Here is a 113,259-nt window from a genome sequence, read left to right as displayed (position 1 = left end):
ATTCTTATACTGACATGACTCCTGATGAATGGGCGATTTACTGTTCATCTTCTCCGCTGAAGGTTAACTTACTGGATGCCTCACTGGCTGCGTTGTGTCTTAATGGTCAAGCAAGTGGTTGGCTGAAAAATACCATTGTGCAGTACGATGATACGGCTACTTATCCTGTGATTATGTCGGGGGATTGGGGAATGAATTTACGCTGGAGCCCATCATTGGCGAAGCATATATCGTCGTCGACTGAAATTGACAATATCAATCAAGTAGCCAATGTTTTAACTCCTATTCTTGAACGTTCACAAGTACAGCATGTTTTTGATTTACAACTTGGCGATATATTACTGGTGAATAACCACACCGTACTTCGTTATGGCGTGTTATCCGAAACAGAATTAGCGGTGCGTCAGCCTTATTCGGTAAATTCCCCTTGGCAGCCTCATAACAAACAACCAAGTAGTGAGCATTTACAAGAAAGCCCTGCTTAAATAAACGACATTTTTAGGAAATAAGCATGAAGAGCCAAGTAAGCGGATTACTTGGCTTTATTTTTATGGATCATTAACTATGGGATAGATTTATTTTATCGTTGTTTCCATTCTCTTATTCGACCATACGATGAGAAGTGTTACTTTCAAATGAGAGCAAGTAAAATAATGATCACAACCGAACTGGTTACATAATGAACGAATGTGCAAATAGTGTATTTAGTACAGAATCGATAACTTCTTGCCTTTCCAAACCAGTATTGCACAATAGCGCCTCTCGCTGACTTTTACCCAGAGCGTTTTAATTCACATGCTACTTATCATCGATAACTACGATTCCTTTACCTACAACTTGTACCAATACTTCTGTGAGCTGGGAGTTCAAGTGACGGTGGTGCGTAATGATGAAATCGATATCGCTGGCATTGAAGCGCTCAGCCCAACGCATCTGGTTATTTCCCCTGGGCCTTGCACGCCGAATGAGGCGGGAATTTCACTGGCCGCGATTGAACATTTTGCGGGTAAACTACCTATCTTAGGAGTCTGCCTTGGGCATCAAGCCATTGCGCAAGTGTTTGGCGGGCAAGTGGTGCGAGCCAAAAAGGTGATGCATGGTAAAACCTCACCGATCCAACACACCAACCGTGGCCTCTTTCTAGGGCTCAATAACCCGTTAACCGTTACTCGCTACCATTCGTTGGTGGTCAAAGCCGATTCTCTTGCGGACTGTTTTGAGCTCACCGCTTGGACTCAACAGGCTGATGGTTCGATGGACGAAATCATGGGTTACCAACATAAAACACTGCCAATTGATGCCGTGCAGTTTCATCCTGAATCAATTAAAACAGAACAGGGCCATCAACTGCTCGCAAATTTTTTGCGCCGTTGAGCTATTCTCAACCGGACTGCGATCACCTTTCTTAACATTTTCTTCATCATTTCTGCTGTTTTTTATCTTTGCAATATTATGCACCATACATCCTGTTGGAATGAGGGATGGCTTGTCGCCTCAAGGTCTTGTTGTGCTTATTCATATTATTTATAAAAAAGTGCTTCATAAAAGAGGTGACTTAATGCATAAATAATCATAAGTAGTGACGATTGTCGGTGGTTCTGCCGATCTAAAAGAATAAATCACTATTGAAATGGTTAATAATTTGTAAATACAATGCTGCATTAGCTAAAAAGCAAAACAATATCTTCCACTCAAGCGTTTAATAGGAAGATCGCAATCTGCTTGGCATGCGGTATCAAGAGGGAATGTGTAATGACAGTGGAAAATAGTGTAGATCGCAGTCTGTTTGATGAGGTGATGGTCCCTTGTTATAACCCGATGGAAATGATTCCAGTTAAAGGGCAGGGCTCTCGAGTGTGGGATCAACAAGGTCATGAATACATCGACTTTGCTGGCGGTATTGCAGTGAGTTGTTTGGGTCATTGCCATCCGGCGATGGTTGATGCGATCACCAAGCAAGCCAATAAGTTGTGGCATCTCAGTAACGTGATGACTAATGAGCCTGCTTTGCGCTTGGCGAAAAAATTAACGCAAGTCAGTTTTGCTGAAAAGGTGTTTTTTGCTAACTCCGGCGCGGAAGCTAATGAAGCGGCGCTCAAACTGGCGCGTCGCTGGGCCGCTGATGTCCATGGTGAACAAAAATCAGAAATCATCGCCTTTAACCAAGGCTTCCACGGCCGCACTTTCTTTACAGTGACGGTCGGGGGGCAAGCGACTTATTCCGATGGATTTGGTCCTAAACCTGCGGATGTTACCCACCTACCGTATAACGATATTGAAGCGTTGCAAGCACACATCTCTGATCGCACTTGTGCGGTAATGATGGAACCCTTGCAAGGCGAGGGTGGCATTGTGTCGCCTTCGGCTGAGTTTGTCCAAGCCGTGCGTGAATTGTGCAATAAGCACAACGCCCTGTTGATCTTTGATGAAGTGCAAACCGGTAATGGCCGCACTGGTGAGTTCTATGCTTATCAAGGATTGGGCGTCACGCCGGATATTTTAAGTACCGCGAAATCACTCGGTGGCGGCTTCCCTATTGGAGCTATGCTCACCACAAACGAATTAGCCGCGCATTTTAAAGTGGGCACTCACGGTTCGACTTATGGTGGCAACCCACTGGCTTGCGCGGTAGCAGAAGCGGTAGTTAATGTGGTTAGCCAGCCAGAAACCTTGGCTGGCGTGAAAGAGCGTGAAGCGCTCTTTCGTGAAGGATTGGCTAACATTAATGAGAAGTACCACATTTTTAGTGAAATCCGTGGTAAAGGTCTACTGCTTGGCGCGGCATTAAATGAGCAGTGGCAAGGTCGCGCTCGCGATATCCTACAAGCCGCGGGCAAGCAAGGTTTACTGGTGTTGGTTGCGGGTATGAACGTGGTTCGTATGACGCCTTCATTAGTGATCACCAAACAAGAAATAGAAGAAGGCTTAGCAAGATTAGATAAAGCTATTGCATCACTCATGTAGTGAAAAAGCCTAGCAGCCCAAGGTAGGATGCCTTGGGCCACTTCAAGCATCTGGAGGGAAGTATTGATGCTAGTTGTTCGCCCTATCGCAATGTCGGACTACGATGCGCTACACACATGCGCTATTGAATCCGGTCACGGGTTTACATCACTACCCGTGAATGAAAAGCTCTTAACCAACCGTATTACTCATTCTGAATACAGCTTCGCTAAACCCGACGTCTCAGAGCCAGGAGATGAAGGTTACCTGATGGTCGGTTTTGATTCTGAAACCGGTGAGGTAGCAGGGACGACTGGCGTTGAGGCATCGATTGGCCATGACGTACCATTTTATTCTTATCACATCAGCACGATAGTGCATTCGTCGCCTAAGCTGAAGGTCAACAATACCGTCAAGTTGCTTACTTTTGGCAATAACTACACTGGATGCAGTGAAATTTGTACGCTTTTTTTACGTCCAGATTTTCGTCAAGGGTTGAATGGGCGTTTGATGTCGAAATGCCGTTTTCTGATGATGGCGGAACACCCACATCGTTTTTCTAAAACCATCTTTGCTGAAATGCGTGGTGTGTCTGATGCCGAAGGCAACTCGCCCTTTTGGCAATGGCTGCAAGAGCATTTTTTCTCGATTGATTTCACTATGGCTGATTATTTAACCGGCATTGGTAAAAAAGGGTTTATTGCTGATCTGATGCCCAAACTGCCGATTTACGTCAACTTATTGAGTAAAGAGGCACAGGCGGTGATTGGTCAAGTGCATGACAATACCCGTCCAGCGTTAACGCTACTCGAGCGCGAAGGATTCACCTGCCGTAACTATGTAGACATTTTTGATGCAGGTCCAACGGTTGAGTGCGATTTGCGCAATATCGAATCCGTACGTCACTCGGTGCGAGCTAAAGTGGAAGTGGCCGAGCATTCAAGCTCGCAAGATTATCTTATCTGCAATAGCTCGTTTGAAAACTTTCGTGCTACTGCTGCAAAAGGTGCTTATAACCGCGAAACGGAAACGGTGATCATCTCACCTAAAGTGGCGCAAGCTCTATTGGTTGATAGTGGTGATTTTGTTCGAATTTTGGCGCAGTAAAATAGGTACATTGAAAGGTAAGGATTAACAGATGACTCAGTGGATTGCAGGTGAATGGTTAGCTGGACAAGGCGAGGCAATGCTTTCGCTTAGTCCCTATAACAATGAGACGATTTGGCAGGGCGATAGCGCCACACCCGCGCAAGTAGAAGCTGCGGTAACGGCGGCAAGAGTCGCATTTATAGAGTGGAAAAAACGTCCTTTTGTTGAGCGTGAGCAATATGTCTTAGCCTTCGCTGAAAAAGTGAAACAGCGCAGTGAAGAGCTTGCACAGATCATCGCCAAAGAGACAGGAAAGCCACTTTGGGAAACGCGTACTGAAGCGGCAGCGGTGGCGGGTAAAATCGCTATATCCATTCGAGCTTATCATGATCGCACTGGTGAAAACACACGCGAAGCAGCGGGTAATCAACTGGTATTGCGTCATCGTCCATTGGGCGTTCTTGCGGTTTTTGGTCCGTATAATTTCCCTGCCCACCTGCCGAATGGTCATATTGTGCCTGCACTTTTAGCGGGTAATACGGTTGTGTTTAAACCTTCAGAGCAGACTCCGTGGACTGGTGAGTTTGTGATGAAATTGTGGCAAGAAGCAGGCCTACCTGCGGGTGTACTTAACCTAGTGCAGGGCGCGAAGGAAACGGGTATTGCGCTTGCTCAGGCCAAAGGCATAGATGGCCTTCTTTTTACTGGCAGCGCCAATACAGGTCATTTACTCCATCGCCAGTTTGCTGGGCAGCCGGGGAAAATGCTGGCTTTAGAAATGGGCGGCAACAACCCAATGGTTATCTCTAAGCAGTATGGCGAGCTTGATGCGGCAGTGTATACCATTATTCAATCCGCATTTTTAAGTGCAGGCCAGCGGTGTACCTGTGCGCGGCGTCTTTATGTTCCAGAGGGAAATGAAGGCGATCGATTGCTTGAAAAGCTGGTCAGTGCCACTCAAAAATTGCGTATTGATCACCCCTTTGCTGAGCCAGCACCTTTTATGGGGCCACAAATATCACAAGCGGCGGCGCAGTTCATTCTTGCTGCTCAGGACAATTTACGCGCCTTGGGTGGCGTCAGCTTGCTGGCCGCGACACCTTTGCAGGCGGCGTTTGTCACTCCGGGCATTATTGATGTCACCGCAGTTAGCCAATTGCCTGATGAAGAGTATTTCGGACCATTGTTACAAGTCGTGCGTTACCAAAGCTTAGAGCAAGCGGTACAACTGGCCAATGAAACTCGCTTTGGTTTATCGGCAGGCTTAGTGTCGACCAATGATGCCGAATGGGACTACTTTGTCGATCATATCCGAGCTGGCATTGTAAATCGTAATCGACAATTAACCGGAGCCAGTGGTGATGCACCGTTTGGTGGGCCGGGAGCGTCGGGAAATTTAAGACCAAGCGCCTATTACGCGGCCGATTACTGCGCATACCCAATGGCATCAATGGAAGGCCGTTCGACTGAACTGCCTGCCACGCTCAGCCCTGGGGTTGAGCTATAGCAGTAAACTTTATCTAAAACCCCATGCCTACTAGCATGGTTTAAACCGAGCACAGACAAGGAGGCGTTATGACGCCAACCGTTTTATTTCAATCATTATGGAATGACTACATTCAGCGCCTTTGCCCTTCTGCCGACAAAGTCCATCACTTGCTTCAAGAAGACGAAGCGTTGATTAATGACCATATTGCGTTGCGAACCTTCAATGTTGCGCCATTAGGTATTGAAACGCTGGCTAAGCCTTTTCTTGCCTTAGGCTACGTTGCCTGTGGTGATTATGTGTTTGAAAGTAAGAAGCTGGTAGCGAAGCACTATGAACACCCTGATCCGACCCAGCCTAAAGTATTCATAAGCGAGCTGAAAGTGGAAGAGTGCTCACCTGTGCTCCAAGCCATTGTGGAGAAGCTGGTACATCAAGTCGATAGCAATAAATTAAACAGCAGTGACTTTTTATATGGCGGTCGCCTGTGGCAACTAAGCTACAGCGATTATTTGCAGCTTGCCAATGAGAGTGAATATGCCGCTTGGTTAGCGGCGCATGGCTATGGCGCAAACCATTTCACTGTTAGTGTTAATCAACTGCAGGCGTTTAATGAAGTGAAAGCGGTTAATGATCACTTACGCCAAGCGGGTTTTACCATCAATGAAAATGGTGGAGAAGTGAAAGGTACACCTGATGTGCTGCTTGAGCAGTCGTCGACCATGGCCGATAAAGTACCGGTGCAATTTACGGAAGGGGTGGAGGTGATTCCCGGTGGATTCTATGAATTTGCCAAACGCTATCCAATGGCCAACGGTGAACTCTATAGCGGTTTTGTGGCGGCCTCTGCAGATAAGATATTTGAAAGCACTGACATGCAATAGCCTCCCATCTTTTTACTTTCGTATCGAAATATCACCAAAGAAAAAGCCACCTGAGTTCCCCAAGGTGGCTTTATGCATTTAATCTCAATCATTTTGATTGAGATTAACGAGTTCCGTACACCACGATAGTTTTACCGTGGGCAGAAATTAAATTCTGCTCTTCGAGCATCTTCAAAATACGTCCCACAGTTTCACGAGAACAGCCTACAATTTGGCCGATCTCTTGACGGGTGATTTTGATTTGCATGCCATCTGGGTGCGTCATTGCATCAGGTTGTTTCGCTAGGTTGAGTAGCGTTTGTGCAATACGACCCGTCACGTCTAGGAAGGCTAAATCACCCACTTTTTGACTGGTGACTTGTAGACGTCGAGAAATTTGTGCAGACAGACGCATTAAGATGTCTGGGTTCACTTGGATAAGCTGACGGAATTTCTTAAATGAAATTTCCGCAACTTCACAAGGAGATTTTGCACGAACCCAAGCAGTACGCTCTTGGTCTTCTTCGAATAGACCAAGTTCACCGATAAAGTCACCTTGGTTTAGGTAAGAGAGGATCATCTCTTTACCTTCTTCGTCTTTAATCAATACCGCTACCGAGCCTTTGACGATGTAGTACAGCGTCTCTGCTTTTTCGCCCGCATGAATCAACGTGCTTTTCGATGGGTATTTATGAATATGACAGTGTGAAAGAAACCACTCTAGTGTTGGATCGGTTTGAGGTTTACCTAGAACCATAATATCTCACTTCCTCTGCAGGGTACGCTTGCCGCTTTCCATATTGTAGCTAAGCCTAAAATAAGCTTACTAGGATAAGAGCACTTTCCAAATGCTGCAAGCTAACTTGTGTTTCGGTTAAGGATAGTATCCTTTTTCAGAAACGATTTCTTGATTTTAATCGTGTCAGTGGCATGATTTTTTACGCAAAACTGTGCACATGATCACGGTATGAAAAGTAACCGTCAACTTGTCCGATCACTTAGCCAATTTTACCTGTTTCAATCAATTGCTGCAGGATCGGTCTGACGATCAATTCCATCGCAAAACTCATCTTGCCACCCGGTACCACAATGGTGTTGTGGCGCGACATAAAAGAGCCATCAATCATGGCGAGCAGATAGGGGAAATCAACATTCTTTATGCCGCGCAGGCGTATCACGACGAAGCTTTCATCCAAACTAGGGATGCCCTTGGCGTTAAGTGGGTTTGAAGTATCAACCGTCGGTACCCGTTGGAAGTTGATGTGAGTTCGTGAGAATTGGGGGGTGATGTAATTGAGGTAATCATCCATCGAACGGACGATGGAATCCATCACCGCTTCACGTGAATGGCCTCGATCACGAGTATCACGCACGTACTTTTGTATCCACTCAAGGTTAACGATTGGCACCATGCCTATCAAAAAATCGACATGCTGCGCGACGTTTACATCGCCATCGACTACACCGCCATGCAGACCTTCGTAAAACATCACATCCGAGTTGTCTGGTAAATCTTGCCAAGGTGTAAAGGTGCCGGGCATTTGATTGTAGGGCACAGCTTCGTCAAAAGAGTGTAGATAGCGGCGAACTTGGCCTGTGCCTAATTTCCCATATTGGCGGAAAAATTCTTCCAATGCAGGAAAATCATTGGCTTGTGGACCAAAGTAACTGATGTGCTTCCCTTGTTCGCGCGCTTTACGAATTTCCACATCCATTTCTGGCCGTGTAAAGCGATGGAAGCTATCCCCTTCAACCCATGCTGGTTTAATGTTCATCATATTGAACATTTTGCGAAAGGCTTCTGAGGTCGTAGTTGTACCGGCACCGGACGAGCCGGTGACAGCGATAATTGGATGTTTTGCTGACATGACAAACCCTGTCTGTATGTAACGTACTTGTTATCGATGGCTGCAATATAGCACGAAAAGAGTAGATTGTTTTGAGCTGAAATTATTTACGCAATTGAATATCCACACTTTCATGCAACTCAGAATAGACGATGATCGCCTCCCCTGTTGCGAGCTGTTTCTTTATTTGCTCGATTTTTTGCTGCAATGGTACTTCCTGCTCTCCGTAATCAGTACCTTCGCGTAATACAAACGTTTCAATCAAATTATCCAGTGTTTCAGGCGCAATGTGCTGCCAAGGAATAAGCATGACGACCTCTTAAACTGTCATGGAGAAAAGGGTATCGATTTAAAGCGATATGTGATTAATCATGCGTTGCATTGATGGTCAATAGGGTTGCCGTGACGCAGGTTTTCGTAATAGGTTGGAAGTGCTTCTTCGAGCCAAAATTTAGGCTTAAGCGCGCTACCGCTGAGAAAACCGACATGGCCACCTTGGGTAAATAAGCGGTAATGGATGTTCTCTGGTAAGGAAAATTTGGGGATCACGGCATCCGTCATAAAGGGATCATCTTGCGCTTGAATGATTTGTAGCGGCACGCGAATTTGTGTCAGCTTTGAAAGGCCTGAGCACTGCTGGTAGTAATCCTGCGCATCTTGAAAACCATGCAAAGGCGCGGTGATGAGATCGTCAAATTCGTAAAGTTTTTTGATGTGTTTAATTTGATGGTTAGAAATACCTAACTCATTATGTAAAAGATGCTGTTTCTTTAGTGCATTTTTTTTCAATGATGTCAGTAAGTAAGCGCGATAAACCTTTGAAAATCCCTGTTCAATGCGTGTGGAACACGCTGACAGATCGAGCGGAGCGGAGACAACGGTTGCCGCGCTAACGATCGGGTCGTGATTATATTGCGCTAAGTAATTAACCAACATATTGCCGCCAAGAGAAATACCCACCGCCACGATAGGTCTATTCGGGCATTGCTTGCGTATGTATTCGAGCACAAAGCGTGCATCTTCAACTTCACCAGAATGGTAAGCACGTGCCAGATGGTTCGGTTTGCCGCTACAGCCGCGAAAATGCATCATGACTGATAACCACCCCTGCTGTGCGAAGGCGTACATTAAGCCATTGGCATACGGGCTATGAAAACTGCCTTCTAAGCCATGAAACAAGATAAATAGGGGTTTATTTTGTACTCGCTCTGAGCGCCAATCATCACTCCAAGCAAGGTCTAAAAAATCACCATCAGGTGTAAACAGCGTTTGCCACAGCGGCTCAAAACGTGCGCGTTTGCGCAACAAACGAGGAAGCAGAGTCTGAAGGTGTGGATTTGTTAGTCCAGTAGCAGCGATAAATGAAGTCATAACCATAGCGTATTATTTTTATGAATTGCGACCAGTATACACCGAGCGAGCAATTGATGTAGTTACGGTTTTTGAGAATGAGGCGCCGGGGTTTTAAAAGCGAGATGCAAATGCTCACAGCCAAGCTGGCGACAGTAACGCAGCGTTAATTGTTCACCATGGTTATTCAGCAATGCCAATGCGTTGATACATTCCACGAGGTCAGCTTGCTGCTGCTTTTCAAGCTGCAGCTCAAATTGCAGCGCCTCGCGGTACAGCGTATCTGGCACCATGCTTTTCAAACGTCGTCTTAACTCTCGGTAACTGTGCAGCAGCGCTTCTGAACGGCCGATACATTGAGTGACATTTTGCCAGTCAGCATCGGCAACCGTCACTTGTTGCTCATCAAGCCATTTGAGTAGCAGCAATAAGTTGACGTTGCCGTGGAAGTTATTTTGTAAACTTAAGCACGCCTCTTTCACTTCTCGCACGCTGTAGTATTGCAAACTGAATTGCCATAAGCGTTCTAAGGTCAGTGATAATCGTACGTGCTCTTGGCTCATCTTAGCGACTGAATTCCTGCTCTAGTTGTTCGAGTGTCTCTTGTTCCGACATCCATTCCATTTCGATCGCTTCAAGTGCCGATTTACTGCGAGCTTGAAGCGCAATCACTTCGGTAAGTTTAGCTTTGTTTTCGGCTTCATACAGCGAAGTATCAGACAATTGCTCTTCAGTTTGCGCCAGTGCCGCGTTCAATGTGTCCATTTTCGCTTCGAGTTGTGTCAGTTTTTTGCGAATTGGTGCGGTTTGGATGCGAAATTCCGCTTCTCGGCGCTTTTGATCTTTTTTGGCTGCGGCACTGTTGCTGCTGTCTTTGGCAGGTTGCTGAGATTGAACTTCTCTACGTTCCGCTTTCTGTTGTTCTGTCAGCCACTTGTAGTAGTCGGTCAAATCCCCATCGAAAGGCGCGACTTGACGATCGTGCACCAAGTACAAGTCATCGGTGGTTGCGCGCAGTAGATAGCGATCATGGCTGACGATGACCATCGCACCTTCAAAGGTTTGCAGGGCAAACGTTAGGGCTTGACGCATATCCAAGTCTAAGTGGTTGGTGGGTTCATCAAGCAGCAGCAAGTTCGGTTTTTGCCACACAATTAGCGCAAGCACTAAGCGAGCCTTTTCACCCCCGGAAAACGGAGCGATTTTCTCTAGCGCTTTGTCGCCTTGGAAACCAAAACTACCCAGATAATTACGCAGCTCAAGTTCGTTTTTATCTGGGGCGATTTGCATCATGTGCTGCAGAGGGGTCTCTTCTGGATGCAGTGTTTCTAACTGATGCTGGGCAAAGTAACCAATTTTTACACCTTGCGAATAAGTGAGATCGCCGCCTTGTGGTTTTAACTCACCGGAGAGCAATTTAATTAATGTTGATTTACCCGCACCGTTACGCCCGAGTAATCCAATACGGCTTCCCGGTACAAGGTTGAGGCGAATTTTTTCTAAAATTAAACGTTCACCATACCCGGCGTAGACTTCGTCCATCATCATGATTGGGTTAGGCAGTGCTGAAGGCTCTCGAAATTCGAAATTAAATGGGTTATCAAATTGAGCTGGCAGCACTTTTTCCATTCGTTCCAACGCTTTGATACGACTTTGTGCTTGGCGAGCTTTGGAGGCCTTGTAGCGGAAACGGTCGATGTAGCTTTGCATGTGCACCATCTGCTTTTGCTGCTTCTGGTACATGGCTTGCTGCAAGATCAGTTTTTGCGCTCGTTGATTTTCAAACGATGAGTAGTTTCCGGTGTATTCATTCATGGTTTGATTTTCGATATGGATGATGCGTCCGACGATCGGATCAAGAAAATCGCGGTCATGGGAAATCAAGATCAAGGTGCCGGGATAGTTTTGTAACCAACGTTCAAGCCACATGACGGCGTCCAAATCCAAGTGGTTGGTTGGTTCATCAAGCAGCAGTAAATCCGAGCGGCACAACAGCGCTTGCGCTAAGTTTAAGCGCATCCGCCAACCACCCGAAAATTGCGTTAAACTCCATCCCATCTGCTCTTGGCTAAACCCCAAACCATCAAGCAGTTCAGAAGCGCGGGCGCGAATACTGTATCCGCCGATGGTTTCAATTTTTCCATGCAGCTCTGCAACCAAGGTTCCTTGGTCTGCCTCTTCAGCAACGCTGAGGCGTCGTTCTAATTCACGATATTCACGATCGCCATCGATGACATATTCAATCGCATTGCGATCAAGAGCCGGAGTTTCTTGGGCAACCCAAGCCAGTTCCCAGTGAGCTGGTTTACTGAAGGAGCCAGCGTCAATAGACAGCTCATCTTTGAGTAGGGCAAAGAGCGTTGATTTGCCACAGCCATTTTTGCCTACTAGGCCAACTTTATCGCCCGGCTGGATAGTTGCAGAGGCCTTTTCAAGGAGCGGTTTACCGCCGCGCAGTAATTGAATATCAGAGAAGGTAATCATAAAAATCTATTTTTCATATCGAGACGTTATCGCGTGGAATAGTAGGGGCAATAAGGATAAATGTCGATCATTATGCAAATTGCGTTATTATGCTTAATAACATATTGATAACTATTGGGAGCGCAGACAAAAATGTCCACCACCGTCATGCCTGACCAAACTACACCTAAAATATTGGTGATTTATGCGCATCCTGAGCCATTAAACTCCATCGCCAATCAAACCATGCTGCTCAATATTGCGTCACTTCCCCACGTCACAGTGCATGACTTGTATGCAACCTATCCCGATTTTTTTATCGATGTGCACGCAGAGCAGCAAAAACTACTTGAGCATGATGTGATTGTGTTTCAACACCCTCTTTATATGTATTCCTGCCCAGCGCTACTCAAAGAGTGGTTTGATCGCGTGCTTGCCAAAGGGTTTGCCTTCGGCGGACAGACGGCGTTGCATGGTAAATACTGGCGTAGCGTCATCACCACGGGCGGAAAAAAAGAAGCGTTTGATGAGCGGGGCTACAACAAATACCCACTGGATCAAATTCTCCAACCATTTGAATTAACCGCGGCTCTGTGTTGTATGAACTGGATGGAACCGTTAGTTCTCTACTGGTCACGTAATGTGAGTGATATGGAGCGCTATCAACACGCTGAGCATTATCGGCACTGGTTGCAACACCCACTGGCCACACAAGGAGAGCTTGATGGCGTTAAGCGGTGATTTTTTACAAAGCAGCGTGGTGTTTTTAACCGCGGCTGTGGTGGCCGTACCGATTGCTCAGCGTGCAGGGCTGGGTTCGGTGCTCGGCTATTTGTTAGCTGGTGTAGCCATAGGCCCTTGGGGGCTGGGTTTAATCAGTGATGTGCAAGCCATATTACACTTTGCTGAATTTGGCGTAGTGCTGCTGTTGTTTCTGATTGGGCTGGAATTAAACCCAAAAAAATTGTGGCAGATGCGCGGGCCGATCCTTGGTTTGGGTGGCGCGCAGGTGGTGGTCAGTACCTTAGTCATCGCCAGTATTGCTTATCTATTAGGCGTTAACTGGCAGAGTAGTTTAGTGATTGGTATGGGCCTTGCGCTCTCTTCGACAGCAATCGCACTACGCGTAATTGAGGAACAAGGCCTCACGCGCAGTGAAGCTGGCCAGTCTGGTTTTGCGGTACTGCTTTTTCAAGATATAGCCGTGATTCCGATGTTGGCCTTTTTGCCTTTGCTGGCAGGCAACGCGGGCGGAAGCTGGTTAGATGTGATTTGGATGTTAGGTGGCATTGCCGCTTTACTGGTGGGTGGCCATTTCCTCTTGAGCCCGCTGTTTCGTTATATTGTGACCAGTGGTGTGCGTGAACTTTTTACCGTTGCTGCCTTGCTGTTGGTGATTGGGATTGCACTGTTAATGCAGCAGCTTGGCTTGTCAATGGCACTCGGTACTTTCCTTGCTGGCGTGTTGCTGGCAGAAAGTGAATTTCGCCATGAACTTGAGATCGCGATTGAACCGTTTAAAGGGTTATTGCTCGGGCTATTTTTTATTGCCGTTGGAATGGCGGTTAATTTGGGCTTATTGGCGCAAGCGCCGCTGCAAGTGTTGGCGGCTGTATTCGGTCTAGTGGTGCTGAAAGGAGGAATCCTTTATCTCCTCGCACGTTTATCGGGTACGCGTTCTAAAGCACGCAGCAAAATGGCGGCGATCCTCAGCCAAGGCGGCGAGTTCGCGTTCGTGATTTTCACTGCGGCAAGCGCACAGGGCGTGCTATCACAGGATCAAGTGGCCTTTTTGCTCGTTGTGGTCAGTCTGTCGATGGTCACCACACCTTTATTACTGACGATTCAGGACAAATGGTTTGCGCGAAAATTGAACCTCAGCAGTGACGATGAGATGCATTCCGATGTCGTCAATAAACAGCCGCAAATCATCATTGCGGGTTTTGGCCGTTTTGGGCAAATTGTAGGGCGTTTGATGTACGCCAATAAGATTAAAATTACCGTATTAGAAAGCGATGCCAGTCAAATTAAATTATTGAGAGAGTACGGTTATAACGTTTTTTATGGTGATGCGACTCAACTTGAACTGTTGCGCGCCGCGGGTGCAGAAGAAGCTGAGGCGATTGTCATCTGTACTGATGCGCCCGATGAAGTGATGAAAATTGTCGAGCTTTGTCAGCACCATTTCCCGCAGTTAAAGATCTTAGCTCGCGCTCGTAGCCGGGTAGAGGCGTATCAGTTACTCAGCCATGGGGTCGATAAATACTCGCGGGAAACTTTCTTAGGCGCTTTGGACCTCGGCCGACAAGTACTGGTCGAATTGGGCATGCACCCTTACCAAGCCAAGCGCGCCGAAGCACATTTTAGAAAACTCGATAATGCGATGCTCAAAGAGCTGCTACCGCAACATAACCAAGACAAACAACTCGCACTGCGCGCCAAAGAGGCACGTAAAGAGCTGGAAGAAATATTTGGGCGTGAAATGGATAATGATCGCCAATCTCGTCATTATTGGGAAAAATAACGCCAATCAATATTCAGTTGTAGGATGTAACGTGAAACAGAAAAAACGCTTTATTGCCGGTGCAAAGTGCCCAAGTTGTCAGTCACAAGATACTCTGCGCTGGTGGGTTGAAAACAACATAGAGCTCGTTGAGTGTGTCGAGTGCGACTACCATGAACAGCGAAAGCCCAAATCTGTAGAAAAAAGTGAACATGCTCGGCAAGAGATGATCGGGATTTTTAAACCAGAATAATTGAGTTTCTGGAATAGATCTTCATAATACGCCTCATACCGATCGATTTCTTAGGTTTGAAGATGACAACCTAGGAACAAACCTCCTTGGAGTTGTTATGAAAATTGAAAAGAACGTGGTTGTAAGCCTAGCCTACCAATTAGTATTGGAAGATGGTGCAGTCGTAGACCAATCAACAGTTGATGCACCACTAGATTACCTTCACGGTCACAACAATCTAATCACTGGCCTTGAAAATGAGTTAGAAGGAAAAGTTGTGGGCGATAAGTTCACAGCAACTATCGCTCCTGAAGAAGCGTACGGTGAATACAACGATGAGCTTGTACAACGTGTACCTGCTGAAGTTTTCCAAGGCGTTGATGAAATTGAAGTGGGTATGCGTTTTCTAGCGGATACTGACCAAGGCCAAATTCCAGTTGAAATCACAGAAGTGGATGGTGACGAAGTAGTAGTTGATGGTAATCACATGTTGGCTGGCCAAACATTAACGTTTGATGTCGAAGTCGTTGCGATTCGCGCTGCAACTGAAGAAGAGATCCAACATGGTCACATTCACCAAGCTGGTGGCTGTGGACATGGCCACGACCATGACCACGATCATGATCATGAAGGTGGTTGCTGTGGTGGTGAAGGCCATGACCATGGTGAGAAAAAAGAAGGTTGTTGCGGTGGCGGCAGTTGCGGTTCACATTAATCATTTTTTGGTTGGTAGTGCCAAAGTAGGCAGTAATAACCGACTGATACAATGAAATGGAAAGCGTTAATCGTCATGCGATTAGCGCTTTTTTGTTGCTTGTTAATTATTACAGTACTCACTTGCCGCCTACCTGCAACTTCAAGTTATTTGGGTATAGTTAATGTGTAGAACAGAAGTGTATTGCCTCTCAATTTATTAAGTTAAGGAATTCTCATGTCACAACCTTTTGCTATAGCAATTCATGGCGGCGCTGGAACCATCATTCGTCAACAAATGAGCGAATCATTAAAGCGCGATATTTTGAACACGCTAGAAAGTGCTGTCCGAGCGGGGCATCAAGTACTGGCACAAGGTGGTGATGCACTGGATGCGGTGGTTGAGGCTGTGAAAATACTTGAGGACTCTCCGTTGTTTAACGCAGGAAAAGGTTCGGTGTTAACGCATCAAGAGATGGTGGAGATGGACGCCTCTGTCATGCATGGCAAAATGATGGACGCAGGCGCGGTTGCTGGGGTTCGGCACATTAAAAATCCGGTGCAGCTCGCGCGTGATGTAATGAAGCACAGTGATCATGTGTTGTTGATTGGTGAGGGCGCAGAAGCGTTTGCTTTTACTCAAGGGCATCAATATACAGAACAAGATTACTTTTTTACTGAGCGTCGTTATGAACAGTTGCTAGCGATGAAAAGCAACAATCAATTTGCTTTGTCGGAATCAAAATTCCCAGATGACAAGAAATTTGGCACTGTTGGCGCAGTTGCATTGGATAAACAAGGCAACCTTGCGTCTGCTACTAGTACCGGTGGCATCACAAATAAAAAATTTGGTCGCGTCGGCGATTCTCCCATCATAGGGGCAGGTACGGTGGCTGAAAATGGTAATGTAGCGGTATCGACAACGGGGATGGGGGAATATTTCATTCGTAAAATGGTTGCCAGTGACGTTGCCGCTCGCATGCGTTATTTAAAAGAAGATGTTCATACCGCATGTGAAACCATTATTCAGGGTGAACTTAAAACGCTCGGTGGTGAGGGTGGATTGATCGCCATTGATGCGCAAGGCGACATTCATTTTGCAATGAACAGTTCCGGTATGTACCGTGCATGTGTTGATCGTCAAGGAGAGCTGATCGTAAAAATATATTCGGATGAGTAACTTACGTGCCTAATAACTGAATCATTTATTAAGTTATATTTTTATGACATTTTCGTGTTTAAAAAAGGACTGCAAGGAAAAGGATTCGGTGCTAGAATCCTTTTTTAACTAGCAATCAGACTTGGAAAGATGGGAAATAACGTAGTCGTTCTAGGCACCCAATGGGGTGACGAAGGCAAAGGTAAAATCGTAGACCTTTTAACTGAAGATGCAAAATACGTGGTTCGCTACCAAGGCGGCCATAATGCAGGCCACACTTTGGTCATTGACGGTGAAAAAACCGTTCTTCATTTAATTCCATCCGGCATTCTTCGCAATAAAGTGAAATGCATCATCGGTAACGGTGTTGTGCTTTCACCTGACGCACTAATCAATGAAATGAAGCCTCTAGAAGAGCGTGGTATTCCAGTCCGCGAACGTCTTTTCATTTCTGAAGCTTGCCCACTTATTCTTCCTTACCACATTGCGCTTGACCAAGCTCGTGAAACGGCTCGTGGTAAAAAAGCAATTGGTACGACAGGTCGTGGTATCGGTCCTGCTTATGAAGACAAAGTGGCTCGTCGTGGTTTACGCGTTGGTGACTTGTTCGATATGGCTTCATTTGCAGAAAAGCTAAAAGAAGTGATGGAGTTCCATAACTTCCAACTTGAGCATTTCTACAAAGCTGAACCAGTAAGCTACGAATCCGTACTTGAGCAAGCACAAGGCTATGCTGATTTGCTGACTTCGATGGTGATCGACGTGACCGATGAACTTGATGCAGCGCGTAAGCGTGGCGACAAAATCATGTTCGAAGGTGCGCAAGGTACTATGCTTGATATCGACCACGGTACTTACCCATACGTAACGTCTTCTAACACGACTGCTGGTGGTGTTGCTGCAGGTTCTGGTTTCGGCCCTCGTCATCTAGGTTATATTCTAGGTATCGCGAAAGCTTACTGTACTCGCGTTGGTGCAGGTCCATTCCCAACCGAATTGGATGATGAAATCGGTAATCACCTAGGCACGAAAGGCCATGAGTTTGGTGCAACAACAGGCCGTAAGCGCCGTTGTGGTTGGTTTGATGCGGTAGCGATGCGTCGCGCCATTCAAATTAACTCAGTCACAGGCTTCTGCTTGACTAAACTTGACGTACTTGATGGTCTAGAAGAGCTAAAAATCTGTACGGGTTACCAAATGCCAGATGGCTCAGTTGCTCAAGTATCACCAATGGCAGCTGACGCTTTTGAAGCGGTAACACCTATTTACGAAACTATGCCTGGTTGGTCTGAAAATACCTTCGGTGCTAAATCAATTGATGCCCTGCCACAAGCGGCGCTTGATTACATCAAACGTATTGAAGAGTTGACTGGTGTACCTGTTGACATCGTTTCTACAGGTCCAGATCGTAACGAAACCATTATTAAGGTTCACCCATTTTCAGTTTAATGGTTGATTGATAAACGTTTTTAAAACCGGCTTTCAGAGCCGGTTTTTTTATACCTGTATTGATGATATTTTGTCCTTGGTGTGGCAATAAATGGCCGAATAACGGCAAATTTTGTCTAAAGAGTTTGCCGCACTGGTCGATAAAGTTATCAAGCCCAGCCCTAGATGAAACTGAGGCTATAATTTTAAGGCTATCGATAGACATAAAGAGTGCAGGTATGAAGCTACGAACGGTAGCAGCTTCATTGTTTTTAGCGCTGACCTCATCCTTGAGTCATGCCAACGTGGCGGAAGTGGGTGAGCCAGTCCCTATTTACACCGAAGCTGAACTAATCAAGTTAATTGAGCAAAATAAACATTTAGAGCAAGTCAAGGCCGACAACTGCCAATTGGTAGAAGATATTGTTGCGCGTGCTACTCGCATCAGCCTGCCTTCCTACGAGTTTTTGTATGGAGATATGCTAGCGTGGGGGGTCTGTGTAGATCAAGATGTCGAACTTGGCTTGTACTATATGGAGAATGCAGCTCATCAAGGTTTACCCGCTGCGTTAGAGCAGCTTGGGCGTTATTATTCGCGTGGTACTTTAGTACAGCAGGATAAAGAGCGAGCCATTCCCTATCTGCGTGAAGCCGCTGCGATGGGCAATATTAATGCTCGTATCCATCTAGCTGAGCTTCTGCTGCGTGATTATGGTAGCCCGCTTGATTATGAAGATGCTTATCGCTGGCTCTATAATTCGGTGACTATCGATCAAAGAATACATTCTCGGATCTCTATGCTCCGGCAGGGGTTAGAGCAGCGAATGCCACAAAATGTGGTTGCGCGAGCTAAGCGCAGAGATACGTTTTGGTAGCCTTCATTATTGCTTTTTTTATTTCGCCCACACGGTTGGGCGAAGTCATTTCTACGCTTTTCCTCTAACGTATTAGCCTATAATAATCAATACGCTGCTGTAGCTTCTGCCGTGAGTCAGTTATACTCTGGCTATCTCTCCTTGCTTTAGCAGGTCTGCCTATGTCTGAAATTATCAATAACGATCCTTTTGCGGATCGAGAATCTAGCAATTACGAAAATCCAATTCCAAGCCGAGAATTCATCCTCGAATTTCTAACCGAAGCCAATGTACCGATGAATCGTAATGATCTTTTTGAGGCATTGGGTTTGTCTGGTGAAGAGCAATACGAAGGGCTACGCCGTCGTTTGCGTGCGATGGAGCGAGATGGCCAATTGGTATTTACTCGTCGCCAATGCTATGCATTGCCAGAAAAATTGGAAATGATCAAAGGTCACGTAATCGGACATAAAGATGGTCATGGGTGGGTTCGTCCTGATGGCAGCGTTGGCAAAGATAACGATGTTTTGCTACCTCATCACCAAATGCGTACCATTATTCATGGCGACTACGTGCTGGTACAACCGACAGGCACGGATAAAAGAGGCCGTAAAGAAGGGCGTTTGGTCCGAGTTTTGGAAGAACGTAAAACCCAACTTGTTGGGCGTTTCTTCCTCGAAAATGGCTACTCTTATGTCGTGCCCGATGATTCACGCATCACTCAAGACATCTTGATCCCTAATGAGCACAAAGGCGGAGCTCGCATGGGGAACGTGGTGGTGATTGAAATTACCGATCGTGGTGCCAGAGCAAGAGGAATGACAGGCAGGGTTGTTGAAGTACTTGGGGAAAATATGGCTCCCGGTATGGAGACACAAATAGCGATTCGCACTCACCAGATCCCTCATGAGTGGCCGCAAGAAGTATTAAAGCAAGTCGAAAACCTGAGAGAAGAAGTTCCAGAAGAGGCGAAGCAAGGGCGCGTGGATTTGCGTCAATTACCTTTAGTGACTATTGATGGTGAAGACGCACGTGACTTTGATGATGCGGTGTATTGCGAAGCCAAAAAAGGTGGTGGCTGGCGTCTCTGGGTTGCGATTGCTGACGTAAGTTATTATGTGCGCCCCGATACGGCTCTTGATAAAGAAGCGATCAACCGTGGTAACTCAGTTTACTTCCCATCGCAAGTCGTCCCTATGCTACCGGAAGTACTGTCGAACGGTCTTTGTTCACTTAATCCACAAGTCGACCGTCTATGCATGGTGTGCGAGATGACAGTCTCTGCAACGGGCAAAATTTCGGGTTACAAACATTACGAAGCCGTGATGAACTCTCATGCCCGTTTAACTTACAACAAAGTACACGCCATTCTTGAAGGGGATGAAGAGCTACGCGAACGTTATCAAGCCGTGGTTCCTCATCTTGAAGAACTCTATTCGATGTATAAGGTGCTAAAAGCAGCGCGTGATGAGCGTGGCGGTATCGAATTTGAAACGATTGAAACTAAGTTTATCTTTAATGCTGAGCGTAAAATCGACAGCATTGAACCTGTTGTCCGTAATGATGCGCACAAAATAATCGAAGAGTGCATGATCCTCGCTAATATTGCTTCAGCATCGCTGGTGGAAAAAGCGAAAGAGCCCGCTCTGTACCGTATCCATGAATCACCGGGAGAAGAGCGTTTGACCGGCTTTAGGGATTTCTTAGGCGAGCTTGGCTTGAACTTAGCGGGTGGGCTAGAGCCTTCGCCAACCGATTACGCTAACTTAATGAAACAGATTGGTGAGCGCCAAGACAAAGAGTTGATCCAAACCATGTTACTGCGTTCCATGAAGCAGGCTGTGTATAACGCGGATAACTGTGGTCACTTTGGTTTAGCGCTCAAACGCTATGCGCACTTTACTTCACCTATTCGTCGCTACCCTGATCTCCTATTGCACCGCGCAATTAAATATTTGATTGCCAAAGAATCGGGCAATCACACCGACCGTTGGACAACCACAGGTGGTTATCACTACTCTTTTGATGACATGGACTTCTATGGTCAGCAATGTTCAATGACAGAACGCCGTGCTGATGATGCGACGCGCGAAGTATCTGATTGGCTCAAGTGTGAATACATGCAAGATCATGTAGGCGAAGAGCTTGATGGAGTCATAGCCAACGTGACAGGTTTCGGTTTCTTCGTTCGGTTAACTGAGTTGCACATTGATGGATTGGTCCATATTTCAACGCTAGCGAATGACTACTATCAATTTGATCCAGTGGGACAACGATTGATCGGCGAAAGTTTTGGCAACATCTATCGCTTAGGTGACGCCGTTAAAGTCAAAGTGTTATCCGTCAACTTGGATGATCGTCAAATTGACTTTGAAATCGTGGGCACTAGCCGTAAGCTGCGCGGAGAAGGCAAGACAGCGAAGAAACGTGCAACGGATGCACGAGAGAAAGCACGTGGCAAGAAGGTGACGTCAAGTAAAGGAAAGGCTACTCCTTTAGTTGAAGCGACTAAACGCCCAGATGAAAAAAGCAGTGAAGGCTCAAAACCTGAACGGAAAAAAAGCAAAACAACAAAAGCACGCAAAAAGAAACCCGCGGCCAAAGCAAATAAAGCGCGTGCTAGTAAATAACGATCAATGGGTAAATCATGAGTAACGAATGTATTTATGGTATTCACGCGGTCAGCGCTGTACTTGAAAAAGATCCAGCGCGATTGATAGAAGCGTTTGTACTGAAAGGGCGACAAGATGATCGCCTGCTTCCACTGTTAAATGAACTGCAACATTGCGGTGTCTCTATTCAACAGATGGGACGTAAAACATTGGATGACAAGGCTCAAGGGGCGAATCATCAGGGCATCATTGCTCGTGTAAAACCAGCAAAACAGCTTAATGAGCATGATTTAGAAGCAATCATCGCACAGCATGAGCAACCGCTATTACTTGTGTTGGATGGTGTTACCGATCCGCATAATCTCGGCGCATGCTTACGTAACGCCGATGCTGCCGGGGTCGCTGCAGTGATCGTACCGAAAGATAAGTCAGCACCAATGACGGCAACGGTCAGCAAAGTCGCTTGTGGCGCTGCTGAAACTGTGCCTTTAGTACGAGTGACGAATCTTGCACGTACCATGCGCGCCCTTCAAGAACAAGGCGTATGGTTTGTTGGCACTGCCGGTGAGGCGACGCATGACATTTACCAAGCCAAACTGACAGGGCCCCTTGCGATTGTTATGGGCGCTGAAGGGGATGGTATGCGCCGCTTAACGCGCGAAACCTGCGATGATCTGATTAAAATACCGATGGCGGGCACCGTTTCTAGCCTGAACGTATCAGTAGCGGCTGGGATATGTCTGTTTGAAGCAGTGAGACAGCGCCAAGCTGTATAATTGTGCATCAGGGATAAAAGGATAGGGTAGTGAGTGCTCACCTCATCCTTCTATCCCTTCTATTACTTCCTCAGTGAAAGAAGAAATAGATAGTTTATAAGTTTAATTTCTACACAGCGCTTGCATGTGCAATGGTGATCTGTATAATGCACCGCACTGGTTAAATCCAGTTGTGAACCAATGAGCAGTGAGGAGTAAACTGACCTAGCTGTTAGTTTAGTAACGTATACTCAGCTTATGTTCGCAGTTAATACAATTAGCTCTGTTGCGTTTAGTAATAGATTAAAGTTAATCGAAAATTAACTGACAATGTGCCTAATTTTGGCACTACGGTTTCACATAAATCAATCGGCATTCTCTCGTTTTAACGAGTTTGAGTGGCGATATTGTTTGTGTAATTTTTAATTATTGGAGCTCTGTCTCATGCAGAACCAACGTATCCGTATCCGCCTAAAAGCGTTCGATTACAAACTAATCGATGCTTCTACAGCGGAAATCGTTGAAACAGCTAAGCGTACCGGCGCACAGGTTCGTGGTCCTATTCCACTTCCTACTCGTAAAGAGCGTTTCACTGTTCTTATCTCTCCACACGTCAACAAAGATGCTCGTGATCAGTACGAAATTCGTACTCACAAACGTCTAATCGACATCGTTGAGCCAACAGATAAAACTGTTGATGCACTGATGCGCCTAGATCTAGCTGCTGGCGTTGACGTACAAATCAGCCTAGGTTAAGGGAGATTAGAAGAATGATTGGTCTAGTCGGACGTAAAGTGGGTATGACCCGCGTATTTACTGAAGAAGGCGTTTCTATCCCAGTAACTGTTGTTGAGGTTGAAGCAAACCGTATTTCTCAAGTGAAAACTCTTGAGACTGACGGCTATGCAGCAATCCAGGTAACTACTGGTACTAAGAAAGCCAACCGTGTAACTAAACCAGAAGCTGGTCACTTTGCGAAAGCAGGTGTAGAAGCTGGTCGCGGTCTTTGGGAATTCCGTTTAGAAAACGGCGAAGAGTTTGAAGTTGGCACTGAGCTAAATGTAGAACTTTTCAACGAAGTTAAAAAAGTAGACGTTACTGGTACATCTAAAGGTAAAGGTTTCCAAGGTGCTGTTAAGCGCTGGAATTTCCGTACCCAAGATATGACTCACGGTAACTCTTTGTCTCACCGTGCACCGGGTTCAATTGGCCAATGTCAAACTCCAGGTCGCGTGTTCAAAGGCAAAAAAATGGCAGGTCACATGGGTGCTGAGCGTGTAACGACTCAAAACCTAGAGATCGTACGTGTTGACGCTGAGCGCAATCTGCTTCTTATTAAAGGTGCAGTACCAGGTGCAACTGGCGCTAACGTGATCGTCAAACCAGCTATTAAAGCATAACGTCTAGGAGTAAGTAATGGAATTGATGGTTAAAGGTGCTAACGCACTAACTGTTTCCGAAACTACTTTCGGACGTGAGTTCAACGAAGCCCTTGTACACCAAGTAGTTGTTGCGTATGCAGCAGGTGCTCGTCAAGGTACTCGTGCTCAAAAGACACGTTCAGAAGTTTCTGGCGGTGGCGCTAAGCCATGGCGTCAAAAAGGTACTGGCCGTGCACGTGCTGGTACAATTCGTAGCCCAATCTGGCGTACAGGTGGTGTTACTTTTGCTGCGAAACCACAAGATCACAGCCAAAAAGTAAACAAAAAAATGTACCGCGGTGCTATGAAGAGCATTCTTTCTGAACTAGTTCGTCAAGAGCGTTTAATCGTTGTTGATAACTTCTCAGTAGAAGCACCAAAAACTAAAGAGCTATTAGCTAAGCTTAAAGAACTTGAGCTTAACGATGTACTCATCGTTACTGGCGAAGTAGACGAGAATCTATTCTTAGCTGCTCGCAACCTATATAAAGTTGACGCACGTGACGTAGCGGGTCTTGACCCAGTTAGCCTAATTGCGTTTGACAAGGTTCTAATGACTGCAGAAGCAGTTAAGCAAGTTGAGGAGATGCTGGCATGATCAGTGAAGAGCGTCTACTAAAAGTTCTACGTGCACCGCACATCTCTGAAAAAGCAACTATGACTGCTGAGAAAGCGAACACTATCGTTTTCAAAGTAGCAAAAGATGCAACTAAGAAAGAGATCAAAGCAGCTGTAGAAAAGCTATTTGAAGTTGAAGTTAAGTCTGTAAATACTCTTATCACTAAGGGTAAGACCAAACGTCAAGGTCTACGCCAAGGTCGCCGCAGCGACGTTAAAAAAGCGTATGTGACTTTGAAAGAAGGTCAAGATCTTGACTTTGTTGGCGGCGCGGAATAACAGGAGTAGTTGAATAATGGCTATTGTTAAATGTAAGCCGACTTCCCCTGGTCGTCGTCACGTCGTTAAAGTTGTTAACGCTGACCTACACAAGGGTAAGCCATACGCACCTCTTCTAGAGAAAAACTCTAAGAATGGTGGTCGTAACAACAACGGTCGTATCACAGTACGTCATATCGGTGGTGGTCATAAGCAACACTATCGTTTGGTTGACTTCAAACGTACTAAAGATGGCATCCCAGCGAAAGTTGAGCGTCTAGAATACGATCCAAACCGTAGCGCAAATATCGCTCTAGTTCTGTACGCAGACGGCGAGCGTCGTTACATTATCGCACCTAAAGGTGTTCAAGCTGGTGATACAATCCAGTCTGGTGTTGATGCGCCAATTAAAGCAGGTAACACTCTGCCAATGCGCAACATCCCAGTGGGTTCTACTATTCACTGTGTTGAACTTAAGCCTGGTAAAGGTGCACAGCTAGCTCGTTCGGCTGGTGCATATGCTCAACTTGTCGCTCGCGACGGTACTTATGCAACTATCCGCCTACGTTCTGGTGAAATGCGCAAAGTACTTTCTGAAGGCCGTGCAACAATCGGTGAAGTTGGTAACTCTGAGCACATGCTACGTGAACTAGGTAAAGCTGGTGCTTCACGCTGGCGCGGCGTACGTCCAACTGTACGTGGTGTAGTAATGAACCCGGTTGACCACCCACACGGTGGTGGTGAAGGCCGCACTTCTGGTGGTCGTCACCCAGTATCTCCTTGGGGTATGCCTACTAAGGGCTTCAAGACTCGTAGCAACAAACGCACCGACAAGTACATCGTACGTCGTCGTAATAAGTAATCTATATAAGAGGATAAGCCATGCCACGTTCTCTCAAGAAAGGTCCATTTATTGACCTACACTTGCTGAAGAAGGTAGAGAAAGCGGTGGAAAGCGGAGACAAAAAGCCTATTAAGACTTGGTCCCGTCGTTCAATGATCATTCCATCAATGATTGGTTTGACCATCGCTGTCCATAATGGTCGTCAGCACGTTCCAGTATTTGTCACTGATGAAATGATCGGTCACAAACTGGGCGAATTCGCACCAACTCGTACTTACCGTGGTCACGCTGCGGATAAGAAAGCTAAGAAGCGCTAAGGAGTAAATGATGGAAGCTATTGCTAAACATAACTTTGCTCGCATTTCTCCTCAGAAAGCTCGCTTAGTTGCAGATCTAATCCGTGGTAAATCTGTGGATCAGGCTCTTGAAATCCTAACTTTCAGCAACAAAAAAGCGGCTGTATTAGTTAAGAAAGTTCTAGAGTCAGCTATCGCTAACGCAGAACACAACGAAGGTGCAGATATCGACGATCTTAATGTCGCTAAAATCTTCGTAGATGAGGGCCCGGTCATGAAGCGTATTATGCCTCGTGCAAAAGGCCGTGCGGATCGTATCTTGAAGCGTTCAAGCCACATCACTGTTGTTGTAGCAGACCGCTAAGAGACTAGGAGAGTAAGCAATGGGTCAGAAAGTACATCCTAATGGTATTCGTCTTGGCATCGTTAAGCCTTGGAATGCTACATGGTTTGCTAACACCAAAGATTTCGCTGACAACCTAGACGGCGACTTCAAGGTACGTCAGTTCCTTACTAAGGAACTTTCAAAAGCGTCTCTATCACGCATCGTTATCGAGCGTCCTGCTAAGAGCATTCGTGTGACTATCCACACTGCTCGCCCAGGCGTTGTTATCGGTAAGAAAGGTGAAGACGTTGAGAAGCTACGCGCAGCTGTAGCTAAAATTGCAGGTGTACCAGCGCAAATTAACATCGCTGAAGTACGTAAGCCTGAGCTAGACGGCCAATTAGTGGCTGATAGCATCGCGTCTCAACTAGAGCGTCGCGTTATGTTCCGTCGTGCTATGAAGCGTGCGGTACAAAATGCTATGCGTCTAGGCGCTAAAGGTATCAAAGTGGAAGTAAGCGGTCGTCTTGGCGGCGCTGAAATTGCACGTTCTGAGTGGTACCGTGAAGGCCGTGTGCCTCTACACACTCTACGTGCTGACATTGATTACGCAACTTCTTCGGCTCACACTCAATACGGTGTGATCGGCGTTAAAGTTTGGATCTTCAAGGGTGAAATCCTTGGTGGTATGCCAGCTGCAAACGCTGTTGAGCCAAAGGCTGACAAGCCTAAGAAGCAGCGTAAAGGCCGTAAGTAAGGAGTCGACTGATGCTACAACCTAAACGCACTAAGTTCCGTAAGGTTCATACTGGTCGCAACCGCGGTCTAGCTAAAGGTACTGACGTAAGCTTCGGTACATTTGGTCTTAAAGCCGTTGGACGTGGTCGTCTAACTGCTCGTCAGATCGAAGCGGCACGTCGTGCAATGACACGTCACGTTAAGCGTCAAGGTAAAATCTGGATCCGTGTGTTCCCAGATAAGCCAATCACTGAAAAACCACTAGAAGTTCGTCAAGGTAAGGGTAAAGGTAACGTTGAGTACTGGGTAGCCCAAATCCAACCTGGTAAGGTTATGTACGAAATGGACGGTGTACCTGAAGAATTGGCACGTGAAGCGTTCCGCCTAGCGGCTCGTAAACTGCCATTCAAAACTACATTCGTAATTAAACAGGTGATGTGATGAAAGCACTAGATCTACGCGCAAAAAGCGCTGAAGAGCTTAACGCTGAGCTACTGAATTTGCTACGTGAACAGTTCAACTTGCGCATGCAAGCTGCAACTGGTCAACTACAGCAAACTCATACTTTGAAAGCTGTACGCCGTGATATCGCACGCGTTAAAACTGTTTTGACTGAGAAGGCAGGCGAATAATGAGCGACAAAATTCGTACTCAACTAGGTCGTGTTGTTAGTGACAAGATGGATAAATCTATCACTGTTGCTATCGAGCGCATGGTGAAACACCCAATTTACGGTAAATTCGTAAAGCGTACGACTAAAGTACACGCACATGACGAAAACAACGAGTGTGGCCTAGGCGATACCGTTGAGATTCGTGAGTGTCGTCCTCTGTCTAAGACTAAGTCTTGGACATTGGTTAAAGTTATAGAAAAAGCGAAGATGTAATCATCGTTATTCTATGATTTTAAACGGCTCCAAAGTTTTTTTGGAGCCGTTTATTTTTTGTCTACCCAATCCTAGGAAAGGGTGGTACAATTCGCGTCCCTTTTAAAGAGGCAGCCCGACCCGAGAGGGTCTAGTTTTAATATTTAGCGGAGCACTAACAATGATCCAAATGCAAAGTACACTTGATGCAGCTGATAACTCAGGCGCGCGCAAGGTAATGTGTATTAAGGTTCTGGGTGGCTCTCACCGCCGTTATGCACATATCGGTGACATCATCAAAGTTACAGTGAAGGAAGCAATTCCTCGCGGTAAAGTTAAAAAAGGTGATGTACTGAAGGCGGTGGTAGTTCGCACCCGTAAAGGCGTACGTCGTCCAGACGGTTCTGTCATTCGCTTCGACCGTAATGCTTGCGTATTGTTGAACAATAATACAGAGCAACCTATCGGTACACGTATCTTTGGTCCAGTGACTCGTGAACTTCGCAATGCGAAATTTATGAAAATCGTGTCACTAGCACCTGAAGTTCTGTAAGGAGCGGCACACATGGCAGCTAAAATCCGTCGTAATGACGAAGTAATCGTTCTTGCTGGTAAAGATAAAGGCAAGAAAGGTAAAGTAACTAAGGTTCTCGTAACTGGTAAAGTTATCGTTGAAGGTATCAACCTTGTTAAGAAACACCAAAAGCCGGTTCCGGCTCTAGGTCAACAAGGTGGCATCGTTGAACAAGAAGCAGCTATTGATGCTTCTAACGTTGCAATCTTTAACGCAGCAACTGGTAAAGCGGACCGTATCGGTTTCCGTTTTGAAGACGGCAAAAAAGTTCGTTTCTTCAAATCTAACGGTGAAATCGTTTCTAACTAATTAGAAGTAATTTGGAGTTCTACTATGGCGAAACTGCATGATTACTACAAGTCGTCTGTAGTGACTGAACTGACCAAACAGTTCGGTTACACAAGCGTCATGCAAGTCCCTAGGATTGATAAAATCACCCTAAACATGGGCGTTGGTGAAGCTATCAACGATAAGAAACTATTAGAAAATGCAGCAGCTGATATGGCTACGATCTCTGGTCAAAAACCACTGATCACTAAAGCTCGTAAATCTGTTGCAGGTTTCAAAATTCGTGAAGGCTACCCAATTGGTTGTAAAGTAACCTTGCGTGGCGAACGTATGTGGGATTTTTTAGAGCGTTTAATCTCTATTGCACTTCCACGTGTACGTGACTTCCGTGGTGTTAGCGCTAAGTCTTTTGACGGACGCGGTAACTACAGCATGGGCGTTCGCGAGCAAATCATCTTCCCAGAAATCGACTACGATAAAGTCGATCGTGTACGCGGTCTTGATATCACTATCACGACTTCTGCTGGTACCGATGAGGAAGGCCGTGCTCTGCTGGCTGCCTTTAACTTCCCATTCCGTAAGTAAGGTGAAGGGTTACTGTTATGGCTAAACAATCAATGAAAGCACGTGAAGTAAAACGTGCAAAGCTAGTAGCTAAGTTCGCAGAAAAGCGTGCAATGCTAAAAGCTACCATCAGCGATGTAAACGCATCTGAAGAAGATCGTTGGAACGCAGTTCTTAAACTGCAAGCTCTTCCACGTGATTCAAGTGCTTCACGTCAGCGCAACCGTTGCAACCAAACTGGTCGTCCACACGGTTTCCTACGTAAGTTCGGTCTAAGCCGCATCAAAGTTCGCGAAGCTTGCATGAAAGGCGAGATTCCTGGACTTCGTAAGGCTAGCTGGTAATTGCCACTTAATCATTTGGAGTAAATCTTATGAGCATGCAAGATCCGATTTCGGATATGCTGACCCGCATTCGTAACGGTCAGGCAGCAAATAAAGTTGCTGTAAAAATGCCTTCTTCAAAGCTTAAAGTTGCAATTGCTGCACTGCTAAAAGCTGAAGGTTATATCGCAGATTTCGCTGTTGAAGGCGAAGTAAAACCTGAGCTAGAAGTTACTCTTAAGTACTTCCAAGCTAAACCAGTAATCGAGCAAATCCAACGTGTTTCACGTCCTGGTCTACGCGTTTATAAGAAAAAAGACGCGTTACCAACAGTGATGGGCGGTATGGGTGTTGCTGTGGTGTCCACTTCCAAGGGTCTGATGTCTGACCGTGCTGCTCGCAAAGCAGGTCTTGGCGGTGAAATCATTTGCTACGTAGCGTAAGGAGTAGGATATGTCTCGTGTTGCTAAAGCACCTGTCGCTATTCCAGCTGGCGTAGAGGTGAAACTAAACGGCCAAGAAATCACTGTAAAAGGTGGTAAAGGTGAGCTGACTCGCGTCCTGAATAAAGGCGTAGTTATTGCACAGGAAGAAAACAACCTTACTTTCGGTCCTCGTGAAGGTGTTGCTAACGCTTGGGCACAAGCAGGTACTGCTCGTGCACTAGTAAACAACATGGTTGTTGGTGTTACTGCAGGCTTTACTAAGAAGCTTGTTCTTAAAGGTGTTGGTTACCGTGCTGCTATTAAAGGCAACTCAGTAAGTCTTACTTTAGGCTTCTCACACCCTGTAGAGCATGAACTACCAGCGGGTATCAATGCTGAATGTCCTAGCCAAACTGAAATTGTCCTAACTGGTTGCGATAAGCAAGTAGTGGGTCAAGTTGCGGCTGACATCCGTTCTTACCGTGAGCCAGAACCTTATAAAGGTAAAGGCGTCCGTTACGCAGATGAAAATGTGCGTAGTAAAGAAGCTAAGAAGAAGTAAGGTAACACTATGGATAAGAAAGCATCTCGCATCCGTCGTGCTACACGCGCACGTCGTAAGATTGCTGAACTGGGTGCAACTCGCCTAGTAGTACACCGTACTCCTCGTCACGTGTACGCTCAGGTTATCGCATCAAACGGCTCTGAGGTTATCGCAGCAGCTTCTACTGTAGAAAAAGCGATCCGTGAGCTAGTTAAGAACACCGGTAACGTAGACGCAGCTAAAGCGGTAGGTAAAGCTATTGCAGAACGCGCTCTTGAAAAAGGCGTATCAGCTGTTGCGTTTGATCGTTCTGGTTTCCAATACCACGGTCGAGTAGCGGCGCTAGCAGAATCTGCTCGCGAAGCTGGTCTGAAATTCTAAGGTAGGGTTGGAAGATGGCTAAAGAACAACAACAAGCTAGTGATTTGCAAGAAAAATTAATCGCAGTTAACCGTGTTTCTAAAACGGTTAAAGGTGGTCGAATCATGAGCTTTACTGCACTAACTGTAGTTGGTGACGGTAATGGTCGCGTAGGTTTCGGATACGGCAAAGCTCGTGAAGTACCTGCAGCGATTCAAAAAGCAATGGAAAAAGCGCGTCGTAACATGGTTACTATCGCTCTTAACGAAGGCACTCTTCACCACGCGGTGAAAGGTCGTCACTCGGGCTCTAAAGTTTACATGCAGCCAGCTGCAGAAGGTACAGGTGTTATCGCCGGTGGTGCGATGCGTGCTGTACTAGAAGTTGCCGGTGTACATAACGTACTTGCGAAAGCGTACGGTTCTACTAACCCAATCAACGTTGTTCGTGCAACAGTTGCTGGTCTAGTAGATGTGAAGTCACCAGAAATGGTTGCAGCTAAACGTGGTCTCACTGTTGAAGCGATTTCGGAGTAAGCACCATGGCAACTATTAAAGTAACTCAAACTAAAAGCTCAATTGGTCGTCTACCAAAGCACAAAGCTACTTTGCGTGGTCTAGGCCTTCGTCGTATCAACCATACAGTAGAACTTGAAGATACACCGTGTGTACGCGGTATGATCAACAAGGTTTACTACATGGTTAAAGTTGAGGAGTAATCAGAATGCGTTTGAATACTCTATCACCGGCTGCTGGTTCTAAGCACGCTCCTAAGCGTCTAGGCCGTGGTATCGGTTCTGGCCTTGGTAAAACAGGTGGCCGCGGTCACAAAGGTCAAAAGTCACGTTCTGGCGGTACAGTTCGTCCAGGTTTTGAAGGCGGTCAAATGCCTCTAAAACAACGTCTACCTAAATTCGGTTTCACTTCTCGTAAGAGCCTAGTGTCTGCTGAAATTCGTCTAGCTGAGCTAGCGAAAGTTACGGGTGACGTGGTCGATCTAAACAGCTTGAAAGCAGCTAACCTAATCACTAAGAACATCGAAAATGTTAAAGTTGTTCTTTCTGGTGAGATTAGCAAAGCAGTGACTGTGAAAGGTCTTCGCGTGACTAAAGGCGCTAAAGCTGCAATCGAAGCTGCAGGTGGTAAAATCGAGGAATAATCTCGAGGAACGAGGTACAGATGGCTAAGAAACCAGGACAAGATTTTCGTAGTGCTCAGAGCGGCTTAAGTGAGCTAAAGTCGCGCTTATTATTCGTAATTGGTGCACTTTTAGTATTCCGAGCCGGTTCTTTTGTGCCGATTCCTGGTATTGACGCAGCTGTACTTGCCGATTTGTTCGAACAGCAAAAAGGTACCATCGTTGAAATGTTTAACATGTTCTCCGGTGGTGCTCTTTCGCGTGCATCTATCTTAGCATTGGGCATCATGCCGTATATTTCGGCGTCAATTGTTGTCCAATTGCTAACTGTAGTTCATCCAGCGTTAGCCGAACTCAAGAAAGAGGGTGAGGCAGGGCGTCGTAAGATTAGCCAATATACGCGTTATGGCACGCTTGTACTTGCAATATTCCAAGCTATTGGTATCGCAACAGGCTTACCAAACATGGTCAACAATCTGGTTGTTATCGACCAAACCATGTTTACCCTGATTGCTACCGTGAGTTTAGTAACTGGCACCATGTTCTTAATGTGGTTAGGTGAACAAATTACTGAGCGTGGAATAGGAAATGGTATTTCCATTTTGATTTTTGCAGGTATTGTTGCTGGATTGCCTTCGGCAATCGGACAAACGATTGAGCAAGCGCGTCAAGGTGAATTGCATGTGCTTCTTCTGTTGTTAATTGCGGTACTTTCTTTTGCTGTGATTTATTTCGTTGTTTTCATGGAACGTGGTCAGCGTCGTATTGTCGTTAACTATGCAAAGCGTCAACAAGGTCGTAAAGTGTTTGCAGCGCAAAGTACTCACTTGCCATTGAAAATTAATATGGCGGGTGTAATACCTGCAATTTTTGCATCGAGTATTATTTTGTTCCCAGGAACATTAGCTCAGTGGTTTGGTCAAAATGGTGAGAGCAGCACATTCGGTTGGTTAACTGATGTGTCTTTGGCTCTTAGCCCGGGTCAACCTCTGTACGTTATGCTTTATGCAGCAGCGATTATTTTCTTCTGTTTCTTTTACACAGCGTTGGTGTTTAACCCTCGTGAAACAGCGGATAACTTGAAGAAGTCCGGTGCGTTCGTACCCGGCATCCGCCCAGGTGAGCAGACAGCGAGATACATTGATAAAGTAATGACCAGACTAACCTTAGCGGGTGCTCTCTATATTACCTTTATCTGTCTGATTCCCGAGTTCATGATGGTCGCGTGGAACGTACGTTTCTACTTCGGCGGCACATCACTACTTATCGTAGTGGTTGTGATTATGGACTTTATGGCACAGGTACAGACTCATATGATGTCCCAACAGTATGATTCTGTGTTGAAAAAAGCAAATCTGAAGGGCTACGGCCGTTAATTCAGATTTCACTTACGGAGTTTAGCAATGAAAGTTCGTGCTTCCGTTAAAAAAATCTGTCGTAACTGTAAAGTAATCAAGCGTAACGGCGTCGTTCGCGTGATTTGCAGTGAGCCAAAGCACAAGCAGCGCCAAGGCTAATTAGCAGAAATTTTTACTTGAAATATAAAGGTCGGTCGAGTATATTCCTCGGCCTACCTTTTGTGTGCAAAAGAAGTAGTATGCCGCAGCGTATCCTCGACGGGCTTTGCTGCGGATAATTTCTTATATAAGTACTAGGAGTGAATAGTGGCCCGTATAGCAGGCATTAACATTCCTGATCAGAAGCATGCTGTAATTGCATTAACTGCAATCTACGGCATCGGCAAGACCCGTTCGAAAGCTATCTTAGCTGATTTGGGTATTGCTGAAAGTGTTAAGATCAGTGAACTAACTGAAGAGCAGATCGATCTACTGCGTGATGGTGTAGCTAAATACACTGTAGAGGGTGATCTTCGTCGTGAAGTTTCCATGAACATCAAGCGTCTTATGGACCTTGGCTGTTACCGTGGTCTTCGTCATCGTCGCAGTCTACCACTACGTGGACAGCGTACTAAAACCAACGCTCGTACCCGTAAGGGTCCGCGTAAACCGATCAAGAAATAGTCGGAAGGGTATAGAGTACAATGGCAAAACAACCAACTCGCGCACGTAAGCGTGTACGCAAGCAAGTTGCTGATGGCGTAGCGCACATCCATGCATCTTTCAATAACACAATCGTAACTATCACAGACCGTCAAGGTAATGCTCTAGCTTGGGCAACTGCTGGTGGTTCTGGTTTCCGCGGTTCTCGTAAGTCTACTCCGTTCGCTGCACAGGTTGCTGCTGAGCGTTGTGCTGAAATGGCTAAAGAATACGGCCTTAAGAACCTAGAGGTTATGGTTAAGGGTCCAGGTCCAGGTCGTGAATCAACTGTTCGCGCACTGAACGCTGCTGGTTTCCGTATCACTAACATTGTTGATGCGACACCAATCCCTCATAACGGTTGTCGTCCACCTAAGAAACGCCGCGTATAACGTTTCTAGGAAGATTGGAGAAAGATCATGGCAAGATATTTGGGTCCTAAGCTGAAGCTTAGCCGCCGCGAAGGTACTGACTTGTTCCTTAAGTCAGGCATTCGTGCGATTGATACCAAGTGTAAAATTGACAACGCACCAGGTGTACACGGCGCTCGTCGCGGTCGTCTATCTGAGTACGGTGTTCAGCTTCGTGAGAAGCAAAAAGTTCGTCGTATTTATGGCGTTCTAGAAAAACAATTCCGTAACTACTACAAAGAAGCTGCACGTCTTAAAGGCAATACTGGTGAAAACCTACTTCAGCTTCTTGAAGGTCGTCTTGATAACGTAGTTTACCGCATGGGCTTTGGCGCTACTCGCGCAGAAGCACGTCAGCTAGTAAGCCACAAAGCTATCCTAGTTAACGGTAAAGTTGTAAACGTTCCTTCTTTCAATGTTGCGGTTAACGACGTTGTTGCAATCCGTGAGAAAGCTAAAAAGCAATCTCGCATTAAAGCAGCTCTAGAAGTTGCTGAACAACGCGAAAAACCAACTTGGATTGAAGTAGATGGCGGCCAAATGGAAGGTACATTCAAGCGTATGCCTGAGCGTTCTGACCTGTCAGCTGACATCAACGAACAATTGATCGTCGAGCTTTACTCTAAGTAAGGTTAAACTAAAGAGAGGACACAATGCAGGGTTCTGTAACAGAATTTCTTAAGCCACGTCTTGTTGATATCGAACAGATTAGCACGACACACGCAAAAGTAACTCTTGAGCCGTTAGAGCGTGGTTTCGGCCATACTCTGGGTAATGCACTTCGCCGTATTCTTCTATCTTCAATGCCAGGTTGTGCTGTAACTGAAGTGGAGATTGAAGGCGTACTACACGAGTACAGCACCAAAGAAGGCATTCAAGAAGATATCCTTGAGATCCTTCTGAACCTAAAAGGTTTGGCTGTTCGCGTTGCCGAAGGCAAAGATGAAGTGTTCATTACGCTGAACAAATCAGGCTCGGGCCCTGTTGTTGCAGGTGACATCACCCATGATGGTGATGTAGAGATCACTAACCCTGAGCACGTGATTTGTCATCTAACGGATGACAACGCTGAGATCGCTATGCGTATCAAAGTAGAACGTGGTCGTGGTTATGTTCCAGCTTCAGCTCGTATCCATACTGAAGAAGATGAGCGTCCAATCGGTCGTCTACTTGTAGATGCTACTTACAGCCCAGTAGACAAAATTGCCTACTCTGTGGAAGCCGCTCGCGTAGAACAACGTACTGATTTAGATAAGCTCGTTATCGATATGGAAACGAACGGTACTCTAGAACCTGAGGAAGCAATCCGTCGTGCAGCAACTATTCTTGCTGAACAATTGGATGCGTTCGTAGATCTTCGTGATGTACGTGTACCTGAGGAGAAGGAAGAGAAGCCAGAATTCGATCCAATCCTACTGCGTCCTGTAGACGATCTTGAACTAACAGTTCGCTCTGCTAACTGTTTGAAAGCAGAAGCGATTCACTACATCGGTGATCTAGTACAGCGCACTGAGGTTGAGCTACTTAAAACGCCAAACCTTGGTAAGAAGTCTCTTACAGAGATTAAAGACGTGCTTGCATCACGTGGTCTATCTTTGGGCATGCGCCTAGAGAACTGGCCGCCAGCGTCTATCGCTGAAGATTAATCGATACTAGTTAGAAGGATTAGGTCATGCGCCATCGTAAGAGTGGTCGTCAACTCAACCGCAACAGCAGTCATCGCAAAGCGATGTTCAGCAACATGGCTAGCTCTCTAGTACGTCATGAAGTTATCAAGACTACTTTGCCAAAAGCAAAAGAGCTACGTCGCGTCGTTGAGCCTTTGATTACACTAGCTAAGACTGACAGTGTTGCAAACCGTCGTCTAGCATTTGCTCGCACTCGTGATAACGAAGTTGTGGCAAAACTATTTAACGAACTAGGTCCACGTTTTGCAGCTCGCCAAGGCGGCTACACACGTATCCTAAAGTGCGGTTTCCGTACTGGTGATAAAGCTCCAATGGCATACATTGAGCTTGTCGATCGCCCAGAAGTAGCTGTAGAAGCTGCTGCTGAGTAATCAGTTCGTATAATTAAAAAAGCCGAGTAGTTAATACTCGGCTTTTTTGTATGCGTAGATTTTATCTTTGAACACGGGCTAACCAGATAAGTATGCGTAGTGTCGTTTTTGATAGATGCTAAGTAAGCAATACTAATAAAAAAAGGTCAGCGAATGCCAACCTTCTCATTATCAATTCTATTTATAGAATGTCGAGTAGCTCTACTTCAAATACTAGAGCTGCAAAAGGAGGAATTGCAGCGCCAGCGCCACGCTCACCGTAGGCAAGATCTTGTGGAATATAGAGTTTCCATTTTGAACCCACAGGCATCAGTTGTAGTGCTTCTACCCAACCTTTGATTACACCTGTTACTGGGAATTCAGCTGGTTGACCGCGAGATACAGAGCTATCAAATACTGTACCGTCAGTCAATTCACCGTGGTAATGAACACGTACTTGCTTGTCAGATGTCGGGATATCCCCCGTACCTTCTGTAAGAATTTCGTACTGTAGACCAGATTCAAGAACGGTCACTTCAGGGCGTAGTGCGTTATCTGTTAAGAATACTTCACCGTCGGCTGCGGCTGCTTTGGCAGCTTCTTGGCGTAGAGATTCTGCACGCATGTGCAACTCTTGCAGTGCATTATTGATTTCATCAATTTCAATTGATGGCATGTCGCCTACTAATGCGGTTGCGATACCTGCGGCGATGGCGTCAACGTTAAGTCCTTCTAGACCACTACCCGCAAGTTGTTGGCCCATTTGTAGACCGATACCGTAGCTTGCTTTTTGCTCTACAGTGTCAAATTTTACTTCAGACATAAACAGTCACTCTTTTTATGTAAATAAACAAGTGCCAAAGGATATCAGTTTCAAGCATGGGATGAAATGCTAATGGGAAATATCCAATATTGAACCTTCAGGTTGTGACAAATCGCAGATCCCAAAGAAAAATGTTCAAGATTGTGTCAACGTTTACGTTATCGCCACCTTGGCTCTATACTGATCCCTCTTGAGTTTTTATACTGTAGCTCGACAGAAAAGGAGACGGGTTAAGATGAATCGTCGTCACAAGAAGAAACCGCAAACTGATTATTTAGCGTTTATCCAACAGAAGTGGCATGCATTCGATTGGCGTGGCCTTATTTTACGTGTTCGCACAGTTTGGCTGGCGCTGCCTAAGCTTCACCAGCGCGCTTTATTAGCGATCGTTCCAGTAGTGTGTTTGCTCATTATTATTCCTTTTCCTGAGCGAACAGAGCAGGCCGCTCTACCGAAAAGTAGTGAGCGTGTGGAAATCAGCATTAATACGGTTGGGTTGAGTGAACAAAAAACGCCTCAACAAACCGACCGTAAATCTGAGTTCTGGCGAGAGTACACGGTTAAAAACGGGGACACTTTGTCGCAGGTTTTTCGGGCAAATGATTTACCGATGTCTGATCTTAATGCCTTAGTCAAAATTGAAGGCAGTGACAAACCGCTCAGCCAAATTACCCAAGGCCAATTAGTTCGCTTCAAACTCGCGGCTGATGGGCAGCTCGATATCCTGCAACTTGAGAAAAACGATCAATCAGTGATGTTTTTCAGGCGCTCAGATGGCGGATTTGGCCGTAGTAAATAACACGCTTTGATCAAGGGGGTTACTTACTTGCTGAGCTGCATGTCGATATGCGGGATATCATCTTCTAGATACATCGCCGACGTTTGTTGAAAACCATAACTTTGATAGAAGCTAGCAAGATAGTGCTGTGCACCAATTTCAATATCTTGATTGGGCCACAGCTTCTGGCATTCGGCTAATGCTTGCTGCATTAATTGGTGTCCAAGGCCATTTCCTCTCGCTTCTTTTTGGGTTGCAATGCGACCAATACTGACACTTGGGTAGCTAATCCCCGCAGGGAGTAAGCGCGCGCAGGCAACAATCTGCTGATCCTGTTCACCAATTAAATGAAAAACACCCGGCTGAATATCCTTATTATCCAATTCAGGGTAAGGACAGGTTTGTTCGACCACAAAGACATCGACGCGCAGTTTAAGTAGCGCATAAAGTTGATGAGTGGTTAATTGTGAGAATGAAAGACAGTGCCAAGTAATCATCGTAGTGCCCCTTTAAAAATGGATGTCGTTACTCTATCAAGCTTAAGTGCATGATTCATTAACAAAGGTTAAGAGTGAGCTACAAACTTGATGAATGATAAATAAAGATTCACTAGCCACACGAGGTTAAATAACGATAATAGGCGTTTAATTTTCGTCTAACGAAAGGACGGTCTCTTGAGTAATCTCTCTTTTTCAACGGTAAATCTACAACCAGAACTTCTTTCTAACCTCGATACTTTGGGATACACCAAGATGACGCCGATTCAGGCGTTAAGCTTGCCAACCATTTTGGCGGGTAAGGATGTGATTGGCCAAGGAAAAACAGGCTCAGGAAAAACAGCAGCGTTTGGTTTAGGCGTATTATCTAACCTCAACGTTAAGCGTTTTCGCGTTCAAGCTTTGGTGCTATGCCCAACGCGGGAGTTAGCCGATCAAGTCGCAACGGATATTCGCACACTCGGCCGCGCCATTCATAATATTAAAGTGCTCACCTTGTGTGGCGGCATGCCAATGGGGCCACAAATTGGTTCGTTAGAGCACGGTGCACATATTTTGGTTGGTACTCCGGGGCGTATTCTTGACCATTTAGACAAAGGTCGTATCGATCTCTCTGAACTCAATACGTTAGTGCTTGATGAAGCGGACCGAATGCTCGAAATGGGTTTCCAAGAAGCGCTGGATGCGATCATCAATGAAACGCCAACCAGCCGTCAAACATTGCTGTTTAGTGCGACGTTCCCCAATCAAATCAAAGAAATTGCGCAGCGGATTATGCGTGAGCCTGAAATGGTCAAAGTTGAATCCACCCATGATACGTCGAGCATTCAGCAATATTTTTATAAAGTAGAGGGTACAGAGGCGCGTGATCGCGCGTTAGAACTACTGCTTTTACACCATCAGCCTGAATCTGCCGTGGTGTTCTGTAATACAAAGAAAGAAGTACAAAGTGTTGCTGAAGATCTACATCACAAGGGCTTTAGTGTGGTGGAACTGCATGGTGATTTAGAGCAGCGTGACCGTGACCAAGCTTTGGTGCAGTTTGCTAATAAAAGTATCTCCATTTTAGTTGCAACCGATGTGGCGGCACGTGGCCTTGATGTCGATAACTTAGATGCAGTATTTAACTTTGAGTTATCACGTGATCCTGAAGTGCACGTGCACCGCATTGGGCGTACTGGCCGAGCGGGCAGTAAAGGTTTAGCTTTTAGCTTCTTCAGTGACAGTGAAATGCACCGAGTGGCGATGATTGATGAATATATGGATATGCCCATCGAACCTGCTAAATTGCCTGATGCCAGTGCGCTAAACAACGCGCCTTATCAAGCCAATATGGTCACTATCCAGATTGATGGCGGTAAAAAGCAGAAAGTGCGCCCGGGAGATATTCTAGGGGCGTTGACCAGTAACGACGGTATTGACGGTCAATATGTCGGTAAAATTAACATGTTACCGATGCGCAGCTACGTTGCAGTCCATAAATCGGTGGCGAAAAAAGCACTGAAGAAAATGGAAAGCGGTAAGATGAAAGGACGCCAATTTAGAGCACGCCTTCTAAAATAAGCCCCTCCTTCATTTAGAATTAAAGCCAGCGAACAACTCGCTGGCTTTTGCATTTATGAGGGCTTTGAACTGAAAGGTGTCGAATCCAAATAAGCGCTGGCCTGCTCCTTACCCATGTATTTTGCCAGTGTATGCAGTGGAACTTGTTTCAAGTTCACCACAATTAAGCCATCTAACGCATTGTTAAACGCGGGGTCGACATTAAAACAGACGAGTTTGCCATTCATCCCTAAATATTGGCGCAGCAATACAGGAAGGCCCTTGCCATTTTCCATTTTTGCTAACACTTTCGACAGCAGAGAAATGCTTGCCAAAGAGGAGAGCAAGTTGGTTTGCCAAAATGTGTTCCCATTGCTCCGTAGTGGAGTGGAAGGTGAAACCAAGGTTGCCTTTTCATGATCATAATGATGAATAGAGAGTGTGGCGGCCATTAATTGTCGCGCGGAGTGGCTGTAATCGTTGCTAATGCTTACTGGGCCAAACAAGTGCGTGTATTGTGGATGACGCGCGACAAACGCAGCAATACCTTTCCACAGCATTAACAGTGAGTTGAGGTTGCGCTGGTATTTCGAGGAAACCACCGAGCGGCCTAGCTCAATACTGGTATCTAGTGTGTTGATGAAGGCTTCATCATACTGAAATAAGCTACGGGAATAGAGCCCTGCTAATCCTTGCTTCGCTATCAGTTCATCCACTAACCCCAACCGATAAGCTCCAACAATTTGACGGTCTTTCTTGTGCCAAACAAAGAGCTGGTAGTAATGGAGATCATACTCATCAAGATCACAAGCTAAGCCGCTTCCTTCACCTACGGCGCGAAAACTCTCTTCACGAATTCGACCAATCTCTTGCAGTATGTGGGGTAACTGCTCGCTTGCGGCGCAATAGACAATCCAATCACCTTGCTCTAAGAGCTTGCTTTCGCTTGGCAGCGCGGCGAGATCTTGCTCAAGCTTCTCTACAATAAGCGCATCAATAATAGGAAGGGGCGATGTTACTAACTCTGGTGAGGATGGCGTTGCAGTGGATGCTGCACTCATTAAATAGGTATTGAGACGCAGATAATGAACAATGTCTCGTTCCTGTTCAAATGCTTTCACTTCAGAATAGGGGATGGGATTGCCGATGGAAATCTCAATGTTGTGCGCCTGCTTATTCAGTAGCTCGCGGCCGAGCAATGCCGTTCGCAGTAATGGATGAATTCGCCCCGCTTGATAAAACAGAGTGCTATTTTTACCATTAATAAAGATCGGGACGGTGGTGGCTTGGGCGCGTTTAACAAATTTGGCGACGGATTGACTCCATTCGATATCCGACAGTGTTTGCGATCCTTTAGGGTAAGTAGATACCTCACCAGCGGGGAAGATAATCAATAAGCCACCTTGAGCCAAATGAAGGTTCGCATCTCGAATGGCTTGCGCATTGGTGCTGCGAGCACTTTTGCTATTGAACACATCGACACCGATAAAGAGTTCACTAATTTCAGGCAGGCGCTTTAGCAACTGATTCGCCAGCACTTTAATATCGGTGCGTACTGAACCAATTAAATCGGCTAATATCACCCCTTCAATTGCGCCCAGCGGGTGGTTAGCGACGATCACCACTGGGCCTGTTTGTGGAATGTTATCGGTGCTGCCCAAAGCAAGGCGATATTCGATATTGAGTGCCGCTAGCGTGTAGCGCATAAACTCAAAGCAAGAGGGTTTGGCAGGACGCTGCTGATACAGTTTATCCAGTGTTGCAAGCCCAGAGGCCCATTCAACAATTGATTCTGCGACGCCAAATGGAGTGTGTCGTGGTAAACGAAAAGGACTGGCTAGCATAATCACACTCCTTTATTCAGCCACTGGTGCAATAAACCATCACCGTTTTTGAGATCACGTCGCACCAAAAAAGCCGCACACAACCAAACAAGACAAGCCATCGCAAATAGCAGGCCGCTATCATTGCCGACCACTTCTCCTACTTGGTTAAACTCTGGCATCACAATGCCAAGAGGCGTAAATAAATGAAAGAAAATCGCACCACTCATAATGCCGACGCTCATCAGTGCACCAAGGCCATGCCAGCGGCTAAACAGCAAAATAGAGGCTATCAGTTCAGCCGTTCCGATTAAATACCCGCCATATACAGCAAACCAACCGAGGCCAGACCACGCACCTAAGGTGCCAAAAATATAGTTGGTTTCGTAAGAGCCGGAAAACTTAAAGACAAGCGATTGAATAAAAACAAACGCAATCAAGATTGAGGGGAGATGCTGGCTAGCTTTAAACGTCATGGTGTAGCTCCTACTTAATTAAATTGGGCCAATTTTTATCGGCTTGTTGGATGTGCACCGCTTGGTTGGCATCCCATAATGTTTTGATCTTTTTGTCGTAATTGAGATAGAGCTTGCCGTCGACAATCGCCCATTGATTGGGATCTCCCGGAGCAAAATCATTCTTTTCAGAGACGGCCCAAGCGCAGTAGCCGCCATATTGCGGCGCATATTGGTTAGGGTTATTCAGAAACAGTTCAAGGTTCTCTTTTGAAGAAAAATACCACTGCGCATTTTTATAAAGGGTCGAAAAATCGGAGGAGCCTTTTATCGGCTCTCCTCTGGTGAAGTAGGCGACGGTGTCATAGCCACTCAGCGCTTTATTGCTCAGAAAGCTGGTGTAAATTTCATCCTCAGCGAGGCTCACGTTGCTGACAAGTAGTAGTAATAGTCCTAGTAAACGTTTCATTGTTGATTCCTCATAAATTGGCGACCCAAGGCGTGGTTTTGTCGATCTCATCACGCTGCTGGTGGAGTGATGTCTCACTGAGCTGTAAGCAAGGTGAACCTGAGATATAGGTCATATACTGCTGCTGTTGTGTGACGCGTAAATAGGTAAAGCTAACGGTGTGCGCATCTTGACGATGCATACAGGGTGCCCAATGTGGATGGGCCTCATGGTGGTGGGCGTGAAATTTTAGTCGCTGTTGCACGCTATCTTCCTCGGCGATTAAAGCTTGATAGAGTTGCGAGCGGTAGTGCTGCACCTGTTCTAAATCGACACTGGATGAAAATAGAGACGATTGCGTCACCGCGATTTGGCTCTGTTCACCATCCCACGCCAGGGCCATCACATTGCCTTGTGCATCGGTTAAATTAGGGTCAAAAGCGAGCAAAGTGAATGGCGCAAATTGCTGAAGATTAAGCTGTGTAAACGCTTGGATAACCTTCTCGACACTGACTTGACTGGATAAATGCTTCAGCAATTGACCGCGGCTCACTAAGCGTTCGGCATCGGCTCCTTGGGGGATTTTACCTTGGTAATTATTGAGCAAGCACAAAGCCAAACCGCATTCATTAAGGCTGATCCAACTGCCTCCACCGGCAGGATCAATCGGCATCAACACTTCAACACCAGCTTGCGTGTATTGTTTAGGTGGCAACGCTAATGGGCGGTTTTTTTGTTCATCACGGTTAAAAAACAGATGATAGCCGTGTTTGTCGAGTAACCAAGAAACTGAGCACATGTTATTACCCCCGAATGAAGGAGGCCGTGGCTGGCGCTAAGCCGAAAGCGGCATCGGTTTCTACATGCAGCAAATGAGCGACCACTTTAGCCATCGCAAAATGGTGCTGTGCATGCAAAGTGGCGAAGCTTAGCTCTCGCTCCCATGTTGATGATAAAGAGCACACTTGCGTTTCCTGCAATGAGGTTTCAACAAGTACCGTAACGGATTTTTGGAGTGAGGCCGAGCACTGCGTTAACCATTGAATTAAATACTCAATTTCGGCCAAGGCCGCAGCACGGGACGTCTCAACGAGGTGGCCCCGGCGGCGTTGGTTGTAATCAATAGTGCTAGTTGAGTTAGCCAGCGCATGAAACAGATCTAACCAATGACGAAAATGTTGCCCCACTGAACTGGCGACAATTGGTGTGGCTAAGTGGGTGTAGTGCCTATCTTCTAACTGTTCGAGAAACTGGTGCGCTTGTTCCAGTGTTTTAATGCCGCCTTGGATCACGGGGGCATGATTAGGCTGCGATGCGCTTTGTTGTGAACTTGTGGTGATTGCAAACATATTTCTATCCCTATGATTGTTCTTATGGATAAGGTTAATCCGTGCTTGGGTAGTGTTCGGTTAAGGCCTTTTCTTTGCGCCAAGCGTTCAGCAGTTCAGCCATTTTGGGTGTTTGATGGCCTAACTTTCGCTGTTGCGCGCCAATGTCGAATAAGATTCGGTACTGTCTGAGTAAGGTCGAGAAGATCTCTCGCAGCGGTGTTTCTCTATCCCAAATATGAGCGGCTTCACTGCTTGCGCCATTGATTTCCAAAATCGTGAACTGTTCTCCAGCCATCAATTGGTGAATATTGGCAAACTTGATATCGAGCCGCCCATAGTGAAACCCGTCAACATTGTTAAAAATCTCATCTAACTTGTTGGTGAGAGCGCGAGTAATGTAACGGTTACCATTGCGGAAAATCGATCCGCGACTATGGCTGCCCGCAAAGGCGAGTTGAAACTCCTGCCCTGCTTCAAGAACCCAATCGAGCTTCTCAAGGTGGCGAGGAAAATAGAGATGAGGGAGTAGCCCTGCGCGTGGGCAGCGTTCAATTAACTGCTTTAAAGTGTGAATGCCATCCCCAGTGACAAACGGGGCATACTTAAGTGTGATGGAAATAATGTTGCCTTGAGCCTCACCGGGATAGCGCACATAAAACACGCCAGCTTCAGCTTGATACGGCGCTTTTTGTTGCAGTAAAAAACGGGCGTTAATCGGGAATGATTGGATGTAGTCACTCAGTTGTTGTTCATTTTGCAGCAGTTTGACGCCAACGCCGCGGCAGCCTAAATCTGGTTTAGCGACAAGAGGGAAATCCAACGATGCTTGTTGCATTGCAGACAGAGCCTGTGCCGTTTGCTGCTGAGCGGTTTGATGGCTTTTCGTTCGGGTGATAAAGGGCGATATCCACTGCTGAGCGTATTCACCGGCTAGATTAAGAATGTCGTGTTTGGACTCTCCAACCATGCCGCTGAGCTTGATGCCGGGGTTTGCAATTAAGGGTAAGCCCCAGTTGCCATAACGCAGCCCTTGCAGCAGGCTTTGAATCACCACCGGAGTGTAGAAAAACCAACTGGGCAGAAATTCATAAGGAGAAATGCTGCGTTTGGTGTCTTGCTCTAAAAGCGGCATACCCGCGTTGATTTTGCCATGTGCAATGCAAGGCATTTCTAATTTGGCGTTCATGACAATCCTTTAGAAAATGATTTGTTGAGAAGACGATTAGTGAGCATTAATAGCCCAACCGCGATAGGAATAATGATCCATTGATAAGGAGAGGACTGTTGCCAAACCTGACTCCCTAGGTAATAAAGCGTTGAAAAAACGATCAGTGTCCACAGTGCAGTGGCCGTCAGTACGGAGCACAGAAATAGCGCCAACGGAATAGAAAAAAAACCGCTCAAAGTAAAGCCCACCGTTCTTAGGCCGGGGACAAAGCGAATAATAAACAGATTTAAAAAAGTATGATGGTGCAGCTTGCGACGGACGGTTCGAAAATGTTTATTGGTCAGCGCTTGATAACGAAGCGGACGAACGCGTTGTGCCACTTGGCCTAAGTAATACAAACCGAGATCGCCACTAACAATGCCGACAAAAATAGCCAACAACGCCAAGCCGGGGGGAATGAGATTTTGCAAAGCCAGTGTGGCGGCGGTGACAATAGCGACATCCTCTAACAAATAGGAAAGCAAAATTACGCCGATGAATAGTAAAGTCAGTGAATGACTTTCGGCTGTTAGAAAGGTTTGAATGTCGATAGCAAGCCCCACATTTCCTCCTTAGCAAATTATGATCAAGTATAGAATAAGGCGCTGATTGCGCTTTTATTCTCATTACGAGGACAAAGACCTGCCAAAGAATAGAAAAATTGCATATTTGATGATTTTTTATAATTAAATTTAATCAAACTAATGTTTGAAAATTAAACAGAGGTTGTAACGAGCCTTAAATGAAGTGTGGATAGTCAAGAACCATCAAGATCAGAGTTAGGGTTGTCGAGCGGGAAATAAAAAACGCAGCGAAAGGCTGCGTTTGTGAGGTGAAAGCGCCTTAATTCATTGGCCTCTTTCAATCGATTTGAGTGGGGGTTTATTGGGTAAGGTCAATCTTGTAAACCGCAAAACCAACTTCATCGTTTTCCACCAAAGTCATTGGGTATTGGCCTTTCTCTTTGATGAACTGTGCTGCTTTCTCGCTTGGAGAGGTTTCAAAACGAATATCTAATGCAGTATTGGTTTTAATCGGGGCAAACGACCAGTTGTTATCAGCACTTGGCGTAACTTGACCTTTTTCTTTACTCACACGAGAGATGTAGTTGGCGACGGCCGTGCGGTTTTCGTCGGGTGAGTCAAAGGCAACAAATTGTGCGCCTGTGCCTGCAAATTTATTGCTATAAGCGCGGTAGTTATTGGTGGCGACAATAAAGGTCTGTTTTACATCGATAGGTTTACCTTGATAAGTTAAGCCTACAATGCGCTCAGCATCTTTATTCGCCACTTTACAATCACCATCGTATTTGGCGGGTTGAGTCACATCGATTTGGTAATTCACCCCATCCATCACATCAAAGTTATACGTGCGGAAATCAGCCCAATTGATCAAGGATTGTGGTTGAGTGCTGTGCGGATCAATCTGATTAAACTGCCCCGCGCTGCATTCCAACCATTCCTTCACTTCTTTACCCGTCATTTTCAGCGCGACTAATGTATTAGGGTAAAGATAGAGATCCGCTGCGTTACGAAATGTCAGTTGGCCAGCTTCGACTTCAGTGAAACCGGCAGGATCATCTTTACGGCCACCAACTTTGAAAGGGGCTGCGGCCGATAACACCGGCAAACCATCAAGATCAGGGTCGCCTTGAATAAAGCGTTCCACATAATCTTTTTGTGCAAGGTTAACGATTTGCACGGTTGGGTCATCTTGTACCAAGGCTAAAAAGCTGTACATCACATCATTTGCTTGGCCAATCGGTTGATTCACGAAATCTCGCGTGCCTTTGTGGTCTGACTCTAAGGCTTTCACTATGCCTGTATCGGCTGCTGCCAATGATTTCTTATTGGCTTTATCGAAGATTGGGCGAGCTTGGGATTGACCATTCACGACTGACCATTGGCTATCTTTGCTTTGCAAAGTCAGATCCATCACACCGACATGGCTACCCCAGCGCCCCGGCATGACAGCGGTTACGCCATTAATGGTGCCTTTAGTTACATCTGCTCCTGGCAGTTTGGCAAAATCTTGGCTAGGGAATACCGCGTGAGAGTGACCAAAAGCAATCGCGTCAATGCCTTCTACTTGGGTGAGGTAGTAAACCGAGTTTTCTGCACCAACGGAATATGGGTTAGCTGAGACACCAGAGTGCGGGATCGCCACGATCACATCGGCACCCTCTTTTTTCATCTGCGGGATCAGCTCCTCGGCTGTTTGCTTGATGTCTTTGGCAAACACTTTGCCATCAAGATTTTTCTTATCCCACACCATGATTTGTGGTGGGACAAAACCAATGTAACCCACTTTAATTTGGTGCTCTTTGCCATCGGTATCTTTGAACGTGTGCGTTTTAATGAGATAGGGATTGAAGAGGTGTTTGCCCGTTTGTTGGTCATAGACGTTGGCATTGACATACGGGAATGCGGCGTCGTTAATACTCTCCTTTAAAAAGGACAAACCGTAGTTAAATTCATGGTTACCAATGTTACCCACATCGTAGCCGAGCTGATTCATCGCTTTGTAAACTGGGTGAACCTCACCAACCTTGATGCCTTTGGCGGCCATATAGTCGCCCATTGGGCTACCTTGGAGTAAATCACCGTTATCGACCAAAATGCTGTTTTCGACTTCGCTGCGCGCTTGCTTCACTAACGTCGCCGCACGGGATAAACCAATCTGGTTCGATGGCTTGTCTTTGTAGTAATCGTAATCCATCACATTGGTGTGAATATCGGTCGTTTCGACGATACGCAGTTTAATGGTGTCCGCCATTGCTGGGCCAGCCATTGCTAACATACCGCTCAAAATCGCGATGGAGAGAGGTTTCACTGCCACTTTCATTGTGTACTCCAGTTCGGGGTAGGGAACAAATAACTCGTCTAATGTAACAAAATCTTATGAAACGATGATTTCAATGAATATCAATTTGTGATGTTACGCGTTAACTCAACGGCATTCTGTCGACAAGATCTCATCATTGATTGGCTTTTAATCAGAGAGATAGTCACTTCTTATTCGGAATTATCCATTCCCTTATCAGCTTTTGATATAAAAAATGAAATTTTAGAATTTCAGGTAATATGAAGAGCCCGCCATAATGCATCCATGAATTAAGTTATGGATAACAACAATGAGTACGACGGGAACCATTTCTCAGTTGCCAATCAAAGGGCCGCGCTTAGTTGCGGTCAACAATGATGCTTTGGCAAGTAGCGCTCCATCGTACGTCAAAAGCCAATTGACCTGCGGTGAAGTGGCTTTGATTGGTGCAGGGCCGGGCGACCCAGAACTGCTGACGCTCAAAGCGTTGAGCTTTCTACAACAAGCTGACGTGGTGTTGTACGACTACCTAGTGTCTGATGAAATTATGGCGCTGGTGCCGAGCGATACCATCTTAGTCTGCGTGGGTAAGCGCGCTGGACATCATAGTGTTCCTCAAGAAAAAACCAATCAATTGCTGATCGATTTTGCGCAGCAAGGTTACAAAGTCGTGCGCATTAAAGGCGGCGATCCGTTTATGTTTGGCCGCGGTGGTGAAGAGTTGGAAGTGCTGTTTGATGCGGGGGTGAAATTTCAGGTGATCCCCGGTATTACAGCGGCGGCAGGCGCAACGGCCTATGCGGGCATTCCACTGACTCATCGCGATTATGCGCAATCCGCTCTGTTTGTCACCGGTCACCTTAAAGCGGAAAACGATGACATGGATTGGTCAACACTGGCACGTGGTAATCAAACCTTAGTCATTTACATGGGCTTGATGAAGTCGAGTTATATCCAGCAGCAGTTGATTGAACATGGACGCCAAGCCAACACACCAATCGCGATTATTGAACGCGGTACTCAGCGTTCGCAAAAAGTCTTCAAAGGGCAGCTCAGTGACTTATCACAACTGGCGGCGCAGGCACAGGCTCCGGCCTTGATTGTGGTGGGCGAAGTGGTGGCGCTGTCGGAAAAACTGCATTGGTTTGGTGAACAACCCGCGCAGCAAAACCAAGTGAATTACGCCTGATTGCAAGGCAAGTCAGTTAGTTCCAACTCAATACTCAAACCAATTTCTCATTGCACAAGGCTCGCAATGCGAGCGAAAAGGAAGCATGCAGATGGATCAACAACGCTTAACCCATTTACAACAGCTCGAAGCCGAAAGTATTCATATTTTACGTGAAGTGGCCGCTGAATTTGATAACCCAGTAATGATGTATTCGATTGGTAAAGACTCTTCGGTGATGCTGCATTTAGCGCGCAAGGCTTTTTATCCGGGGAAAATTCCGTTTCCTTTGCTGCATGTCGATACTGACTGGAAGTTTCGCGAGATGATTGAATTTCGTGATCGCGCAGCACAAAAGTATGGCTTTGAACTGCTGGTGCACAAAAACCCAGAAGGTTTGGCAATGGGTTGTAGTCCATTTGTTCATGGATCTTCAAAACATACTGACATCATGAAAACCCAAGGTTTAAAACAAGCGTTGAACCAATATGGTTTTGATGCTGCTTTTGGTGGTGCGCGTCGTGATGAAGAGAAATCACGCGCGAAAGAGCGTGTTTATTCTTTTCGTGACAAGAACCACACGTGGGATCCGAAGAACCAGCGTCCGGAGCTATGGAAAACCTACAACGGCCAAATCAATAAAGGTGAGAGCATTCGTGTTTTCCCGTTGTCGAACTGGACTGAATTGGATATTTGGCAATACATCTATTTGGAAAACATCGAGATCGTACCGCTGTATTTATCGGACATTCGCCCAGTTGTCGAACGCGATGGGATGCTGATCATGGTCGATGACGAGCGGATGAAGCTGCAACCTGGAGAAGAAGTTCAGCACAAGAGTGTGCGTTTTCGCACGTTAGGTTGTTATCCACTTACTGGCGCAATTGAATCAGAGGCCAGTACGCTAACGGGCATCATTGAAGAGATGCTGGTGGCCACTTCCAGTGAACGACAAGGCCGCGCGATCGACCACGATCAATCAGGATCGATGGAATTGAAAAAACGCCAAGGTTATTTCTAAGCCTCTAAGGAAAGATTATGAATAGTGCAGTTCAGGCTCAGCTTTCTGAGATCGGTATTGAAGCTTATCTCACGCAACACCAGCACAAATCGTTACTGAGATTTCTGACTTGTGGCTCAGTTGATGATGGAAAAAGTACCTTGATTGGTCGTTTGCTTCATGACACAAAACAGATTTATGAAGATCAACTGGCCGCCGTCCATTCCGATAGCCAGCGTGTTGGCACGACGGGCGAGCGCCCCGATTTAGCTCTGTTAGTTGATGGCCTGCAAGCGGAACGTGAGCAAGGGATCACCATTGACGTGGCGTATCGCTATTTCTCTACTCAAAAGCGCAAATTCATCATTGCCGATACTCCGGGGCATGAGCAGTACACGCGCAATATGGCGACGGGCGCATCCACTTGCGATCTCGCGGTGATTTTGATCGATGCCCGTAAAGGCATTTTGGATCAAACGCGTCGCCACTCATTCATTGCCAATCTGTTAGGTTTGAAGCATTTTGTGGTGGCGGTGAATAAGATGGATCTGGTCGATTACTCACAAGATCGTTTTGAGCAGATCCGTCAAGACTATGTGGAATTTTCAAAGCATCTGCAAGGTGATACTGATATTCAGATCATCCCGCTTTCTGCTCTGGAAGGGGACAACGTGGTTGAAGCAAGCCAGCACATGCCTTGGTATCAAGGCCCATCACTGCTAGAGCTGCTTGAAACGGTGGACGTTGATCAGCAAAAAGGAGCCGGTGAGTTTCGTTTTCCAGTGCAGTATGTGAACCGACCGAATCTCGATTTTCGCGGTTTTGCTGGCACGATTGCAGCGGGCAGCATCAGTGTCGGAGATGCAATCACTGCACTTCCGTCCGGAAAAACATCCACCGTGGCACGTATTGTTACTTTCGATGGAGATTTGCCGCAAGCGCAAGCAGGCCAAGCGGTGACGTTAACGCTTAGCGATGAAATTGATATCAGCCGTGGTGATCTTATTGTGCTGCAAGGAGCGCAGGTTGAATCAACTAACCATCTATTAGCCGATGTAGTCTGGATGACAGAACAACCACTCAAAGCCGGGCGTGAATACAACATCAAAATTGCGGGTAAGAAAACCGTCGGTCAGTTGCAAGCGGTGCGTCACCAGTACGATATTAATAATTTATCGACTTATCACAGTGAAGAGTTGCCGCTCAATGGCATTGGCTTGTGTGAATGGTCGCTAACAGAGTCGATCGCGCTGGATAAATACTTAGACAGTGCCAATACTGGTGGTTTTATCATCATCGATCGCCTGACGAATGTGACGGTGGGGGCGGGCTTGGTTCGAGATAGTTTGCAAAACATCGCTCATGCTCAAAGTGCCCATTCTGCGTTTGAAGTTGAATTGAATGCCTTGATCCGCAAGCACTTTCCACACTGGGAAGCCAAAGATCTTCGTCAGTTACTCAAGGCTTAACTGTGGTGATTCGGTGGGAGGGATTGCCGCTTACAGCGTCCCTCTATTGGCTAGTTTGAGACAACAAAGGATTGAGTAATGAGTACGAATTTGGCCAATAAAGATGAAAATGTTGTCTGGCATCAGCATACGGTGAATAAGTCGTTCCGCGCCAACTTAAAACAACAACAGCCAGCAGTATTGTGGTTTACGGGGCTGTCAGGGGCGGGAAAATCAACCATTGCTGGTGCGTTGGAACAGCGTTTAGCTCAACTCGGGTATCACACCTATTTGCTCGATGGGGATAATGTACGCCACGGCTTGTGCAGCGACCTTGGGTTCTCAGAGCAAGATCGGCGAGAAAATATTCGCCGTATTGGTGAACTCGCGAAGCTGATGGCCGATGCTGGGTTAATCGTGTTATCAGCATTCATTTCACCGCATCGCGCTGAGCGTCAATTAGTGCGCGATATGCTGCCACAAGGTGAATTCATCGAAGTGTTTGTCAATACCAAGTTGGACGTGTGCGAGCAGCGCGACCCGAAGGGGCTGTATAAAAAAGCGCGCGCTGGTGAAATCAGTAATTTTACGGGCATTGACTCTGAGTATGAGTCGCCGCAAAACCCTGAGATCGATCTTGCGGCTGGCGAAAAAAGCATTGATGAGCTGGTGGAAATTTGCCTAACAGCGCTGCAAGTGCGAGCGATTATCGCCTAATGTAGAAGAGGGCTCATCAGCTTGAGCCCTTTATTTTTGAGGCTAGACGGCGTGATGAAAAGAGCTGCTGGCAACTTCGGTGTGGACAGTGAATTTCTGGCTAAGCACCGCCAACATCTGATCGTAGTACTGCATATTCGGTTTATTACCCAGTAGCTTACACAGCTCATTGCCAGTGGGACTGAAACGGTAATAGAGCAGCCTGACTCCTTTACTCATCGATTGCAGTGACAGATTCTTGCCTTGATAGGTCAACAGCAGTGCCGGTTCAAGTTCAATTTCTCCAGATTCCAGTTCAGTGGCGTGCAGTAAGCCAAGCTCGATCAGTACTAACAGGCTCGAATAGGGTAATTGGAAACTACCCATATTGATGATAAATGTGCTGATGCGTTTTCCTAAACTAAAAATGCCGTTAGTAGCACGAATGCCGACCAACAGCTTGCGGCTATTATCGCTACCAAAACAGCAGGCTAACGCTGAGGCTTTTTGGAGTATCTGCGCCTCTTTTGGTGTCATGTCTTGTAATACTTGCAGTGCTTTCATTGAGGTTGAACCGGGGTTGGTCACCTCGCGTTTGAGTACTTGCGCCCAAAGTCGCTGCATCGAAGAGTTGTGGATGTCTTGCGCCATATCGAAAAAACGGTGTAACCAATCTTGATCAGGCTCTCCCGCGGTCTCATTTTTACAAGAGATATGCGCCAGTTTGACGATCTGCTCTAGGTTTTTTTGTCGCTGCTCTTTACGTTGCTGTTCTCTAAATAAGGCGCGATCAAGCGAGGTTTTTTCTGGCGGATCCGTTTGTAGCAGCGCATCTAAGCCGTGATATTGAGCAATATTCAAAATGCGACTACCACTGTCTTTGATGTAGCTCGATTTTTTTTCGTGGCTTTGACCTGAGTTGGCTTGATGTTCAATCACTACAGGGTTGTTGGTATCTGCCATTTTATGTCCGCTTCAATCACCCATTTCATTCATGGATTAAAATGTAACGTGTAACGCATTTTCCATCTAGGAAAAACATTCGTTCTAGATCATAAATTTGCGCTATCCCTAATGATAATAACTTGTTAAAGTTGTTATCGGAATTTGTGGGGCGCTTATGAAGTGTTGGAAAGAAAATAGACTGAAAAAGCACCTATCGATTACTTTACTATTGTTGATATATGTCGCTTTGCTAGCGTATTTATCTAAATATATCGTTTAGTTTAGATGAATCAATAGGTTGCTATTTTGTTAACTACATGTCGTCGTATTCTTCGATCGCAGTGCCTTCGATCACATACGCTGTTTCGGCCAGATCGTGGCTAACACTTTCGGTTTTCAGTGTCCCAATCAGATAAATTACATCCCAGAGCTGCTGGATTGGAGCACCTTGCGGATATTTCACATAAATAATTTGGTTTGGTGGCGGTGGCGGCACGTGAATGCATGCGCCAAAGTAGGGCACCAGTAGAAACTCAGTAACGTTGTTGGCGTCACCTTCCAGTGGGATCACAAAGCCGGGTATTTTGACCACGCTGCCATTGAGCTCTTTTCTAACTCCGCCGATTTTTGATTGTGCAGCCGTCATTTCGCCATCATGGTTCAATGCTGGCATGCCATCGGCGTTGAATTGGTTACGTTCGTTCTCGGGGATCAGATCGATCCAATCGAGCGTCAGTACTTGTTCATTACTCTGTGCGTACATCGGTAACAAGCCTGATAGCAGCAGCGTGCTGATAAGCAGTAGTTTTTTCATCGTTAAGTCCTAAATTCGAATGGTCATTCCATCGCTAAGTGATTGTCTATAGGCGCGTAGAGCTGGGATAACACCAATAATAATGCCAGCCAGTTGTACATAAGCTAATAATTGCCACTCATAGCTGCTTAAGGTGCTGAGTGTGATTTGAATTCCATAATGCTGCGCAATAAAAGGTTGCACCAGTGCGAGCAGTGAATATAACCCCGCTAATCCAACGCAGATGCCAATAAAGGTCAGCGTCGTCGCTTCGCTGATAAGCAGAGCAAAAATATGTTTAGGTTGTGCGCCCATGGCGCGCAGAATCGCCATTTCACGGCGTCTTTCCTGCAAGCTTGTCAGTAAGCTGCTGAGCATACCAAGTAACCCGGCTGCCACCACAAATACCGACACCGCCATTAAAGCTTGTTCTGCTATCGACATCATACCCCACAGTTCTTGCAGAGCGACGCCGGGCATAATGGCGCTCAAGGGTTCTTGGCGATAGTTATTGATTTCACGTTGCAGTGCAAAGGTTTGAATTCTCGATTTTAAACCGATCAACATGGCGGTGATCTGCTTGGGTTGGAAGTTGTGTTGTTCAAGTTGCTCTTTGGATGGCGAATTGCCTAAATGTGCACCCGATTCCCAACCCACGTGAATGGCTTCAATCGCTTCTAATGATACATGCACTGTTTTGTCTACGGGCGTTCCCGTTGGCGCTAAAATGCCCACTACTTTGAAAGGGAGGTTGTCGTGGCGGCTAAAACCCACATCGCTTATCCCATGCGCAATAATGATGTCACTGCCAATATGGTAACCTAAGGTTTCGGCGACATCTGAACCCAATACCGTTTCAAATAAACCATGAAACTCAGTGCCTTGAGAGAAGGTGAGTGGTTGCTTACTTCCATATTTGAAATGCTCGAAATAATGGTGATTGGTGCCCATAACGCGAAACCCTTGGTGTGAGTCACCCAAGGAAATGGGGATCGCCCACTTGACGCTGCGATGCTCACTGAAGGCTTGGTAGCTTTTCCAGTCGATATTATTGGTGGCATTGCCAATTCTAAATACCGAATAGAGCAGCAAGTTGACTTGTCCAGAGCGGCCGCCGACGATTAGATCCGTCCCTGAAATGGTGTTGGCGAAGCTCTCTTTGGCTTGAGTTCGAATGCGTTCAACCCCCATTAACAGAATGACTGAAATGGCAACCGTCAGAATGGAGAGTAGCGCCGTGGTTTTGCGGTTAAGTACGCTTTTCCACGCCAGATTGGTAATCACATTCATGCTGTCACTCCTGCCTGATTCAATTGAGGGAGGTAAACTGCGCGGTCAAATAAAGCTTCTAAGGTGGGATCGTGGCTCACAAACACCAGTGTTGAACCTGCCCGATTCGTCTCTTCCAATAGCAGTTCGATAAACGCGAGTCGATTGTCGTGATCCAGCGCAGAGGTTGGCTCATCGGCGATGATCAGCTTGGGTTCTCCAATCAGTGCTCTCGCCGCCGCGACACGCTGCTGCTGGCCAATACTCAGTTCGATAACCGGTTTAGTCAGTAGTTCAGGTGCAAGATGTAAGCGAGTGAGTAACTGTTTTGCTTTCTCAATCAGATCGCCTGCAACATTCTGCTTGCGAGTGCTGGAAAAATGGCAAGGTAGCGTAACGTTTTCAATCACTGAGAGATAAGGCAATAAATTAAATTGTTGGAAAATGTAGCCAATGTGATCGGCTCGAAAACGATCCCGTTGACGGGAAGTTAACGTCGACAGGTTGGTGCCTAAAATAGAGACCTCCCCTCGTTGTGCTTGGTTGATCCCAGTCAGTAAGCTCAGTAAGGTCGATTTGCCACAACCACTTGGCCCTTTAATAAAAAGGTGCTCTCCACGTTTTACACAAAGATCCTGGATAGATAAGGCTGGTTGTGAGCTATTCGGCCAACGAAATTCGACCTCTTTCAATTCAATGACAGACGTCAGCGATAGAATATGCAAATCACTCATTGTGAATTCCTTTAACGACAATGAACCTAGAGTAAGTGTGTGCTTACTCTAGGTTGTTGCTTATACGCCTTAAAACGTAATGCGAGTGCTGTTTGTTTTCAACTCAGAGGCAGATTGTGCTTTGTCTGTCAGTACATTGGCAGAGATTGTTTGGGTATTTGGGAACAAGTTAAACCATTGCGTGTCGAGGTACTGCAATTGCGGCATGTTATCGCAGTGATATTGGTACTGAATCGTGAATTCACCGTGACCACTATGCTCGCCTTCATCATGCACATCTTTTTTATGGTCATGGTGTGCGTGTTGAGCATCTTTATCTTGATGTTTATCATCATGTTTTTCATGATGGTCGTGGTCGTGGTCGTGGTCGTGGTCGTGGTCGTGGTCGTGGTCGTGGTCGTGGTCGTGGTCGTGGTCGTGGTGCTCACCATTTAACGTATGCGCGATACGACTTTCTTCTAAATGACACTTGGCCGGAGCGGGCAGTTGGAAAATGCCATCGGCGTGGCTGAACTGCTCAAGGACTTTATTTAAGCGCTGTTGTTGTTCATCATTTTGTGGTGCATGTTCAAAGCCGACTACATCAGCGCCGGGGGCGGTGATTTCAATCAGTAAATCTTGCCCATCTTGAGCAATATTGAACTCGACGTGGCCATGTACATGAGCCTCATGTTGGCGAAACTCTTCATTTGCCAGTGCTGGCATGCTTAAAATTAGGCCGATAGAGAGAGCGAGTTTACGTTGGATAAACATTGGGTGATTCCTTTTAAACATCAAAATAGCCCTTAGCGCGTTGGCTTTGGGTAACAAATCATAAATAACTAGATAAGACGTCTAAAAGTGAGGAGGTGAGCGAGCAAGATAAGCGTAATGAACTGAGGGGCGACGCTGAGTTTTCTCTACTGATGATCGAATTTCGCAGCCACTAACGGCAGGAAGGATAGGCAGCGCACTGCTTAGACCATTTTGAAAGCCAGAAAAAAGTTGGCAATGATGCTGCGCGTGATGCGCAGGATTAGTATCGAGGTGATGATCTACATAAGCGACATTCAACCATAGCATCAGCAGCATGGCACATAATGCAATGCTTTGAGCTCGGTAATGGGGGCAACGTAGACGGGTAAACATCAAACCAATACAGTAGTAAAATGATAATTGTTATAATATAACAATATTGTGAGAATAAAGCGTACTCTTATTTTTATAAAAGCACCTTTCACCACGATATGTTTAGCAAAGGCAGCCGTGTTATCGGCCACCTAAGGTTATTATAAATTCTGTTTGATCAAGCCTAAAACCGTTTGAATTTCCTCATCACTCAATGCACCTTCCTTAACAAACAGTACCTTACCTTGCTTATCTTGAACGATGATCGCTGATAATTCCTCTTTTAAATCCCACGCTTTGGCTACATTTCCCGCTTCATCTAGCACCATGGAAGACCACGGAAACTCTTTCTTGCTGTCTTGAGCGGAAGATTTGACAAACGATCCTGTGCCCCAAATCGCATCATCTTGGTTGATGATCGAGGTGGTTTGATAACTTTCTGCGGGAAATTGTGCGGCCATAATGGCAGCCATCAATGGTGCATTTAACGCTTTAGCACTGCTGCGACCAGCAATGGCTTGAATGACGCGCACTTTGCCTAGCAGTTGGCTGGTATCCCAAGTTTGAAAGGCCGTTTTATCATCTTGTAGGATGATTTCACCATATTTTTCCACTGAAACATCAGCAACTTGCTGACCTTGGGTAATGTTGTGTGCCATGGCAAGCGCTGGACAGCAGGCCATTAGAATGGCGATCACTCGTTTACTTTTCATTGTAGGGGTCCCTTTTAGTTGAGCAACAAAGGTATAGCATAGAATTAATAAAACCACGAAAAGAGGCCATGAAGCGGTTAACAAAATGCTAACAAAGCCTCAATTCTACACGCTTTATTCGCTGAGCTGGGGTGGGAAGCAGATGCCTGTTCCTCCTAACCCACAATAACCATTCGGATTTTTAGCTAAATATTGTTGATGATAGCTTTCGGCGTAGTAGTAAGGACCTGCGGGTGCAATTTCGGTGGTAATTAAGGCTCGTTGACTGGCTGACAACGCCTGCTGGTATCGCTGCTTTGAGGCTTGTGCTATTTGCTGTTGTTGTTCTGAATAGGTATAGATAGCGGAGCGATACTGAGTGCCTTTATCGTTACCTTGACGCATGCCTTGGGTCGGATCGTGCTTTTCCCAAAAATGACTTAATAGCTTTTCTAATGGCAAGCGCTGTGGATCAAAGATTACGCGTACCACTTCAGTATGGCCAGTTTCACCACTGCATACTTCTTCGTAAGTTGGGTTTGGGGTAAAGCCGCCGGCATAGCCTACTGAAGTCGACACCACACCATCGAGTTGCCAAAATAAGCGTTCAGCGCCCCAAAAACAGCCCATACCAATCACTATTTGTTGCTGATGCTCATTAGGCTGCTCAGTGATGTTGCTGTGGTTAACGTAATGAATTTCCTCCACTGACATAGGGGTTTCTCGTCCTTTCAGTGCTGTTTGTGCGCTGACCATTGTTTGTTTATTGAGCATGAGCTTTCCTTTTGTGTACCGATTTTTGGCTTTATTTGTTGTTGTTGAGCCACTGTTTCACATTCAGCCCGAATAATTGACTGATTTCATACAGACGGAGCTTGCTATTGGCGGTATGATTTCCATCCATTAACGATCTGTTTACTCAACTGTTCCTTTAATTAAGCATGAGACGAAAATCATTACCAGTTCTATTCACGATGCTACTTATTTCCACTTCGGCGTATGCCAAGGTGGCGTTAACCATTAATGGTTTAGAGGGTGAATTAGAAAACAACGTTGAAGCCTATTTATCGTCGATTCCAGAGAGCGACTATTCAACGCATCTTCGTTTTCAATCTCGTTTAGAGAAAAGCATGACGGAAGCGCTTGTCGCGCTGGGTTACTACCATCCTCAATTTGAGTTTGTGGTGGTGAGCGATGAGCAAGAGCTGATGGTCACTATCAATCCTGGACCGCTAACAACCATTAAAGAGATGGATGTGGTGATCAGCGGGGAAGCTGAATCTGATGCTGATTTTGCCAATCTCATTAACCGCAATGCCCTTAAAGTGGGCGCGGCGGTTAATCATGGCCAGTACGATGCTTTGAAATCGGGTATCCGTAACTTAGCGTTGCAAAAAGGTTATTTTAACGGGAATTTTGAATTAAGCCGTTTGGAAGTTGCGCCAGAGTTGAATGAAGCTTTCGTACGCCTTCATTTTAACAGTGGTATTCGTTACCATTTTGGTCCCTCGCTCATTACTGGAAGCCAAATTGAAGATCAGCGAGTTCGCTCACTTCAGCCCTATAAAACCAATGATCCTTACCTTGTTTCCAAGGTAGGGGAATATAACCAAAACTTATCCAATACCGATTGGTTTTCCTCTGTTTTTGTTGAACCCGATCTCAGTCAACTGGAGAACGGTCGCGAACTGCCGATGAAGGTTTCCCTTGCACCGCAAGCTCGAAATCAGCTTGAAACCGGTTTAGGTTACTCAACGGATGTGGGAGTACGTGGTTCATTCAAGTGGAAGAAACCTTGGGTTAACAGCCTCGGCCACAGTTTTGATAGCAGTTTCTCCCTTTCTGCCCCAGAGCAGACCATTACCGCTGGCTACAAAATACCGCTAGAAGATGTGCGGCGTGAATATTATCGAATTCAGTATGGAATGAAGAATGTCGATAACCGTGATACGAAGAGTTTGGAGTCTAACTTATCGTTTGAGCGCCACTGGCTGCGTGATGGCGGTTGGCATCGAACCCTATTCGTTCGTTATTTGATAGAAAACTACGAACAAGGTTTGCAAAGCGATGTCGGCCAGTTTGTATTACCGGGAGCGACCTATTCTCGTACGCGTGTTCGTGGTGGTTCAATGCCGATGTGGGGCGATAAACAGAGCATCACACTTGAGTATGGCGATCCAAATTTCGTCTCTGAAACGCGTGTGGTGCGGTTGTTGGCGGGCACGGCTTGGATACGCAGCGCCGGGCAAAACCACCGTGGTTTATTGCGTTTAGACGGCGGCGCAAACTTCAGTGAAGAGTTTGACAAACTCTCGCCTTCTCTGCGCTTCTTTGCTGGTGGCGATAACAATTTACGAGGGTATAGCTATCAATCTATCTCACCTAAAGATGCCAGTGGCGCACTGACTGGGGCCAAATACATCGCCACCAGTTCGTTGGAGTATCAATATCGTTTGGTTGGAAATTGGTGGGGTGCACTGTTTGTCGATTACGGCGATGCCTTTAATGACTCGCCGGATTGGAAAACTGGTGTGGGAGCCGGGATTCGCTGGGCTTCTCCGGTTGGACCGATCCGCTTAGATTTTGCATGGGGGCTTGACGCTAATCCCGGCGATGAATTTCAGCTGCATTTCACCTTGGGGCCTGAACTATGACCAAAGTGATGTTGAAGATAACCAAATGGGCATCGGCGATTTTATTCACCTTGTTGGGTGCGGTATTTATTGCACTCGCAGCCTTGTTGTTTACCAACTCAGGGCTTAACGGCCTATTGTGGGGAGCACAAAAAGCGCTGCCACAACTGCAGGTTGCCAGCGCTCAAGGTGCAATTTTTCCACGTTTCACGCTCAACCAAGTCACCTTTTCCGATGAGGCATTAAAGCTCGATCTCGATGTGCAGCGAGTGACATTAGCCATAAGTGCTAGCTGCTTATTGGAGCCTTCAATTTGCTTAAATGAACTTGCGATCAGTGGCTTAAGGCTGGCACTGCCAGAGCTTCCTCCTTCGACGCAAGGTGAGCCTTCGTCTGCCTCTGATCCCATTACGTCAATCTCTACACCGGTGCCAATTAAGGTTGGCCGTGTGGAGCTCAATGATATTCAGCTGGATATTTTGGGTAATACGCTGGCATGGAAGCAATTTTCTACTCATGCCTCATTTCAAGGTAATCGCTTACGGATTGGCAAAACCAGTTGGAGCGATATTCAACTGAAGCTTGCGACCAATGACGAGGCAGATTCAGCCTCAAGCGCACAATCCAAATCCACTCCATCCACAACCGTATCATCGACGGCGGCACCTGCGGTGAAAACGCCCATCACCTTGCCAGAGGTGATCATTCCGCTGCAATTGGAAGTGGAGCGTTTTGATATCAACCAGTTTACTCTTCAGCAAGTTGAGCCTTTGGTTGTCAAGCATCTTGGTTTGGTCGCCAATGCTTATCAGAGCAGTGTTTCATTAAAATCACTTGAGCTTGAGCTGCCACAATTGATTGCCAACCTAAAAGCTGATGCGCAGCTGAAGGGAGACTATCCGCTCAATCTCTCTTTAAAAAGCACGCTCAAAATGGCTGAAGCTCAGGGGCAAACACTGGCACTAGAGGCTTCGGGTAGCTTGGGTGATTTAACGATCAACGCGAAACTGGGCGGGCTTGCGCAAGCAAACTTAAATGCGCAATTGGCGCTACTGCAACCTGAGATCCCGTTTGATATTTCGTTAGATGATGTTCAAGCACAGTGGCCATTGATTGGGCAAGGAGACTATTTTGTTCGCGTACCGAGTTTAAAAACTCAAGGTTCACTCGACGGATATAGCGTGGCGCTCAATGGCCAACTGCAAGGTAAAGATCTGCCCGATGTGACGCTGGATGTTGCTGGTAAAGGTACTTTACAGCAAATCAACTTAGATTCTTTGCTAATCGACACCTTAGGGGGGCAAATTGCTGGTCAAGTGATGGCCAACTGGCAAGCCCCAATTCACTGGCAAGCGGCGCTGAATTTAGAACAGATTCAGCCGGGATTACAGTGGCCGCAAGCCGAAGGCGTGATCAGCGGTAAGCTCGAAACTACGGGTGAGCTTACCGAGCAGGGCGGTTGGAACGTTGCGCTGCCTATTTTGGATATTGAGGGTGTGTTGCGTGGCTACCCACTGAATATTGAAGGTCAATTAAACGCATCAGATATGACAGGGAAAGGCGCTTTTACTGTGTCGACCAGCGGCTTAACGTTAGCCCATGGACCCAACCAGATTACGGCCAAAGGTGAGCTGGATAAAGAGTGGCGTATGGGCTTATCGGTTGATTTTGCGGATCTGGTGAAAAGTGTTCCTGATTTGCACGGCAAAGTGATTGGCGATATTTATCTGCGTGGTGATTTGCAGCAGCCGCAAATCAAGCTGCGCCTCAATGCAAATGATCTTGCTTGGCAGCAACAAGCGACCTTAAAGCAGGTGACTTTAACTGGTGATGTTACGCCACTTCCTGTGCCACAAGCCGAAGTGAAATTGCAGGCGAGCCAGTTGAGCTACCAGCAGCAGTTAGTTGATAGTGTGGACTTGCGTTTTTCAGGTACGCAGGCGCAGCATCAACTGAGCTTAGACGTCATTTCAAATCTGATTTCAACCAGCTTGGCGATCAGCGGATCTTTTGAAGATAAGCCGACGATGCAGTGGCAAGGTGCGCTGGAACGAGTACAACTGTCCACAGAACAAGGGCCGTGGCTATTAAACCAAGCGACACCTGTTGCGGTTAATATCGAGAAACAACAAGCTACGATTGCCGCGCATTGTTGGCAGCAAGAGGGAGCATCGCTCTGCTTAGATAAAGATGCGACTGTGGGGCAAAGTGGCGCGGCCGAGCTTTCTCTCAACCATTTTGATTTTCAGCAAATCGCAATGTTTTTACCGCAAGAGACTCAACTTAAAGGCCAAGCCGATGTCAGTCTCACAGCTCAATGGGCGCCCAATACTGCGCCTCAAGCGAAAGTGTCACTCAGCTTAAGCCAAGGTGCAGTCACGCAGCACATCGACCAAGCCATTACTTTAGGTTGGGATAGCGTCACTATTGAAAGTACGCTTGAACAGAACAAGCTGTTTGCTCGTTGGCTAGTGGATGTGACCGATAATGGCGATCTGTCGGGGCAAATCACCATTGCGGATCTAATGGCAAAAGAAAAAATGATGGATGGCGCATTAACGCTTTCCACTTTTAATATTGATTTTCTACAGCCGCTGCTTGGGGATTATAGCCAAGCGAAATCGAAGATTAGCAGTCAACTTGCCTTCAGTGGGCCGATGTTGCACCCGAAAGTGATAGGCAGCGTGGTGGTGGATGACATTGTCGTCAAAGGCGATATTTCGCCGCTGGATGTTACCTCGGGCCGAGTGGCGATGGACTTTAATGGTTACCAAGCCTTGCTCAATGCTTCGATTCAAACTGCGGATGGCGAGTTGAGTATCAAGGGGGATGCCGACTGGCAGAAAATAGAGCAGTGGCGTGCCAACCTACGCGTGTTGGCCGATGAGCTATTGGTGGATCTACCGCCTATCGTCAAGATTAAAGTTATCCCAGACATGAGCATCACACTAGAACCTCAACTGGCCACTGTGACAGGGAATATTAACCTGCCTTCGGGACGTATCGTGGTAGAAGAGTTGCCTCCGAGCGCGATTGGTGTCTCCAAAGATCAAGTGATATTGGACGCTGCTTTACAGCCTGTGAGCGAGCAAAGCGCCATGCCATTTAACGTTGAAACGAATGTAAACATCTCGATTGGTGATGATTTCCGGCTCAGTGCCTTTGGTTTGCAAGGCGGCTTGATTGGCCGCCTCAATGTGGCGCAAAAGGATAAAGGCCCTTTTATTACTGGAGAAGTAAATATCCAAAATGGTTCGTATCGATCCTTTGGACAAGATTTGCTGATCCAAGAAGGCAAAATTTTAATGAATGGACCGGTTGATCAACCTTATGTTTCGATTAAAGCGGTGCGCAACCCGGATAACACACAAGATGGCGTGATTGCAGGGGTAAAAGTGACCGGCTCTGCCGATGAACCCGCAGTCTCCATTTTTTCAGAACCCGCGATGCCACAAGCCAATACACTTTCTTACCTACTTCGTGGTCAGAATATTGATGGCGAGGCGGGTGGCAATGCGATGACCACTGCACTGATTGGTTTGAGCTTGGCACAAAGCGGTAAGGTGGTGGGCGAAATTGGTCAAGCCTTCGGTGTGCAAGATCTGCAATTGGATACGGCTGGTTCCGGTGATGATTCACAAGTGACGGTAAGCGGCTATATTTTACCGGGGCTACAAGTGAAATATGGTGTTGGTATTTTCAGCTCGGTGGGCGAATTTACCGTGCGTTACCGCTTGATGAGGGATTTGTACGTTGAAGCGGTATCCGGCTTAGATAGCGCGGTGGATCTTTTGTATCAGTTTGAATTTAACTAGGGACAGTCATATGCAACATCTGGTTTTTGTCTACGGCACATTACGCCGTGGTGAAAGTAATGCGCATCTGCTTGAGACAAGCGAAATGTTAGGATCGTTCTACACGCCGGCTGACTATGCGCTGTATGATCTAGGTCCATATCCTGGCTTGGCTCAGGGACAGCAATCGATAGTCGGTGAGGTATATCGAGTGGATGAGCAGACACTAGCAAAACTCGATCTTTTAGAAGATATTCCCATCGAATATCGCCGTGAAACGATCGAAACCCCATTTGGCCGTGCGTGGATTTATCTCTATCAAGATCACAGCCGTCTTACTGCTGTGATTAATTCTGGAGACTGGTGCCAACGGGTTTAACGAACGGCGTTGAAAATGGAAATAAAAAAGCCACACCGCATATTAGCAGGATGTGGCTTTTTATTTATAACGACACTTATCCCCTTCCTACTTGAAGCTGCAGCGGTGTTGGCTACGTTCGTTCACTCCAATCACATAGTTTGCCTATGCTCATGGGGACTCACTCACTTGCCGCCTACCTGCAACTCCAAGTTGTTTGGGTATATAACTATCGTGACTGTTTAATTATGGTGGCTATTTTTGGGCGCGTTCAAATGAAGTCAGGATTTCAGCTCGCGCGGCAGCGGCATCTTCCCATCCATCGACTTTGACCCATTTGCCCGCTTCAAGCTCTTTATAGCGTTCAAAGAACTGTGTAATTTGCGCTTTCAGTAGTGCTGGCAGGTCATTTACGTCTTGAATGTGGTCGTACTCTTTGGTGAGCTTGGAGTGAGGAACCGCCACCACTTTGGCATCTTCACCAGACTCATCGGTCATCTTCAATACGCCAACTGGGCGGCAACGAATCACCGAGCCTGGCATGAGCGGATAAGGCGTGGGCACCAACACATCGACAGGATCGCCATCGAGCGATAAGGTGTGATTCACATAACCGTAGTTGCATGGGTAGAACATAGGTGAAGACATGAAACGGTCCACAAATACCGCGCCAGATTCTTTGTCGACTTCGTATTTGATTGGGTCGGCGTTGGCTGGAATTTCAATCACCACGTAAATATCATCAGGCAGTGATTTTCCTGCCGGAACGTTGTTTAAGCTCATTTAGCATTTCCTTTTTCGTCGCTGGACTTGAATTGTTTTGGGTTGATTAACAGAACGTAAACGCTTGTGTTGCAACTTTAGCGGTAAATAGGAAACGGTGTAAACCGTAAAAAGAGAGTCTTGCCTCATATTTATCGATAAAAAAAGCGCCTAGAGTTAGGCGCTCATTGAGCTGATTTAATCGCGATTGAGTTCCAAGAACTCTTCCAATTTATGGACCATATTTTTTGAACCGCAGAAGAATGGCACACGTTGATGCAGTTCTGTCGGCTTAATATCCAACACGCGATTGACGCCGTCAGAAGCAATACCGCCTGCTTGTTCAATCAAAAACGCCATAGGATTGCATTCATACAATAGGCGCAGCTTGCCGTTTGGATGGCTTTGTGTGCTTGGGTATAGATAGATCCCACCTTTGAGAAGATTACGGTGAAAATCCGCCACTAGCGAACCAATGTAACGTGAGGTGTAAGGGCGATTATCTTCAGGCACATTCTCTTGGCAGTATTTAATGTATTTTTTGACGCCAGTTGGGAAGCGGATGTAGTTACCTTCATTGATGGAGTAAATTTTACCATCATCGAAGGTCATCATATTGGGGTGTGAAAGATAGAAGGTGCCGAGTGACGGATCATAAGTAAAGCCATTCACGCCGTTGCCAGTGGTATACACCAACATGGTTGAAGAGCCGTAAATAACATAACCAGCCGCAACCTGTTTATTACCGGGTTGTAAGAAGTCTTCTTGTGTTGGTGGCGTGCCGACTGGCGATACGCGGCGATAAATAGAAAAAATCGTGCCGACAGAGACATTGACATCGATGTTGGATGAGCCGTCCAGCGGGTCCATCAACACCACGTATTTTGCGTTTTTGTTGAGCTCTTTACTGAACGCAACCGCTTCATCTTCTTCTTCACTGGCGACACCACACACTTGATCGCGCGCTTCAAGCGCCGCTTTAAATTTTTCGTTGGCGTAGACATCGAGTTTTTGTTGTTCTTCGCCTTGAATATTATCCGTACCAACTGCACCGGTAATATCAGCAAGGCCTGCTTTGTTGATTTCTCTATTAACAATTTTTGCCGCAAGACGAATAGAGGACAACAGAGATGAAAGATCACCGCTTGCGTGGGGGAAGTCATGTTGTTTCTCAACAATAAACTCGCCAAGAGTGCGAATCTCAGACATGTTATTTCCTTAACATAGCTATATAGGGGGGAGTGATTGTTTCACAACGCATCCTCTTGTTGGGATGTCGGCCGAAACGAGTGACCCATTTGATAACGTTTGGGTAACACTGCGATTTTAGGGCTTAGATCTTTTTAATGGTAATGAAGTAACAGATTGAGATCTCAATTTGTTTGTCGACTTTTTAGAAGTTGCAAACATGCTCGCTTTTCTTAAATGGATGGTGATAATGGAGGCAATCACTCACAACGCCATGTGCGAGGCTAGGATTTATGCATATTCACATTCTTGGGATTTGCGGTACGTTTATGGGCGGTGTTGCCGTTTTAGCGCGGCAATTAGGTCATAAAGTTACCGGCAGCGACGCCAACGTTTACCCACCGATGAGTACGTTATTGGAGTCTCAAGGGATCGAGATTATCGAAGGCTTTGACCCTGCCCAATTAGAGCCCAAGCCTGATTTGGTGGTCATTGGCAACGCCATGAGTCGCGGCAATCCGTGTGTTGAATATGTGCTGAACCACAACTTGCGTTACACCTCTGGCCCGCAATGGTTGCAAGAGTTCCTGTTGCATGACCGCTGGGTCCTTGCGGTGGCTGGTACACACGGTAAAACCACCACGTCGAGCATGTTGGCGTGGATCTTGGAAGATTGTGGTTACCAACCAGGCTTTTTGGTGGGAGGCGTACTTGGCAACTTTGGCATTTCTGCGCGTTTGGGCGAAAGCATGTTTTTTGTGGTTGAAGCCGATGAATATGATAGTGCTTTTTTCGATAAGCGTTCTAAGTTTGTCCATTATCACCCACGCACTTTAGTGTTGAACAACTTAGAGTTTGATCATGCGGACATTTTTGACGATCTTGAAGCGATTAAGCGCCAATTTCATCATCTAGTGCGTACTGTTCCGGGTAATGGCCGTATTTTTGCTCCGCAAAAAGAGCGCGCATTAGCGGATGTTTTCGCACGTGGCTGCTGGAGCGAAACCGAGTTTACCGGTGAGCAAGCGCAGTGGAAAGCTGAAAAAATCACGCGTGATGGTTCGCAATTTGATGTGTTCTTTGACAATGAACGCGTGGGGCGCGTGACTTGGGATTTGGTTGGCGATCATAATGTCGATAACGCCTTAATGGCGATTGGCGCGGCGCGTCACGTAGGGGTCACACCAGATTTAGCCTGTCAAGCTTTGGGCAAATTTATCAATACCAAACGTCGTTTAGAGCTTAAAGGCGAAGTGAACGGTATTACGTTGTATGACGATTTTGCTCATCATCCAACGGCCATTGAACTTACTTTGGGTGGTTTACGTAACAAGGTAGGCGATCAGAAAATTATCGCGGTTTTAGAGCCTCGTTCGGCTACGATGAAGTTGGGCGTACATAAGCAAACTTTAGCGGCGTCATTACAGCAAGCCGATTCAGTTTATCTCTATCAGCCGAACAATCTTGCTTGGTCGGTGCAGGATGTAGCTGATCAATGCTCACAACCAGCGCAAGTGAATGATGATATTGATGCTTTCGTCGCGCAAATTGCGCAGGAAGCCCAGCCGGGCGATCACATTTTGGTGATGAGCAATGGTGGCTTTGAAGGTATTCATAACAAGCTACTACTTGCATTAAATCAAGCCATGTAATGCCAGCGACACAAACGAAATAGAGAGTTATGACAACAAAACAGAAAGCCATCACTTTAGCCTTTACTGGCGCTTCAGGTGCTCCTTACGGACTTCGTCTGTTGGAGTGTTTATTGGCTGCAGATTACCGAGTGTATCTGTTGATCTCTTCGGCCGCGCGCGTTGTGCTTGCAACCGAGCACGGTTTGAAGTTGCCCAGTGGGACTGAGGCAGCCAAAGCAGCGTTGGTGGAACATTTACACTGCGATGCCTCACAGCTTGTCGTGTGCGGCAAAGAAGAGTGGTTCTCTCCAGTGGCTTCGGGCTCTGCTGCGCCAAAACAGATGGTGGTGTGCCCATGTTCGGCAGGTAGCGTTGCGGCGATTGCCCATGGCATGTCCGATAATTTGATCGAACGTGCTGCCGATGTAGTGATGAAAGAGCGTGGCCAACTGGTGTTAGTGGTGCGCGAAACTCCGTTTTCCACCTTACATTTAGAAAACATGCTCAAGTTGTCGCAAATGGGCGTCACCATTATGCCCGCAGCCCCCGGTTTTTATCATCAGCCGCAGTCAATTGAAGACTTGGTCGATTTTATGGTGGCGCGTATTTTGGACCATTTAGGCGTTGAACAAGGGCTTGTGCCACGTTGGGGATATGACTCACGCCCAACGGTGTAGCTTATTGCGTTAATTCCAATTACAATCCACCTCACTCAACGGGGAGCAAATCATTCATCTCAATGAATGCTGCTGAGATCAAGCGTGAGCTTGGGACCCGTAAACCTGAACCAGATAATGCTGGCGTAGGAATTGGGTTAGGATCTCAGAATAGGAATAATGGAATATTCTCATCCTCCTCAAGCCTGTGCCGCTCAACCAAGGAGAGCGACCAGTTGAACACCACTCTTAATACCATTGCACTTGCCACCATCACCTCTTTTTCAGCGCATGCCGCTGACAATATCCTTACCGTTTATACCTATGACTCGTTCGCATCAGAATGGGGCCCGGGACCGGCGATTGAAAAAGCATTCGAAGCACAATGCGCTTGCGATCTTCAGTTTGTGGCACTCGATGATGGGGTATCGATCCTAAACCGTTTACGTCTTGAAGGTAATAACAGTAAAGCAGACATCGTACTCGGTTTAGATAACAACTTAATGGCCGAGGCCAAACAGACTGGCTTATTGACAAATCATAATGTCGAGACGAGCCAAGTCACGCTACCCGGTGGTTGGAGTGATGAAACATTTGTTCCTTATGATTACGGCTATTTTGCCTTTGTTTACAATAAAGAGAAATTAGCAAACCCACCGAAAAGCTTAAAAGAGTTGGTAGAAAAGCGCGATGATCTTAAAGTGATTTATCAAGATCCGCGCACTTCAACACCCGGTCAAGGCTTACTGCTGTGGATGAAATCTGTCTATGGTGAGAAAGCCAATTTGGCATGGCAACAGCTCGCCAATAAGACGGTGACAGTCACCAAAGGTTGGTCAGAAGCTTATGCGATGTTTTTAAAAGGTGAGTCCGATCTGGTGCTCTCTTACACCACCTCTCCAGCCTATCATTTGATTGCGGAAAATGACGCCAAGTACGCGGCTGCCGATTTTGCCGAAGGACACTATATGCAAGTGGAAGTGGCTGCGAAAGTAAAACACAGTGATAACGGCAAATTGGCCGATGAGTTCATGCGCTTTATTTTAAGTGATCAATTTCAGTCGGTGATGCCAACCGGAAACTGGATGTATCCTGTGACGTCTGTCGCGCTACCGAAAGGTTTTGAAACGCTGGCTGTGCCACCAAAGGCGCTTACCTTTAGCGCACAAGAGGTGTCTGAGATGCGTAAAGCGTGGATCCGTGAGTGGCAAACCGCCTTAACGTTTTAAGGTGCGATAAAGTTTGAATGCTATTCCTAAAATAGGCATTGGGGTCGCGATGCTTGTCGCGACCTTTGTCATCAGTGCGTTGGCGGCGTTGCTGTTACAAGCACCCAGCTTAAATGTGATGCACGTATGGCAAGACCCGTATTATCGCCATGTTACTCAATTTAGTTTTTACCAAGCCAGCTTGTCGATGCTGCTCAGTGTTGGTTTCGCGGTTCCTGTTGCTCACGCACTTTACCGTCGTCGATTTTGGGGACGTGCGCTGCTGATCAAATTGTTTGCAACGACCTTAGTGCTTCCGGTGCTGGTGGGCGTATTTGGTTTGTTGGCTATTTATGGTAATAGCGGTCTGCTCGCCTCGCTGCTCGCGTGGTTTGATAGCAAACTGCCGTTTTCCATTTACGGATTAAACGGTATTTTACTGGCGCATCTGTTTTTTAATCTCCCGTATGCCAGCCGTTTATTGCTGCAAGCGTTAGAGTCGATCCCGGCAGAACAACATAAGTTATGCGCGCATCTTGGCATGAGTCATTGGCACAAATTTCGTTGGGTTGAATGGCCGCGTTTGCGTCAGCAGCTTCCTCATGTCTGTGGTTTGGTGTTCATGCTCTGTTTTACCAGTTTTGCCACTGTGATGGCACTTGGCGGCGGGCCTAAATCAACCACGATTGAGCTGGCGATTTATCAGGCGATCAAATTTGATTTTGATTTACAAGCCGGCGCGCTGCTTGCGCTGTGGCAGATGCTGTTATGCGGGCTGCTGTCTCTATCCATTTCACGTCTAGCGAAGCCATTAGCCATCACCACAGGGCGTCAAGCGAGTGATTATGTGGTTAGTCGAGACAATCGAAAAGCGCAATACTGGGACGGCGCATGGATCTTCCTTGCGTTGCTGTTAGTACTTCCGCCGCTGGTGATGGTCATCTTGAGCGGTTTAAATTCGCAGCTTTTTCACGTCTTGAGCGATGAGCAATTCTGGCGTGCGCTTTGGGCTTCACTGCAAGTGGCGTTATTGGCAAGCGTGGTTGCTGTTTCGGCTGGGGTTGCCATACTGATCACGACTCGCGCTTGGCGCCTGCAGCAGCACAACCGTAAGGCGGACCAATTAGAGTTGATTGGCGCGATTATTTTGGTCACGCCAGGGCTTGTTATCAGCACCGGGCTTTTTCTGTTACTGCGTATCTGGACCGATGCATTTAGCTTAGCGTATTGGGTGGTTTTTTTCGTCAATGGCTTAATGGCATTGCCGTATGTGTTGAAAACATTGGCGCAACCTATGCTGCATATCGCGCAGCAATATCAATGGTTATGTGCCAGCCTTGGCATTAAAGGGTGGCAGCGTTTGCAAGTGATTGAGCTGCGTGCGTTGCGTAAACCCTTAGCGCATGCCTTTGCGATCAGCTTTTTGCTCTCAATGGGGGATTTAAGTTCGATTGCTCTATTTGGGAGCCAAGAGTTTAGAACCTTACCGCTTTACTTGTTCCAACTGCTAGGCAGTTACCAAATGCAAGCGGCGGCGGTGGTTTCTCTTACGCTGTTGCTACTCAGTGTGGGGTGTTTTGCCCTCATTGAGCGGTTATTTCATTCACATTCAAAGGTAAAGCAATGTTAGAACTCAAGGCCGTACATTATGAGTATCAACAGGAGTGGTTTGAATTTTCGCTCTCTGTACCGCGAGGGGCGATTCTTTCTTTGATGGGACCAAGTGGCGCGGGCAAGTCGACTTTACTGAGCTTAGTTGCGGGCTTTATTGCACCGAAAAGCGGCGATATCCAAGTGCAAGGGCAATCTTTACTTGGGCAAGAGCCACACTTGCGTCCTTTTTCGATGCTGTTTCAAGAGCACAATCTTTTTGCCCATCTCACTGTGCGTGAAAATATTAGCCTTGGGCTACATCCGGGGCTGAAATTAACCCCTTCACAAAAGGCGTTGGTTGAGTGCGCCGCGCAGCAAGTGGGTTTGGCTGCGCTACTTGATCGCTTGCCTGAGCAGCTCTCAGGTGGGCAGCGTCAACGAGTTGCTCTGGCGCGCTGTTTTGTACAACCACATCCTATCTGGCTGCTGGATGAGCCTTTTTCCGCCTTGGATCCGCTACTCAGAGAAGAGATGCTGCTTTTGGTTAAGCAGTTAGCTGCAGAAAGAGAGATCACTGTAGTGATGGTGACGCACCATATCAGTGATGCCAAAGCGATTGCGAGCCATTTTGCGTTTATGGCTCAAGGACATGTGTTAGTGAGTGATCGCATTGAGGCACTTTCCGCGCAACACGCAGACGCGCAGCTCAGTGATTTTGTGCGTGCAGGGGAATAAAAAAAACCTCACACGTTTAGGTGAGGTTTTTGCGTCTAATCAGCACTATGACAGGTTACACTGACTTATCGTTATGCTCTCTGAGCACTTGGAAAATCTCTCGTGATGCTCTTGGTGGTTTGCTGTTGGCTTTCTCTTTATTTGCTTGACGCGCTAATTGGCGCAGACGTTGACGATCCATCTCTGGATAGAGTGCCATCGCATCTTCAATCGCGCTGTCACCTTTCTCAACAATACGATCACGCATCTGTTCGAGCTTGTGCAGCATGGCGGTATTTTGTGAGTGCTTGTTACGCAGTTTATCCAATGCCGCTTGGATCGGTTCGGCATCGATGGTACGCATCATTTTACCAATGTATTGCAGTTGGCGGCGTCTGGCTTCCATGCTAAAACGCTGAGCATCTTTGATGGCATCCATCAAATCTTCAGACATCGGGATTTTTGCTAACTGAGACGGCTTCAGAGCAACCAGCTCTTCACCCAGTTTTTGTAGCTCAGTCATGTCGTTTTTCATTTCGGTTTTGCTAACCCAAATGATCTCCTCTTCTTCTTCCCAAGGAGCTTTTTGATTCTTACGCGCCATTTTCTTCATCTATTGAGTTATGTATGTCAGCTATTTTAGCAAGAATCGTGGGGAGAAAGCGAAATTCTTGTTATCCTAATGACATTGTTTGCTAATAATTGATGAGATATGGACGTAAAACAACAAGTTGCTCAGCAGCGCATCGAACTTGAAGCGGCGGTTGCTAAGGCATTAGAGATGGCTGCGCTCAGTTCTGATGCTGCCGAAGTGGCGATCACCAAAAGTACCGGCCTGAGTGTTTCGACGCGAATGTGTGAAGTTGAAAACGTAGAATTTAACAGTGATGGGGCATTAGGCATCACTGTGTATCGTGGGCAACGTAAAGGCAGTGCGTCGACGTCAGATCTCAGTGAAAAAGCAATTGCGCAGACGGTCGCTGCAGCGCTTGATATTGCGCTTTACACTTCTGAAGATCCTTATGCAGGCCCTGCACCTAAAGAGTTAATGGTGCGAAATATTCCTGATTTAGATCTCTTCCATCCCGATGAACCTAACCCGGACATGGCCGCTAAAATTGCCATTGCTGCAGAAGAGAAAGCGTTAGCTTACAGCAACAAGATCAAACAAAGTGATGGCGCAAGTTATGACAGCCATTACGGTGTGAAAGTGTATGGTAATAGCCATGGTTTGCTCGCGAGTTATGCCTCTAGCCGTCATAGTATTAGCTGCTGCGTGATTGGTGAGGGCAAAAATGGTGAGATGGAGCGTGATTATAGCTATACCGTTGCTCGTCACCGCGACGATTTATGGTCGCCAGAGCTGGTCGGGCAACAAGCTGCAGAAAAAACCATCAGCCGTTTAGATGCAAAAAAACTGAAGACGGGCAAAGTTCCGGTTATGTTTGCCGCAGATGTAGCGACAGGTTTGATTGGCCATTTGGTGATGGCGATCAGTGGTGGCAGCTTGTATCGTAAATCTTCCTTTTTACTTGATAAGTTAGGCGAGAAAATTTTACCCGATTGGTTCAATATTGCCGAAAAACCCCATGTATTACGTGGGTTGGCATCAAGCCCATTTGATAGTGAAGGGGTATTTACTCAAGATCGCCAAATTATTACCGATGGCGTGCTCTCGACTTATCTTCTGAGCAGCTATGCCGCTCGTAAAATGAAGATGACTCCAACTGGTCATGCGGGTGGCATCCATAACTGGTATGTTCAATCCACAGGGCAAAATTTTGAGCAGATGCTCAAAGCGTTGGGTACAGGCTTGTTAGTCACTGAAGTGATGGGCCAAGGTGTTAATGCAGTGACAGGTGATTATTCGCGTGGCGCCGCTGGTTTCTGGGTTGAAAACGGTGTGATTCAATACCCTGTATCTGAGATTACTATCGCGGGCAATTTGAAAGATATGTTCCAGCAAATGGTGGCGGTAGGGAGTGATGTCGAAACACGCTCGCAAATCCAAACTGGGTCTATTTTACTTGAATCGATGAAAATTGCGGGCGAATAATCGCTTAAGCTGAATATAAAAAAGCTTGGTATAACAACCAAGCTTTTTTTATGGGTGGTTTGAGTATGTATCACTATAGGGTTACATCAAAATATGGCTACATCAAAATGGTCGCCAAGCCGAGAAAGACCGAAAGCCCAACCACATCGGTGACGGTTGTTAACGCCATTCCGCCAGCAAGAGCCGGGTCGATTTTCATTTTTTTCAGTAAAATTGGGATGGTGACGCCGGCGATCCCGGCAATGAGTAGGTTGGCCATCATTGCTGCGGAAATGATGCCGCCAAGCATCCAATTGCCTTTCCATACCACCACAATGCCGCCAATAATGGTAGCCCACATGATGCCATTTAAAAAACCGATTGCCGCTTCTTTGAATAGCAATTCGCGTTGGTTACTGTCACCGATATGTCCCAATGCTAAACCACGAATGACCAAGGCCACGGTTTGGTTACCTGCGACACCACCCATTGAGGGCACTATGGTCATTAGCACGGCAATGGCGGCCATTTGATCCAGTGTTGCTTCAAACATGTTAGAAACAGAGGCTGCGGCGAGGGCGGCCAAAACATTTGCCCCAAGCCAGATGGTCCGTTTACGTGCGGATTTGACTACCGGCGCAAAGGTATCTTCGTCATCGTTCATACCAGCCATACTCATCATTGAGTGTTCGGCATCTTCACGAATGATGTCAACGACGTCATCAATGGTGATACGACCGACCAAGTGCTGGTTTTCATCCACCACAGGCGCGGACACCCAGTTGCGACGTTCAAACAGGCTGGCAACATCGGAGTCGCTGGTGGTGACCAAAATCGCCTCATCGGCATCATCCATGACTTCACTTACTGGAATATCCGGTTGCGTGGTCAGCAAGGTGGTGAGTGAGAGATGCCCAATCAGCTTACTTTCATCGTCAATCACGTAAAGTGCATCGGTTGCTTCGGGCAGATCGCCGCGCATGCGTAAATAGCGTAAAACCACGTCAATATCAACGTCACCACGAATGGTGATCACGTCGGTATTCATGATCCCGCCGGCTGTTTCCTCTGAATAGGAGAGCGCGGTTTCAACGCGCTGGCGATCAGCGCTGTCCATCTGCGAAAGCACTTCGCGTGACACGTCATCTGGCAAGCTACGCAGTACATAGGCCACGTCATCGGTGTCCATGCCTTCGGTCGCTTCTGCCAGTTTTTCGGGTGCCATTTTGGAAACTAGGGCATCTTTGACGTCTTCGTTGAGCTCATCAAGGATTTCACCGTAGTCTTCTGGGTCGGTGAGTTGCCATAACACCTCCCGGCTTTTACGTGGAGAGGCTTCTAAGAGGTGAGCAATATCTTCTGGCTCCATGTCCTGCAATTGGCGACGGACATGGACAAAACGACCATTTTCTAAAGCTTCGCTGACTTCTTGGAGGGTTAGGTGAGCTTGATCAAATTCAATTTGCTCGGCCATGGTTTCCCCCTACTTAGGATTCTTACAATGTGTTGAATAGTAACTTAATTCTAGGCCTTATTTAATAAGTTCTTATTAAGCACTGAATTTATTTTGACTATCAGGGGCGCGCATGCGCTGTCTGTGGGAGAGTGGAGTGTAAGCCTTGTGCTTACTCGTCTTCATCGAATTTATGTTCAATCAGCGAACTAACCGCTTGCAAAGCAGGCTCTGCTTGTGAGCCTTCAGCATTGATGGTGATGTATTGACCTTGTGCGGATTCGAGCATCAATAAACCCATTACACTGTCTGCAGTGGCTTCTTTTCCTTCTTCACTTTGAATGGTGACCACCGCATCAAAAGATTGCGACAGTTCAACCAGCTTAACGGCTGCACGAGCATGAAGGCCCAAGCGATTTTGGATTAAAACCGTTTTACTTAATAGTGGCATACCATCGCTCCTATTGCTGTTTTTCTAATGATGTATGGCGTATCTGTACTTGGTGACCTAATTGAGCAAAGTACTCGCCAAGCTGTTGAGTCAGGTAAACGGAGCGGTGCTTACCACCGGTGCAACCAATCGCAATTGTGAGATAACTGCGGTTGTTTTTTTCGAGCATCGGTAGCCAGTATTCAACAAACTTTTGAATTTGTTGTTTAAGTTCAATTACTTCACTATGGCGTTCAAGAAACGACTTAATTGGTGCATCCAGGCCAGTTAATGAGCGAAGATCGGGTTCCCAATGTGGGTTGGGTAAAAAACGCACATCAAACACGTAGTCTGCATCGCTGGGTAGTCCATATTTGAAGCCAAAAGACTGAAAGACCATCACCAGATCTTTGCGCTCACGTCCTTCAATTCGCATGCGTACGGTTTCGCTCAACTCATGCAACGATTGATTACTGCTATCGAGCACTAAATCGGCTTGCTCTTTGAGCGGTGCAAGCAGCGACTTTTCCAATTCAATCGCTTGCGCAAGTGAAGGTTTATCGGCGTTTAATGAGAGAGGATGGATACGACGCGTTTCGCTGTAGCGCTTGAGTAGTGTCTCTTTACTGGCATCGAGAAACAGCACACTAACGTCGTTATTCTGTTTTAGCTGCTCTAAAACATCCGCAACCAAACTAGGCTCTTGGGGCAAGTTACGGATATCAATACTCACCGCGACATTTTGTTTGCTGCCTTGGACTGATTGAATAAACGCATCCAACAAGTTGACGGGAAGGTTATCGACACAATAGTAGCCGAGATCCTCCAGTACTCGTAAAGCAACGCTTTTCCCTGCGCCTGATTGACCACTCACAACGATTAAACGCATAGTTTCGGCTCGGTGGTTATTGGTTAGTCATGATGTCGTACAGCTCTTGATCGCTTTGTGCACTTCGAAGCTGTTTTAAAACTTGTTTGTCATTGAGGCGCTCGGCCATACAAGCGAGCGTTTTTAAATGCTCTTTGCACTGCTCTTCAGGAACGAGCAACGCAAACAGTAGATCGACAGGTCGATTATCAATGGCATCAAACTCAATCGGTTCTTCACACTGCAGCAAAACGGCAATGGCACGATCACTGTTGGTCATTCTTGCATGAGGAATGGCGATGCCATTACCAATACCAGTACTGCCCATTTTTTCTCGGCTGAGCATGCATTCAAACAGCTCGGTGGAATTTTGACCTGAATACTCAGCAGCGATTTCGCTAATGATTTCTAGGGCTCTTTTTTTACTGGTGCATTGGACCGCACTTTTCGTGCAGTCCAATGAGAGTACTTCGCTTAATTGCATGATTAATGACTACTTAGCTTTTCTTTATGCTTGTTGAGTTGTCTTACGAGTTTATCCACTAAACTGTCAATGGCAGCATACATATTTTCATTGTCGGCCACGGCGTGGATATCACCTTGATTTATGTGGAGCGTAGCTTCAGCGATCTGTTGTACTTTTTCAACACGTAAAACAACCTGTACGTTATTGATATGGTCAAAAAATCGCTCAAGTTTTTGAAACTTCGAGTTTACATAGTCTTGCATTGAATCGGTCAGATCAATGTGATGGGCATTAATGTTGATTTGCATAGACTTTCCTTCTCTGTTTTGTGCCTTACAGTAGGCGTTTGCGCTGACTCGATGGAGCAATGCCCAACGATTCACGGTATTTAGCTATCGTCCGTCTAGCTACCTGAATCCCTTGGTCAGCCAGTAGATCTGCAATTTTACTGTCACTTAATGGTTTGGCTGTATTTTCAGCGGAAACCAGTTTTTTAATCAGTGCTCGTATTGCAGTCGATGAACACTCTCCCCCGCTGTCGGTACTGACATGGCTGGAGAAGAAGTATTTCAATTCGAAAATACCACGCGGAGTATGCATGTACTTCTGCGTTGTCACCCTTGATATGGTGGATTCATGCATTTCTACCGCTAAAGCAACGTCATTGAGTACCATTGGCTTCATCGCCTCTTCACCATACTCAAAGAAATCACGTTGATGTTCAACAATACACTTGGCAACTTTGAGCAGTGTCTCGTTTCTACTTTCTAAACTCTTAATAAGCCATTTTGCTTCTTGCAAATTGCTGCGAATGTAGTTGCTATCGGCACTGTTACCTTTGCCTAATGCTGCATATTGTTGATTTATTTTAAGTTTTGGTACGCTGTCGGGGTTTATTGTGACCACCCATTTGCCGTGATCTTTGTAAACAGACACGTCAGGCACAACGTATTCGGCATGCTCGGTTGAAATGTTATTTCCCGGTCTTGGGTCAAGTTGTTGAATGAGCTGCAATACCTCTCGCAGATCTTCTTCTTTTAACTTGGTTTCTTTGATGATCAACTTGTAGTCACGGTTGCCGAGCAGATCAATGTGTTGGATCAGCAGCTGTTTAGCTTCTTCTAACCAAGGGGTACTGGCAGGGTAGGTCGCTAATTGTAAAAGCAGGCAGTCTTGAAGGTTGACTGAAGCCACACCGAGGGGATCAAACTGCTGAACACGTTTACGAACGGCTTCAATTTCATCAAGCTCAATATTTTCATCGGCAAAGCTTTCTAAAATATCATCCAAAGAAACGGTGAGATAACCGTAGTCATCGATGGCGTCAATCAAGGCAAGAGCAATGCTGCGGTCGGTGTCGCTAAACGGTGTGAGATCTAATTGCCACAGTAGATAATCTTGCAGGGTTTGCGTTGTTTCACCTTGGTACACGGGCATGTCATCATCAAGGGCGATCCCTGTGCTGCCTGTGTTCGCGCTGTAGACATCATCCCATGTGGTGTCGATCTCAAGCTCGCTGCTGATTTCGGATTTTTCAATTAAGTCAGAGCTGTCTTGTGGCTCAATATCTAACACCTCAGCACTGGCTTCTTTCTCCTCATTGATGCTATGAACATCGGCGGTGGCATTCTCTTCATAGGCCTCTTCAACATCCAATAATGGATTAGACTCTAGAGCCTCTTGGATCTCTTGCTGGAGTTCCAATGTGGAGAGTTGCAACAAACGAATGGCTTGTTGTAACTGCGGTGTCATCGCTAATTGTTGGCCGAGCTTCAGTTGTAATGAGGGTTTCATTCAGTGCCAGTTACCTTATTATTTTTAGAATTGATGTCACTCTCTACTTAATCATAGACGGAATTGTTCACCGAGATAAACTTGTTTTACCTCTTCATTATTGAGCACGTCATGTGGTGTACCTTCTGCGATCAAACGACCCTGGCTTACAATATAGGCTTTTTCACAGACGTCCAATGTTTCTCGAACGTTGTGGTCTGTGATTAAAACGCCTAAGCCACGATCTCGCAGGTGTTGGATGATCTTTTTAATGTCGATAACGGAAATGGGGTCGACCCCTGCAAAGGGTTCATCAAGCAAAATAAATTGTGGGTTTGCGGCAAGAGCGCGGGCAATTTCAACTCGGCGACGTTCACCACCCGATAGCGCCATTCCCGCACTATGGCGGATATGTTGAATGTGAAATTCTTCTAGTAGATCTTCGAGTTTATCTTGGCGCTCTTCACGGGTCATCGATTCACGGGTTTCAAGTACCGCCATGATGTTATCTTCGACCGATAATTTTCGAAAAATAGACGCTTCTTGAGGTAAGTAGCCGATCCCTAAGCGTGAGCGACTGTGCATAGGTAAAATGCTGATGTCGTGATCATCAATGCTGATCTTACCCTCATCACGAGCGACAAGGCCGACGATCATGTAAAACGATGTGGTTTTTCCTGCGCCGTTAGGGCCGAGTAAGCCAACAATCTGCCCCGATTCTACTTGCAAGCTGACGTCAGAGACGACTTTGCGTTTTTTATAGCTTTTCGCTAAATGTTCTGCTTTAAGTATGGCCATAATTATTCTTGTGTCGTAGTGGCTTGCGGTTGAAGCACGGTCGATACTCGCTCGTTGGAGTTACCATCAGCCATCAGCTTCTGTGACGAAATTTTGTAGCGAATTTTCGTACCACGGATGATGCTATCATCTTGTGACAACATGGCTTGATCGATCATCGTCAACTGATCATCGGCCAATTTGTAATAGAGCTCTTTCGCCTCACCATACAAGGTTTTGCCATCGTCGGTTAATTGCGAAAAAGTGGCGAGGTTGCCATATCCTTCAATTTCTTGAATGGAGCCATCTTTTGCATCACGGGTTACAATCACTTTGTCGGCGTTGATACTGATACTGCCTTGTTTGAGTTTGACATCACCAAGGAAAGTCACTTTGTTGCTTTTCATGTCGAGCTGTTGGCTGTCAGAATCGATGTAAACTGGTTGAGCATTATCGGTGGACAATGCCAATGCGTGACCAGAAATCGCTAAACAAGCAATAAGACTAAGGTGTGAGAGTTTCATATCTACCTTGTACATGGTTATAAAGAATAGCGGTATTGTCGGCAAAATTGCCTTTCATCGCTTGTCCTTGTGTTTCGAATTGTGGCCCAACCAAATCGACCTGATTATCGGCCCAAAAATCGCGATTATTGAGTTGAATGCTCATCTTAATGGTTGAAAGCGTATCAAAACCAGAATCTGCTAATAGGTTTTTTGCCAGTACGTCGTCATACAGTGTGAGTACTTGCTCTTCATCGAGTACGCCGCGTTTGGCGGTAATCTCCCACTCTTGCAAAATACCATCACGGAAGACTTTGAGTATCGGGTACTCGAAAATGGTGTCGCCACTTTTTGCGTAATGATCCAGATGCGTCGATTGAATGATGTAGCTGCGGATACCTTGCTCGTTATAGGTGGTGTTGTCGAGATTTTTTCCACTAAACGACGGTAACTCCAAGTTTGGAGCAACTTGTATATCGGTATTTTGTTCTTTATCGAACAAGTAATAGGCTGACCACGATGCGATAAAAATCAGTATCACATAGAGGACACGAGATAAACTCATACACTTAAGCCTTTGTGCACATCTAACTCACCGCGAGCTTGCAAAATCAAATCACACACTTCGCGTACAGCGCCATGCCCACCTTTTATATGGGTCACGTAGTTTGCGCGTTTAACTAATAGCGGGTGACCATCCGCGACACAGACTTTCAGCGCGACTTTTTCCATTACCGGCCAATCAATCAAGTCATCACCGATATACCCTGTGTGTTCTGGGGCAATATTGAGCTGGCGACAAATATCGTTATAGGCTTTGACCTTGTCATCCTGACCTTGATAAACCAATGTAATGCCTAATACGGCCATACGGTTTTCGACAATTTTTGACTGCCTACCTGTAATGATCGCCACTTCAATGCCAGCATTCATCAATGATTTTATGCCGTAGCCATCTCGAGTGTGGAAGGTTTTTAGCTCTTCGCCTTGATTGCCCATATAAACTAAGCCATCAGAGAAGACGCCATCCACATCGCAGATCAGTAGTTTTATCTGCTTAGCTATGTCGAGAATAGGCAGTGAGACCGGGCCGTAGAGTGTATCAATCATGGTCATCACATCACTCCTGCTTTGAGCAAATCGTGCATGTTTAATGCACCGACCAATGTGCCATTTTCGCACAGAATCAAGCCATTGATTCGTTTATCTTGCATTAGGTTTAACCCTTCGACCGCGAGCATGTTAGGGTTTGCTACCGTTGGGTTTTGCGTCATCACCTCGCTGATTGCTGCGCTGTGAATATCGATTCGTTTGTCTAAGATGCGGCGTAAATCGCCATCAGTAAAGATGCCAATAAGCTGCATGTTACTGTCTACTACCGCGGTCATCCCCAACCCTTTTTGACTGATCTCAAGTAAGGCATCGCGGATCAATGCGTTTGGTTGCACTGTTGGTAGTGCATCGCCAATGTGCATGATATCAGAGAGCTTGAGCAACAATTTTCGACCTAAAGCCCCACCGGGATGAGACAGCGCAAAATCTTCAGCGGTAAAGCCGCGTGCTTGCAAGAGTGCGACGGCTAGCGCATCGCCCATCACTAGCGTTGCGGTAGTGCTGGAGGTTGGCGCAAGGCCAAGCGGGCATGCCTCTTGTGGGACAGTGATTTGCAAATGAAGATCGGCCAACTTTGCCATATTCGATGACGGGTTGCCTGTCATGCTGATGATGCGAATATTGAGCCGTTTTAGCACAGTAAACAGTGATAAAATTTCCGAGGATTCGCCAGAGTTTGAAATAGCAATTACGATGTCGCCACGCTCGATCATACCAAGATCACCGTGCGCTGCTTCTCCTGGATGTACGAAAAATGCCGAAGTGCCAGTACTGGCTAAGGTCGCGGCAATTTTTTTACCGATATGGCCTGATTTACCCATACCCATCACCACCACTTTGCCGTGATCATTGGCAATGATCATTTCACACGCTTGGCAAAATGAGTCGTCAAAGTATTGCTCTAGCTGCTGTAAAGCCGCCATTTCGGTGGCGAGAACTTGCTGTGCAACACTGCGATAATCAAACTGATTCGACATTCGATACTCCGAATTTGGGTTAAGCGGTCATATTCATAAGTAGATAAGCTTGGTATCCGATAAAAGTGAGGAAGAGCACGCCTCCCTCAATACGGTTAATACTACGCGATTTCCCTAAAGCCATGGCAACGAGTAGCAGAGATACGCCAAGCATTACCCAAAAATCGCGTCCCATCGCATGCTCACTGAGTATCGATGGATTAAGAATGCCGGGTAAGCCCATCACGGCAAGAATATTGAATACGTTCGAGCCAATAATGTTGCCCACAGCCATATCATCTTCGCCTTTCAACACACTTGTGAGTGAGGCGGCCAATTCTGGCAAGCTGGTCCCAACAGCGATGATCGTCAGGCCAATTACCAAGTCGCTCATGCCAAAAAACTTAGCGATAATGACGGCGTTATCGACTAACACGCTGGCAGCAATCGGCAGAATGATAAGCCCAATCACTACCCAAATAGCCGCTTTTGCGTTGCTCACGCCCTGCGGTATTTCAGATTCCTGCTCGGTAAGCAGCGCGTCACCATGTTTTTGCTCGTTACGGCTAATGCGGAGCATCGCGATGATAAACACGGCGAAAAGTGCAAACAGCAACACACCTTCATAGAATCCTAAGTGGTTATCCCACAATAACGCACCAGCAAGTAGTGTGACCGCAATCATCAGCGGCAGTTCACGGCGGAGTACCGCAGAACTGACGGAAAGCGGTTTGATGAGTGCTGTAATACCCAAGATCAAAGCAATGTTAGCGATGTTAGAACCGAGCACGTTACCGACGGCAGTATCGGTTTTCCCATCCAAAGCGGCCGTTGCCGATACCATCATCTCTGGTGCTGATGATCCCATTGCTAAAATAGTCATGCCGATCACTAATGGCGAGATGCCGAAGTTGCGAGCAAGCGCGGCAGAACCAAAGACTAACTTGTCAGCGCTCCAGACTAAAAACACCAAACCTACAATGAGAAACGCTACCGCTTCGATCATGATGATACCTAATTAATGAAATGAGTGAAAAAATGATGCAATTAACCGCTAATTTTGACGTGTTGGTTGCGAAAAGGGAAGCTGAAGATCCAATTAATTACGTTCAATTCATGGTTTAGTTAGCTATCCATCAATAAATGACCGGAAGATTGTTTTGGCGAAAGATGATGCTTTACTTTAGGATGTAATTGAACAGTGCTTTTAATTTTAGAACGTTATGCTTATGATTGCCCATCATTTTGGGGCGGACAACAATAGTGAAACACTCATGATGCCAATCAACGATCTTGTCACAATCAAGAATTTAACCTTCTCCCGTTCAGGACGGAAGATTTTCGATGACGTGAGTCTCAGCGTTCCGCAAGGAAAAATTACCGCCATTATGGGGCCATCGGGTATTGGTAAAACCACTTTGCTACGTCTTATTGGCGGACAACTGTTTCCTGAACAAGGTGAGATTTGGTTCGACAAACAAAACATCCCGATGCTCAGTCGCAAAAAGCTGTATCAAGCTCGTAAAAAAATGAGCATGTTGTTTCAGTCGGGCGCGTTATTTACCGATTTAAATGTGTTCGATAATGTGGCTTTCCCTTTACGTGAACACACTCAATTAGATGAATCGCTGATTAAGACATTAGTTTTACTAAAATTAGAAGCGGTTGGTCTGCGCGGTGCCGCCTTGCTCATGCCGAGCGAATTATCCGGTGGCATGGCAAGAAGGGCTGCATTAGCGCGCGCGATTGCGCTGGATCCGGAACTGATCATGTATGATGAGCCGTTTGTGGGGCAAGACCCGATCACCATGGGCGTGCTGGTGGAATTGATCCGCAATTTGAATCAAGCTTTAGGGGTGACCTCGATAGTGGTCTCTCATGATGTTCCTGAAGTGATGAGCATTGCCGATTGGGTTTATTTGCTGGCTGACGGCAAAGTGATTGCCAAAGGAACGCCAAACGATCTTTACCAAAATAGCGATCCTCGCGTACAACAATTTTTACAAGGCGAGGCTGATGGCCCTGTACCATTTCGCTTTCCAGCGCAAAGCCTAGAAAAGGATTTATTCTCATGATGTCTACATTGACTGACTGGATTGAAGGGCTCGGTCGCCGTACGCTCGAATTTTGCCAAGCCTTTGGCAAAGCGAGCTTGATGCTGTTTGGCGCATTAGTGAGCCGCCCACGGCCTATTCAGAATTTTCCATTGTTAGTGAAGCAGCTCTACAGTGTTGGTGTTCAGTCGCTGGCGATTATTGTCGTTTCTGGCTTGTTCATTGGCATGGTGTTGAGCCTGCAAGGCTATGTGATTTTGGTCGATTACGGCGCGGAAGGTAGCCTTGGGCAGATGGTCGCGCTCTCTTTATTGCGTGAACTTGGCCCCGTGGTGACTGCGCTGCTGTTTGCTGGGCGTGCTGGTTCTGCACTTACCGCTGAGATCGGCCTGATGAAAGCCACCGAGCAGCTTTCCAGTTTAGAGATGATGGCGGTTGATCCGCTCAAACGTATTATCGCTCCTCGCTTTTGGGCTGGGCTAATATCAATGCCGTTGCTAGCGATGATTTTTATGGCGGTCGGCATTTGGGGAGGCCAGCTTGTTGGCGTGGATTGGAAAGGGATTGATCACGGCAGTTTTTGGTCTGCGATGCAGTCATCGGTAGAGCTAGGGCAAGATATTGGCAACAGTATGATCAAGTGCGTGATGTTTGCCATCACAGTGACTTGGATTGCACTGTTTAACGGTTACGATGCTATTCCAACCTCGGAAGGTATTAGCCGTGCCACCACAAGAACCGTAGTGCATTCGTCTTTAGCTGTATTAGGGCTAGACTTTGTACTCACCGCATTGATGTTTGGGAATTAATCATGCAGCAAACACGAAAAATAGAACTTTGGGTCGGTAGCTTTGTCCTTGCTGGAATTTGCGCAATTCTGGTGATGATTTTTCAGGTCGCTGACGTAAAAGGGTTGGGTTCCAACCATACTTACCAATTGAAAGCTGAATTTGACAATATCGGTAGTTTAAAAGTGCGCTCGCCAGTCAAAGTGGGTGGTGTAGTCGTTGGGCGAGTGGCCGAGATTAAACTCGATAGAGAGAGCTTGCTGCCAGTGGTTACTATGGCTATTAACAGTCAATATGATCAATTTCCAGAAACGTCGAGTGTGCAAATTCTAACTTCTGGATTGATTGGCGAGCAGTACATTGGGCTTGTGCCCGGGTTTGTCTTTGAAGATGAACAGATGTTAAAAGAGGGTGATTTAATTGAAGACACAAAATCCGCCCTCGTATTAGAAGATTTGATTGGCCAAGTGCTGTATAGCGTCGGTGGTGGCTCACAAGAAAAAGGTAAGGAGTGACAACAGTGTTTATAAAAACAGTGTTTAAACGGACGTTGATTTTTGTATTTACCCTCGTTGCCGCTATGTTTGTGCAAGCGGCCAATGTGGATAAAACCCAGCCCTATACCATGATGAAGCAGGTGTCTGAAACGGCATTTACTCGTTTGAAAGCCGAACAAGAAGCGATTCACCACCATCCTGAATATTTGAAAGAAATCGTGGAACAAGAACTGATGCCTTACGTCAATGAGCAGTATGCGGCACTGAAGTTATTGGGCCCAAACTTAAAAGGGGCCAAACGTGAAGATGTCGCCACATTCATCACCGCATTTCGTGCTTATCTTGTCAGTGCATACGCGCAAGTATTGACTCAATACAGTAACCAAATTATTGAGTTCGAGCCTGAACAGGCGGTGTCGGATGATAAACGCATTACCAGCGTGAAGGTGGATATTATTGATATGCCACGACCGAACATCAAACTTGAGTTTAAATTGCGCAAAGAGAAAAGTGGTGAATGGCAAGTCTTTGATATGATTGCAGAAGGAGTGAGTTTGCTCTCCAGTAAGCAATCTGAATGGAGCGGTAAAATTCGCCAAGATGGCATCTCAGCGGTTGCCAATGAACTGCAACAATTGGCGGATCAGCCGATCCGTTTTGAAGGTAAAGCGCAATGATTCATCCGCAGTGGCATCAAACTGATATGCCGATTGCGGCTTTGTCGGGCGCATTAGACAGAGAGCATGTGCCTGATTTATGGGCGTTTATCCAAAAATGGAACCCGGTGAGTACACAGTTTGAGATTGAACTGAAAAACGTTGAACGCATAGACTCTGCCGGAATGGTGATGTTAATCCACCTAATAGAGCATGCAAAAAAACGAAACTGTCATATAATGCTCAGTTTCGTGCCAGAGCAACTGCGCACACTATTCCAATTGAGCAACATTGATCGTTTAATGGCTCAACATATAAAGAATTAAGCAGGGGAACATTGTGGATAGCGCAAAAGTACAACAGTTATTAGAACAAGCACTAAACCTTGAAGAGATCCACGTCAAAGGTGAAGGTAGCCACTATGAAGTTATCGCTGTTGATGCTTGTTTTGCAGGGATGAGTCGCGTTAAAAAACAACAACTTATTTATGCTCCACTGATGGAGTACATTCAAAGAAACGACATTCATGCCCTTTCTATTAAAGCGTTCACACCAACAGAGTGGGCTCGTGATAAAAAGTTGATGTCGCTGTAAGGTTTATTGATGGAAAAGTTTCGAGTTATTGGGTCAACACAACCTCTTCAAGGTGAAGTGACCATTTCAGGTGCCAAAAACGCTGCACTGCCTATTTTATTTGCGTCTATTTTGGCCTCTGAGCCAGTAGAAGTGGCCAATGTGCCACACCTTCGCGATATTGATACCACAATGGAACTGCTCAAACGTTTAGGCGCTAAAGTCGAACGTAATGGCTCAGTTCATGTCGATCCTAGTCAAATTGATGAATATTGCGCGCCGTATGATTTAGTCAAAACCATGCGTGCTTCTATTTGGGCTCTCGGTCCATTAGTGGCTCGTTTTGGTTATGGCCAAGTTTCGCTACCTGGAGGCTGTGCCATTGGCGCTCGTCCTGTCGATCTGCATATTCACGGTTTAGAGCAGCTTGGTGCCACCATCACCTTAGAAGATGGCTACGTGAAAGCCAGTGTCGAAGGTCGTCTACAAGGTGCACACATCGTCATGGATAAAGTGAGCGTGGGTGCCACCATTACCATTATGTGCGCCGCAACCCTTGCCGAAGGCACAACCGTACTCGACAACGCTGCGCGTGAGCCTGAAATTGTCGATACCGCACTGTTTTTGAATAAGCTGGGTGCAAAAGTATCCGGTGCAGGCACCGATACCATTACCATTGAAGGTGTTGAACGTTTGGGTGGTGGTAAACACGCTGTTGTGGCTGATCGCATTGAAACGGGCACGTTTTTAGTCGCGGCGGCTGTTTCTCGCGGAAAAATTGTTTGCCACAACACTCACTCGCATTTGTTAGAGGCCGTGTTAGCAAAACTGGAAGAAGCGGGCGCTGAGATTGAAACGGGTGAGGGCTGGATAAGCCTTGATATGACCGGAAAAGAGCTTAAGGCGGTTTCGATTCGCACTGCGCCTCATCCTGGCTTTCCAACCGATATGCAAGCACAATTTACCCTACTCAATATGATGGCAAAAGGTGGTGGCAAGATCACTGAAACCATCTTTGAAAACCGTTTTATGCATGTTCCTGAACTGATGCGTATGGGAGCAAAAGCGGAGATTGAAGGGAATACCGTGATTTGTGGTGATGTGGAATCGTTGAGTGGCGCGCAGGTGATGGCGACCGATCTACGTGCCTCAGCCAGCCTAGTGATTGCCGGTTGTATCGCAAAAGGTGAAACCATCGTCGATCGCATCTACCATATCGATCGCGGTTACGAAAGAATTGAAGATAAACTGTCGGCTCTTGGCGCTAATATTGAGCGCATTCAAGTCAGCAGTTAAACTCTCGCTCATGCAATGGAGCCGAAATCTCTGGGTTTCGGCTTTTTTATCCTTGCTCATTTTTTATCTTTGTTCCATGGAGAACTGAAATGATTGCTCTTTTGCGTCTATTGGCAGTCGCACTGTTTGCCATTGTGATGTTTGTTTTTGGATGTGGCTACTGTTTACTTAGCCCACGCAATCCCAAACATGTATTTACGTTTGGGCGTTTATTCGCCCGCATGTCAAAATTGATGGGTATTAAATTAGAACTGCGTATCCCAGAAGATGCTTATCAACGCGGCCAGCACATCTACATTGCGAATCATCAAAATAACTGGGATCTGTGTACTGTTGCTGCGGCTGTAACGCCGAAAGTCGTGACAGTAGGAAAAAAAAGTTTAGTTTGGACACCTGTGTTTGGTCAGTTGTATTGGTTAGCAGGGAATATTTTAATTGATAGATCCAATCGCAACAAAGCCAAAGGCACCATTGATCAAGTTGTCGATAGCATAAAAACCAGTGATGTGTCTGTGTGGATGTTTCCAGAAGGTACTCGCTCGCGTGGCCGTGGCATGTTGCCCTTTAAAATGGGTGCATTTCATGCGGCAATTGGCGCAGGTGTACCGATTATCCCTATCGTTTGTAGCTCAACTAATGATATTAAGCTGAACCGTTGGGACAATGGTCATGTGATTGTTGAGATGCTGCCACCGATCAGTATTGAAGGATATGGAAAAGAAAATTTACGGGAATTAGCGACATTATGCCGTGAGCAGATGATGGCCAAATTAGCGCAGCTGGATGAAGAAGTGGCGATGCTTGATGGTAAGAAAGTCACATCACGCAGTCAGTAACCGCTTTACTAAATGGTGGGAAAAAGAAGTATGAAGGTGGTGCCTTGTCCCACTTCAGATTCGACCTGCATTTTCCCACCATGCTTTTCAACAATACTGTATGAAATCGATAAACCCAAACCCGTCCCTACGCCGACAGGTTTGGTGGTGAAGAAAGGATCAAACACCTTGTTGATGATGTCTTGATTCATGCCATGCCCATTATCTGCCACTGTCACCCTCACCCAGCGTTTCCCTTTTTCGACCACAGAATCTGTGCTAATCGTTAACTTTCCTTGTGCTTCGCAAGCGTGAGAGGCGTTAATAAATAGGTTCATAAACACTTGTTGTAGCTCTGCTGATATCCCATTGATTTTCGGCAAAGCCTCATCCAATTGCTGCTCGACCTCCATCGTATATTTAAATTGGTTCCAGACCATGTGTAGTGTTGATTCAATACACGAATTTAACTCACACTCGACAAATCGGCCATCACTGGAGTGAGAAACGCTTTGTAGGCTAGTGACAATATCTTTTACGCGGAGCAATCCACCCGAAGTCTCTTGAAGCATGTCAGTTAAATCACTTTCGACAAAACCAATATCATGGCGTTGATAATAATCTTGATAATTGCGGTAGAAATCCGTGTTAGCAATTTCGGCTTTGTGCTGTGCTACCAAAGCGACAATTCCTATATAGGCGTGAGAGTAATCACGCAGCGTATTTAAATTACTCAGACAAAAACCGATTGGGTTATTGATCTCGTGAGCAACGCCAGCCGCCAGTAGACCAACGGAGGCCATTTTTTCTGATTGTACAAGCTGTGCTTGCGCGCTATGAAGTTGATCTAGAGTCTCTTGCAGCTCTAAAATTTTATCGTAGAGCTCGCGGCTTTTTTCTTGCAGTAACCGCTCTGCCAGCAAACGAGCCTGACGCTCACGCTCATAAATGCGTTGGTATTGCTCTATTTCACTCATGTTTACCCTTAAAGGTGACAACAATTTCACAAAATGAAGCACCATGATGCATGCATTGGGGCTGCTCGATTTCGACTTCTTCACCAAATTGTTCTGAAGCGCCGATGATGAGTCCTTCTGCCGCAGCGCACAATTTTCTTTTCGAGGTGTAATACATGGTTAATCGATCGCCCTCGCTTTTACATTGAAATTGCGGCAAATAGGCATCGGGGTAGAGCCGCTTCACTTCTTTATGGATCACTTGATCGACCGAAATCAAAAACTCTAATAAGTTGTTTTTATTTGGATAATTTTCAGGAAGGCTGTTGTACAGGCGAGAAAATAGGTATTGCCCATAAAGCCGGACTAAATCATCAGTGGGGATGTTTTTCTGCTCGCTCAAATAAGCCACCATTGCAAGCAGTTCGTCATCGGAGTATTGCTCTCCAGCGGTGTAGATGCCTTGAGAGCTAGGTTTTAAATCCTCGAGCATTTGATCCCAAAACAGTGCGCCAAATTTTTCGATGACTAAATCAGAAAGAACGGTATAGATAATCCCTTGCATCTCACTACCTCGAACGGTTCAAAAGTATGATAAGTGTTGGTGACTAACCCTAAAGTAGCAAGTATGAGGTGTAAAAATTGATTTTTTTGGATTAAACAAAAACCTCGAACGGGGTTCGAGGTTTGAAAAAGCACATTCACGTCAGAGTGGCATGCTGGTGGTGCTTACACTGTGCTGATTATGAGCAATGCTTACTTACGTACCGCAATCGCTTCAATTTCAATACCCACATCTTTAGGTAAGCGAGCGACTTCTACGCATGAACGCGCAGGGTAGTTTGCCACGTTATGCTCATCAAAAAATTTACCGTAGACTTCATTCACCGTGCCAAAATCATTCAGATCTTTAACAAATACAGTCATTTTTACGATGTCAGAAACCGTTAAGCCAGAAGACTCCACCACGGCTTTTACGTTGTCGAGAGATTGACGAGCCTGCACTGCGATATCTGCTGACACTTCGCCGGTGACTGGGTTGACTGGAATTTGCCCTGAAGTTAGCACCATATTGCCAAGATCGACACCTTGTACATAAGGGCCAATTGCGGCAGGAGCGGATTCGGTATGAAGTACTTTAGTCATGATTGTGTTCCATCTGTTTTTATGGGAAGGGTAGGCGTCAGTTTGCCTTTAAAGAAACGGCAGGTAAAGTGCAAAATGCCCCACTAAAGTGAGGCATCGATAGACTTAAATGGGGTTATATTATGACTCGCGTTCGGTCACAATCTCACGTGAGTAAACTTTCTCACAATACTTACATTTCAAACGAATATCGTTTTTCTTTTCGAAAACCTTAAAGCTGCTTTCGACCGGTTCATTGTGGGAAATACAGTTGCTGTTTGGGCAGGCAAAAACATCATTGATCTGCTCAGGCAGTGTCAACGCTAGCTTTTTCACCACTTGGTAGTTTTCGATTTGGTTGACAGTCGCATGCGGTGCATAAAGTGCTAATTTATTGGCTTGGGCTTCATTAATGAACACATTTTCAATCTTCAGCAGATCTTTTGCGCCCAGCGCGGAAGAGGGTAAATTTAAGCCAATCGTGACACGTTGATGAGAATTGTGCATATCGAATAACTTTAATACTTTAATACCGATTTGCGCAGGAATGTGGTCGATAACCGTGCCGTTTTTAATCGCTTCAACCTGCAATTGAGTCTCTTTAGTCATGGTTGGGGCTCCTTTATTACAGGGTTTCGTTTAACACAAGCGCCAGCAAAGCTTCACGGGCGTAGACCCCGTTTTCTGCTTGTTGGAAGAAGTAAGCGTGCTTCGTTTTGTCCACATCAACGGTGATTTCATCCACGCGCGGAAGCGGATGTAGCACTTTTAAGTTATCGCGCGCACCTTCAAGCATGGCGGCTGTTAAAATATACGCCGATTTAATGTGCGCGTACTCTGATTCATCAAAGCGCTCTTTTTGGACGCGCGTCATATACAGAATATCTAACTGTGGAATAACGCTTTCCATATCGGTGTGCAGGCTGTACTCAATGCCTGCATCATCTAACTCTTCGCAAATATAGTCAGGCATAGCCAGCGCATCCGGCGCAACAAAGAAAAAGCGAATGTGGTTAAATTTAGCCAAAGCTTGGGTTAAAGAATGGACGGTTCGGCCATATTTCAAGTCGCCAACAAAGGCGATATTAATGTTATCTAAACGGCCTTGTGTTTCGGCAATGGTGAATAAATCGAGCAGTGTTTGAGTTGGGTGTTGGTTAGCGCCGTCGCCAGCGTTAATCACAGGAACGCCGTTTGAAAATTCAGAGGCTAAACGTGCTGCGCCTTCTTGGGGATGGCGCATCACAAACGCATCCACATAAGAGGAGATCACTTGTACTGAATCGGCCAGTGTTTCGCCTTTTTTCGCCAGTGACGTATTGCCACCATTATCAAAGCCAATCACGCTGCCGCCGATGCGTTGAATAGCGGTTTCAAAAGACAAACGAGTACGAGTCGACGGCTCAAAAAAGCAGCTTGCCACCACTTTGTGCTTAATCAGCTCTGGTTTTGGTTCCGCTTTGAGTTGGCCAGCGGTTTTCACAATCAATTCCAGCTCGTCACGAGAGAGCTCCGGAATCGAAATAATGTGCTTTTGATAAAGCGAATTCACCATGGTCGTCTTCCCTATAATTTTCTAGTAGCCATAAAAAAGCCCCCCAATAGGGAGGCTTTAAAAATCAAGAGAGGGGAAAAATAACGCGCCCAGTAAGTCAGCACGCTGACCTACATTGAATCGAATTGCGTTGTAGATGTGAATAACAACGTCCGTTTTCATGGCTACCCCTCAGACAAATTGCTGGGAATTATACGCTTTCGTTGTGTGAGCGCAAGCGATTACCTCATAATCCTCTTCATCATTGGCACTGTCGCTGCGTTAGCTGCTTTCACTCACCCAAATCACTTACTCATGTAAGTTCATCGGGCTTCGTTCTCTTGCCGCCTTGCGACAGCACCAATGATTTTGAGGATTAAAAGTCGCTTTGGCGCTGTCGCGGCGTTAGCTGCTTTCACCCACCCGAATCACTTACTCATGTAAGTTCATCGGGCTTCGATCCATTGTTGCCTTGTTTTTTAAGCGCTGAGAGTCGCGACCATCACAGCTTTGATGGTGTGCATGCGGTTTTCAGCTTCATCAAACACAATCGAATATTCAGACTCAAACACCTCTTCGGTGACTTCCAACCCTTTCATGCCATATTTTTCCGCCACCTCTTTACCTACAGTGGTTTCGTCGTTATGAAACGCAGGCAAGCAGTGCATAAATTTTACCTGTGGATTACCAGTTTGCTTAATCACATTCATATTGATTTGGTAAGGCGTCATTAAGGCCACGCGTTCATCCCATGCATCGGCTGATTCGCCCATGGAAACCCAAACGTCGGTATAGAGAAAATCGCATCCTTGCACGCCTTCTTGTACATTTTCAGTGAGCGTGATTTTAGCTCCCGTCTGCTTGGCAATTTCTTGGCAAGTGGTGACGAGTGATGCTTCTGGCCAAAACTGTTTGGGTGCGACGAGGCGAATATCCATGCCCATTTTTGCTGCGCCCACCATCAGTGAATTGCCCATGTTATTGCGTGCATCGCCTAGATAAGCCAGTGACACTTGGTGCAACTGCTTACCACGGCCATGCTCAATCATGGTTAAAAAGTCAGCTAAAATCTGTGTTGGGTGGAACTCGTTGGTGAGCCCGTTCCATACAGGAACGCCAGCATGTGCGCCAAGCTCTTCGACAATTTCTTGTCCAAAACCGCGATATTGGATGCCATCGTACATTCTTCCGAGTACGCGCGCGGTGTCTTTCATCGACTCTTTATGACCAATTTGCGACCCTGATGGCCCGATGTAAGAGACTTGAGCGCCTTGATCAAACGCGGCCACTTCAAATGCACATCGCGTCCGTGTTGAGGCTTTCTCAAAAATCAGCGCAATATTTTTACCCGCTAATCTTTTCTGTTCTGATCCGGCGTATTTCGCTTTTTTGAGATCAGCAGAGAGATCGAGCAGAAATTGGATCTCTTTCGGCGTGAAATCGAGCAGTTTGAGAAAGTTGCGGTTGCGTAAATTGAAAGCCATATCCCAGTCCTAAACGGTGAATGATGAATAGCCTTAGTAAAACATATAAATGCTAAATTTGTGAATAATTATTTTAAAATAAAGGCGAGATATTAATAATATCTCGCCTAATGTGACTATAAATTCTCTTCAGCGAATTCGGCCAAGCGGCTGCGAACGACGCCGTTTAAGTGAATGTTGGCGCTGCCTTCAAAGTTTTTAAAGCGCTCAACCATATAGGTTAAACCCGAGGTCACCGGGGTTAAGTAGTGGGAATCAATCTGCGCTAAGTTACCAGAACAGACAATTTTAGTGCCCTCACCACAGCGCGTGATGATAGTTTTGATTTGAGAAGCGGTTAAATTTTGACACTCATCGAGTAGCACAAAGGCATTTTGGATTGAGCGCCCACGCATAAAGTTGATCGATTTAAACTGGATATTGGCTTTATCGCAGATGTATTTGAGTGAACCTTCGGTGCAGTGATCGTTTTTGTGTAAGGCTTCCAGTGTATCCGTTACCGCGGCCAGCCACGGCATCATTTTCTCTTCCTCTGTTCCTGGTAAGAAGCCGATCGATTCTCCGATATCTGGCGTGTTACGGGTGACGATGATCTTATCGAACATCTTCTTCTCAATGGTTTGTTCAAGAGCGGCGGCCATAGCGAGCAGCGTTTTCCCGCTACCAGCGGCTCCAGTTAAAATCACCAAATCAATGCTTGGATCAAGCAAAGCATCAAGTGCCATCGCTTGGTAGATATTTTTCGGGGTGATGTCCCACGCTTTGCGGTGCATCATTCTCTCGCGGCCAATATCAAGCAGCGTGATTTTGTCTGTGTTGATTTCATGCACGCGCGCCGAAAAATCGCTTTCTTCATCAATGACATATTGATTAATAAAGGTCGGATCAAATGGCGCCTTATCTAGCGTATGAAAGGCTTTTCCGCCGACGGTTCTGCTCTCAACTTCATCGACGTTGCTCCAAAAGTTGCCTTCACGAACTTGGAAGCCTTTGGTCAGGTACTGAACATCATCAATCAATTGGTCAGTGCGGTAATCCTCAACATAGCGCACGCCTGCACCTTTAGCGCGCAATCGCATGTTGATGTCTTTGGTTATGAGAACCACAGCGCGTGGCGCTCGTTTCGCTTGCAGGTAAAGAACAGCATTGAGGATACGGTTATCGCCGGCTTTGTCAGCAAAGGCTTTGACGGTTTCTTGCAACTCAAAGTCGGCGAGAATCGAGATAGTTCCCGTCTTGCTGGCCTCTTTAGAGAATGGAATACCTTCGGTAATTTCGTCTGGGGTGGCATCGTGAAATAAGTGCTCTAAAGCACGAATTGCGACCCGCGCATCTCGTGCAACATCGCGTTTGCTGTCTTTGATCCGGTCAAGTTCTTCAAGAACGGTCATCGGAATGACCACGTCATGCTCTTGGAAGGAGTAAATGGCTAAAGGTTCATGAAGCAGGATGTTGGTATCAAGTACAAACAGTTTCCGATCGGTATCGCCCATAAGCGTCTCCTTGCTGCTACGCAGCGTGCTTAACAAAAGATGCCAGCAAGTAGAGGTTATCGATCAATGGATGCCGGTAGTGACTCGATCGCTCGATGACTTACTGCAAGCCTGTGTTGATACTCATTGTCTGTTTGGTCTGCATGCTTCGTGCCAGAGTCATCCTTTTGGCTGGCAAAGCAAGCATCGTTACAACAAGTATAGCAACCTTGTTTACTACAAATGCCACCGATTTCTTACAGTTTGATGTCAACCAAAAGTTGAAGAAAAAAATCTTGGTTATCCTTCGCTTTACACGTGACCTGTATCACGCCATCAAGTAAGATTAGCGACCTTTTTCTGCACCATACTCCAACAACAATCATAATTAGGGGTTGCCTTCACGTGGTAGCAGATCGATACAATCCATTCCAAATAAATAAGGTAGTCGATTCATGAGTTTTGCTTTGGGGCAACGCTGGATAAGCGATACAGAAAGTGATCTTGGTTTAGGTACTGTGGTGGCGCTTGATGCGCGTACTGTGACCTTGATGTTTGCTGCATCAGAAGAAAACCGCGTTTATGCACGCAGTGACGCCCCGGTAACACGAGTGACGTTCAATAGCGGCGATGTGGTTGAAAGCCAAGAAGGCTGGTCGCTACGCGTTGAGCAAGTTGTTGAAGAACAAGGACTACTCACTTATCTCGGTACGCGCGAAGACAACGATGAAAGCGGCGTGGCGCTACGTGAAATTTTCTTAAGCCACCAAATCCGTTTCAACAAACCGCAAGATAAATTGTTCGCAGGTCAAATTGATCGCATGGATAATTTTGTGTTGCGTTATCGCGCCCTCACTAACCAATATCAACAACACAAAAGCCCAATGCGTGGTTTATGTGGCATGCGCGCGGGCCTGATTCCTCATCAGCTTTATATCGCACATGAGGTTGGCCGTCGCCATGCGCCCCGCGTGTTATTAGCCGATGAAGTAGGGTTAGGTAAAACCATTGAAGCGGGGATGATCATTCATCAACAAGTGCTTTCTGGCCGCGCGGAACGTATTTTAATTGTGGTGCCGGAAACCTTGCAGCACCAATGGTTGGTGGAGATGATGCGTCGCTTTAATCTTCATTTCTCCATTTTTGATGAGGAGCGCTGTGTTGAAGCGTTCGCTGAAGCACACAACCCTTTTGATACTCAGCAATATGTGCTTTGTTCGCTCGATTTTCTGCGTAAAAGTCGTCAACGTTTTGAACAAGCACTTGAGGCGGAGTGGGATCTATTGGTGGTGGATGAAGCGCACCATCTAGAATGGAGCCAAGATAAACCAAGCCGCGAATACCAAGTGGTCGAAGGGCTAGCGCAAAACACCCCAGCGGTACTGCTGCTAACGGCAACGCCGGAGCAATTGGGCCGTGAAAGCCACTTTGCGCGTTTGCGTTTGCTCGATCCCGATCGTTTTTACGATTACGAGGCGTTCGTTGAAGAAGAAGAGCAATATGCGCCCGTAGCCGATTCAGTCAGTGCCTTGTTTTCGGGTGAGAAGTTGCAAAACGAAGCCAAAAACCAAATCACTGAGCTACTTTCAGAGCAAGATGTTGAGCCGCTGTTTCGCATTATTGAAAGCGATGCCGATGAAGAGAGCAAAGCCTCTGCTCGCCAAGAGCTGATTGATAATCTGATGGATCGCCATGGCACAGGCCGCGTGCTGTTTAGAAACACCCGCGCTGCGATTAAAGGATTCCCTGTGCGTAATGTGCACTTGATGCCGATGGAAATCCCCGCGCAATACACTACCTCGATGCGAGTGGCTGGCATGATCGGCGGTAAGCTCAGTGCTCAGGCTCGCGCGATGAAAATGCTCTATCCCGAAGAGATTTTCCAAGAGTTTGAAGGCGATGATGCAAGCTGGTGGCAGTTTGATTCTCGCGTGAATTGGCTGCTTGAAAAAGTGAAAGAAAAACGCAGCGAAAAGATTTTAGTGATCGCTTCTCGCGCTAGCACCGCATTACAACTGGAGCAAGCACTGCGTGAGCGTGAAGGCATTCGCGCTACCGTTTTTCATGAAGGTATGTCGATTTTAGAACGTGATAAAGCCGCCGCTTATTTCGCACAAGAAGAGGGTGGCGCGCAAGTATTGATCTGTAGTGAAATCGGCTCTGAAGGGCGTAACTTCCAATTTGCTAACCAGTTGGTGATGTTTGATCTGCCGTTTAACCCAGATCTTTTAGAGCAACGCATTGGCCGTTTGGATCGTATTGGTCAACACCGTGATATCGATATCCATGTGCCGTACCTTAAAGGCACATCGCAAGCGATTTTGGCGCGTTGGTTTGATGAAGGCTTGAATGCATTTGCTGAAACCTGCCCAACAGGCCGCGCTGTGTATGATCAATATGCCGATGATCTGATTGACATGCTGGCTTCGGGAAATATCGATACGCTGGATGAGATCATTGAACAGTCGGCAACGCTCAACAAAACGTTGAAGGCTCAGCTTGAACAAGGGCGTGACCGACTACTTGAAATGCATTCAAACGGTGGCGAAAAAGCATTGAAAATCGTCGAAAGTATAGCATCAACGGATGGCGATACTAACTTGGTTACTTTCGCTTTGAGCTTATTTGATGCGATCGGTTTAAACCAAGATGATCGGGGTGAAAACGCGCTGGTGGTCACACCATCAGAGCACATGATGGTGCCAAGCTACCCCGGTTTGCCGTATGAAGGAGCGACCATCACTTTTGATCGTGATACGGCATTATCGCGTGAAGATATGAATTTCATCAGTTGGGAACACCCGATGATTCAAGGCGGGATCGACCTACTGATGAGCGAAGGCGTGGGAACATCGGCGGTTTCTCTGCTGAAAAATAAAGCTTTGCCTGTTGGGACTTTGCTGCTTGAGTTGATCTATGTGGTGGATGCACAAGCGCCAAAACGCAGTGGTATCAGCCGCTTCCTTCCTCAAACACCAATCCGTTTGATGATGGATGCGCGTGGTAATGATCTCTCCGCGCAAGTTGAGTTTGAAAGCTTCAACCGCCAATTAAGCCCAGTGAATCGTCATTTGGCCAGCAAGCTCGTTACGTCAGTACAAAATGATGTGCATAGCTTAATTGCTGCCAGTGAAAGCCAAGTTGTGAGCCGTGTTGAAGCGATTCGTGAACAAGCGCAAAAAGAGATGCAGTCGAGCTTAAACGGTGAACTGGAGCGCTTATTGGCGCTTAAAGCAGTCAACCCGAACATTCGTGATGAAGAGATCAGCGCGATTGAAGAGCAGATTAACGAGTTAAGCGGTTACATCGGTAAAGCGCAATTCCAACTGGATTCGTTGCGTTTAATTGTTGTGACGCATAACTGATCCCTTTAATTGGCCCTTGTGGCGTGCATTAAAAATAACAAAGGCCTTTTTCGATAAGGCCTTTGTTTTGTCTGCTATTACATAACCCACTTCCACCAAATAAATAGCGCTAAAAAGCCAAACAGATAAACAAGCCCTACGATAGACAGTGCTTTGAGTTTTTTTCCTACCGCGAGTTCAGCCGGTAAAGGTGTTTTAGTCACCAGAATATAGTTGAGCAGCGCAAAAATTGGCGTGGTCATAAATGCCATGATCATCGCAAAATTCAGCATTGGCATCAGTGCTGAAGCCCAAAAGGCAATGATGGCCAGCGCTAAAGCCGATACCACGATGACCCAAACTTGGTAGCAACGTGGGCTTTGGCTCTCTTTGTTTTGCAAAAGACGTTGTGATTCTGCAATCACTCGTGAATAGCCATCAATAACGGTGATGGTGCTACCAAAAATACAGAAAAAGGCGATCACTGCAATCAAATAACGTGACCACTCACCTATGGTTGAAGCGTACAATCCGACCAATTGATGCGAAAAGCCGACGCCAGATTTCGAGAGCTCAACGCCTGTTCCGTGTAGTACTAAGGCACCAAGCGCCAAAAATACAATCGCTAAGATTGCAGTACCGATATAGCCCACATTGAAATCAAATAGCGCGGATTGCGGCGTCACTTGCTGCTCTTGGCATTGACGCTTGAGCCACACCGAAGTGATGCTCGAAATCTCAATGGGTGCGGGCATCCAGCCCATTGTCACCACCAAAAAACCGATCGCGGCGAGTGTCCAAGGTGAAGGTGAAATGGTTTCTACCACTATCTGTGCTGGGGTTGCGACGGCAATCACCACGGCGAGTAAGGTGGCGATTGTCAGTACTGCCATAATCATTTTAGAAAGTGAGTCGAGCGCGCGAAAGTGGCCTGCAAAAAGGATCAGCAAACAAGTGGTCAGCACAATCACGGAAAGAACAATATTGCCTAGCTCAAAAGGGACAAAATAGGCCAGTAAGCTGGCGCTAAACAGCAGTAACGCGGCGGTGTTTATAATGGCCGATACCACGCTTAAGAGGGCAAAAACCCATAAGTAAGCGCGCCCGAGATGAGCATAGCCTTGTACTAAACTTTTGCCTGTCCCCATGGTGTATTGAATGCCAGCCTTAAAAAAGGGGTATTTTAATAAGTTGACCAGCAAAATGAGGCCTGCGAGTTGCCAGCCATAAATTGCACCTGCTTGAGTTGACGCGACGAGATGAGAGCCGCCGACGGCTGCTGCTGCCATCATAATGCCCGGCCCGAGTGAACGAAGCAGTTGTGGCAGGGTTAAACGTTTGGCCGATTGATAAGGGACGCTGTGTTCCATTCTTGTTCCTTAGACTTGATGTTGTGTTATTTATAATTTTTGCTTTTGAAGCTGACTTTAATGTCAAGCTCATCAATCAATATCACACCCAGTTAATCTGTCAATTTTAAGTTACATTTCAAGTGATATTTCTAAGCAAGGCTAACTTACTGACGATTTCGTGATTTAACGAAACTAAGATGACTCTTCTCTATTGGCTTGGCGGAGAGGTTGTTATAATGCGCCGATTTTTTTAGGAGAAACCTTCGATGGCTATGCTTGAATACACGCCGCCCACAGATCCTTGGATTGATATTGTCTATGAAGATGATCAGATTCTCGCGGTGAATAAACCTTCAGGTCTGCTGTCGGTTCCAGGACGCTTGCCTGAGCATCACGACAGTATGTGGAGTCGTTTGGCTGAGCAATATCCAGAGATCCAAGTTGTGCATCGTTTGGATATGTCGACTTCTGGCTTGATGGTGCTGGCAAAAAATAAATACGCGGAAGGGGCATTGAAAAAGCAGTTTCAATACCGTTTAACGCATAAAATTTATTACGCTCGCGTGTGGGGCGTAATGGAACTTGACGAGGGGGCGGTTGAATTGCCCCTGATTTGCGATTGGCCAAATCGGCCTAAACAGAAAGTCTGCTTTGAAGATGGGAAACCATCAAAAACTTTATATCAAGTAGCGAAAAGAGAAGAAAAAACGACAATTGTACGTCTTCTTCCCGTAACTGGCCGTTCGCACCAATTACGTGTTCACATGCAAGCTTTGGGTTATCCGATTGTGGGTGATGAGTTTTATGCCCCGCAAGAAGCGCAAGATTTTTCCGATCGCTTAGCGCTGCATGCCGCAGAGCTCAGTTTTTATCACCCAAAGAGTCATTGGTTACGTAACCTTTTTGTTGCTTGTGACTTTTATCCCGAAGCACAAGAGCAAATTTTGCAACACTTTGATCCTGAGCGAAAATTACCAGATTACAAAACGTTGCCCCGACCTTAGTGTGATGTGGGTGGCGACAAGGAGCTGATATGTCACTACCCACGGTTGTATTTCTCGATAGGGCCACAATCCCTGCTTATATTCGATTGCCGAGCTTACCTTTTGCTCATCATTGGCTTGAATTTGACTTTACTTCTGCCGAACAAGCGCTCGATCGCCTATCTCAAGCCGATATCGTAATCACCAATAAAGTGGTGCTGGATAGGGCGCTACTCTCACAATGTCCGAAATTGCGCTTGATTGCTGTGTCGGCCACAGGCGTCAATAATGTCGATGTCGATTACTGTCGTGAAGCAGGCATCGCACTGGTGAATGTTCAAGGCTATGCCACCCGTTCTGTTCCGGAACATGTAGTTGGGATGATTTATGCCTTAAGGCGTCACCTGTTTGCTTATCATCAAGATATTGCCAATGGCGAGTGGCAGCGCAATCAACAATTTTGCTTTTTTACCCATCCGATAGGGGATGTTGCAGGTTCAACGCTTGGTATTGTGGGGAGTGGCGCGCTCGGACAGGCAACCGCAACGTTGGCACGAGCGATAGGCATGCAGGTGATATTTGCTGAACGAAAGGGGGCCAAGGTATGCCGACAAGGTTTTATGCCCTTTGAACAAATGTTAGCGGAGGCGGATGTTGTGAGTTTACATTGCCCATTGAGCGAGCAAACCCGAAACCTGATAGGTGAGAACGAATTAAAGATGATGAAGCCTAATGCATTGTTGATTAACGCAGGCCGTGGTGGTTTGGTTGATGAGCAAGCACTTGTGACAGCATTGAAATCTGGGCAAATTGCTGGCGCTGGAGTGGATGTATTCAGTCGAGAACCAGCGGACAAAACAAATCCCTTACTAGCCAATATGGATTTGCCAAATTTGTTGCTCACACCACACGTGGCATGGGGTAGTGACTCAGCTATTTCACAATTGGCAACGATTTTGATGGATAACATTGCCGCGTTTGAGCGTGGAGAGCACAAAAATCGCGTCTGCTGATGGCGTGAATAAATAAAAAAGGTCGGTATTTTCACACCGACCTTTTTAATGGTAACGCAATCGCGATTATAGCGCGGCTATGGTCGCTTTCTGTTCTTCCAGTTTAACCAAGGTATCTTGATAGCCATTCAGCTTTTGACGCTCGATAGCGACAACGGCTTCGGGTGCTTTAGCGACGAACCCTTGGTTATTGAGTTTGCCTTCAATGCGTTTGATTTCGCCTTGAGTTTTAGCAATCTCTTTTGCTAAGCGCTCTAGCTCCGCATCTTTATCAATCAAACCAGCCATTGGGATCATCAGCTCAGATTGACCAACCAGCGCCGTTGCACAAGCAGGAGTCTCTTCACCCTCTTCAAGAACGCGTAGTGCCTCCAGTTTAGCCAGTGACAACAGTACCGCTTTGTTCGCTTCTAAACGTGCCACTTCTTGCTTGTTGGCGGCTTTTAGCATCACGTTAAGAGGTTTGCCTGGGTTGATATCGTACTCGGCACGTAGGTTGCGAATGCTAGTAATAAAGGCTTTCACCCATTCGATATCATCCAGCGCTGCTTGGTTGAAGTTCGCTTCATCGTACTGAGGCAGAGCTTGCAGCATGATGGTGTCACCTTCAACGCCGTCTACTAATGGCTTAATGCTTTGCCAAATGGTTTCAGTGATATATGGGATCACTGGGTGCGCGAGGCGTAATGTTTTCTCTAATACCGTAATTAATGTACGGCGTGTTGCACGTTGCTGCGCTTCACTGCCTTTCCATAATACGGGTTTAGTCAGCTCTAAGTACCAGTCGCAGAATTGGTTCCAGATGAATTCGTAAAGGGTATTTGCCGCCATATCTAAACGGAAGTTGTTGATATGGTTGTTGAACTCTTTAGCCGTCAATTCAAATTGAGACTCGATCCATTTATCGGCTAACGAATACTCAAGCTCGCTACCTGCGTTAAAGCCACAATCGAGATCTTCGGTATTCATCAACACGTAACGGCTCGCGTTCCAGAGTTTGTTACAGAAGTTGCGGTAACCTTCTAGGCGTTTCATGTCCCAGTTGATATCACGACCGGTTGAAGCCATCGCTGCTAGCGTGAAACGCAGTGCGTCGGTTCCATAAGGTTCGATACCATTTTCAAAGGTTTTACGTGTATTTTTCTCGATCTTGGCTGCAAGCTGTGGCTGCATCATGTTGCCACAACGTTTTTCAACCAGAGACTCAAGATCAATACCATCGATCATGTCGATAGGATCAAGCACGTTGCCTTTAGATTTTGACATTTTGTCGCCGTTTTCATCACGGATAAGGCCTGTGACATAAACAGTTTTAAATGGCACTTGTGGTTTACCATTCTCATCTTTACAGAAGTGCATGGTCATCATGATCATGCGTGCAACCCAGAAGAAGATGATGTCGAAACCAGTAACAAGAACGTCAGACGGGTGGAATGTTTTTAGTGCCTCAGTGTTTTCTGGCCAGCCTTGTGTACCAAAAGTCCAAAGAGCAGAGGAGAACCAAGTGTCCAATACATCATCATCTTGGCGCAGTACCACCACTGGTGCTAGGTTGTTTTGTTCGCGCACTTCTTCTTCGCTACGGCCGACATAAACGTTGCCGTCGTTGTCATACCAAGCAGGAATACGATGACCCCACCAAAGTTGGCGTGAGATACACCAATCTTGCACGTCACGCATCCATGAGAAGTACATGTTTTCGTACTGCTTAGGCACAAATTGAATCTCGCCATCTTCAACGGCTTTGGTTGCGACTTCCGCTAGTGGCGCTGTGCGTACGTACCATTGGTCGGTCAGCATCGGTTCGATAACCACACCACCACGGTCACCGTAAGGAATGGTGAGGTCGTGATCTTTGATTTCTTCAAGCAGGCCGAGAGCTTCAAATTCAGCTACGATGGCTTTACGTGCCGCAAAGCGCTCCATGCCTTGGTATTTAGCAGGTAGATCGCTGCTGTAAGCGTCACTTGGTTCACCATTGGTGTTGAACACTTCGGCGGCGTCACGAATGTTGGCATCAAAGGTGAAAATGTTGATCATCGGCAGTTGGTGGCGCTTACCGACTTCATAGTCATTGAAATCGTGAGCAGGGGTGATCTTCACACAGCCTGTGCCTTTTTCCATGTCTGCGTGTTCATCGCCCACGATAGAAATGCGGCGATTGACGATTGGCAGCATGATCTCTTTACCGATCAGAGCTTGGTAGCGTGGATCTTCAGGGTTAACCGCTACACCTGTGTCACCCAGCATGGTTTCAGGACGAGTGGTCGCAACAACAATGTAGTCTTTACCGTCTGCTGTTTTTACGCCGTCAGCCAGTGGGTAACGGAAGTGCCACATGTGACCTTTGACGTCTTTGTTTTCTACTTCTAGATCAGAAATTGCAGTGTGCAGTTTTGGATCCCAGTTCACAAGACGTTTACCACGGTAGAGTAAATCTTCTTGGTAAAGGCGAACAAACACTTCTTGAACGGCATTGGATAGGCCCGCATCCATAGTGAATCGTTCACGATCCCAGTCTACCGATGCGCCAAGGCGGCGAAGCTGTTTAGTGATGGTGCCACCTGATTCGCCTTTCCATTCCCAAATTTTGTCGATGAAGGCATCACGGCCGTAATCGTGTTTGGTTTTGCCTTCTTCTGCGGCAATTTTACGTTCAACCACCATTTGGGTAGCAATACCGGCGTGGTCTGTACCCACTTGCCATAAGGTATTTTTGCCTTTCATGCGTTCGCAGCGGATCAACGTATCCATAATGGTGTCTTGGAATGCGTGACCCATATGAAGGCTACCAGTGACGTTCGGCGGTGGGATCATGATGCTGTATGCTTCTTTTGATGTATCACCGTGAGGCTTAAAGTAGCCGTTCTCTTCCCAAGTCTGATACAAAGCTTGTTCGATTGCTGTTGGGTTATATGTCTTTTCCATAGTGCTCTTAAATGGATACTGTGAATGGTTAATCTTAGTCAAACTTCATAAGTGAAGGATCTTGTTAAAGATCGCCTTAACTATAAGGTTTGACCTATGGATGTTGGATCTCGATTGTTTGCAATTGGTAGCCAGCTTGACGGTAGATTTTATACCTTTCGCGTGCTCGTTGCTTTGCTTTTTCTTCGCAGGGGACGAAGTCTACCACCTCAGCAAAGGCGTTCGCAAAGGTTGTATGATTATCCGCCACATTTATTACCAGTTGACGATTCCAATTGGGTTTGACGTTGGGGTAGCCAATCTCGATATGAGTAGAGTATTTCGGGCCTTCACCCACCAGATTGTGCGCGACAAACTGTTCTGCAGGCACTTGCCATAAATGTTCGGCAAACTGTTCAGCGTGAGTTTTATCATCACAATGCAGATAAATTTTTGCCCCTTGTTTGGCGAAGTGATGAGCCAGAAATAGGACATATTGCTCAAAGCCTGCCAGCGTTGCTTGAGGGCTTTCTTCGTTCACAATGTAAAAGGTGGCTCGCTGCATGTTGTCACCTACTATCTAATCGCTCATCAACAAAAAAGGGCCTTGCGGCCCTTTTCACATTTTGAGGTTATTCCTCAGACTCTTGGCCGCTGCGGTTCAATAAGAACTGGACGAGCAATGAGACGGGACGACCTGTTGATCCTTTTGCTGCTCCTGACTTCCATGCCGTGCCTGCAATATCCAAATGCGCCCAGTTATATTTCTTAGCAAATTTAGATAAGAAGCAGCCAGCGGTAATCGTACCACCAGGGCGACCACCGATGTTTGCCATATCAGCAAATGGGCTCTTTAGCTGCTCATGGTACTCGTCGGCCATTGGTAGACGCCATGCGCGATCGCTTGCTTGTTCTGAAGCATTAACCAATTCATGCGCCAATGGGTTGTGGTTTGAAACCACGCCACTGATGTGGTGACCTAATGCAATCACACAAGCGCCAGTTAGTGTCGCCACATCTACCACGCAATCGGGTTCAAAACGCTCAACGTAAGTGAGTGCATCACATAGAACTAAGCGACCTTCGGCATCGGTATTGAGTACTTCAACCGTTTGGCCAGACATAGTCGTGAGAATGTCACCAGGGCGATAGGCATTGCTGCCTGGCATGTTTTCACAGCCGGCTAATATACCCACGACATTTAATGGCAATTTCAATTTAGCCAATGCTTTCATTGCGCCAAAGACTGACGCCGCACCGCACATGTCATACTTCATTTCATCCATGCCTTCGCCTGGTTTTAATGAAATACCGCCGGAATCAAACGTTAGGCCTTTACCCACCAACACAATTGGTTTTGCATCTGGATCTGGGTTGCCTTTGTACTCAATGACCGACATCATCGACTCATTTTTTGAGCCACGACCGACAGCGAGGTAAGAGGTCATGCCCAACTTTTCCATCTCTTCTTCACCAATGATTTTGGTGGTGACGCTCTCGTAGTCGTCCGCTAAGCGGCGCGCTTGAGATGCAAGATAAGCTGGGTTGGCAATGTTTGGTGGCATATTGCCAAGATCTTTCGACGCTTTCACACCGGATGCAATCGCAAGGCCGTGTGTAATCGCGCGCTCACCTAAGTTAAGCTCACGGCGAGTCGGTACGTTAAAGACAAGTTTGCGCAGTGGGCGGCGAGTCTCAGGTTTCACGCTCTTGAATTGATCAAAGGTGTATAAGCCATCTTTCGTTGCTTCAACCGCTTGGCGTACTTTCCAATAAGTATCGCGGCCTTTAACGTGTAGTTCAGTCAGAAAACATACGGCTTCCATTGAACCCGTTTCGTTCAGTGTGCTGATGGTTTTTTGAATGATTTCTTTGTACTGACGTTCGCCTAATTCGCGCTCTTTACCACAACCTACCAGTAAAACGCGTTCAGACAGAACACCAGGGACTTGATGCAGCAGTAGCATCTGGCCGGGTTTACCCTCGAGATCACCACGGCGAAGTAGTGAACTAATATAGCCGTCGCTGATTTTATCAAGCTGCTCTGCTACTGGAGAAAGGCGGCGTGGTTCGAACACTCCAACAACGATACATGCGCTACGTTGTTTCTCTGGACTGCCACTTTTTACACTGAACTCCATGCGTACTCCTACATCCTGAAGACAAATAGAACTAAATGTTAGATAATGCGCTCTTAGTGGTTGAATCCGAGTTTGGATCTACTTTTAATTGAACGCCCAACAGTTAGTGAAAATTTTAAAAATAAAAGGTTCAACGGGAAATTATAGTGATTCAATCAAAAAAACAAGTTTTGTATAGGTAATTTCAGCGTGATTATTGTTAGATATTTGATCCGCGAGACACTCAAGAGCCAATTTGCGATCTTTTTCGTACTGTTTCTCGTGTTTCTTAGCCAACGATTTATTCGCGTTTTGGCTGAAGCTTCCGATGGTGACATTCCGGCACGAATGATCTTATCTATTGTGAGTTTAAATATGCCCGCAATGGGGTTATTAATGCTGCCTTTGAGTTTGTATATCGGCATCTTACTGACTTTTGGGCGTTTGTACGCAGAAAGCGAAATTACGGTGATGAATGCTACTGGTATCGGCAATAAATTTTTGATCCGTGCTGCGCTCTATTTGGCTTTGATCACTTCAGGTGCTGCAGCATTTAACGCATTCTGGTTGGCACCTTGGAGCCAAGACAAAGAAGCACAATTAATGGAGCAGCTCGCAGCAGAAAATAGTGTTGATTTGTTACAGAAAGGACAATTTCAACGCACACCAGATGGTTCCTCAGTAGTTTTCATCGAAAATATTGAAAACAAAAAACTGCATAATGTGTTTGTTGCGCAGCTTGCACCAAAGGATTCGATACTCCCAAGTGTGATGTTCTCTAATTCTGGTGATGTTAAAGAGCTCAGTGATGGCCGTCAGATGATCACCATGTATGACGGGATTCGCTATGAAGGCGTGCCAACACGCGTTGATTATATGATCACAAAATTTGACGAATACGAAGGTTTAATTGGGCAGCGTGAAGTTAAACCCAAAGGACGCGATTGGGAGGCGTTACCGACATCCAATCTGCTTTCCAACCCGGATCGAAGAGCGAAAGCTGAGTTGCAATGGCGAATTTCTCTGGTGATTTGTATTCCGTTACTCACCATGCTGGTGGTCCCTTTGTCGGCGGTTAACCCTCGGCAAGGACGCTTTGCGAAAATGGGACCTGCAATCTTAATTTATTTGGCCTATTTTATGGCCATCAGCGCAACCAAGTCCGCCATTGAAGATGGCTCACTTGCTACGGTGATCGGTATGTGGCCAATCAATGCTGCGTTACTTTTGGCGGCGATTTCAGTGAATATCATGGACAGTGTGCCAGTGCGGCGCTTCAAAGATAAACTAAGACTAAAGAAGGCAGCATAACGCGTGTTTAAGATTTTAGATTTATACGTCGGCCGTACTATTGTTGCGACAACCTCGTTAGTGCTGGCGACCTTTGTTGGTTTGTCCGGCATTATCAAATATGTTGAGCAATTGAGAAAAGTCGGGGAAGGAAGCTACGATTTACTGCAAGCTTTACTGTTTGTGGTGTTGAGCATTCCTCGTGATATCGAGATGTTTTTTCCTATGGCCGCCTTACTCGGTGCGTTGATTGGGTTAGGTATGTTGGCATCAAGTTCTGAGCTCGTTGTCATGCAAGCTGCGGGGTTTTCTAAGCTTAATATCGGTATGTCGGTATTAAAAACCGCAGTGCCATTAATGATCATTGTCACCTTGCTTGGCCAATGGGGAGCACCCCAAGCGCAGAAGATGGCGCGAGATCTGCGCGCTTTTTCTCTCTCTGGCGGTAGTATTGTTTCAGTGCGTAGCGGTGTGTGGGCTCGCGATGTGAATGATTTTATCTTTATTGGTAAAATTGATGACAACAAACTCTATGGCTTAAATATGTGGCGCTTTGATAACAATAAGAGTTTGCAAAACATCCTTTTTGCCGAAGAGGTGGATTACGATAAAGACAATCAATGGGTAATGAAAAATGTTCAAATCACCGACATGCGCGATGATGTATTGATAACAAAGCAAACATTACCCGAATATCGTTGGACGACTTCATTAGCTCCAGACAAACTAGCAGTGGTCACGGTCAAGCCTGAAGAGTTGTCACTGAGTGGCTTGTATGATTATGTCAGCTATTTAAAAACGTCGGAGCAAGATGCTTCACGGTACGATCTGGCGTTGTGGCGTAAAATTACTCAACCTTTTTCTATTGCTGTGATGATGCTAATGGCACTATCGTTTATTTTTGGGCCATTGCGCAGCGTTACTATGGGCGCAAGGATTTTGTCAGGCGTGATTGCAGGCTTTACATTTTATATTTCCAGTGAGTTTTTCGGCCCACTGAGTCTTGTTTATGGTATCCCACCAGTGTTTGGTGCCGTCGCACCCAGTTTGGTGTTTCTCAGCGTTGCCGTAATGTTGTTAAGACGAAAACTCTAAAAATGACAGGTAAGAACTATTAACAAAAAGGAAGGGCAAACCTTCCTTTTTGTTATTCCGACTCAATTAACTTTAGGAAGTACCACTACTTTCGTTTTGGCCCAAATATCTTGGAACCCTCTTTTTTGTTGATCAAAGGGTACGGTGAGGTTTGCCAAGCCAAAGCCTGAGGTGAACAAACGTATTAAAGCTTGCGTGGCGCTGATTGAATTTCCATCTTGTTCGTTAATTATCAAAAGTCGCCAAGCACGCATCCCTAATGTCTGGCCTGCTCTTGTCCAGAAAAAGACGAAGAAGTAGACCCAGACAGCGGCAAGGTAAAATGTGTAAACATAGCTCCAAATGGGATGACGAGTGAGAAGGTCGCTGACATCTGCATACGAGCCATAGCTCATCACATTCAACGCAACGAGAGCTTCTAATATAGCGACGACAACACCAGCAGCTATCATCTCAAGAGCAATGATGATTAATGCATCGTAAATGAGCGCACCAAATCGGCGTAGTAATCCGGCAGGCGGTAGAGAAATAGAGTTACTCATCATATCTAAACATCTTTTGTATTCGCGAAATTGCAGCAGCATATAGCCTCGGAGAGGATCTGAAAAGAGAAGAGACGCACAGCTTGAAGGTTTGTGGCGAAAATATCGGCAAACGATTTGTATTTCAATATTTTGTTATTGCGCCAATAACTTTCTTACGTATAATGCCAACCATCAAAGGGCAATGCCCAAGATGCCGGTGTGGTGAAATTGGTAGACACGACGGATTCAAAATCCGTTTCCTTCGGGAGTGGCGGTTCAAGTCCGCCCACCGGTACCATAATTTAAACAACAAAGCCTCGACGAAAGTCGGGGCTTTGTTGTTTTTGTCCTCGAAATAATAGTCCACTATCTTAGATGAATGGGACTCTTTTGATAGCCTTCACATACTTCTATATTGAACAGCACACATTTCTCGCTTCTAGCCATACACATTTATATCAACACTACTAATATGTAGTTGATGAACTTTTGAGTGGCTTCTTTTAAACTCATTAACTACTTAGTACTTAAGGTGTTATATAAATTGTGGCAAGCATAAAAATCACAGTAGACAGATTGCAGCCTGGCCTGCACATTAAGTTGCCCGTAAAGTGGAACGAACACCCCTTTCTTTTTAATAGCTTTAAGATTAAATCCCAAGAACAGATTCAATTGATAAAACACTTGGGGATTCAACATGTTTATATCAATCCTGCGCAAAGCGATACTCAACCCTTACCTGTCAATACGCAGTCGGAAGCCATAGAAGAATCTTCAGAGATGGAGAGTGAGGCTGAAAGATTGTGGGAAGAGAAGCAGAAACGGATTGAAAAGTTGAACGCATATCGTAGGCGAGTTTTAAACTGTGAAAAAGAGTTTGAGCGTTCTCTATCCCGTATGCGTGCGGTAATGAACAAGATACGCAATCGGCCAGAGGATGCGATAGATGAAGCTTCAATTTTGGTTGAAGATATTGTCGATAAGCTACTGAGTGAAGATAGCGTTACGCTGCATTTAATGAATGGCAAAAGTGAGTTTGAAGACATCTACTTTCATTCACTCAACGTTTCGGTCATTGCAATGATGATAGGAAAAGCGAAAGGGTATGATGCTCAAAAAATCAAAGAACTTGCTTTTGCTGCGCTGTTTCATGATATAGGCAAAATTAAGGTTCCCACCGCGATTGTTAGAAAGAAAACAACACTGACAGAGCCCGAACAAAATTATCTCAAATTACATACTAAGTATGGTTTGGATATTGCGAGTCATATCGATAGCTTTCCAGAAAGTGCAAAGAGAGTAATAGAACAGCATCATGAACTTAATGATGGCAGTGGGTATCCGCTTGGTTTAAAGGAAGCGGCTATTGATGAGCTTTCACAGGTCATTACGGTCGCGAATGTATTTGATAATTTGTGTCATCCCAATATCGTTGCAGAGCAGAAGATTCCTTATATTGCACTTTCCTATATGTATAAGCATTGTAATCACTTATATAGTAACGAAAACTTAAACGTATTGGTTAAATTTATGGGTGTTTTCCCTCCAGGAACCGTTGTTCAGCTTTCTAACAATATGGTTGGGTTAGTCATCTCCGTAAACGCTAGCCACTTACTATATCCTAATGTATTGATTTACGACCCTTCGGTTCCGCGAACCCAAGCGCCCATTATTGATTTAGCTGATCGAGATTTAAAAATTGTTAATGCCATTCTTCCGCATAAACTTCCGGATAAAATCCGAGACTATCTTAACCCACGCTCTAGAATCTCTTATTTCTTCGATAGTGATGAGTAATATGCTTCTTTGTACTGCCTCAGTGCGAGCTTTCATTGACGAAGAAAAGCACGCAATATGAAGTGTGTCACCTCAATGCTCTGGTGATAGCAAGGAGATTTAGAGAGGGAAATAGGTCGCTAATTAATCGATATTTAACGCTTTGGTGTCTTTTTGTTCACTTGAGCTATCAGAAGGTACTTTTTTCTAAAAACCGCTTGCACTCATCTTCGTTCTCCCTATAATGCCGCCTCACTGACACGGCACAGCCAGTAAGGGTTCAAGCCCAACGAGCAGTCAATCAGTAGGTCAAATCGGTAAGACGAAATAATTTAATAAAGTGTTTGACACTTTTCATTATCTCGCTAGAATGGCCGCCTCTTCAAAGGAAGCCTCGGCAACCCAGCGAAGAACGCTCTTTAACAATATAAACCTATCAATCTGTGTGGGCACTCGTTGATGATAATCAAAAAAGATTTATCAATGAACTGAGTGACCAATCAGAATCAAGTTTACTTGATTTTGGCACAGTCAATTCATTGTTGTTCTGTTGGAACAACAATAGCTTTAAAATTACTTTTTTACTTTCGAGTAAGAGCAGTTTTGAAGTCAGTATTCATTGAGCCGGTCTTAGGACCAACAAAACTTTAATTGAAGAGTTTGATCATGGCTCAGATTGAACGCTGGCGGCAGGCCTAACACATGCAAGTCGAGCGGCAGCACAGAGGAACTTGTTCCTTGGGTGGCGAGCGGCGGACGGGTGAGTAA

The 113,259-nt window shown here is 46.2% G+C and carries 122 protein-coding genes, 1 tRNA gene, 1 rRNA gene, 2 pseudogenes and 1 riboswitch (1 of these 127 only partly in view); of the genes and pseudogenes, 74 read left to right on the top strand and 52 right to left on the bottom strand.

Annotated features, from left to right (window positions below; all coding sequences use genetic code 11):
* The 6 genes from AACV20_RS09875 to AACV20_RS09850 all read left to right on the top strand — a co-directional run.
* Nucleotides 1-485 carry the 3' end of an L-tyrosine/L-tryptophan isonitrile synthase family protein gene (locus AACV20_RS09875; protein ID WP_170907190.1) on the top strand. 1,258 nt of this gene lie to the left of the window's left edge, so the window shows 485 of its 1,743 coding nt (coding positions 1,259-1,743); the start codon falls outside the window, past its left edge; its stop codon occupies nt 483-485.
* A gap of 310 nt (nt 486-795) precedes the next feature.
* Entirely contained in the window at nt 796-1,374 is a 579-nt protein-coding gene (locus AACV20_RS09870; protein ID WP_010318736.1) for an aminodeoxychorismate/anthranilate synthase component II, read from the top strand.
* A 378-nt stretch (nt 1,375-1,752) separates the two neighbouring features.
* The gene (locus AACV20_RS09865; RefSeq protein ID WP_026027324.1) at nt 1,753-2,964 is read left to right on the top strand and encodes an aspartate aminotransferase family protein; all 1,212 of its coding nucleotides are present in this window, start codon (nt 1,753-1,755) and stop codon (nt 2,962-2,964) included.
* 66 nt (nt 2,965-3,030) lie between these two features.
* A complete protein-coding gene (astA, locus tag AACV20_RS09860) occupies nt 3,031-4,050 on the top strand; it encodes an arginine N-succinyltransferase (protein WP_026028416.1) in 1,020 nt (339 codons plus the stop codon).
* A 31-nt stretch (nt 4,051-4,081) separates the two neighbouring features.
* A complete protein-coding gene (astD, locus tag AACV20_RS09855; RefSeq protein ID WP_017046749.1) occupies nt 4,082-5,539 on the top strand; it encodes a succinylglutamate-semialdehyde dehydrogenase in 1,458 nt (485 codons plus the stop codon).
* Between the two features lie 68 nt (nt 5,540-5,607).
* Entirely contained in the window at nt 5,608-6,402 is a 795-nt protein-coding gene (locus tag AACV20_RS09850; protein WP_170907189.1) for a DUF1338 domain-containing protein, read from the top strand.
* A gap of 103 nt (nt 6,403-6,505) precedes the next feature.
* Here AACV20_RS09850 and crp read toward each other — a convergent pair whose 3' ends face one another.
* The 6 genes from crp to AACV20_RS09820 all read right to left on the bottom strand — a co-directional run bounded on the left by crp (nt 6,506) and on the right by AACV20_RS09820 (nt 12,062).
* The gene (gene crp, locus AACV20_RS09845; protein ID WP_010318741.1) at nt 6,506-7,138 is read right to left on the bottom strand and encodes a cAMP-activated global transcriptional regulator CRP; all 633 of its coding nucleotides are present in this window, start codon (nt 7,136-7,138) and stop codon (nt 6,506-6,508) included.
* Between the two features lie 241 nt (nt 7,139-7,379).
* A complete protein-coding gene (locus tag AACV20_RS09840; RefSeq protein WP_017046747.1) occupies nt 7,380-8,249 on the bottom strand; it encodes a phosphoribulokinase in 870 nt (289 codons plus the stop codon).
* 82 nt (nt 8,250-8,331) lie between these two features.
* A complete protein-coding gene (locus tag AACV20_RS09835) occupies nt 8,332-8,538 on the bottom strand; it encodes a YheU family protein (protein ID WP_010318743.1) in 207 nt (68 codons plus the stop codon).
* A gap of 59 nt (nt 8,539-8,597) precedes the next feature.
* A complete protein-coding gene (locus AACV20_RS09830) occupies nt 8,598-9,605 on the bottom strand; it encodes a hydrolase (RefSeq protein WP_094165217.1) in 1,008 nt (335 codons plus the stop codon).
* A gap of 56 nt (nt 9,606-9,661) precedes the next feature.
* Nucleotides 9,662-10,141 carry a TIGR02444 family protein gene (locus AACV20_RS09825; RefSeq protein ID WP_170907188.1) on the bottom strand — a complete coding sequence of 160 codons (480 nt, stop codon included), beginning with the start codon at nt 10,139-10,141 and terminating at the stop codon, nt 9,662-9,664.
* A 1-nt stretch (nt 10,142) separates the two neighbouring features.
* The gene (locus AACV20_RS09820) at nt 10,143-12,062 is read right to left on the bottom strand and encodes an ABC transporter ATP-binding protein (protein WP_017049199.1); all 1,920 of its coding nucleotides are present in this window, start codon (nt 12,060-12,062) and stop codon (nt 10,143-10,145) included.
* Nucleotides 12,063-12,194: 132 nt separating this feature from the next.
* On the opposite strand from AACV20_RS09820, the gene kefG reads away from it, so the two are divergent.
* The 37 genes from kefG (at nt 12,195) to rplQ (ending at nt 36,365) form a co-directional block, all read left to right on the top strand.
* Entirely contained in the window at nt 12,195-12,782 is a 588-nt protein-coding gene (gene kefG, locus AACV20_RS09815; protein ID WP_029190037.1) for a glutathione-regulated potassium-efflux system ancillary protein KefG, read from the top strand.
* A complete protein-coding gene (gene kefB, locus AACV20_RS09810) occupies nt 12,766-14,565 on the top strand; it encodes a glutathione-regulated potassium-efflux system protein KefB (RefSeq protein WP_170907187.1) in 1,800 nt (599 codons plus the stop codon). The genes kefG and kefB overlap by 17 nt, the downstream gene beginning before the upstream one ends.
* Before the next feature lie 31 nt (nt 14,566-14,596).
* Nucleotides 14,597-14,797: a YheV family putative zinc ribbon protein gene (locus AACV20_RS09805; RefSeq protein WP_010318749.1), complete on the top strand. Its 201-nt coding sequence runs from the start codon at nt 14,597-14,599 to the stop codon at nt 14,795-14,797.
* Nucleotides 14,798-14,894: 97 nt separating this feature from the next.
* Complete coding sequence (slyD, locus tag AACV20_RS09800) at nt 14,895-15,491, top strand: peptidylprolyl isomerase (protein ID WP_013855912.1); 597 nt, start codon at nt 14,895-14,897, stop codon at nt 15,489-15,491.
* 216 nt (nt 15,492-15,707) lie between these two features.
* Entirely contained in the window at nt 15,708-16,649 is a 942-nt protein-coding gene (locus tag AACV20_RS09795; protein ID WP_013855914.1) for an isoaspartyl peptidase/L-asparaginase family protein, read from the top strand.
* Between the two features lie 129 nt (nt 16,650-16,778).
* Nucleotides 16,779-18,077, top strand: a complete 1,299-nt coding sequence (locus AACV20_RS09790) for an adenylosuccinate synthase (RefSeq protein ID WP_094145368.1) — start codon at nt 16,779-16,781, stop codon at nt 18,075-18,077.
* A gap of 218 nt (nt 18,078-18,295) precedes the next feature.
* Complete coding sequence (motX, locus tag AACV20_RS09785; protein WP_013855917.1) at nt 18,296-18,931, top strand: flagellar protein MotX; 636 nt, start codon at nt 18,296-18,298, stop codon at nt 18,929-18,931.
* A 161-nt stretch (nt 18,932-19,092) separates the two neighbouring features.
* Complete coding sequence (gene rnr, locus AACV20_RS09780; protein ID WP_017046740.1) at nt 19,093-21,540, top strand: ribonuclease R; 2,448 nt, start codon at nt 19,093-19,095, stop codon at nt 21,538-21,540.
* Between the two features lie 17 nt (nt 21,541-21,557).
* Nucleotides 21,558-22,298 (top strand): 23S rRNA (guanosine(2251)-2'-O)-methyltransferase RlmB, encoded by a 741-nt coding sequence (gene rlmB / locus AACV20_RS09775; protein ID WP_017042851.1) that lies wholly within the window; start codon nt 21,558-21,560, stop codon nt 22,296-22,298.
* Nucleotides 22,299-22,721: 423 nt separating this feature from the next.
* Nucleotides 22,722-23,033 (top strand): 30S ribosomal protein S10, encoded by a 312-nt coding sequence (rpsJ, locus tag AACV20_RS09770; protein WP_001181007.1) that lies wholly within the window; start codon nt 22,722-22,724, stop codon nt 23,031-23,033.
* A gap of 14 nt (nt 23,034-23,047) precedes the next feature.
* Nucleotides 23,048-23,677, top strand: coding sequence for a 50S ribosomal protein L3 (gene rplC / locus AACV20_RS09765; protein ID WP_013855921.1), 630 nt, complete (start codon nt 23,048-23,050; stop codon nt 23,675-23,677).
* A gap of 16 nt (nt 23,678-23,693) precedes the next feature.
* Entirely contained in the window at nt 23,694-24,296 is a 603-nt protein-coding gene (rplD, locus tag AACV20_RS09760) for a 50S ribosomal protein L4 (protein ID WP_010318759.1), read from the top strand.
* Nucleotides 24,293-24,595, top strand: coding sequence for a 50S ribosomal protein L23 (rplW, locus tag AACV20_RS09755; protein ID WP_010318760.1), 303 nt, complete (start codon nt 24,293-24,295; stop codon nt 24,593-24,595). Before rplD ends, rplW begins: the two co-directional genes overlap by 4 nt.
* Nucleotides 24,596-24,611: 16 nt before the next feature.
* On the top strand, nt 24,612-25,436 hold the full coding sequence (gene rplB / locus AACV20_RS09750) for a 50S ribosomal protein L2 (protein ID WP_013855922.1): 825 nt from the start codon (nt 24,612-24,614) through the stop codon (nt 25,434-25,436).
* Between the two features lie 20 nt (nt 25,437-25,456).
* Nucleotides 25,457-25,735: a 30S ribosomal protein S19 gene (rpsS, locus tag AACV20_RS09745; RefSeq protein WP_010318762.1), complete on the top strand. Its 279-nt coding sequence runs from the start codon at nt 25,457-25,459 to the stop codon at nt 25,733-25,735.
* Nucleotides 25,736-25,745: 10 nt separating this feature from the next.
* Nucleotides 25,746-26,078, top strand: a complete 333-nt coding sequence (gene rplV, locus AACV20_RS09740; protein ID WP_026027327.1) for a 50S ribosomal protein L22 — start codon at nt 25,746-25,748, stop codon at nt 26,076-26,078.
* 19 nt (nt 26,079-26,097) lie between these two features.
* Nucleotides 26,098-26,796, top strand: a complete 699-nt coding sequence (gene rpsC / locus AACV20_RS09735) for a 30S ribosomal protein S3 (protein ID WP_010318764.1) — start codon at nt 26,098-26,100, stop codon at nt 26,794-26,796.
* A gap of 11 nt (nt 26,797-26,807) precedes the next feature.
* Entirely contained in the window at nt 26,808-27,218 is a 411-nt protein-coding gene (gene rplP, locus AACV20_RS09730; protein ID WP_010318765.1) for a 50S ribosomal protein L16, read from the top strand.
* On the top strand, nt 27,218-27,409 hold the full coding sequence (gene rpmC, locus AACV20_RS09725) for a 50S ribosomal protein L29 (protein ID WP_010318766.1): 192 nt from the start codon (nt 27,218-27,220) through the stop codon (nt 27,407-27,409). Before rplP ends, rpmC begins: the two co-directional genes overlap by 1 nt.
* The gene (gene rpsQ / locus AACV20_RS09720) at nt 27,409-27,663 is read left to right on the top strand and encodes a 30S ribosomal protein S17 (protein ID WP_017042852.1); all 255 of its coding nucleotides are present in this window, start codon (nt 27,409-27,411) and stop codon (nt 27,661-27,663) included. The genes rpmC and rpsQ overlap by 1 nt, the downstream gene beginning before the upstream one ends.
* 160 nt (nt 27,664-27,823) lie before the next feature.
* Nucleotides 27,824-28,195, top strand: coding sequence for a 50S ribosomal protein L14 (gene rplN, locus AACV20_RS09715; protein WP_010318768.1), 372 nt, complete (start codon nt 27,824-27,826; stop codon nt 28,193-28,195).
* Nucleotides 28,196-28,207: 12 nt separating this feature from the next.
* The gene (gene rplX, locus AACV20_RS09710) at nt 28,208-28,525 is read left to right on the top strand and encodes a 50S ribosomal protein L24 (protein WP_010318769.1); all 318 of its coding nucleotides are present in this window, start codon (nt 28,208-28,210) and stop codon (nt 28,523-28,525) included.
* 24 nt (nt 28,526-28,549) lie between these two features.
* Complete coding sequence (gene rplE, locus AACV20_RS09705) at nt 28,550-29,089, top strand: 50S ribosomal protein L5 (protein ID WP_010318770.1); 540 nt, start codon at nt 28,550-28,552, stop codon at nt 29,087-29,089.
* A 17-nt stretch (nt 29,090-29,106) separates the two neighbouring features.
* Nucleotides 29,107-29,412: a 30S ribosomal protein S14 gene (gene rpsN, locus AACV20_RS09700; RefSeq protein WP_010318771.1), complete on the top strand. Its 306-nt coding sequence runs from the start codon at nt 29,107-29,109 to the stop codon at nt 29,410-29,412.
* A 29-nt stretch (nt 29,413-29,441) separates the two neighbouring features.
* On the top strand, nt 29,442-29,834 hold the full coding sequence (gene rpsH, locus AACV20_RS09695; protein ID WP_010318772.1) for a 30S ribosomal protein S8: 393 nt from the start codon (nt 29,442-29,444) through the stop codon (nt 29,832-29,834).
* A gap of 10 nt (nt 29,835-29,844) precedes the next feature.
* On the top strand, nt 29,845-30,378 hold the full coding sequence (gene rplF / locus AACV20_RS09690; protein ID WP_010318773.1) for a 50S ribosomal protein L6: 534 nt from the start codon (nt 29,845-29,847) through the stop codon (nt 30,376-30,378).
* A gap of 9 nt (nt 30,379-30,387) precedes the next feature.
* Entirely contained in the window at nt 30,388-30,741 is a 354-nt protein-coding gene (gene rplR, locus AACV20_RS09685) for a 50S ribosomal protein L18 (RefSeq protein WP_013855926.1), read from the top strand.
* A gap of 14 nt (nt 30,742-30,755) precedes the next feature.
* Entirely contained in the window at nt 30,756-31,256 is a 501-nt protein-coding gene (gene rpsE, locus AACV20_RS09680; RefSeq protein ID WP_010318775.1) for a 30S ribosomal protein S5, read from the top strand.
* A 5-nt stretch (nt 31,257-31,261) separates the two neighbouring features.
* A complete protein-coding gene (rpmD, locus tag AACV20_RS09675) occupies nt 31,262-31,438 on the top strand; it encodes a 50S ribosomal protein L30 (protein ID WP_004398455.1) in 177 nt (58 codons plus the stop codon).
* A gap of 5 nt (nt 31,439-31,443) precedes the next feature.
* Nucleotides 31,444-31,878 (top strand): 50S ribosomal protein L15, encoded by a 435-nt coding sequence (gene rplO / locus AACV20_RS09670; protein ID WP_010318777.1) that lies wholly within the window; start codon nt 31,444-31,446, stop codon nt 31,876-31,878.
* A 20-nt stretch (nt 31,879-31,898) separates the two neighbouring features.
* Nucleotides 31,899-33,233 carry a preprotein translocase subunit SecY gene (secY, locus tag AACV20_RS09665; RefSeq protein WP_017046739.1) on the top strand — a complete coding sequence of 445 codons (1,335 nt, stop codon included), beginning with the start codon at nt 31,899-31,901 and terminating at the stop codon, nt 33,231-33,233.
* A 27-nt stretch (nt 33,234-33,260) separates the two neighbouring features.
* A complete protein-coding gene (gene rpmJ, locus AACV20_RS09660) occupies nt 33,261-33,374 on the top strand; it encodes a 50S ribosomal protein L36 (RefSeq protein WP_000868186.1) in 114 nt (37 codons plus the stop codon).
* A gap of 147 nt (nt 33,375-33,521) precedes the next feature.
* Nucleotides 33,522-33,878, top strand: coding sequence for a 30S ribosomal protein S13 (rpsM, locus tag AACV20_RS09655; RefSeq protein ID WP_010318779.1), 357 nt, complete (start codon nt 33,522-33,524; stop codon nt 33,876-33,878).
* 20 nt (nt 33,879-33,898) lie between these two features.
* Nucleotides 33,899-34,288, top strand: a complete 390-nt coding sequence (gene rpsK / locus AACV20_RS09650) for a 30S ribosomal protein S11 (RefSeq protein WP_001118870.1) — start codon at nt 33,899-33,901, stop codon at nt 34,286-34,288.
* A 27-nt stretch (nt 34,289-34,315) separates the two neighbouring features.
* A complete protein-coding gene (rpsD, locus tag AACV20_RS09645) occupies nt 34,316-34,936 on the top strand; it encodes a 30S ribosomal protein S4 (protein WP_013855928.1) in 621 nt (206 codons plus the stop codon).
* 23 nt (nt 34,937-34,959) lie between these two features.
* On the top strand, nt 34,960-35,952 hold the full coding sequence (locus tag AACV20_RS09640) for a DNA-directed RNA polymerase subunit alpha (protein ID WP_010318781.1): 993 nt from the start codon (nt 34,960-34,962) through the stop codon (nt 35,950-35,952).
* A gap of 26 nt (nt 35,953-35,978) precedes the next feature.
* Nucleotides 35,979-36,365 (top strand): 50S ribosomal protein L17, encoded by a 387-nt coding sequence (gene rplQ, locus AACV20_RS09635; RefSeq protein ID WP_017042856.1) that lies wholly within the window; start codon nt 35,979-35,981, stop codon nt 36,363-36,365.
* A 181-nt stretch (nt 36,366-36,546) separates the two neighbouring features.
* Here rplQ and AACV20_RS09630 read toward each other — a convergent pair whose 3' ends face one another.
* Entirely contained in the window at nt 36,547-37,167 is a 621-nt protein-coding gene (locus AACV20_RS09630) for an FKBP-type peptidyl-prolyl cis-trans isomerase (RefSeq protein ID WP_010318783.1), read from the bottom strand.
* Between the two features lie 235 nt (nt 37,168-37,402).
* Between AACV20_RS09630 and AACV20_RS09625 the strand changes: the two genes are divergently transcribed.
* Nucleotides 37,403-37,966 carry a LysM-like peptidoglycan-binding domain-containing protein gene (locus tag AACV20_RS09625; RefSeq protein ID WP_026027801.1) on the top strand — a complete coding sequence of 188 codons (564 nt, stop codon included), beginning with the start codon at nt 37,403-37,405 and terminating at the stop codon, nt 37,964-37,966.
* 23 nt (nt 37,967-37,989) lie between these two features.
* Here the strand turns inward: AACV20_RS09625 and AACV20_RS09620 are convergent, their stop codons facing one another.
* Entirely contained in the window at nt 37,990-38,442 is a 453-nt protein-coding gene (locus tag AACV20_RS09620; protein ID WP_013855931.1) for a GNAT family N-acetyltransferase, read from the bottom strand.
* 177 nt (nt 38,443-38,619) lie between these two features.
* On the opposite strand from AACV20_RS09620, the gene dbpA reads away from it, so the two are divergent.
* Entirely contained in the window at nt 38,620-40,005 is a 1,386-nt protein-coding gene (gene dbpA / locus AACV20_RS09615; protein ID WP_088729171.1) for an ATP-dependent RNA helicase DbpA, read from the top strand.
* Nucleotides 40,006-40,058: 53 nt separating this feature from the next.
* On the opposite strand, the pseudogene AACV20_RS17605 reads toward dbpA, so the two are convergent.
* From AACV20_RS17605 to cpdB, 9 genes and pseudogenes are all read right to left on the bottom strand, one after another.
* Nucleotides 40,059-40,937 (bottom strand): annotated as a pseudogene (locus AACV20_RS17605) (GNAT family N-acetyltransferase); the annotation flags it as partial.
* Between the two features lie 98 nt (nt 40,938-41,035).
* Nucleotides 41,036-41,828 (bottom strand): annotated as a pseudogene (locus AACV20_RS17600) (lysophospholipid acyltransferase family protein); the annotation flags it as partial.
* Nucleotides 41,829-41,830: 2 nt separating this feature from the next.
* Nucleotides 41,831-42,283 (bottom strand): hypothetical protein, encoded by a 453-nt coding sequence (locus AACV20_RS09605; protein ID WP_094146937.1) that lies wholly within the window; start codon nt 42,281-42,283, stop codon nt 41,831-41,833.
* Between the two features lie 10 nt (nt 42,284-42,293).
* On the bottom strand, nt 42,294-42,731 hold the full coding sequence (locus AACV20_RS09600; RefSeq protein ID WP_170907185.1) for a YHS domain-containing (seleno)protein: 438 nt from the start codon (nt 42,729-42,731) through the stop codon (nt 42,294-42,296).
* 10 nt (nt 42,732-42,741) lie between these two features.
* On the bottom strand, nt 42,742-43,509 hold the full coding sequence (locus tag AACV20_RS09595) for an NRDE family protein (RefSeq protein WP_170907184.1): 768 nt from the start codon (nt 43,507-43,509) through the stop codon (nt 42,742-42,744).
* 4 nt (nt 43,510-43,513) lie between these two features.
* Entirely contained in the window at nt 43,514-44,059 is a 546-nt protein-coding gene (locus tag AACV20_RS09590) for a hypothetical protein (RefSeq protein ID WP_170907183.1), read from the bottom strand.
* 34 nt (nt 44,060-44,093) lie between these two features.
* Complete coding sequence (locus tag AACV20_RS09585) at nt 44,094-45,227, bottom strand: hypothetical protein (RefSeq protein WP_017046731.1); 1,134 nt, start codon at nt 45,225-45,227, stop codon at nt 44,094-44,096.
* Entirely contained in the window at nt 45,224-45,811 is a 588-nt protein-coding gene (locus AACV20_RS09580) for a DedA family protein (RefSeq protein ID WP_170907182.1), read from the bottom strand. The genes AACV20_RS09585 and AACV20_RS09580 overlap by 4 nt, the downstream gene beginning before the upstream one ends.
* Before the next feature lie 319 nt (nt 45,812-46,130).
* A complete protein-coding gene (cpdB, locus tag AACV20_RS09575; RefSeq protein WP_170907181.1) occupies nt 46,131-48,092 on the bottom strand; it encodes a 2',3'-cyclic-nucleotide 2'-phosphodiesterase in 1,962 nt (653 codons plus the stop codon).
* A gap of 289 nt (nt 48,093-48,381) precedes the next feature.
* Between cpdB and cobA the strand changes: the two genes are divergently transcribed.
* The 4 genes from cobA to cysC all read left to right on the top strand — a co-directional run bounded on the left by cobA (nt 48,382) and on the right by cysC (nt 52,404).
* A complete protein-coding gene (cobA, locus tag AACV20_RS09570) occupies nt 48,382-49,260 on the top strand; it encodes a uroporphyrinogen-III C-methyltransferase (RefSeq protein WP_170907180.1) in 879 nt (292 codons plus the stop codon).
* A gap of 91 nt (nt 49,261-49,351) precedes the next feature.
* The gene (cysD, locus tag AACV20_RS09565) at nt 49,352-50,260 is read left to right on the top strand and encodes a sulfate adenylyltransferase subunit CysD (protein ID WP_249929745.1); all 909 of its coding nucleotides are present in this window, start codon (nt 49,352-49,354) and stop codon (nt 50,258-50,260) included.
* A gap of 17 nt (nt 50,261-50,277) precedes the next feature.
* A complete protein-coding gene (gene cysN / locus AACV20_RS09560; RefSeq protein WP_170907178.1) occupies nt 50,278-51,708 on the top strand; it encodes a sulfate adenylyltransferase subunit CysN in 1,431 nt (476 codons plus the stop codon).
* A 78-nt stretch (nt 51,709-51,786) separates the two neighbouring features.
* A complete protein-coding gene (gene cysC, locus AACV20_RS09555; protein WP_019282539.1) occupies nt 51,787-52,404 on the top strand; it encodes an adenylyl-sulfate kinase in 618 nt (205 codons plus the stop codon).
* Between the two features lie 42 nt (nt 52,405-52,446).
* Here the strand turns inward: cysC and AACV20_RS09550 are convergent, their stop codons facing one another.
* The 8 genes from AACV20_RS09550 to msrA all read right to left on the bottom strand — a co-directional run bounded on the left by AACV20_RS09550 (nt 52,447) and on the right by msrA (nt 58,697).
* Nucleotides 52,447-53,346: a TIGR03899 family protein gene (locus AACV20_RS09550; protein WP_170907177.1), complete on the bottom strand. Its 900-nt coding sequence runs from the start codon at nt 53,344-53,346 to the stop codon at nt 52,447-52,449.
* 295 nt (nt 53,347-53,641) lie between these two features.
* Nucleotides 53,642-54,142, bottom strand: a complete 501-nt coding sequence (locus tag AACV20_RS09545; protein ID WP_013855946.1) for a DUF3299 domain-containing protein — start codon at nt 54,140-54,142, stop codon at nt 53,642-53,644.
* A 9-nt stretch (nt 54,143-54,151) separates the two neighbouring features.
* Complete coding sequence (locus tag AACV20_RS09540) at nt 54,152-55,411, bottom strand: ABC transporter permease (RefSeq protein WP_170907176.1); 1,260 nt, start codon at nt 55,409-55,411, stop codon at nt 54,152-54,154.
* Nucleotides 55,408-56,124: an ABC transporter ATP-binding protein gene (locus AACV20_RS09535; RefSeq protein ID WP_064625924.1), complete on the bottom strand. Its 717-nt coding sequence runs from the start codon at nt 56,122-56,124 to the stop codon at nt 55,408-55,410. The genes AACV20_RS09540 and AACV20_RS09535 overlap by 4 nt, the downstream gene beginning before the upstream one ends.
* A 69-nt stretch (nt 56,125-56,193) precedes the next feature.
* A complete protein-coding gene (zrgA, locus tag AACV20_RS09530; RefSeq protein WP_170907175.1) occupies nt 56,194-56,877 on the bottom strand; it encodes a zinc uptake protein ZrgA in 684 nt (227 codons plus the stop codon).
* Between the two features lie 81 nt (nt 56,878-56,958).
* Nucleotides 56,959-57,252, bottom strand: a complete 294-nt coding sequence (locus AACV20_RS09525; RefSeq protein WP_081989810.1) for a DUF2607 family protein — start codon at nt 57,250-57,252, stop codon at nt 56,959-56,961.
* Nucleotides 57,253-57,392: 140 nt separating this feature from the next.
* A complete protein-coding gene (locus tag AACV20_RS09520; protein WP_170907174.1) occupies nt 57,393-57,944 on the bottom strand; it encodes a YtfJ family protein in 552 nt (183 codons plus the stop codon).
* Nucleotides 57,945-58,058: 114 nt separating this feature from the next.
* Nucleotides 58,059-58,697 (bottom strand): peptide-methionine (S)-S-oxide reductase MsrA, encoded by a 639-nt coding sequence (gene msrA / locus AACV20_RS09515; RefSeq protein WP_088729165.1) that lies wholly within the window; start codon nt 58,695-58,697, stop codon nt 58,059-58,061.
* A 167-nt stretch (nt 58,698-58,864) separates the two neighbouring features.
* On the opposite strand from msrA, the gene tamA reads away from it, so the two are divergent.
* The 3 genes from tamA to AACV20_RS09500 are packed head-to-tail and all read left to right on the top strand — an operon-like array spanning nt 58,865 to nt 64,729.
* A complete protein-coding gene (tamA, locus tag AACV20_RS09510) occupies nt 58,865-60,577 on the top strand; it encodes an autotransporter assembly complex protein TamA (protein ID WP_170907173.1) in 1,713 nt (570 codons plus the stop codon).
* The gene (tamB, locus tag AACV20_RS09505) at nt 60,574-64,371 is read left to right on the top strand and encodes an autotransporter assembly complex protein TamB (protein ID WP_170907172.1); all 3,798 of its coding nucleotides are present in this window, start codon (nt 60,574-60,576) and stop codon (nt 64,369-64,371) included. The genes tamA and tamB overlap by 4 nt, the downstream gene beginning before the upstream one ends.
* Nucleotides 64,372-64,381: 10 nt before the next feature.
* Nucleotides 64,382-64,729 carry a gamma-glutamylcyclotransferase family protein gene (locus AACV20_RS09500; protein WP_170899297.1) on the top strand — a complete coding sequence of 116 codons (348 nt, stop codon included), beginning with the start codon at nt 64,382-64,384 and terminating at the stop codon, nt 64,727-64,729.
* Between the two features lie 234 nt (nt 64,730-64,963).
* On the opposite strand, the gene ppa is transcribed toward AACV20_RS09500, so the two are convergent.
* Together ppa and fbp are read right to left on the bottom strand one after the other, a co-directional pair.
* Entirely contained in the window at nt 64,964-65,491 is a 528-nt protein-coding gene (gene ppa, locus AACV20_RS09495) for an inorganic diphosphatase (RefSeq protein WP_010318803.1), read from the bottom strand.
* Nucleotides 65,492-65,668: 177 nt separating this feature from the next.
* A complete protein-coding gene (fbp, locus tag AACV20_RS09490; RefSeq protein ID WP_013855958.1) occupies nt 65,669-66,679 on the bottom strand; it encodes a class 1 fructose-bisphosphatase in 1,011 nt (336 codons plus the stop codon).
* A gap of 272 nt (nt 66,680-66,951) precedes the next feature.
* Between fbp and mpl the strand changes: the two genes are divergently transcribed.
* The 5 genes from mpl to thiQ all read left to right on the top strand — a co-directional run bounded on the left by mpl (nt 66,952) and on the right by thiQ (nt 72,484).
* A complete protein-coding gene (gene mpl / locus AACV20_RS09485) occupies nt 66,952-68,310 on the top strand; it encodes a UDP-N-acetylmuramate:L-alanyl-gamma-D-glutamyl-meso-diaminopimelate ligase (protein WP_170907171.1) in 1,359 nt (452 codons plus the stop codon).
* A 29-nt stretch (nt 68,311-68,339) separates the two neighbouring features.
* Nucleotides 68,340-68,969, top strand: a complete 630-nt coding sequence (locus AACV20_RS09480) for a flavin prenyltransferase UbiX (protein WP_017047027.1) — start codon at nt 68,340-68,342, stop codon at nt 68,967-68,969.
* 29 nt (nt 68,970-68,998) lie between these two features.
* A riboswitch (TPP riboswitch) is annotated at nt 68,999-69,118 on the top strand.
* Nucleotides 69,119-69,184: 66 nt separating this feature from the next.
* Nucleotides 69,185-70,177, top strand: coding sequence for a thiamine ABC transporter substrate binding subunit (gene thiB, locus AACV20_RS09475; RefSeq protein ID WP_170907170.1), 993 nt, complete (start codon nt 69,185-69,187; stop codon nt 70,175-70,177).
* A 13-nt stretch (nt 70,178-70,190) separates the two neighbouring features.
* Entirely contained in the window at nt 70,191-71,786 is a 1,596-nt protein-coding gene (thiP, locus tag AACV20_RS09470; protein ID WP_170907169.1) for a thiamine/thiamine pyrophosphate ABC transporter permease ThiP, read from the top strand.
* The gene (gene thiQ / locus AACV20_RS09465) at nt 71,780-72,484 is read left to right on the top strand and encodes a thiamine ABC transporter ATP-binding protein (RefSeq protein ID WP_010318809.1); all 705 of its coding nucleotides are present in this window, start codon (nt 71,780-71,782) and stop codon (nt 72,482-72,484) included. The genes thiP and thiQ overlap by 7 nt, the downstream gene beginning before the upstream one ends.
* 55 nt (nt 72,485-72,539) lie before the next feature.
* Here thiQ and yjgA read toward each other — a convergent pair whose 3' ends face one another.
* Nucleotides 72,540-73,067, bottom strand: a complete 528-nt coding sequence (yjgA, locus tag AACV20_RS09460; protein ID WP_010318810.1) for a ribosome biogenesis factor YjgA — start codon at nt 73,065-73,067, stop codon at nt 72,540-72,542.
* Between the two features lie 108 nt (nt 73,068-73,175).
* Between yjgA and pmbA the strand changes: the two genes are divergently transcribed.
* On the top strand, nt 73,176-74,519 hold the full coding sequence (pmbA, locus tag AACV20_RS09455) for a metalloprotease PmbA (RefSeq protein ID WP_013855965.1): 1,344 nt from the start codon (nt 73,176-73,178) through the stop codon (nt 74,517-74,519).
* 97 nt (nt 74,520-74,616) lie between these two features.
* Here the strand turns inward: pmbA and mgtE are convergent, their stop codons facing one another.
* The 12 genes from mgtE to AACV20_RS09395 all read right to left on the bottom strand — a co-directional run bounded on the left by mgtE (nt 74,617) and on the right by AACV20_RS09395 (nt 83,843).
* Nucleotides 74,617-75,972, bottom strand: coding sequence for a magnesium transporter (mgtE, locus tag AACV20_RS09450; protein ID WP_017043402.1), 1,356 nt, complete (start codon nt 75,970-75,972; stop codon nt 74,617-74,619).
* Between the two features lie 151 nt (nt 75,973-76,123).
* Nucleotides 76,124-76,402, bottom strand: coding sequence for an HPr family phosphocarrier protein (locus AACV20_RS09445; RefSeq protein ID WP_013855967.1), 279 nt, complete (start codon nt 76,400-76,402; stop codon nt 76,124-76,126).
* A gap of 10 nt (nt 76,403-76,412) precedes the next feature.
* Complete coding sequence (gene rapZ / locus AACV20_RS09440; RefSeq protein ID WP_170907168.1) at nt 76,413-77,270, bottom strand: RNase adapter RapZ; 858 nt, start codon at nt 77,268-77,270, stop codon at nt 76,413-76,415.
* A 16-nt stretch (nt 77,271-77,286) separates the two neighbouring features.
* Nucleotides 77,287-77,733: a PTS IIA-like nitrogen regulatory protein PtsN gene (gene ptsN / locus AACV20_RS09435; protein WP_013855968.1), complete on the bottom strand. Its 447-nt coding sequence runs from the start codon at nt 77,731-77,733 to the stop codon at nt 77,287-77,289.
* A gap of 2 nt (nt 77,734-77,735) precedes the next feature.
* Nucleotides 77,736-78,023, bottom strand: a complete 288-nt coding sequence (gene hpf / locus AACV20_RS09430; RefSeq protein WP_013855969.1) for a ribosome hibernation promoting factor — start codon at nt 78,021-78,023, stop codon at nt 77,736-77,738.
* A 25-nt stretch (nt 78,024-78,048) separates the two neighbouring features.
* Complete coding sequence (locus AACV20_RS09425; RefSeq protein WP_064625916.1) at nt 78,049-79,509, bottom strand: RNA polymerase factor sigma-54; 1,461 nt, start codon at nt 79,507-79,509, stop codon at nt 78,049-78,051.
* Between the two features lie 51 nt (nt 79,510-79,560).
* Complete coding sequence (gene lptB, locus AACV20_RS09420) at nt 79,561-80,286, bottom strand: LPS export ABC transporter ATP-binding protein (RefSeq protein WP_013855971.1); 726 nt, start codon at nt 80,284-80,286, stop codon at nt 79,561-79,563.
* Between the two features lie 2 nt (nt 80,287-80,288).
* Entirely contained in the window at nt 80,289-80,789 is a 501-nt protein-coding gene (gene lptA, locus AACV20_RS09415; RefSeq protein ID WP_013855972.1) for a lipopolysaccharide transport periplasmic protein LptA, read from the bottom strand.
* Nucleotides 80,770-81,333, bottom strand: coding sequence for an LPS export ABC transporter periplasmic protein LptC (gene lptC, locus AACV20_RS09410; RefSeq protein ID WP_013855973.1), 564 nt, complete (start codon nt 81,331-81,333; stop codon nt 80,770-80,772). The genes lptA and lptC overlap by 20 nt, the downstream gene beginning before the upstream one ends.
* Nucleotides 81,330-81,887, bottom strand: a complete 558-nt coding sequence (gene kdsC / locus AACV20_RS09405) for a 3-deoxy-manno-octulosonate-8-phosphatase KdsC (RefSeq protein WP_094124238.1) — start codon at nt 81,885-81,887, stop codon at nt 81,330-81,332. The genes lptC and kdsC overlap by 4 nt, the downstream gene beginning before the upstream one ends.
* Nucleotides 81,884-82,858, bottom strand: coding sequence for an arabinose-5-phosphate isomerase KdsD (gene kdsD / locus AACV20_RS09400; RefSeq protein ID WP_170907167.1), 975 nt, complete (start codon nt 82,856-82,858; stop codon nt 81,884-81,886). The genes kdsC and kdsD overlap by 4 nt, the downstream gene beginning before the upstream one ends.
* Nucleotides 82,859-82,877: 19 nt before the next feature.
* Nucleotides 82,878-83,843, bottom strand: coding sequence for a calcium/sodium antiporter (locus AACV20_RS09395; protein ID WP_094164540.1), 966 nt, complete (start codon nt 83,841-83,843; stop codon nt 82,878-82,880).
* A 271-nt stretch (nt 83,844-84,114) separates the two neighbouring features.
* On the opposite strand from AACV20_RS09395, the gene mlaF reads away from it, so the two are divergent.
* The 8 genes from mlaF to AACV20_RS09355 all read left to right on the top strand — a co-directional run bounded on the left by mlaF (nt 84,115) and on the right by AACV20_RS09355 (nt 89,537).
* Complete coding sequence (gene mlaF, locus AACV20_RS09390) at nt 84,115-84,912, top strand: phospholipid ABC transporter ATP-binding protein MlaF (protein ID WP_026029128.1); 798 nt, start codon at nt 84,115-84,117, stop codon at nt 84,910-84,912.
* Nucleotides 84,909-85,700, top strand: a complete 792-nt coding sequence (gene mlaE, locus AACV20_RS09385; RefSeq protein ID WP_013855979.1) for a lipid asymmetry maintenance ABC transporter permease subunit MlaE — start codon at nt 84,909-84,911, stop codon at nt 85,698-85,700. Before mlaF ends, mlaE begins: the two co-directional genes overlap by 4 nt.
* 2 nt (nt 85,701-85,702) lie before the next feature.
* On the top strand, nt 85,703-86,194 hold the full coding sequence (gene mlaD / locus AACV20_RS09380; RefSeq protein ID WP_010318826.1) for an outer membrane lipid asymmetry maintenance protein MlaD: 492 nt from the start codon (nt 85,703-85,705) through the stop codon (nt 86,192-86,194).
* 20 nt (nt 86,195-86,214) lie between these two features.
* Nucleotides 86,215-86,853, top strand: coding sequence for a phospholipid-binding protein MlaC (gene mlaC, locus AACV20_RS09375; RefSeq protein WP_170907309.1), 639 nt, complete (start codon nt 86,215-86,217; stop codon nt 86,851-86,853).
* A complete protein-coding gene (locus AACV20_RS09370; protein ID WP_010318828.1) occupies nt 86,850-87,158 on the top strand; it encodes an STAS domain-containing protein in 309 nt (102 codons plus the stop codon). The genes mlaC and AACV20_RS09370 overlap by 4 nt, the downstream gene beginning before the upstream one ends.
* Nucleotides 87,159-87,171: 13 nt before the next feature.
* Nucleotides 87,172-87,426 (top strand): BolA family iron metabolism protein IbaG, encoded by a 255-nt coding sequence (gene ibaG / locus AACV20_RS09365; protein WP_013855981.1) that lies wholly within the window; start codon nt 87,172-87,174, stop codon nt 87,424-87,426.
* 9 nt (nt 87,427-87,435) lie between these two features.
* Nucleotides 87,436-88,701: a UDP-N-acetylglucosamine 1-carboxyvinyltransferase gene (gene murA / locus AACV20_RS09360; RefSeq protein WP_026029130.1), complete on the top strand. Its 1,266-nt coding sequence runs from the start codon at nt 87,436-87,438 to the stop codon at nt 88,699-88,701.
* A gap of 89 nt (nt 88,702-88,790) precedes the next feature.
* Complete coding sequence (locus tag AACV20_RS09355) at nt 88,791-89,537, top strand: 1-acylglycerol-3-phosphate O-acyltransferase (RefSeq protein WP_013855983.1); 747 nt, start codon at nt 88,791-88,793, stop codon at nt 89,535-89,537.
* Between the two features lie 8 nt (nt 89,538-89,545).
* On the opposite strand, the gene AACV20_RS09350 is transcribed toward AACV20_RS09355, so the two are convergent.
* From AACV20_RS09350 to AACV20_RS09320, 7 genes are all read right to left on the bottom strand, one after another.
* On the bottom strand, nt 89,546-90,493 hold the full coding sequence (locus AACV20_RS09350) for a sensor histidine kinase (RefSeq protein WP_170907166.1): 948 nt from the start codon (nt 90,491-90,493) through the stop codon (nt 89,546-89,548).
* Complete coding sequence (locus AACV20_RS09345) at nt 90,486-91,037, bottom strand: heme NO-binding domain-containing protein (RefSeq protein ID WP_013855985.1); 552 nt, start codon at nt 91,035-91,037, stop codon at nt 90,486-90,488. Before AACV20_RS09345 ends, AACV20_RS09350 begins: the two co-directional genes overlap by 8 nt.
* 191 nt (nt 91,038-91,228) lie before the next feature.
* On the bottom strand, nt 91,229-91,618 hold the full coding sequence (locus AACV20_RS09340) for a RidA family protein (protein WP_013855986.1): 390 nt from the start codon (nt 91,616-91,618) through the stop codon (nt 91,229-91,231).
* Between the two features lie 120 nt (nt 91,619-91,738).
* Nucleotides 91,739-92,206 (bottom strand): aspartate carbamoyltransferase regulatory subunit, encoded by a 468-nt coding sequence (pyrI, locus tag AACV20_RS09335; protein WP_010318833.1) that lies wholly within the window; start codon nt 92,204-92,206, stop codon nt 91,739-91,741.
* Between the two features lie 16 nt (nt 92,207-92,222).
* Complete coding sequence (gene pyrB / locus AACV20_RS09330) at nt 92,223-93,152, bottom strand: aspartate carbamoyltransferase (protein WP_013855987.1); 930 nt, start codon at nt 93,150-93,152, stop codon at nt 92,223-92,225.
* 458 nt (nt 93,153-93,610) lie between these two features.
* Nucleotides 93,611-94,615 carry an ornithine carbamoyltransferase gene (locus tag AACV20_RS09325; RefSeq protein WP_170907165.1) on the bottom strand — a complete coding sequence of 335 codons (1,005 nt, stop codon included), beginning with the start codon at nt 94,613-94,615 and terminating at the stop codon, nt 93,611-93,613.
* Nucleotides 94,616-94,731: 116 nt separating this feature from the next.
* Nucleotides 94,732-96,108, bottom strand: coding sequence for a PhoH family protein (locus tag AACV20_RS09320; protein ID WP_010318836.1), 1,377 nt, complete (start codon nt 96,106-96,108; stop codon nt 94,732-94,734).
* Between the two features lie 434 nt (nt 96,109-96,542).
* On the opposite strand from AACV20_RS09320, the gene rapA reads away from it, so the two are divergent.
* On the top strand, nt 96,543-99,452 hold the full coding sequence (gene rapA / locus AACV20_RS09315) for an RNA polymerase-associated protein RapA (protein WP_170907164.1): 2,910 nt from the start codon (nt 96,543-96,545) through the stop codon (nt 99,450-99,452).
* A gap of 77 nt (nt 99,453-99,529) precedes the next feature.
* On the opposite strand, the gene AACV20_RS09310 is transcribed toward rapA, so the two are convergent.
* Nucleotides 99,530-100,801, bottom strand: coding sequence for an NRAMP family divalent metal transporter (locus AACV20_RS09310; RefSeq protein WP_170907163.1), 1,272 nt, complete (start codon nt 100,799-100,801; stop codon nt 99,530-99,532).
* Between the two features lie 248 nt (nt 100,802-101,049).
* Here AACV20_RS09310 and AACV20_RS09305 point away from each other — a divergent pair, with 248 nt between their 5' ends.
* Both AACV20_RS09305 and AACV20_RS09300 read left to right on the top strand, forming a co-directional pair.
* A complete protein-coding gene (locus AACV20_RS09305) occupies nt 101,050-101,787 on the top strand; it encodes an RluA family pseudouridine synthase (protein ID WP_170907162.1) in 738 nt (245 codons plus the stop codon).
* A 29-nt stretch (nt 101,788-101,816) separates the two neighbouring features.
* Nucleotides 101,817-102,779 carry a D-2-hydroxyacid dehydrogenase gene (locus AACV20_RS09300; RefSeq protein WP_017049805.1) on the top strand — a complete coding sequence of 321 codons (963 nt, stop codon included), beginning with the start codon at nt 101,817-101,819 and terminating at the stop codon, nt 102,777-102,779.
* A 66-nt stretch (nt 102,780-102,845) separates the two neighbouring features.
* Here the strand turns inward: AACV20_RS09300 and AACV20_RS09295 are convergent, their stop codons facing one another.
* The 3 genes from AACV20_RS09295 to pepA all read right to left on the bottom strand — a co-directional run bounded on the left by AACV20_RS09295 (nt 102,846) and on the right by pepA (nt 107,827).
* Nucleotides 102,846-105,707 carry a valine--tRNA ligase gene (locus tag AACV20_RS09295; RefSeq protein ID WP_026028556.1) on the bottom strand — a complete coding sequence of 954 codons (2,862 nt, stop codon included), beginning with the start codon at nt 105,705-105,707 and terminating at the stop codon, nt 102,846-102,848.
* Nucleotides 105,708-105,801: 94 nt separating this feature from the next.
* Complete coding sequence (locus tag AACV20_RS09290) at nt 105,802-106,251, bottom strand: DNA polymerase III subunit chi (RefSeq protein ID WP_017043380.1); 450 nt, start codon at nt 106,249-106,251, stop codon at nt 105,802-105,804.
* A gap of 67 nt (nt 106,252-106,318) precedes the next feature.
* A complete protein-coding gene (gene pepA, locus AACV20_RS09285) occupies nt 106,319-107,827 on the bottom strand; it encodes a leucyl aminopeptidase (RefSeq protein ID WP_010318842.1) in 1,509 nt (502 codons plus the stop codon).
* Between the two features lie 189 nt (nt 107,828-108,016).
* Here pepA and lptF point away from each other — a divergent pair, with 189 nt between their 5' ends.
* Together lptF and lptG are read left to right on the top strand one after the other, a co-directional pair.
* Nucleotides 108,017-109,117: an LPS export ABC transporter permease LptF gene (lptF, locus tag AACV20_RS09280; RefSeq protein ID WP_013855997.1), complete on the top strand. Its 1,101-nt coding sequence runs from the start codon at nt 108,017-108,019 to the stop codon at nt 109,115-109,117.
* 3 nt (nt 109,118-109,120) lie between these two features.
* Nucleotides 109,121-110,191, top strand: coding sequence for an LPS export ABC transporter permease LptG (gene lptG / locus AACV20_RS09275; RefSeq protein ID WP_013855998.1), 1,071 nt, complete (start codon nt 109,121-109,123; stop codon nt 110,189-110,191).
* A gap of 62 nt (nt 110,192-110,253) precedes the next feature.
* Here the strand turns inward: lptG and AACV20_RS09270 are convergent, their stop codons facing one another.
* Entirely contained in the window at nt 110,254-110,775 is a 522-nt protein-coding gene (locus tag AACV20_RS09270; protein ID WP_371319559.1) for an RDD family protein, read from the bottom strand.
* A 153-nt stretch (nt 110,776-110,928) separates the two neighbouring features.
* Here AACV20_RS09270 and AACV20_RS09265 point away from each other — a divergent pair.
* The 3 genes from AACV20_RS09265 to AACV20_RS09255 form a co-directional block, all read left to right on the top strand.
* Nucleotides 110,929-111,013, top strand: a tRNA-Leu gene (locus AACV20_RS09265).
* Nucleotides 111,014-111,261: 248 nt separating this feature from the next.
* Nucleotides 111,262-112,512: an HD-GYP domain-containing protein gene (locus AACV20_RS09260; RefSeq protein ID WP_170907161.1), complete on the top strand. Its 1,251-nt coding sequence runs from the start codon at nt 111,262-111,264 to the stop codon at nt 112,510-112,512.
* Nucleotides 112,513-113,139: 627 nt separating this feature from the next.
* Nucleotides 113,140-113,259, top strand: a 16S ribosomal RNA gene (locus AACV20_RS09255); the annotation flags it as partial.

This window comes from Vibrio sp. B4-6 (genome assembly GCF_963888245.1).
In the GTDB taxonomy this organism is placed as follows: domain Bacteria; phylum Pseudomonadota; class Gammaproteobacteria; order Enterobacterales; family Vibrionaceae; genus Vibrio; species Vibrio anguillarum.
This window is presented reverse-complemented; position numbering and strand designations above follow the sequence as displayed.

Excerpts from the sequence above, each read along its gene's own strand:
- AACV20_RS09870 (WP_010318736.1), top strand. The coding sequence starts at position 796 with ATGCTACTTATCATCGATAACTACGATTCCTTTACCTACAACTTGTAC.
- AACV20_RS09865 (WP_026027324.1), top strand. The coding sequence starts at position 1,753 with ATGACAGTGGAAAATAGTGTAGATCGCAGTCTGTTTGATGAGGTGATG.
- astA (WP_026028416.1), top strand. The coding sequence starts at position 3,031 with ATGCTAGTTGTTCGCCCTATCGCAATGTCGGACTACGATGCGCTACAC.
- astD (WP_017046749.1), top strand. The coding sequence starts at position 4,082 with ATGACTCAGTGGATTGCAGGTGAATGGTTAGCTGGACAAGGCGAGGCA.
- AACV20_RS09850 (WP_170907189.1), top strand. The coding sequence starts at position 5,608 with ATGACGCCAACCGTTTTATTTCAATCATTATGGAATGACTACATTCAG.
- crp (WP_010318741.1), bottom strand. The coding sequence starts at position 7,138 with ATGGTTCTAGGTAAACCTCAAACCGATCCAACACTAGAGTGGTTTCTT.
- AACV20_RS09840 (WP_017046747.1), bottom strand. The coding sequence starts at position 8,249 with ATGTCAGCAAAACATCCAATTATCGCTGTCACCGGCTCGTCCGGTGCC.
- AACV20_RS09835 (WP_010318743.1), bottom strand. The coding sequence starts at position 8,538 with ATGCTTATTCCTTGGCAGCACATTGCGCCTGAAACACTGGATAATTTG.
- AACV20_RS09830 (WP_094165217.1), bottom strand. The coding sequence starts at position 9,605 with ATGGTTATGACTTCATTTATCGCTGCTACTGGACTAACAAATCCACAC.
- AACV20_RS09825 (WP_170907188.1), bottom strand. The coding sequence starts at position 10,141 with ATGAGCCAAGAGCACGTACGATTATCACTGACCTTAGAACGCTTATGG.
- AACV20_RS09820 (WP_017049199.1), bottom strand. The coding sequence starts at position 12,062 with ATGATTACCTTCTCTGATATTCAATTACTGCGCGGCGGTAAACCGCTC.
- kefG (WP_029190037.1), top strand. The coding sequence starts at position 12,195 with ATGTCCACCACCGTCATGCCTGACCAAACTACACCTAAAATATTGGTG.
- kefB (WP_170907187.1), top strand. The coding sequence starts at position 12,766 with ATGGCGTTAAGCGGTGATTTTTTACAAAGCAGCGTGGTGTTTTTAACC.
- slyD (WP_013855912.1), top strand. The coding sequence starts at position 14,895 with ATGAAAATTGAAAAGAACGTGGTTGTAAGCCTAGCCTACCAATTAGTA.
- AACV20_RS09795 (WP_013855914.1), top strand. The coding sequence starts at position 15,708 with ATGTCACAACCTTTTGCTATAGCAATTCATGGCGGCGCTGGAACCATC.
- AACV20_RS09790 (WP_094145368.1), top strand. The coding sequence starts at position 16,779 with ATGGGAAATAACGTAGTCGTTCTAGGCACCCAATGGGGTGACGAAGGC.
- motX (WP_013855917.1), top strand. The coding sequence starts at position 18,296 with ATGAAGCTACGAACGGTAGCAGCTTCATTGTTTTTAGCGCTGACCTCA.
- rnr (WP_017046740.1), top strand. The coding sequence starts at position 19,093 with ATGTCTGAAATTATCAATAACGATCCTTTTGCGGATCGAGAATCTAGC.
- rlmB (WP_017042851.1), top strand. The coding sequence starts at position 21,558 with ATGAGTAACGAATGTATTTATGGTATTCACGCGGTCAGCGCTGTACTT.
- rpsJ (WP_001181007.1), top strand. The coding sequence starts at position 22,722 with ATGCAGAACCAACGTATCCGTATCCGCCTAAAAGCGTTCGATTACAAA.
- rplC (WP_013855921.1), top strand. The coding sequence starts at position 23,048 with ATGATTGGTCTAGTCGGACGTAAAGTGGGTATGACCCGCGTATTTACT.
- rplD (WP_010318759.1), top strand. The coding sequence starts at position 23,694 with ATGGAATTGATGGTTAAAGGTGCTAACGCACTAACTGTTTCCGAAACT.
- rplW (WP_010318760.1), top strand. The coding sequence starts at position 24,293 with ATGATCAGTGAAGAGCGTCTACTAAAAGTTCTACGTGCACCGCACATC.
- rplB (WP_013855922.1), top strand. The coding sequence starts at position 24,612 with ATGGCTATTGTTAAATGTAAGCCGACTTCCCCTGGTCGTCGTCACGTC.
- rpsS (WP_010318762.1), top strand. The coding sequence starts at position 25,457 with ATGCCACGTTCTCTCAAGAAAGGTCCATTTATTGACCTACACTTGCTG.
- rplV (WP_026027327.1), top strand. The coding sequence starts at position 25,746 with ATGGAAGCTATTGCTAAACATAACTTTGCTCGCATTTCTCCTCAGAAA.
- rpsC (WP_010318764.1), top strand. The coding sequence starts at position 26,098 with ATGGGTCAGAAAGTACATCCTAATGGTATTCGTCTTGGCATCGTTAAG.
- rplP (WP_010318765.1), top strand. The coding sequence starts at position 26,808 with ATGCTACAACCTAAACGCACTAAGTTCCGTAAGGTTCATACTGGTCGC.
- rpmC (WP_010318766.1), top strand. The coding sequence starts at position 27,218 with ATGAAAGCACTAGATCTACGCGCAAAAAGCGCTGAAGAGCTTAACGCT.
- rpsQ (WP_017042852.1), top strand. The coding sequence starts at position 27,409 with ATGAGCGACAAAATTCGTACTCAACTAGGTCGTGTTGTTAGTGACAAG.
- rplN (WP_010318768.1), top strand. The coding sequence starts at position 27,824 with ATGATCCAAATGCAAAGTACACTTGATGCAGCTGATAACTCAGGCGCG.
- rplX (WP_010318769.1), top strand. The coding sequence starts at position 28,208 with ATGGCAGCTAAAATCCGTCGTAATGACGAAGTAATCGTTCTTGCTGGT.
- rplE (WP_010318770.1), top strand. The coding sequence starts at position 28,550 with ATGGCGAAACTGCATGATTACTACAAGTCGTCTGTAGTGACTGAACTG.
- rpsN (WP_010318771.1), top strand. The coding sequence starts at position 29,107 with ATGGCTAAACAATCAATGAAAGCACGTGAAGTAAAACGTGCAAAGCTA.
- rpsH (WP_010318772.1), top strand. The coding sequence starts at position 29,442 with ATGAGCATGCAAGATCCGATTTCGGATATGCTGACCCGCATTCGTAAC.
- rplF (WP_010318773.1), top strand. The coding sequence starts at position 29,845 with ATGTCTCGTGTTGCTAAAGCACCTGTCGCTATTCCAGCTGGCGTAGAG.
- rplR (WP_013855926.1), top strand. The coding sequence starts at position 30,388 with ATGGATAAGAAAGCATCTCGCATCCGTCGTGCTACACGCGCACGTCGT.
- rpsE (WP_010318775.1), top strand. The coding sequence starts at position 30,756 with ATGGCTAAAGAACAACAACAAGCTAGTGATTTGCAAGAAAAATTAATC.
- rpmD (WP_004398455.1), top strand. The coding sequence starts at position 31,262 with ATGGCAACTATTAAAGTAACTCAAACTAAAAGCTCAATTGGTCGTCTA.
- rplO (WP_010318777.1), top strand. The coding sequence starts at position 31,444 with ATGCGTTTGAATACTCTATCACCGGCTGCTGGTTCTAAGCACGCTCCT.
- secY (WP_017046739.1), top strand. The coding sequence starts at position 31,899 with ATGGCTAAGAAACCAGGACAAGATTTTCGTAGTGCTCAGAGCGGCTTA.
- rpmJ (WP_000868186.1), top strand. The coding sequence starts at position 33,261 with ATGAAAGTTCGTGCTTCCGTTAAAAAAATCTGTCGTAACTGTAAAGTA.
- rpsK (WP_001118870.1), top strand. The coding sequence starts at position 33,899 with ATGGCAAAACAACCAACTCGCGCACGTAAGCGTGTACGCAAGCAAGTT.
- rpsD (WP_013855928.1), top strand. The coding sequence starts at position 34,316 with ATGGCAAGATATTTGGGTCCTAAGCTGAAGCTTAGCCGCCGCGAAGGT.
- AACV20_RS09640 (WP_010318781.1), top strand. The coding sequence starts at position 34,960 with ATGCAGGGTTCTGTAACAGAATTTCTTAAGCCACGTCTTGTTGATATC.
- rplQ (WP_017042856.1), top strand. The coding sequence starts at position 35,979 with ATGCGCCATCGTAAGAGTGGTCGTCAACTCAACCGCAACAGCAGTCAT.
- AACV20_RS09630 (WP_010318783.1), bottom strand. The coding sequence starts at position 37,167 with ATGTCTGAAGTAAAATTTGACACTGTAGAGCAAAAAGCAAGCTACGGT.
- AACV20_RS09625 (WP_026027801.1), top strand. The coding sequence starts at position 37,403 with ATGAATCGTCGTCACAAGAAGAAACCGCAAACTGATTATTTAGCGTTT.
- AACV20_RS09620 (WP_013855931.1), bottom strand. The coding sequence starts at position 38,442 with ATGATTACTTGGCACTGTCTTTCATTCTCACAATTAACCACTCATCAA.
- AACV20_RS09605 (WP_094146937.1), bottom strand. The coding sequence starts at position 42,283 with ATGACGTTTAAAGCTAGCCAGCATCTCCCCTCAATCTTGATTGCGTTT.
- AACV20_RS09600 (WP_170907185.1), bottom strand. The coding sequence starts at position 42,731 with ATGAAACGTTTACTAGGACTATTACTACTACTTGTCAGCAACGTGAGC.
- AACV20_RS09595 (WP_170907184.1), bottom strand. The coding sequence starts at position 43,509 with ATGTGCTCAGTTTCTTGGTTACTCGACAAACACGGCTATCATCTGTTT.
- AACV20_RS09590 (WP_170907183.1), bottom strand. The coding sequence starts at position 44,059 with ATGTTTGCAATCACCACAAGTTCACAACAAAGCGCATCGCAGCCTAAT.
- AACV20_RS09585 (WP_017046731.1), bottom strand. The coding sequence starts at position 45,227 with ATGAACGCCAAATTAGAAATGCCTTGCATTGCACATGGCAAAATCAAC.
- cpdB (WP_170907181.1), bottom strand. The coding sequence starts at position 48,092 with ATGAAAGTGGCAGTGAAACCTCTCTCCATCGCGATTTTGAGCGGTATG.
- cobA (WP_170907180.1), top strand. The coding sequence starts at position 48,382 with ATGAGTACGACGGGAACCATTTCTCAGTTGCCAATCAAAGGGCCGCGC.
- cysD (WP_249929745.1), top strand. The coding sequence starts at position 49,352 with ATGGATCAACAACGCTTAACCCATTTACAACAGCTCGAAGCCGAAAGT.
- cysN (WP_170907178.1), top strand. The coding sequence starts at position 50,278 with ATGAATAGTGCAGTTCAGGCTCAGCTTTCTGAGATCGGTATTGAAGCT.
- cysC (WP_019282539.1), top strand. The coding sequence starts at position 51,787 with ATGAGTACGAATTTGGCCAATAAAGATGAAAATGTTGTCTGGCATCAG.
- AACV20_RS09550 (WP_170907177.1), bottom strand. The coding sequence starts at position 53,346 with ATGGCAGATACCAACAACCCTGTAGTGATTGAACATCAAGCCAACTCA.
- AACV20_RS09545 (WP_013855946.1), bottom strand. The coding sequence starts at position 54,142 with ATGAAAAAACTACTGCTTATCAGCACGCTGCTGCTATCAGGCTTGTTA.
- AACV20_RS09540 (WP_170907176.1), bottom strand. The coding sequence starts at position 55,411 with ATGAATGTGATTACCAATCTGGCGTGGAAAAGCGTACTTAACCGCAAA.
- AACV20_RS09535 (WP_064625924.1), bottom strand. The coding sequence starts at position 56,124 with ATGAGTGATTTGCATATTCTATCGCTGACGTCTGTCATTGAATTGAAA.
- zrgA (WP_170907175.1), bottom strand. The coding sequence starts at position 56,877 with ATGTTTATCCAACGTAAACTCGCTCTCTCTATCGGCCTAATTTTAAGC.
- AACV20_RS09525 (WP_081989810.1), bottom strand. The coding sequence starts at position 57,252 with ATGTTTACCCGTCTACGTTGCCCCCATTACCGAGCTCAAAGCATTGCA.
- AACV20_RS09520 (WP_170907174.1), bottom strand. The coding sequence starts at position 57,944 with ATGAAAAGTAAACGAGTGATCGCCATTCTAATGGCCTGCTGTCCAGCG.
- msrA (WP_088729165.1), bottom strand. The coding sequence starts at position 58,697 with ATGCTCAATAAACAAACAATGGTCAGCGCACAAACAGCACTGAAAGGA.
- tamA (WP_170907173.1), top strand. The coding sequence starts at position 58,865 with ATGAGACGAAAATCATTACCAGTTCTATTCACGATGCTACTTATTTCC.
- tamB (WP_170907172.1), top strand. The coding sequence starts at position 60,574 with ATGACCAAAGTGATGTTGAAGATAACCAAATGGGCATCGGCGATTTTA.
- AACV20_RS09500 (WP_170899297.1), top strand. The coding sequence starts at position 64,382 with ATGCAACATCTGGTTTTTGTCTACGGCACATTACGCCGTGGTGAAAGT.
- ppa (WP_010318803.1), bottom strand. The coding sequence starts at position 65,491 with ATGAGCTTAAACAACGTTCCGGCAGGAAAATCACTGCCTGATGATATT.
- fbp (WP_013855958.1), bottom strand. The coding sequence starts at position 66,679 with ATGTCTGAGATTCGCACTCTTGGCGAGTTTATTGTTGAGAAACAACAT.
- mpl (WP_170907171.1), top strand. The coding sequence starts at position 66,952 with ATGCATATTCACATTCTTGGGATTTGCGGTACGTTTATGGGCGGTGTT.
- AACV20_RS09480 (WP_017047027.1), top strand. The coding sequence starts at position 68,340 with ATGACAACAAAACAGAAAGCCATCACTTTAGCCTTTACTGGCGCTTCA.
- thiQ (WP_010318809.1), top strand. The coding sequence starts at position 71,780 with ATGTTAGAACTCAAGGCCGTACATTATGAGTATCAACAGGAGTGGTTT.
- yjgA (WP_010318810.1), bottom strand. The coding sequence starts at position 73,067 with ATGGCGCGTAAGAATCAAAAAGCTCCTTGGGAAGAAGAAGAGGAGATC.
- pmbA (WP_013855965.1), top strand. The coding sequence starts at position 73,176 with ATGGACGTAAAACAACAAGTTGCTCAGCAGCGCATCGAACTTGAAGCG.
- mgtE (WP_017043402.1), bottom strand. The coding sequence starts at position 75,972 with ATGGCCGAGCAAATTGAATTTGATCAAGCTCACCTAACCCTCCAAGAA.
- AACV20_RS09445 (WP_013855967.1), bottom strand. The coding sequence starts at position 76,402 with ATGCCACTATTAAGTAAAACGGTTTTAATCCAAAATCGCTTGGGCCTT.
- rapZ (WP_170907168.1), bottom strand. The coding sequence starts at position 77,270 with ATGCGTTTAATCGTTGTGAGTGGTCAATCAGGCGCAGGGAAAAGCGTT.
- ptsN (WP_013855968.1), bottom strand. The coding sequence starts at position 77,733 with ATGCAATTAAGCGAAGTACTCTCATTGGACTGCACGAAAAGTGCGGTC.
- hpf (WP_013855969.1), bottom strand. The coding sequence starts at position 78,023 with ATGCAAATCAACATTAATGCCCATCACATTGATCTGACCGATTCAATG.
- AACV20_RS09425 (WP_064625916.1), bottom strand. The coding sequence starts at position 79,509 with ATGAAACCCTCATTACAACTGAAGCTCGGCCAACAATTAGCGATGACA.
- lptB (WP_013855971.1), bottom strand. The coding sequence starts at position 80,286 with ATGGCCATACTTAAAGCAGAACATTTAGCGAAAAGCTATAAAAAACGC.
- lptA (WP_013855972.1), bottom strand. The coding sequence starts at position 80,789 with ATGAAACTCTCACACCTTAGTCTTATTGCTTGTTTAGCGATTTCTGGT.
- lptC (WP_013855973.1), bottom strand. The coding sequence starts at position 81,333 with ATGAGTTTATCTCGTGTCCTCTATGTGATACTGATTTTTATCGCATCG.
- kdsD (WP_170907167.1), bottom strand. The coding sequence starts at position 82,858 with ATGTCGAATCAGTTTGATTATCGCAGTGTTGCACAGCAAGTTCTCGCC.
- AACV20_RS09395 (WP_094164540.1), bottom strand. The coding sequence starts at position 83,843 with ATGATCGAAGCGGTAGCGTTTCTCATTGTAGGTTTGGTGTTTTTAGTC.
- mlaF (WP_026029128.1), top strand. The coding sequence starts at position 84,115 with ATGCCAATCAACGATCTTGTCACAATCAAGAATTTAACCTTCTCCCGT.
- mlaE (WP_013855979.1), top strand. The coding sequence starts at position 84,909 with ATGATGTCTACATTGACTGACTGGATTGAAGGGCTCGGTCGCCGTACG.
- mlaD (WP_010318826.1), top strand. The coding sequence starts at position 85,703 with ATGCAGCAAACACGAAAAATAGAACTTTGGGTCGGTAGCTTTGTCCTT.
- AACV20_RS09370 (WP_010318828.1), top strand. The coding sequence starts at position 86,850 with ATGATTCATCCGCAGTGGCATCAAACTGATATGCCGATTGCGGCTTTG.
- murA (WP_026029130.1), top strand. The coding sequence starts at position 87,436 with ATGGAAAAGTTTCGAGTTATTGGGTCAACACAACCTCTTCAAGGTGAA.
- AACV20_RS09355 (WP_013855983.1), top strand. The coding sequence starts at position 88,791 with ATGATTGCTCTTTTGCGTCTATTGGCAGTCGCACTGTTTGCCATTGTG.
- AACV20_RS09350 (WP_170907166.1), bottom strand. The coding sequence starts at position 90,493 with ATGAGTGAAATAGAGCAATACCAACGCATTTATGAGCGTGAGCGTCAG.
- AACV20_RS09345 (WP_013855985.1), bottom strand. The coding sequence starts at position 91,037 with ATGCAAGGGATTATCTATACCGTTCTTTCTGATTTAGTCATCGAAAAA.
- AACV20_RS09340 (WP_013855986.1), bottom strand. The coding sequence starts at position 91,618 with ATGACTAAAGTACTTCATACCGAATCCGCTCCTGCCGCAATTGGCCCT.
- pyrI (WP_010318833.1), bottom strand. The coding sequence starts at position 92,206 with ATGACTAAAGAGACTCAATTGCAGGTTGAAGCGATTAAAAACGGCACG.
- pyrB (WP_013855987.1), bottom strand. The coding sequence starts at position 93,152 with ATGGTGAATTCGCTTTATCAAAAGCACATTATTTCGATTCCGGAGCTC.
- AACV20_RS09325 (WP_170907165.1), bottom strand. The coding sequence starts at position 94,615 with ATGGCTTTCAATTTACGCAACCGCAACTTTCTCAAACTGCTCGATTTC.
- AACV20_RS09320 (WP_010318836.1), bottom strand. The coding sequence starts at position 96,108 with ATGGGCGATACCGATCGGAAACTGTTTGTACTTGATACCAACATCCTG.
- rapA (WP_170907164.1), top strand. The coding sequence starts at position 96,543 with ATGAGTTTTGCTTTGGGGCAACGCTGGATAAGCGATACAGAAAGTGAT.
- AACV20_RS09310 (WP_170907163.1), bottom strand. The coding sequence starts at position 100,801 with ATGGAACACAGCGTCCCTTATCAATCGGCCAAACGTTTAACCCTGCCA.
- AACV20_RS09305 (WP_170907162.1), top strand. The coding sequence starts at position 101,050 with ATGGCTATGCTTGAATACACGCCGCCCACAGATCCTTGGATTGATATT.
- AACV20_RS09300 (WP_017049805.1), top strand. The coding sequence starts at position 101,817 with ATGTCACTACCCACGGTTGTATTTCTCGATAGGGCCACAATCCCTGCT.
- AACV20_RS09295 (WP_026028556.1), bottom strand. The coding sequence starts at position 105,707 with ATGGAAAAGACATATAACCCAACAGCAATCGAACAAGCTTTGTATCAG.
- AACV20_RS09290 (WP_017043380.1), bottom strand. The coding sequence starts at position 106,251 with ATGCAGCGAGCCACCTTTTACATTGTGAACGAAGAAAGCCCTCAAGCA.
- pepA (WP_010318842.1), bottom strand. The coding sequence starts at position 107,827 with ATGGAGTTCAGTGTAAAAAGTGGCAGTCCAGAGAAACAACGTAGCGCA.
- AACV20_RS09270 (WP_371319559.1), bottom strand. The coding sequence starts at position 110,775 with ATGCTGCTGCAATTTCGCGAATACAAAAGATGTTTAGATATGATGAGT.